This is a genomic window from Stenotrophomonas sp. NPDC047960 (assembly GCF_043204395.1).
Classification (GTDB): Bacteria; Pseudomonadota; Gammaproteobacteria; order Xanthomonadales; family Xanthomonadaceae; genus Stenotrophomonas.
In genome coordinates this window covers 217678-333020 of the sequence record NZ_JBIDBX010000005.1, presented here as the reverse complement: position 1 = coordinate 333020, position 115343 = coordinate 217678, and the positions used below count along the sequence as shown (strand labels likewise).

The following is a 115343-nucleotide window of genomic DNA, read 5'->3' as shown; positions in this document are numbered from 1 at the left end:
GCGCTGGGCACGGCTGACCACGTCGATCGGCGCGGCACCGTTGGCGGCAACCATGCTGCCGCGCTGGCGCGCAATGGATGCGAACACTTTCTGCACGTAACCGTGCCGGAAGCCGGTGGTGAAGTTCCCCGAGTAATAGCAGCTGAAGGACTTGCCCCAATCCTTGCCCGAGCGGCCATAGCACTCGGCCAGGATGCGTGAGGCGGCCTGCAGGTTCGGGCATTGCTGGAAGGCCTTCTCGTACGAGTCCAGCCCGTACTTGGCCAGGTTGTAGCGGTTGACCTGGGCCAGGCCCACCGAGAAGTTGTAGCCCTTCTCTTCCAGCATGCGGACCGTGGCCAGGGCCTCGTCCAGCTGCTTGGGCTGGCGCACCAGCGCGCCGCCGACCACGCCGATCGCGTAGGGGTTGCGCGAGGATTCAACGTTGATCACGTGCTGCATCACGTCCATGGACACCGCCATTTCCGGACACACCATCGCTTCAAGACCGGGCAGCATCAGGCGTCACTCCCCGCAGCCAATGCACGTTCGGGGCTGAAATCGATGCCGGTGATGTAACGGCTTCCAGCATGCGCCTTGATGTGCACGACCACGTCGATGGTCATCTTCAGCAGGCGCTTGATCACCGAGAACTCGAGGCCGGAGCCTTCGGCCGAGGCTTTCACCATCAGGCCCAGCTGGTCCCAGGTCTGTTCCGGGCTGCCGGCGTGGCAGCTGGTGATCGAGCCGGGGTGGCCGGAGGCGCAGTTGCGGATGAAGTAGAACGCCTCATCGCCACGCAGCTCGGCCAGGATGATGCGGTCCGGCTTCATGCGCAGGCACGCTTCCATGCAGCTCTTGGCGGTGACGTTGCTGGCGCTCTGCCCGCCCTTGGAATACAGCAGGTGCACGACATTGGGCTGGCTGATGAACAGCTCGCGCGCATCTTCGATGGTCACCAACCGCTCGTTGGCCGGGATGTGGTTGACCAGCGACTTCATGAAGGTGGTCTTGCCGCTGCCGGTGGCACCGGACACCACGATGTTCTTGCGGTACTGCACGGCCTTGCGGAAGAACTCGGCGTAATCTCGGTTCTGGCGCAGCGCCAGCAGTTCCTGGTCCTGGTCGCTCAGCGTGTGGCCCTGCTCCAGGATCTGGTTGAAGAACCCATCGGTCTGGTACTGCTCCAGGGTCTTGGTGTGCTTGGACGGCAGACGGATGGTGATCGACACCTTGCCGGCGTCGCACGCCGGCGGGATGACGAACTGGGCGCGCTGGCCGGTCGGGAAGGTCAGCGACACCACCGGATCGACGTCGGTGATGCGCTGGCCGGTGTTGCTTTCGTTGACCACGGCGGTACAGAACTGACGCGCACGCTCGAAGGTCAGCGAGGGCACTTCCACACGCTGCCATCCGTCGCGGGTTTCCAGGTACACCTCGCCAGGACGGTTGATGCAGATTTCCGTCACGTCTGGCGATGTCATGTACTGGTGGATTCCCAGGACCTCGTACTGGTACCTGAGGAACTCACTGGAAACGTCGGCTACAGGGGCCACTTCGGCGTCCATGTTCTGTCCAGGCGGTCAGCGGCGGCGCGGCAGCACGTCGCTGAAATCGACGTCCTTGGCCACGTAGACACTGACCACGGTGCCTTGGTTGATGGTGACGGTGGGCGGGCGACGCTCGCTCAACGCTTCGTTGGCCAGGCGCTCCATGCTCCGCGCGGTCGCGCTTTCATAGGGCGACTGCACGGCAAAGCCATTGCTGGCGACGGTGGTCGTTTCCGGGCCGTGTTCGGCCGCTGCGTACTTGAAGGCGTCCGCAATCAGGCTGATCATCAATGCCGATGCGATACGGCTGCCCCAGTGGGCGCTGTAGTCACCCGGATGTCCGGCGCCACCGAGCTGGTCGATGCCCGGGCTGGACATGGCCACATCGATGCCGTTGGGCGTGGTGATGCGATCCCAGATCACTTCCACGCGCTGGCCGGTCGGACCGCCGCCGTAGGCACCGTAGATCTTCGAGCCCTTCGGCAGCAGCAGGCTGCGGCCGTTGATCGAATACACCGGCTCGGTCAGCAGGCACGAGGTGAAGCCTGCAACGTCGGTGATGATGCGGGTTTCCAGAACGCAGCGCAGGTAGGTGCCGCGTACGAGCAGGGCGTCGGGGCTGCGGATGAAGGCAGCACTGGAGACGTCTTCGACATCGGGACCGCGGCGGACCTTGGCCGGCGCCGGCTGCTGCGCGCCCGGGAGCTGCGCCATCATGGCACGGGTGTACTCATCATCCGGGCGACCGCCAAAACCGCTCTGTGCCTCGGCACCACCTGATCCACCCGTGCCGCCCACGCCATTCCCGGACGCCATGCGACGATCCAGCAGCGAGGGCTGGCGCGGTTCGTTGGACATGCCCACGTCATTGGGGATGGCCGGCGGCGTGCGATACGGATTGTCCTGCTCCGGAGGCGGCAGCGGGGGCAGCATCTCGATCGGCTGGGCGTCGGCCACCGGGGCCTGGGGCATCACCGGCGGCGCGGTCGGCAGTTCCGGGGTGGACACGCGGGCCTGCTCGTTGACCTTCGCCGGGCCGTCCTGATCGTCGCTGCTCTTGCGCAGCAACAGGAAGCCCATGGCGATGATCAGCACCAGGATGCCGCCCAGGAAGGCCAGCGCCTTGCGGTTCAGGCGCTGTTCCTCGGCCGACCGCAGCCGGGGCGCGGCGGCATCGAGATTGGGATTGTTGTCGGCCACGTTCTGCCCGTAGTACGGGTTGCTCGGCGCGCCGCCGTCGTCGCCGTTGTTCGGCTCGTTCTCGGGTGTGTTGTGCTGGCTCATTTCTTCACGTTCCTTCGCAGACCAACGACGTTGTCACCGTGACGGATGACCAGGTAGGGATAGGTGCCATGCACGATGAGGGAATTGCCTTCCACCGTCGTGTTGACCACGAAATCCTCACCGTATTCGCTCTCTCGACCGAATACCGCCGGAAAAATTCCCGTCTTGTACTCCGGAGACGCCGGCAGTTTCAGGTAGGTGAAACGTCCATCATCGTAGGCGTTGACCGGAATCAGCCAGCCCATCTTCTTCGCGCGCCGGGTGGAGTACGAGTAATCGAAGTTGTACTGGCGGTCCTTGGCCAGCTCCGAGCTGAGCAGCGGCTTGACCTCTTCATCCACGGCCTGCTGGGCCGTGCCGAACTCGGTATCGCTGGGGTAGCTGAAGGCGATCTTGTACTGCACGCCAGCACGGCGCGCCTGTTCGAGCTGGCGCCAGTCGGTAGCCACCACCTTCAGTTCGAAGATGTAGGAATGGGTCTCCGTGCGCACCATCATGTTGGTGTCAACGTCGACATTCTTCGGCTTGAGGTAGAACACGTTCTCGCGCCGGGTCAGCTCCCAGCCACTGCTGAAGCCGGTGCTGTAATCCAGGATCTTCTCGTTGGGGCTGAGTTCGATCTGGGTGGTCAGACCCAGGCCGGTACGCACCGGATAGATGCGGTCCTGCTCGTATTCGTAGTGGTCGACCACCTGGGCCTTCGCAGGCGCGGAGACCAGAGACACCATCGGCGCCAAGGCCAATGCGGCCCACCAAAATTTGCTACTACTCATCGGTTGCTTGCTCCCTCAGCAGTTCCGGTGGAAACGTTCTGTGCCGGCACGGTGGCCGGTTGCCGCGGCGCGACTTGTCCTGGTATCGCCTGGCCGGGCACGGCCTGCCCGGGCATCTGCTGCATCGGCTGCCCGGGAACCTGTCCCGGAACGGCCTGGCCCGGCACCGTCATCTGGCCCGGAACCTGCTGGCCCGGCACCATCATCTGACCAGGTACTGCCTGGGCCGGAACCGCGACCGGCTGGCCGGTAGCCGGATCAATCATGGTGGCGGCGGCCGGATTGTTCGGGTCGTACACCGGACCTGCCGCTGCCGCCTGGGCCGCCTGCGCCGCCGCAGCCTGGTTCGCCTGCCTGGCCAGGTCGGCATCGTCGGGGGCCGGCACGCCACGGGCATAGTCGTTGTCGACGCGGTACTCGGTGACCTGGAAGGCCAGCGGGTTGAGGATGCGATCCTGTTCGCTCAACGCCAGATCGGTCCGGTAGTCAAAGCGCATCGTGACCAGTTTGTTGTCCAGGAACTGCGTGGTGCCGGTGGTCTTGTCGAGCAGGCTGCGCTGGATCCGCACCGAGGCACCGCGGAAGCTGCCATTGCCTTCCACCGCGAGCGGCGTGATGCTCAGAATCTTGATCCGGATCGCCTTGTTGGTGCCGTAGACGTACACCGGGTTCTGCGGATTGTTGTTCGCATAGCGCTGGCGCTGGGTAGCGGCGACCGGCTCGGAGGACATGGTGAACACCAGGTCCCAGTCACGCAGGCCCATCACCGCCGAATCGAACGACTCACGCGCCATCACATACTGGGCGACGTTGCTGCGGTTGATGGCTTCGTTGGCGGTGATCGATTCGGCGCCGAAATTGCCGCTCAGCCTGGCCACCGTAGCGTTGCCGGTGTAGGCATCGGCCATCACCAGGAACGGCACCTTCTCCTTCAGCGGCAGCATGTAGTAATAGCCGCCGGCCAACGCCAGCGACATCACCAGCGAACCGGTCGCCACCCACCAGGCACGACGCTCGCTGCGGCGGGCCATATCGGCAACGGTCAACTCGTAGCTCACCGCTTTGGCGACTGCCTGGTCGACCTTGGGGGTATTGCCTGTGTCCTTCTTTCGGAACATGGGGTTATCCGTACTGCTGGAACATCAAGGGGGCGCGGGACTCAGCTGCCGCTGGACCCGTCGACACTGCCGGCGGCAGCGGTCGGCGAAGAAGCGGAGGCGGACTGCACGACGATCTGGTTGCCAACGATGGACACGGACACACCCTGCCCTGCATACGCGGCAGTGAGGTCGATCATGGCCTGTTGCGGATTGGTGGTGCCGATCGTGGAAACCGCCCCATACAGCGTGTAATCGGAGCTGATGCGGTAATCCAGCGTCATCCCCGAATCCTTGGCCCAGCGCTCGAGCATGGTCTTCAAGGTCCCGTCCATGGGCGAGGCCTGGTACACGTAGCTGGTGTACAGCGGTATTTCCATGGTGGTGCTGGCGAAGCGGTTCACCGGCTTCCAGCGACCGCCGAAATCCGGTGCCGGCGGCGTGGCGCAGCCAGCGAGCAGCAACACGGCAACAGCGGTAGCGGCGCTGATGGATCCCTTTGACAGAAACGCTTGCTTCATACGGACTTCCCTATGACGTACGGAATTGCGGCTTTAACCCGGAAAAAACGGCAATGCTTCGGCGCATCCCGGCCTGGTGGCAGGCTGGATGTGGCGACGTTGGATGCAAGCAGCAACACCGTTCACCGGTGCAACCGGGCCCCCGCCCCGTCTGGTGTGTGAACGCCCCGAACGCCTGTCCGGCCCCTGCGCCCGCACACCCAACCCGAGAAAAGCCATCCCTGTTCCTCTTGACTACTCCAATGCATGTCTTCCAGCACTGGTCTACACAACAAATTCATGACGTACAGAACGTCCATCACAAATACGATGCCACACATCCGCGTCAAATCAACGTCAAAAGCGACAATTTTTTAACGTCGACGGAGTCTTTTTTTGACGCGCGTCACATCCGTTCACACACAACGGTTACAGATCCAGCAGTGGCACCGACGTCTTCGGCAGCAGACGCGACGTGAAATAGCGGTCCTGGTAATACTTGATCTTGTCGCACTTCACCGGATGCGGAATGCCTTCGTAGAGGAACACTTCGTGGTCGCTGCCCATTGCCTTGAGCTCCTGCGGCAGCATCAAAGCGCGCCGCTCCTCAGTGAAGCTGTGGGTCTTCTCTCGGGCGTGGGTGACGTTCTTCCTGCGCACGGTGGTGTAACCGAGCATCTCCGAATAGTCGTTGGCGTCCTGCTGCTCACGGGGCGCGTAGAGGATCTGCAGCGCGTGGTTGGTGATGATGGTGCGTGAAACGTCCTTGCCGTACGTGGCGTCCAGCTGGGCCATGCTCTGGATGATGGGCAGCAGGCGCACGTTGTAGCCGGCCATGTAGGACACCGCAGAGGCGATGATGTCCACCTTGCCAATGGCGGTGAATTCGTCCATCAACAGCAGGCACTGGTACTTCAGGTCCGGATTGGACTTGGGCAGTTCCTTGGTGTTGAGGTTGATGATCTGGCTGAAGAAGAGGTTGATGATCAGTCGGCTTTCGGCCAGCTTGTTGGGCTGGATGCCGATGTAGATGGTCATCTTCTTCTTGCGCAGGTCCGTCAGCAGGAAATCGTTGGCGCTGGTGGCCTTGTCCAGTACCGGGTTGATCCAGGCGTTCAGCGGCTCCTTGAACGTGCCCATGATCGAGGCGAAGGTTTCATCGGCCTGCGACAGCAGGTTCGCAAATGCAGAACGCGCGTTGCCACTCAGGAACTTCTGCTCGGACAGTGCCTTGAGGTACTTCTTCAGGTCGCTGCCATCACCGGTGGACAGGCGGAACACCGCGCCCAGCGTCGGCGTGCCGGCTCCGCCCGGGAACCCCTGGCGGCGCTCGTCGTCCCAGTTCTCGAACAGGTACAGGGTGAAGGCCATGAACGCATTGCGGGCCTGGCTGATCCAGAACTTCTGCTCGTCCGAGCCATCCGGGTACAGCATCGCGGCGATGCTCATCAACTCGGAGACCCGGAAGGCCTGGTCGTCAGAGACGTAGCTGAGCGGGTTCCAGCGATGAGTGCGCCGGTCTTCGGCAAACGGATTGAACAGGAACACCTCGTGGCCCTGGCTGGCACGCCAGCCACTGGTGAGGTCGAAGTTTTCCTGCTTGATGTCCAGCACCACCACCGACTCGCCGTACTCGAGCAGATTGGGAATGACCACGCCCACGCCCTTGCCGGAGCGGGTGGGTGCGGCCAGGATCACGAACTGCTGGCCGCTCAGGCGCACCAGCTTGCCGCCGAAGCTGCCGACCACGATGCCGTTGTCGGTCTTCTTGAACAGACCGTGCTTGGCCAGATCGGCGGCAGCGGCAAAGCGGGCATCGCCGTGCAGCGATTTCTTCTTGGGTTTCACCACGAAGAACAGCGCGACCAGGCAGGCCGCGACCGGCAGACCGAACCCGACCACACCGGCGGCTTTGATCTTGGTCAGGTACGGCGCAACCGCCGGCTGATCCATTGCCTGGACGTATTGGTAATACGTATTCCACTTGAACAGCCCGGTATCCAGGCCGAGGAACAGCAGCGTGAGGTAGCCGGCAAGGCAGTAGCCAACAAGTGCGGTCAAGAGGATGACAACAGCGGTGACAACGATCTTCTGCGTGGACAAACCAATCCTCCATGACGCGCCCCAAGGCGCTGCGTCTAGCGCCGGCGCCTGCGTGGCACCGTGCGCGTGTCTTTCTCTTCTTCGCACAACTGCGACCAGTGCGAGTGCGCTTGATCAAGCGACACCACATCGGTCAGCCGCGCGCCGTCGGATGTGAAAACGGCGAAGCCAAACACATCGGCCGGACTGTACACCGGCGAACATGTCAGAGCCACCCGCTGAAACCTGCCATCAACCCGCAACGCATGAGGGAATTTCACCATCACGCATGCTCCCTCGGCTTGATGCCAATGCGCGCATGCTAATGCACGTTCGAGACGATGCCAATCGGAAATTACTTACAATACAGCTGTGAATACACATGTATTCGCCACAATGGTGTGCTGGGTGGGACAATGGAACGGGATCGCATTCATCACGCTGCTATAGCCCTTGTTGGTAGTGCGTGCGACCTTCACGCCGTACTGCGGTCAACTGCTGGCGCCGCCGTTGCGGCGCGTACGATACGTGCACCCACTGACCGAATTCTTCAATGAGCTGGTCGAACGGCAACTCCAGCGCGACGATCCGCTGCGCCAGCGCCATCGAGGTCATGCCGTGCACGCGGATGTCGGCCGCCTGGCCCTTGCGATGCTGGCTGTCTGCTACGCCGCCCACTGCGCGGTTGACCGCGGCCGAGCGGAACCCGGACGTGATGTACACCGGCTTCCCCAGTGCATCGCGCAACGGTTGCAGCACGTGTACGGCCAGTGCGAGCAACGCGGCACGCTCTGTGCGATTGGCCACGTTCGGCAAACCGGTGGACGTGACGGTCATTTCTTCGAGGGTGAAGTTCGGCGTCAGTTGCATCCGCACTCACTCGCGGTGATCTGCCGATAGCGTGCACGCGCCCGGCCAGCGCACCGTGAAGATGGCGTGAAGACGATGCGACGGCTTCCATGTCTCCGGCACACACGGTGCCGCGAAATCGACCACAGCTTTCCAGTGGTACATCCTCAGCTTCAGGCTTATGTTGCGTCGCAGCAGTACAATGGCGGACCACGTTCTCCGCCCTTCCGATCCAATGAGCCCCACTCCCCTCCCTATGGCCGCGCGGCTGTCTCCCCGCCAGCGGACGCTGATCATCCTGGCACTGTCGCTGGGCGGCTTCGCCATTGGCACCAGTGAATTCGCCAGCATGGGTCTGATGCTGGAAATCAGCCGTGGGCTGTCGATCGGCGAAACCCAGGTCGGCCACCTTATCAGTGCTTACGCGATCGGCGTGGTGGTGGGTGCCCCATTGCTGGCCTTCGCCGGTGCCGGCTATGCCCGGCGCACGCTGCTGCTGGGCCTGATGGGCTTCTATGCCGTCGGCAACCTGGCCAGCGCACTGGCACCGGATTACACGACGATGCTGATCGCACGCTTCGTCGCCGGCCTGCCGCATGGCGCCTACTTTGGCGTGGCGATGCTGGTGGCGGCGGCGATCAGCCCGCCCGCGCAGCGCGGTGCGGCGGTGTCGAAGGTCCTGCTGGGCCTGTCGATCGCGATCCTGGTGGGCAACCCGCTCACGACCTGGCTGGGCCAGCAGTCAAGCTGGCGGACCGCCTTCGCGCTGGTCAGCGTGCTCGCCATCGCCACGGTGGTGATGATCGCGCGCTTCCTGGTGCCCGATCCGGATGAGGTGCGCACCTCGCCAATGCGTGAGCTGCGCGCCTTCAACCGCCCGCAGGTGTGGCTTGCGCTGGCAATCGGTTCGGTCGGGTTTGCCGGCATGTTCTGCGTGTTCACCTACCTTGCGCCGACCCTGGTACAGGTAACCGGCCTGGCCGAATCGTGGATGCCGGTGGCCGTGGGCATCTTCGGCGTCGGCGCGATCATCGGCAACGTCGCGGGTGGCTGGCTGGTGGACCGCTTCCAGTTCCGCGCCGCCGCGGTGGTGTTGCTGTGGTCGATCGTGGTGCTGCTGGCCTACCCGCTGGCGGCCAACTCGGTGTGGACGATCTTCCCGATGATCGTCGCCGTGGGCACGATGGGCGCCCTGGCCGCCGTGCTGCAGACCCGCCTGATGGACGTCGCCGGTGAGGCGCAGACGCTCGCCGCTGCGTCCAACCACGCCGCGTTCAATACGGCCAATGCACTTGGCCCGTGGTTCGGCGGCATGGCCATTGGCGCCGGCTTCAGCCCGGCCGTGACCGGCTATGTGGGCGCGGCCACCGCACTGGGCGGCCTGCTGCTGTGGGGCGTGGCGGTGCTGGTGGAGCGGCAGTCGCGCACGAATGAGGCCGTGGCCTGCCAGCGCTGATCAGCCCGAGGCGGCCGCGCTGAAGGACCCCGCCCCTGCTCGGTTTTTCTGCTGGGATTTTTCTATCATGGCGGGCCTGGTTTCCCGCTGATGTACCGATGACGCATTACTGGTCCCCTTCCCCCTGGGGCCGACGCCTCTCGCGCTCGCCACACTGGCAACTGCGCCGGATGGATGACCGCTTCGAGCTGACAGTGGATGCACAGCGGTACTCGCTGGCCGTTGCCGCGTCGCAGGCCTGGCGCGTGCAGCGCGGGCCGCTCTGGGCCACGCTGTGGTTCGCTACCGAGGATGGCGACCTCCGGCTCGGCGGGCTTCCCGATGCACAGGCGCGCAAACTGCAAGCGCTGTGGTCGGCAAGCGTGCACGTCCGTCGGCTGGATCAACGGCTTGAAGAAGCCAACGAGGCCTTGGCCCAAGTGCGCGCATGGCTGACCGAGGCCGATGCGCTGCTCCAACAGGCCGATGCCGGACACTGCTGGCTTACGCTGGAACAGCAGCAGACGGTTCTGCGGCGCCGCCCCACCCTGCCACTGGATGAAGATGCGCTGTGGGCCGTGTTTGACGACCCTACGCTGCGCCCGCAGCTGGACGGCACTGCAGCGGAGGTCGAGGACGACCTGCTGCGCTGGGCCGGTGACTGGGAAGCACGGTTCGCATCACATAATGAGGCGCACCTGCAGCACGCGCGCAGCGAAGCTGCCGAGCTGCTGGCCCGTGTCGAGCGCCGGCCATTGAGCGGGGAACAGGCGCGTGCGGTGCTGTGCTTTGACAGCCGCGTGCTGGTGGTGGCCGCGGCCGGATCAGGCAAGACCTCGACAATGGTCGCCAAGGCCGCCTATGCGGTCGAGCGCGGCCTGATGGCACCGGACCAGATCGTGATGCTGGCCTTCAACAAGGGAGCGGCCAGCGAGCTGCAGCAGCGCACCGCCGCTGCATTCGCGCGGTTGGGCCTGCGCGCCGACGACGTCACAGCCTGCACGTTCCATGCCCTCGGCCGGCAGATCATCGGCAAGGTGACCGGGCGCATGCCCGAGGTACCGTCCTGGGCGGTGGATGCTGCGCAGGGGTTCAACCACCTGGCCGACATCATCGACCGGCTCAAGGACCGCTCGCTGCACTTCCGCACGCAGTGGGACATGTTCCGGCTGGTCTTCGCCCGCGACCTGCCACCGCGCGGTGAGACCGCGCCTGCGGACGGCTGGGACACGGAGGGCAACCGCTACGTGCGCACGCTGCGCGGCGAGCGGGTGGGCAACATCGAAGAATGCGTGATCGCCGACTGGCTGTTCTACAACGGCGTGGACTACACCTACGAACCCCACCCGTTGCTGGATACGGCCACCGATACCTGGCAGCCGGGCTGCGCGGATTTCTTCTATCCGGGCACGACGCTGTACCACGTGCACCGGATGGACGATGCCCCCGGTGTACATGCACGTGGCAGTGACGCGGTACGACTGGAAACCACCGCCGCCCAGCTGCGCAGCGGTGAGCTGTTCGACGCACTCAGCGACGCGCTGACCGCGCACGACCTTGCGCTGGATCCCAACCCGGACCGTGAACTCCCCGAAGACGGTGCCCGCCCGATGCCGGACAGCGAGCTGATCGGCCTGCTGCGCACTTTCATCAGCCACGCCAAGAGCAACGGGCTTTCCATGGCGGACTTGGCCGAGCGGCTGCGCCGGTTGCCGGAAGACCGTTTCAAGCACCGCTACCGGCTGTTCCTTGAACTGGCCACGCCGGTCCTGCATGCCTGGGACGACGCGCTCGCGGCCGAGAACGCCATCGACTTTGAAGACATGCTCAACCAGGCCGCCGAATACCTGGAACAGGAGCGCTATCAGTCGCCCTACCTGCTGGTGATGGCCGATGAGTTCCAGGACGCCTCGCGCGCCCGGGCGCGCTTGTGCCGCGCACTGGTGCAGGCGCCGGGCCGGCACCTGTTCGCGGTGGGCGACGACTGGCAGTCGATCAACCGTTTCGCCGGCGCCGACGTGAGTGTGATGACGCGGTTTGACGACATCTTTGGGCCGTCGCAGGTGCTGCAGTTGGCACAGACGTTCCGCTGCCCGCAGGCGCTGTGCGATGCCTCCAGCCGCTTCATTTCCAGGAACCCGGCGCAGATCGCCAAGCAGGTCAGATCGTCCACGCCGGCGCAGGGTGCGGCATTGCAGGCGTTCCAGGTGTCCTCGCGCGACCGCCTGCAGGATGCGATCTATCAGTACCTGCAACGGTTGCAACAGCAGGTGCAGAGTGGCGCGATCGCGCCGGGGCCCAATGGGCGGCTGACGGTATTCGTGCTGGGCCGCTACAACGCCGAGCGCTCGTACCTGCCTGCGCACTGGACCTCACGTTTCGGTGCGGACCTGGAGCTGAGCTTCCTCACCGCGCATCGAGCCAAGGGCGCCGAGGCCGATATCTTGATCCTGCCGGCAATGCTCGAGCGCAGCTTCCCGAGCGCGCGCGCCGATGATCCGGTCCTGGGCCTGGCGATGCCGCACGCGGATACGTTCCCGTTGAGCGAGGAACGCCGCCTGTTCTACGTGGCGCTGACCCGCGCGCGCCGCTCGGTGGTGATGTTCACCGTACAGGGCAAGCGTTCCCCGTTCCTGGATGAGCTGGTCCACGACGACGCGGTAGCGGTCACCACGCTCAACGGCGAACCGATCCGCGAGCAGGCCTGCCCGGTGTGCGGTGGTGGAGTGATCGTGCAGCGCACCGGGCCCTATGGCGAGTTCGCCTCCTGTTCCAGCTACCCGCGCTGCCAATACAAGCCGAACGGCCGTTAGCGCGGTCGTCCAAGCACCTTGCTCGGTGGCATACCGACCAACTGCGTGACCATGTAGGAGAAGGCGCTGACGCTGCTGTATCCAAGGTCCATGGCAATCCGGCTCACCGAACAACCCTCAGCTGCCAATGCGAAAGCCCTTGAAAGCAACGCCTGCTTGCGCCAGTCCGAGAAGCTACATCCCATCTCCATCAGGAAGAGGCGGTTGATGGTGCTGATGCTGGCGCCGGCACGGGATGCAAGCTCGGCGAGGGGCTGATCCAACCTGGCGTCGGCCAGGAACGCCTCGCAGACGTGACGCAAGCGCTTTTCCTCTGGCATCAGGACGCCGAGCGCAACACGCCTCGCGCTGCGCAATTCGATCATCGCCAACCCGACCAGGCTGCCATACCGCTCCGATAGCAGCCCGCCACGTTCCTCTTCGCTGACCGCCTTTATCACTTCGCGAAGCAACGGCCCTACCTCAAGCACCTGGCACTCCTGCCAACTTCCTTGATCTGGTCGGCTACCGGGGTCAGCCAGCAGATGCACCGCGTGAAGCGTTGCGTCCTGGATCACGACCGACGCATGAAGGGTGTCGGGTGGAATCCAGACCGCCCGCCAAGGTGGCACGGTGAATGTCTTGCGATTGGCGTGCACACGAACGGTCCCGTGGTCCGAGAAGACCATCTGTGCCCATGGGTGCCGATGTGGCTGAACTTCAGTGTGCGCGGTGTGTGCACGCACTACGCATCTCATCGGAAAATCCCGACAGGGAGCAAACATGTCCCCTGATTGCGCTTCAACTCGACGTCTATTCGAGCTTCGGATTGACATGATTTCGACAACGAACGCGCCGTCCTGGAAAGCAAACGCTACCACAGCTCCCTATTCTCCTCCGGCGCACTGCATCCCGCTTTCAGCGATGAGAGGTGGATACGCGGATCGCGGCACCCCATGAGGAAGAACATCAATGCATTACGCAACATCCATTTCCGACCTGCAGCCAAATTGCACAGAGGAACCTGCACCAGCACCATTCACGTTCTCAATATGTGGCCACTCGGAACGCTGCAATGAGCTTATTGCACGTCGGGAACATCTACTGGTCGGCATCAGCCCGTTCAACTCCCGCTTCTCGACGGAATACGTTTCATCTCTACTGGCGTGGGCAAGTGCTGGATTTCGCCGTGTCGATGTACTGCTTCCGGACGAAGAGAGCGCCGCACTGCTTCTCATCGCCACTGGAGTATCCCAAACCAAAGCTCTTCGAAAGGCGCGCAAGGAGCTGAGGCGACATCGACGCTCTCTTGAGCACATCCTCGATGCCAGGGGCAATGCAACATCGCTTACCAGGATCATTGATTTCTCGGACTACTTCCACGACGAACGCTACCTGAAGATGAGATCGGCAGCGCAGAACGCCTTTGAGAACTGCCGGGCCTTCAGGGACGCCTGCCTGTGCATGTCCCGCCAGGCACTTGAACGACGGACGCAAACCACGGGCACTTGCATGCTGCTGTCCGCGGACGCAGACGTTCACCTCGCGTCATCCTACGTCCTCGCTGAAATGCCGTTCTATCTCTGCAGTGCGGAGCTGCTGGGCACCGATTGCTCGGTTCTCGCCTACCACCGTCCTTGGCCCATAGGTAACGCACTTCTTTCCGGCGAGTTCCCGTTGAGCGTGGATGGAAGGCAAGGGCACGGCATCGTTTCCGTCGGGGCAGCCATCGATCTGAAGCGCGTACATCGACTGAGCTGAGCCATGGCTCAACCGGCACATGTAATCGAAGGGACAGGGCAATGCGAAACATCATCGAGTTCGACGTAATGGATCCCACTTTTCAGCGAAACCCCATTCCGATGTATGAACAACTGCATGCATCAGACGCCATCTTGCTTGACCCCAGGATCGACACGTACTTCCTTGGACGCCACGATGACGTGACGCAGGCACTTCGATCACCTGCGTTCACCACCGCCCCCTTGGCCACGAGCGCCCAGCCAGTAATGGGTGACCGCGTACTCGCCCAAATGGAAGGACCGGAGCACAAAGCCAAGAGACGGCTGGTTCTTTCCGCGTTCAGTGGCCGCCAGAACCGCGATCGTCACTCCCGGATCATAGCGCGCGTCACATCGGACCTTCTGTCGAGTCCAATGCGGCATGGGCGGGTGGACTTGATCAGCGACTTCGGAAAGACATACAGCATGCTGGTCACACTCGAGGTTCTTGGCTTGCCTACCGACAGGCATCGTGACCTGATTGCATGGCATGAAGGTGTCGCATCGTTCATAACAAGCCTCAGGGTCACCGAAGCGCAGAAGCAGCACAGCCTCGCTTGCAGCCGGGCATTCATTGCCTATCTCACGCCGCTGACTGCGGACCTGAGGGACGGCAGCCCCAGTGGCCTTGTTGCATTGCTGTGCAATCCAGTTTCCGGGGAAGGCGTCATGACCACCTCGGAGATCATCGCCCTGGTACTGAACGTGATACTGGCCGCCGCCGAGCCAACCGACAAGACCCTCGCATACCTCTTCTACCACCTTGCTTCCTGCCCAGTCCGCCTCGAGAGGGTCAAGAAGGACCGCCAGCTCCTGGCGCCAGCCATTGCAGAGACGCTCCGGCTCAATTCGCCGGTGCAGCTGATTCCCAGGCAGCTCAGTGAAGATGTAAGTGTTGGCGGCATACGTCTTCCTGCGGGTGCGCGTGTCTTCTGCATGCCCGGTGCAGCCAATCGTGATCCATCCGTCTTCCGCGATCCGGCGAGATTCGACATCGACAGAAGGCAGGTCACGACTGCGTTACCAGGCAACGCCTCGGCGCATCTCGCATTTGGTGCAGGAACCCACGTTTGCCTTGGAGCTGCGTTCTCACAGATTCAGCTTGAGCTGACAGCGAACATCCTTCTGGATCGCCTGCGGGGCCTTCGCATTTCCCCACGCTTCACCTTTCAAGAGGAAGGCTTCTACACCCGAGGCCCTGTTGCATTGCCGCTTGAGTTTGAACCCTGTTCCACTGCAAATACACCCAAGGCACGTGAATGAAAGCGGCTCATGTTACTGCGGGCGTCGCGCTCAGCCGGGCGGACCGCACCATTGCCTGGACGCTCGTGCTTGGCGCTACCCTCCCGTTGCTGGATGCGACCCTGCTCAACATCGCCATTCATGGCATTGGACGTTCTCTTGCGGTTTCGCTGCCGCTGATGCAGTGGGTCATTACGGCGTACGCCCTCGCCGCTGCCGCCACGGTGCCACTGTCCGCATGGCTCTGCGAACGCCTTGGCGCGAAGACCGTCTGGCTGGCCTGCCTCTGGATCTTCCTCGCTGGAGCATGCCTTTGCGGGCTCTCATGGACTGTAGAGATGCTCATCGGCTCCAGAGTGCTACAGGGCATGGCAACGGGCGTCATGCTCCCCACCATGCAGACGATTCTGGTCACTGCCATTGGGCGAAAGAAAACACGGAGCGCCCTTACCCTGATGTCGATTCCATCAGTGGTAGTTCCGATTCTGGGCCCACTGATCGGTGGCGCTGCGTTGCAGCTGCTGGACTGGCGAGCGATCTTCTGGCTTCACGTTCCCATCTCACTTCTGTCCATTCGCTTCGCGTCCCAGTTGATTCCCGACATGGCGGCAGCGCAGCGCACCGCACTCGATGCGACAGGGCTCCTGCTGCTTTCCTCGTCCTTGGCTGGCTGCATCTACGGTCTGTCAGCGGCGCGGTCCACCGGCCTCCCCTTGATCTCCGGAGCGGCAGGGCTTGTCGCCCTTCTAGCTTTCCTTATGCATGCCTCGCGACAGCGGGAAAATGCGATCGTGGACCTTCGTCTCTTCGCGATTCGTCCGTTTCGGCGTTCTTCTGGGCTACTGCTCCTTTCCAGCGTCGCCTACTACGGTGGACTGCTCCTTTTCTCGCTCTACTTCATCGAGGATGGCCGCCTCGGACTCACCATCGCCGGCGCACTATTGGCGTTGCAGGGCGTAGGTATGCTCCTGGCCCGCCAGCTTCTTCCCATGGTTGCACGCCACTGCAGCGAGTTCCGCGTCGCACAGAGCTGCATTCTGATGGCTGTTTCCGGCTCGATCCTCCTCCTGCCCCCATTTGCCTACGATCTGGTTCTCATGGCGGTGGGTATGCTGTTGCGCGGCGCGGGTATCGGCGTGCTGACGCTCTTGTCCATGTCGAGTGCCTATACGGGATTGAGCTCAGCTCAGATACCACACGCCAGCTCGTTGACCCGCATAATGACCTTGGCGGGATCTGCAATCGGTACGGCACTGGTGGCAGTACTCAGCGCGACGCCGGGAGTGGAATCTGAAGGTGCCACGCCCGGCGGTTTCAGTGCGCATCTGGTGCTGATACTGACCCTGCTCCTGTGTGGTGCTGTCTGCCCGAAACCTGCCCGCCCCACGTCTTGAGGCCAGGCGGCACCTCACTAGTCCAGCAACCCCAACAGCGAACGGTGCACAGCAACCCCCACCAGCGCGCCCTCGCCCACCGCCAGCGCGATGCTGCCGGCCATGCGCCCGGCATCACCGCAGGTGAACACGCCGGGCACCGTGGTCTGCTTGGCCGAATCGGCGGTGATGCAGCCGGCGTCCATCAGTTCACAGCCGAGCTGCTCGGCGATATCTGAAGAGAGGGTTGAACGTGGAAGCAGGAACAGCGCATCCAACGCGATCTTGCGACCGCCTTCCAATGCGACCGTGGCGGCGTCCTCCACGTGCTCGATTCGTTCGGATTCGATGACCACGCCGCATTCGTCAAGGCGATCGCGCTGCTCCGGATCGATGGCTTCCGGATTGCTGCAGAACAAGGTTATGCGGCCCCAGTCACACAGCAGCAGCGCCTGCCCCGCCCCGCCATCGTTGGAACACCCGATCACGCCGATGTTGCCCTCGTAGAGTTCGTAACCGTGGCAGTAGGGGCAGTGAAACACGCTGCGGCCCCAGCGTTCGGCCAGGCCTTGAATGGGGGGCAGCGTATCGGTCACCCCATAGGCCAGGACGAGGCGATCGGCGCTGAACATTTGTCCATCTTCGCAGCCGACCTCGAACAATGAGCCTGCTTCGAGCACGCGGGCGTTCACCGCCTTGCCCTGCACCCACGTCAACGTGGGATAGCGCTGGAGTTCGGTGCGGGCCTGCGTGGCGATGTCCGCCGGATGCAGACCTTCCTGGCCGATGAAGCCATGAGCGGCCAGCGAGTTTCGATTGCGCGGCGTTCCACTGTCGATGACCAGCACACTGCGGCGGGCGCGCACGAGTTGCAGCGCAGCCGACATCCCGGCGTAGCTGCCTCCAATGATGATGACGTCAACGTGGTGGCGTGGTGCAGCGCGCATGGGGAGATTCGATTCAAGGCGGGGGCCCGCGCAGAATACGGGCGTCTCGTGAACCGGCCCTCACGCTTACGGGGTGGTTAATGAACGATTGGCTGGCATGCGGATGGCGTGACGGCGCACTTCACCGCCTCGCGACCGGCCCGCAAGCAGCATCGTGTTACCCGCAACGGGTCAACTCGGAGGCAACACCGTGGATAAGAACCGCACTGAAGGCATGAAGAACCAGGTCAAGGGCACGGTCAAGGAAGTGGCTGGCAAGGTGACCGGGGACAAGTCGCAGGAAATCGAGGGCAAGGTCCAGAAAAATGTGGGCAAGGTCCAGAACGAAGTGGGCAAGGCCAAGGATGACGCCCGTCATTGATGTCTGATCCGCTGCTCCCATGGTGGAGTGGCGGACTCCCCTTACCTGTCGTCGTTGTACCCAGCAGGATCGCCGAACTGCGACATGCGGCATCCTGGCGCGGGAGATCGAAAATGCAGATGCGGGGAATTGTCTAGCGGCAAGTGCCGCCACGCTGAAGATCAGCGTTGTGTTCTGGATACTGGTGGCCTTCCGGACTCCGGGCGGGGCGCCTTGGGACGCCCCCGCGTTCTGGACCGTTGTCTATCCCGTCGCACTGGGTATTGCCGCAGTTCTCGGCGCCTGTTTTCCCCGGCGGGCGTGGCTATGGGGCCTGCTGCTGATGGTGCTGCAGTTGCCGGTCGTCGCCGTGGTATCGGGCGTCGGCCCATTGTTGCTGCCCGGTCTGGTGTACGCACTGGTGATGGCGCCACCTTCCATGGCGATCGCCGCGGCGGCAGGAGCACTGCGTCGCCGCCTGCGTCGGATGATCGGAACATGATGGCGGAGAGAGTGGGATTCGAACCCACGGAAGGTTTGACCCTTCGCCGGTTTTCAAGACCGGTGCCTTAAACCGCTCGGCCATCTCTCCTCATGCGGTCCGGCCGAGGCCGGGCGCGTATTCTCGCATGGGCGACCCGGTTTGCCCAAGGCCGCGTGCGGCATGCTCAGCCGGCGTCTACAGCCAGGGCGCCCAGGGCGCTGGCCCGGATCTTCTCTTTGGCCCGTTCGCAGGCGCCACCGCAGTCCAGCCGCGAGGCCTCCAGTTGCGGCGGCAGGTGCTCGGCCAGGAAGTCGATGAACACCCGTACCGCCGGCAGCAGGCCGCGGCGGGAGGCGAACACGGCGTGGCAGATGCCCTGCGGCAGCGACCATTCCGGCAGCACCACTTCCAGCTCGCCGCTGCGCACGGCGTCGGCGCAGACGGTTTCGGGCAGCATGGTGATGCCGAAGCCGTCCTTGACCATGCTCTGCAGCAGCGGGAAGTCGAACCCCGCCACTCGCGGCTGCAGGTCGACGCGGCGCACCGCGCCTTCCGGGCCGTGCAGCTCCCAGCGCTGGCGGGCCTCGTCTTCGCTGATGCTCAGGGTGACGTGATTGGCCAATTCGTCCGGGTCTTTAGGGCGGCCGGCGCGGTCCAGGTACTTGGGGCTGGCGACCAGCAGTTCCTGCACCTGGCCAAAGCTGCGCATCACGAGGCTGCCGTCATCGTCCAGGCGCGAGCGCACGCGCAGGGCGACGTCGTAGCCTTCGTTGATGATGTCGACACGGCGGTTGCTGATGTTCAGCTGCAGGCGCACTTTCGGATACTGGGCCAGGAACTTCGGCAGCAGCTTGGGCAGCTGCATCTGCGCCAATGACACCGGCACGCTTGCCCGCACCAGGCCGCGTGGCTCGGCGCTGAGCCGGTCCACCACTTCGCGCGCGGCCTGGGCTTCGGCCAGCATGGTCTGCGCGTGGCGGTGCACGCTGGTGCCGACGTCGGTCACCGCAAAGCGGCGCGTGGAGCGCTGCAGCAGGCGTACGCCAAGATCGGTTTCGAGCTGGCTGATGCGGCGGCTCAGACGGGATTTGGGGATGCCCAGGGCACGTTCGGCCGCGGCAAAGCCGCCGTGGTCCACCACCATGGCAAAGTAGTACAGGTCATTGAGGTCGTGCATACCGAAGTTCCAGATATAGAACAATACGTGGTATTCAACCACCTTTATCCCAACTACGCAACAACCTAACCTGTTTTCCGTCGGCGGCGCCTTGACCGCCCTTTCCCGGATACAGGTGATAGCCATGAAGCTTCTTCACATTGATGCCAGCGTGCTGGGCGACAACTCGGTTTCCCGCCAGCTCTCTGCAGCGGTCGTCGCACGATTCAATGAGACCGTCGAGAATCTCGATGTAACCTACCGTGATCTCGATCGTAATCCCATTCCCCATTTGAGTAGTGGTTCGCTGGCCCAGGCGGATGCCGCTGAAGCGACCGACGCCGAAGCGGTGATGCAGCAGTTCCTGGCGGCCGACGTGATTGTCATCGGCGCGCCGATGTACAACTTCAGCATTCCGTCGACCCTGAAGGCCTGGATCGACCGCGTGGCGGTGGCCGGGCGGACCTTCAAGTACACCGAGAACGGCCCGGTCGGCCTGGCCGGTGGCAAGCGGGTCATCATCGCCAGCGCGCGTGGTGGCATTTACACCGATTCGCCGGCCGACTTCCAGGAACCGTTCCTGCGCCAGGTGTTCGCCTTCATGGGCATCACCAACGTGGAGTTCGTGCGCGCCGAAGGCATTGCCTACTCGCCGACGCATCGCGAAGAGGCCATTGCCGCCGCGCTGGCCAGCCTGCCGGCGGCCGAGTTTGAAGAACCGGCCGAAGCCTGAGTGTTTCAGGGCAGGCGTTGAGTCCTCGTCGGACGCCCTGCCCGGGCCGGAACTCCCCTCCCCCTTCCGTGCGGCCCCGCGTTTGCGGGGCCGCTTTGTGTGGAGGCTCCCCGGACGTAGCGGGAGGAATCAACGCGCAGGCGGCGAGATATCAATCCTCCCCATCGAGATGGGCTCAACTCCATGCGGATTGGGTTGCGGAACCAGAACTGTCAATAGCGTCGCCGTTGCATAGACGTCGGTGTAGCCATCTTCGTAGTGTCCGGAATACGCGGCGGCATCGATTTTGACGATTGCGGGGCGGTCCGTCGTCAGGGTGTCCAGAGTAAAACCGCGACGAATAATGGTAGACAGCCATCCATCCCGGTGTCCGTTCACTGAGAAATGCATGGCTGCGCGGTGATATGGCCTGATCTGCGGAATGGGATCGACCGTGGCTACCAGTCCATCCGGGAATTTGGATGGGTCCAGCGGTTCACCGGGCGCCAATCCTTCGTATCTCACCTCAGGCACCTGCAGCAATGGCGTGATCTGGAATCCAAGCCCAGGGCCTTCGATTCGGGTGCCATCCGGTAGCTCTGCCTGATAGCCTAGGTACACCATCTGCCCGATATGAGGCATGAGCCACGCGCTGGGCAGCTTGAAGTACTCCACCGGATTGGGTCCAACATGGAGTACGCGCGTCTCATACGGGGTAGACCCGTCATCGGGCACCAAGCGCAGGATGAACGTTGTTCCCACCGGCACCCAGTAGGCCTGGATGATGGCGAGAATGGTGAGGTCATATACCACGGCTTCACCAGGCAGGATGAATCCCCATGGATGCACACTTTGTATCGGTTGTGGACCGCTCACAAAGTTCGTCTCGACGGACAATTGCACCTGGTCGAGTGTAACGTTCGATCCGCTTGAAGAACCACGGACCCAGGCGCCAGCCCTTGGTGCCCCCTTCGTTTCTTGAAATGTCATGGCCGCACTCCTTTGGTGAGGCAGCGTTGCTTACGTGCAGTGCTGCAACGTAGGCCAATGCCTCGACATGGTTTGCGCAGATGTCTTCCCCGACGGGAACTGAGTACCGCCGATGCGGTTAGCGGGATGTGAACCCATTGACCCAGGGGGAAGCTTGGCCAGAAAAAACCCGCCTTTCGGCGGGTGTGCTGGTTACGCGATGGTGTCCAGGCCACCCATGTAGGGCTTCAAGGCGTCCGGTACGGTGATGCTGCCATCGGCGTTCTGGTAGTTCTCCATCACCGCGATCATCGCGCGGCCCACGGCCACGCCCGAGCCGTTGAGGGTGTGCACCAGTTCCGGCTTGCCGCTTTCCGGGTTGCGCCAGCGCGCCTGCATGCGGCGCGCCTGGAAGTCGCCGCAGTTGGAGCACGAGGAGATTTCGCGGTAGGTGTCCTGCGAGGGCAGCCACACTTCCAGGTCGTAGGTCTTCACCGCCGAGAAGCCCATGTCGCCGGTGCACAGCAGCACCTTGCGGTACGGCAGGCCCAGCTTTTCCAGCACCACTTCGGCGCAGCGGGTCATGCGCTGGTGCTCGGCTTCGCTGTCGGCCGGCGCACACACGGTGACCAGCTCGACCTTCTCGAACTGGTGCTGGCGGATCATGCCGCGCACGTCGCGGCCGCCGCTACCGGCTTCGGCGCGGAAGCACAGCGAATGGGCGGTCATGCTCAGCGGCAGGCGCTCAGCCTCGATGATCTCGTCGCGCACGATGTTGGTCAGCGACACTTCCGAGGTCGGGATCAGGTAACGGGTGGATTCACCGACGGCGGTCTTGAACAGGTCGTCTTCGAACTTGGGCAGCTGGCTGGTGCCACGCAGCGATTCCGGGTTCACCAGGACCGGGACATTGGTTTCCTCGTACCCGTGCTCGCCGGTGTGCAGGTCGAGCATGAACTGGGCCAGGGCGCGGTGCAGCCGCGCGACCGGGCCGCGCAGCACGGTGAAGCGCGAACCGGACAGCTTGGCACCGGCTTCGCCGTCCAGGCCCTGGTTGCGGGCGCCGAGCTCGACATGGTCCAGCACCGGGAAATCGAAGCTGCGCGGAGTGCCCCAGCGCTTCTGCTCGACGTTCTCGGATTCGTCCTTTCCGTACGGGACGTCGTCGGCCGGTACGTTGGGGATACCCATCGCGATGGCTTCGATCTTCTCGCGCAGCTCGTCCAGGGTGACTTCCGAGGCCTTCAGCTCGTCGGCGAAGGCGGCCACTTCGGCCATGATCGCCGAGACGTCCTCACCCTTGGCCTTGGCCTGGCCGATGGCCTTGGAACGGCTGTTGCGCAGGCTCTGCAGCTCCTGGGTGCGGATCTGGATGCGCTTGCGGTCGGCTTCCAGCGACTCCAGCCCGGAGACGTCCAGCTCGAAACCGCGCGAGGCGCGCAGGCGTTCGGCAAGTTCGGCGGGCTGTTGGCGGAGCAGGGCTGGATCGAGCATGGCGTTTGGACAGTAAGGTCAGGTCTGGAGGGGGATTATCGCCTGTAATCGGCTTTTCTGCCGCCCGGTTCATTTCCGGCGTGGCAGAATCGGGGGGTTCATCATGGTATGGCTCATGTCCGCTTCCCGTTCCTCGTCTGGCAAGAACATCACCTTCCAACTGCCCCGGCGCAGCCTCATGATCGCCGGGATCGCCTTTGGCGTCGGCGTGCTGCTGTTCCTGGCGGTGTGGCTGGGCAACCGCAACAACGACTTCTACAAGGCCGGCCCCGCGCAGACCCCGCAGGACGTCGCCCAGGTCGAGCCGCTGCCCGAACCCCTGCCCGCCGCGGCCGGGTCCAGCGACATGCCCGATGCCAAGCCGCTGCCGGTGGAGGACGAAAAGCCGCAGCTGGTGGAAACCGCTCCGCCGCCCGCGCCGGCCGCCCCGGCCGCTGCCGCGCCTGAGACCGCCCCCGTGGCGATGGCCGCCGGCGACCGCCCGCAGCCGATTGCCGACCAGTCGCCGCCGCCGACCTACCCGCCTGCCGCCCTGCGCAACGGCGTGGAAGGCAGCGTGGTGGTACGCGTGGATGTGGACGCGACCGGCTACCCCATGAACGTAACCATCATCCAGCGCAGCGGCTCGCGTGACCTGGATCGCGCCGCCACGGATGCCGTGCGCCGTTGGCGTTTCCAGCCGGCGCAGAGCGGCGGCGTTGCGGTGCCGGGCAGCATCGAAGTGCCGTTTGATTTCAAAGCGCAATGAAATTGCGCGGGTAGGTGCCCACCGTTGGTGGGTACACATTCAAACAACGCCGTAGGTCGCCCACCGTTGGTGGGCACACATTTTAAGAACGCGGATAGGTGCCCACCGTTGGTGGGCGCGTTTGAAGACCGCGCGACGTTGGCGTAAAGGTTCGGCTCATCATGCTGAACCTCTATGGGAATGCAGTCATGGCGTTGACGCATCGGTGACACACCTGCAACCCGGCTCAGGCAAGACTGGCGTCGTCAACTCGACACCAGGAGTCCGCCATGAGTGTTAGCCATGCACACGAGATGCCTACGTCGCCGCAGCAGCAGCGCGGCATCATTGACGAGCCGGGCCGTCGCCGTACCTCCCCGATGCTGTGGATCGCGCTGATTGTCGCGATGTTCGCCGCCGCGCTGGTGTGGTTGCGCTATGCCAATCCCGATGAGGGCGCCATGGCGCCGGTCGGCGAACGCATGCTGCCCGCTACCGAAACCCCGGTTGCCGTCACGCCGGCGCCGGCCAAGCGTGAAGCGGCGCCTGCCACCACGCAGCGTCGTGCCGCGCCGGCAGCCGTCCGGGATCGCGATGCGCGCCCGCTGAGCAGCAACGCCAAGCCGGTGTATCCGCGTTCGGCGCTGCGTAGTGGCGTGGAAGGCAGCGTGATCGCCAGCCTCAACGTTGACCCGCGCGGCCAGGTGACCGACGCGAACATCGTGCAGCGCTCGGGTGGTCGCGACCGCGACCTGGACCGTGCGGTGCTGAGCACCGTGCGTGACTGGAAGTTCGAGCCGGCGATGCACAACGGCCGCGCTGTAGCCAGTGTTGTTCGCGTGCCGGTGGATTTCCGTACCGAGCAGCGGTAACCCGCATCTGAAAAACGGCGGGGGGCCGGGAGCCGACCCTCTGGTCGGCTCCTTTTTTTACGCGAGGTTGAAGCCGGCGGTGCGGGCGATGCCGTCGAAGTCGGGGAACGAGGTGGCAACGTTGGCGATGTCGTTGATGCGCACCTCGCCGCTGCTGAGCTGGCCGGCGATGGCAAAGGCCATGGCGATGCGGTGGTCGCCGTGGCTTTCGATGGTGCCGCTGCCCAGTTCATGGCCACCGTGGATGGTGGCACCGTCTTCGGTTTCATCCACCTGCACGCCAAGGCTGCGCAGGCCGGTGGCCATGGCGGCGAGACGGTCGGATTCCTTGACCCGAAGTTCGGCGGCGCCACGCACCACCGTGTTGCCCTGCGCGGCCGCCGCTGCGACGAACAGCGCCGGGAACTCGTCGATCATGTCCGGCACCAGCGCTTCGGGAATCTCGGCGCCGTGCAGCGGTGCATGGCGGACCACCAGGTCTGCAACGGCTTCCCCGCCCTGCTCTGCATGGTTCTCTTCGCGGATATCCGCGCCCATCAGGCGCAGGGCGGCCAGCAGGCCGGTGCGGCGCGGGTTGAGACCGACCTGGCGCAGGGTCAGCGCCGAGCCGGGAATGATGCTGGCCGCCACCAGGAAAAATGCGGCCGAGGAGAAGTCGGCCGGCACCGCGATGTCGGTGGCGCGCAGGCGCTGGCCGCCGCGCAGGCGGGCCTTGCCGGGCGAAAACTCGATCTCCACACCGAACGCGCGCAGCATGCGCTCGCTGTAGTCACGGGTCGGGTGCGGTTCGGTCACGGCAGTGTCGCCCTGCGCATACAGGCCGGCCAGCAGCACGGCCGATTTGACCTGCGCGCTGGCCACCGGCGAGGCAAAGTCGATGCCGTGCAGCGGCTGGCCGCCGTGCACGCGCAGCGGCGGGGTGCCATCGGCCTCGGTGTCGATCTTCGCGCCCATCTGCGCCAACGGGCCGGTCACCCGGCGCATCGGACGGCGCGACAGCGATTCGTCGCCCACCATCACCGAATCGAACGGCTGCGCGGCGAGCAGGCCGGCCAGCAGGCGCATGCCGGTGCCGGCGTTGCCGCAATTCAGCGGGCCGGCTGGTGCCTGCAGGCCATCCACGCCCACGCCGTGGACGATACGCTGCGACGGCGACGGGGTTTCAATGCGCACGCCCATCTGCGAAAAGATCGCAGCGGTGGCGCGGGTGTCCTCACCTTCCAGGAAACCATCGATGTGCGAAACGCCATCGGCCAGTGCAGCGAACATCACCGCACGATGCGAGACGGACTTGTCGCCGGGAATGGTCAGGCTGCCCTGCAGGGGCTGGCCCTTGCGGGCGGTCCAGGAAGCGGAAGCGGTCATCGATGAATCCTGTAGAAAGCCGCCTGCGAAGGCAGCGATGATGCGGAATGACGGTAAGCGGCGCCGCGCACGGTCGGCGGGCGCCGGGGTCTCAGGGCACGGCCACCGGGTAGGAACCCAGCACCTTGATCTGTGCCGAGTGCGCCTTCAATTCGGCCAGCGCGGCCTGCATGGCCGCATCGTCGATGTGGCCGGCCAGATCGATGAAGAAGCCGTACTCCCACTTGGCGTTGTGCGACGGGCGCGATTCGATGCGGTTCATGCTGATGCCGTGCCGCGCGAACGGACTGAGCACGTCGAACAGCGCGCCGGGCTTGTCGTGGATGAACACCAGCACCGAGGTGCGGTCGTGGCCGGAGCTCGGGAAGAACTGGCGGCCCACCACCAGGAAGCGGGTGGTGTTGTCGGCGTCGTTCTGGATCGGCTTGGTCACGACCTTCTTAAGGCCGTACACGTGCCCTGCACTTTCGCCACCAATGGCGGCGGCGTCATCGGCGTTGCGGGCGCGGCGCGCGCCTTCGGCATTGCTCGATACCGGCACTTTTTCGGCCTTGGGCAGGTTGGCGCGCAGCCACGAGGAGGTCTGCATGAACGATTGCGGATGGCCGTACACGCGTTCGACATCTTCCAGCCGGCCGCTGCGCGACATCAGGTACTGTTGCACGCGCAGTTCGACTTCGCCGCAGATCTTCAGGTTGGACGTGAGGAACATGTCCAGGGTGATCTGGATGGTGCCCTGCCCCGAATTCTCCACCGGCACCACGCCAAAATCGGCGTTGCCCGCTTCCACTTCCTGGAACACTTCTTCAATGCTGGCCAGCGGCAGGCCCAGCGCCGAACGGCCGAAGTGCTTGAGCACGGCCTGCTGGCTGAAGGTGCCTTCCGGGCCCAGGTATCCGATCTTGAGCGGCTCCTGCTGGGCAAGGCAGGCCGACATGATTTCGCGGAACACATGCACCAGCACTTCGTCGCTGAGCGGGCCTTCGTTGCGGTCCACCACCATGCGCAGCACCTGGGCTTCGCGTTCGGGGCGGTAGTAGTCCACGGCCGCAGCAAGCTTGCCCTTGGCCTTGCCGACCTGGTGGGCGAACTGGGCACGCTCGGCGATCAGCGCCTGGATGCTGCGGTCGATGTGGTCGATCTTGGCGCGCACATCCGACAGCACCGGAGCGGCGACGGCGGGTACGGCGTCGGCCTTGGTTTTGGCGGACTTGGCGGCAGGTGCCTTGGGCTTGGCGGGTTTGTTGGCCATCAGGGTATCCAGTTACAGATGTCGGGAGCGTCAGCCGTTGCGCTGCTGGAAATCGCGCATGAAGGCGGCCAGCGCCTGGGCGCCTTCCACCGGCAGCGCGTTGTACAGCGAGGCGCGGATGCCGCCGACGGCCTTGTGGCCCTTCAGCGCCAGCAGCCCGGCGGCCTTCGACTCGCTCACGAAACGTGCGGTGAGGCTTTCGTCGGGCAGGAAGAACGGAATATTCATCCGTGAACGCGCGGCAGGCACGACTTCGTTGCGGTAGAAGCCACCGGAGGCATCGATGGCGCCGTAGACCAGCGATGATTTGACTGCATTGCGGCGTGCAAATTCTTCCACCCCGCCCTCGGCCAGCATCCACTGGAACACCAGCCCGGCCAGGTACCAGTTCCAGGTGGGGGGGGTGTTGAGCATGGAGTCGCGGGCGACGTGCGAGCGGTAATCGAAAATGTCCGCGCGCGGCTGGCCACTGCGCTCGAGCAGGTCGCGGCGCACGATCACCACCGAAACGCCCACCGGACCCAGGTTCTTCTGGGCACCGGCATAGATCAGGCCATAGCGGGAAACGTCCAGCGGTTCGCTGGCGATGGAAGAGCTGAAATCGGCGAACAGCGGCGCATTGCCGACGTCCGGGGTGTCTCGGAACTCGACGCCATGGATGGTTTCGTTCGCGGTGATGTGCACGTAGGCGGCATCATCGGACAACTGCCATTGGCTGCGCGGCGGGATGTCATGGAAACCACCGGCCTCGCTGCTGGCGGCCACGTTGACCCGCACGTAGGGGCTGACCTGCTTGATCGCGGTCTTGCCCCAATGGCCGGTGAGCACATAGTCGACGGTCTGCCCGGGGGCGGCGAAATTCAGCGCGAGCAGGGCCTGCTGGGTGGTCGCTCCACCGGCCAGGAACATCACCGCGTAGTCGTCCGGCACCCCGAGCAGGCGGCGCAGGTCTGCTTCGGCCTGGGCGGCAACGGCCATGAACTCCGGGCCGCGGTGGCTCATTTCGACAATGGAGGCACCAGCGCCGTTCCATTCCAACATCTCTTCCTGCGCCTGGCGCAGGACCGATTCCGGCAGGGTTGCAGGGCCGGCACTGAAATTGAACGCGCGCGTCATGTCACACCTATGGGGCAAGACCCCTAGTATGCCGCAGCGCACCAGCCTTTAGGCCTTGCAGGACAAGGGGAAATTGGTTGCATCCGAATCTATCGGCGCCGCCACACGACCACCGGTCGTGTGTTACCGGCGATCGTGCGCCGTGGCGGTAGCGCCCGACCGTTGGTCGGGCGACGCGTTCACCGCGCGCCGAACCACAGCAGCAGGCTGATCAGGCCGGCCAGCAGCAGCGCGCTGCCGAGCAGCCATGGCCAGCGGCTCACCCGCTTCGGCTTCGCCAGCGGTTCCACCGGCGATGGCAGGTCGAGCAGCTCATCTTCTTCCACGCTGGCCACGCGTTTGCGCCCGTCGTGCGGGACTTCCAGCACGAACCGGTGCTGGGCATCGAAGACCAGCTGGTCGCCGGGCTGCAGCCAGCAATGGCGAACGCTGACGCCATTGACCCGGGTCGATTCGCCTGCGCCCAGATCCCGCAACAGCAGACGCTCGCCATGGCGCTCCAGGCGCGCGTGCTGTTCAGCGAACGCCGGGTCGTCGATGACGATGTCTGATTCGGCGCCGCGGCCGATCACCCGTGGGCGGTCCAGGGTGAAACTGCGGCCGTGATGCTGCCCGCCGACCCCGCGCAGCAGGCGCTGGTCTTCTGCGACGTCATCGCTGCGCGACGGGGCATGGCTGAGGGCTTCGCATTCGCCCTGGATCAACATTTCCACGCCGTCGGCGTAGACCGCGTCGCCGGGCCGCAGCAGCGCCATCCGCCTTACCGGGCGACCATTCACGTGAATGCCGCGCATGCCGGTGGCCACCTGCAGCCACAAGCCGCGGTCGTCCAGGCAGAACTGGGCCAGCAGCAGGGTGCCGGCGGCGTCGCCGCCGAGGCGGACGCTGCCCGACGCATGACGCACGATGCGCTGTACCCCCGGCCGCAACGGCTGGTCGGGGTGTTGGCGATGAGTGAAGTGAACAAGCAGGTTCTGCACGCGGCGCAGCCTAGCAGGTTGGGCGTCCGTCCGGATAGAAGTGTGACGCACGGCTTGGAGTTGGCTGAGCAGATGCGCACAATGCATCCCCCGCTACGTCAGCCGCCCGCAGGAGCCAGCATGTCCAAGATCGATATCCTCCATACCCACGCCCAGACCGATGACGCCGCGCGCAAGGTCATCGAAGACATGACGAAAAGCCTCCAGCAGAAGTTTGGCGTCCAGGCCGATTGGGTTGGCAGTGCATTGACGTTCAACGGCTCGGGCGTTGACGGCCGGATAGCGCTGCTGCCCGGCCAGGTCCACGTTGCCGCCGAACTGGGGTTTCCGGTATCCATGATGAAAAGCATGGTCGAAGGCGAAATCCGCCGCGTGCTGCAGGAAAAGCTCGCCTGAACCACCGGCGAGGAGGAACCGCGCCATCACACCGCACAATCGAAGCGCTGGGTAGGATCGGGGGTGGCCACTCACAGGATCGCCCCCCATGAACACGCATGACGACTACGATGACCGCACCCCGGGCGAAAAGCCCTCGCTGCAGGACCAGGCAGAGCGCTTCTCGCGCCAGCTGACCGGTTCGGCCAAGCAGATCTGGCTGGCCGGGCTTGGCGCGTTCGCGCGCGCCCAGGCCGAAGGAACCCGCGTTCTGGATGACCTTGTCAAGGAAGGCGAAGCCGTCGACGCCCGCAATCGGGAGCGGGCCGGCGACACGCCGCGCTGGCGCGACAACGTCGAGGAACATCTGGGCGAAGCGCGGGAAAAGGCCGCCGGGACCTGGGACAAGGTCGAAAAGGCCTTCGACGACCGCGTCCAGGGCGTCCTCAAGCGCCTGCATATTCCCACGGCCGAGGATGTGGCTGCGCTCAATGCGCGGATCGATGCCCTCACCACCCGGCTCAACCGCGCCGAGGCCCGCAACGCTTCGCCGAACGCGGACCCGCGTCCAGGTACTCACCAGTCCCCCGGCTCGGACCCCTGACCGGCGCCCACACGCAACCGTACTGTGATTGTTGCAAAGCAACACGACTTTGTTGACAATCCAGCCAGACCCGCCAATTGCTTCTGCGCCGTTTGTTCCCTCCCCTCACGGCTAAGGATTGGCGGGTTTTTTGTGTCCGCAATTTGAGAACGGCATCCCGCAGACAGACCCGGGCGCATATAAACTGTGGTCCACGCCTCCGTGTTCATCCCTGGGTCCCATGTTCTCCTGGTTTCTGGCTCTGCTGCTGGCCTTCGTTGTCTGGTCCCTCGCCGCGGCCTACTTCTGGCTGGTGAAACGTCGCCGCAAGGAGACCCGGCTGGGGCTCAGCGCGTTGGCCGGGATGCACTGGCGGGACTTCTCCGCGATCGTGCGACGCGCACTGCACGAGCAGCGCGGCCTGCAGGACGTGACCGGCGATGCCGACGACAGCCGTGAGCCCAGCAGTGACTTCCTGATGCAGGATGCACAGCACCAGCGGTTCCTTGTGTCATGCAAGCATGGCCGCGCCTACCGGATCGGCCGGGCGGCGGTGAATGAGCTGGGCGCCGCGGCGCGTCTGGCCGGTGCCCGCGGCGGCATCCTCATCACCGAGGGCATGGTTGAACGGGATGGCCGCTCGACCGCCGAAAAGCAGAGCGTTGAAGTGCTGGACGGCAGCCTGTTGTGGCCGATGCTGCAGCCCTACCTGCCCGGTGACGTGGAAGCCCGGGTCAAGCACGAGGCACGCCGCGAGGCGGTGCGGCGCATCTCGATCGCCGCGCTGGGTTCGCTGACCCTTGGCCTGCTGGTGGGCATGGGGTACCTGACCTCACGTCTGGACCAGGCAGCGCAGACGCCTGCACCGGTTGAGGCACCGCCTCGGCCGGCGGCCACCGCGCCCGCTCCAGCGGCCCCTGCACCGGCGCAACCATCCAGCCCGGCGCCGGCCGCCGCAGCCGGTGCACCGACGACCGCCGCGCACAGCACTGCCCCGAACCAGATCCTCGGCACCATCGCCGACCCCGATGCGGCCACGCTGGCGGTCTACCAGCGCGAACTGGCAACGCTGCTTGCCCAGCAGGAGGGCGTGCTCAGCGCGTTCTGGCAGACCCGGCAGACGCTGGCGGTCAACCGTTCGGCCGAGATCGACGAGGTCTGGCCGCGCATCTGCACCCAGGTGAAGCGCTATCCGGCACTGCGCACGGTGCGCATCCAGCTCAATCCCCGCATCAACACCGACGAGCCGGTGCGCTGGCGCCAGTGCGCCACCTCGTAAGCTTCACCGCGCGCCGGGCGCGAACCGGGCCACCAGGTCCCAGGCATCGCCCAGGAACATCTGCCGTACACAGGTGATGGGCTGTTCGCCGCGCCAGGTGAGGCGGTCGATCACCAGGCACGCGGTGCCCAGCGGCACTTCAAGCAGGGCCGCTGCTGCGGCATCGGCGCCCCACGCGCTGATCCGGTGCTGGGCGCGGGTCCAGGACACGTTCTGCAGCAGCCAGCTGCCCGGCGCGGTCGTGTTGAAATCCACGTCCAGCACTTCGGGCACCCCGACCGGGCTGATCAGCCGGTGTTCGAGCGCCAACGGCTTGCCGTCGGCCCGGTGCAGGCAGCGGATGGCCAGCAGTTTCTCGCCAGCGGACAATGCCATTTCCTCATCCACCTGCGTGTTGGGCGCGCGGTAGGCGCGGTCCAGCAGCTGGTAACCGTACGCATGGCCGCGCGCACCGACTGCCATGGCGATGTCGGGAATCTCCAGCGCCACCTGTTCCAGGTGCGGCGGCTGGCGCGCCACGAACGAGCCGGCACGACGCCGGCGCTCGATCATGCCGCTCTCGGCCAGCGCGGTGAGCACCTTGTTGACGGTCATCCGCGAGCAGCCGTACTGCTCCATCAACTCGTGCTCGTACGGGATGCGGAACCCCGGCGCCCATTCGCCGCTCAGGATGCGGCTCTCGAGCTCGGCACGGATGCGCTGGTTGAGGGTTTCGGCTTTCTTGCCGGTCACGCGGGAATCCTGGTAGGGGGTGGCAGCCACGTTCAGTGCGCGGCAAGCACGCCGCGCAGGGCGTGGGCAAAGCGCGCTGCAACGGCGTCGCGCTGCAGGTGGCGGCCATGCCGTACCAGCTCGCGCCCTCCGCGCCAGACCGATCGGACGGCGCCATTACGAGCGGCGAACACCCAGCTGTCAAGCCAGGCATCGCCTTCGCGCGCGATCAGCGTCGGGTGCTGCGGGTCCAGTTCCACGACGTCGGCCGGCGCACCGGGCTGCAGGCCAGTGATCACGCCCAAGGCCTGCGCGGCGCCCTGCAGCGACTGTTCAAACAGCCAGCGCCCGCTGGACACGCCTTCCTGCGGGGCGAGCACGTTGCGCCCACGCAGCTGCAGGCGCTGCCCGTATTCGAGCAGGCGCAGCTCTTCGGCCGCATCGATCAGCACGTTGGAATCCGAGCCCACTCCGAACCGGCCGCCGCCACGCGCGAAGGCCTGCATCGGGAACAGCCCATCGCCGAGGTTGGCCTCGGTGATCGGGCACAGCCCGACCACCGCACGGCTGGCCAGCATGCGCTGCACTTCGTCGGCATCCACGTGGGTGGCATGCACCAGGCACCAGCGTTCATCGACGGCGACATGTTCGTACAGCCAGCGCACCGGGCGCAGCCCGCTCCAGGCCACGCAGGCATCCACCTCGCGGGTCTGCTCGGCGATGTGGATGTGCACCGGGCCGTTGTTGAGCGGCAGCAGCGCCGCCAGCTCCTCGCCAGTCACCGCGCGCAGGCTGTGCGGTGCGATGCCCAGCACCGCATCGTCCTGCCCGCGCAGCGCATGGCGGCAGCCGTCGAGCAGCGCGGCGAACCCGTCCACGTCATGCAGCAGCCGGCGCTGGGCCGGGTTCGGCGCGGCGCCACCGAAATCGGCGTGCGCGTAGAACACCGGCAGCAGGGTCAGGCCGATGCCACTGCCCTGCGCTGCCGCGGCGATGCGCGCGGCCATCTCGGCGCGGTCGGCATACGGCGCGCCATCCGGGGCATGGTGCAGGTAGTGGAACTCGCCCACGCGGGTGAAGCCGGATTCGAGCATCTCCACGTAAGCCTGTTCGGCGATGGCCTGCACCGCATCGGGCTGCAGGTGGGCCAGGAACCGGTACATCAGTTCGCGCCAGCTCCAGAAGCTGTCGCCGCTGCGCCCGCCGATTTCCGTCAAGCCGGCCATGCCGCGCTGGAAGGCGTGGCTGTGCAGGTTGCCCAGGCCGGGCAGCGCGATCGCCAGTGCGGTGTCCCCGGGCTGCGCGGCCGCGCCCGGGGTGACCGACTGCAGGGTGCCGCCGGCGCAGACGATGCGCACATTGCGCGCCCACCCCTGCGGCAGCAGGGCATGGTCGGCGTGGAAAGCGAGGACGGAAGCGGGGTTGGCTGGCATCACTGGACATCCCGGAAGTGGCGCCTATATTGTATAGACATATAAGCCGCCGTGGTTGCTGCCATGCACTGTGACACCCTCTGGACCAACGCCCACCTGATCACCGTCGACGGCCCCGGGCTGGGCGTGATCCGCGACGGGGTGATTGCCGCCCACGAAGGGCGCATCGTGCACGTCGGCCCGGCAGGTTCCGAAACGCACCTGCGGCCGGCCCGACGCGTGGACTGCGGCGGGCGCTGGATCAGCCCGGGACTGGTCGACTGCCACACCCACCTGGTGTACGCCGGTAACCGCGCCAACGAGTTCGAACAGCGCCTGCAGGGCGTGAGCTATGCCGACATCGCCCGTGCCGGCGGCGGCATTGTCTCCACCGTACGCGCCACCCGTGCCGCCAGCGACGCGGAGCTGCTGGCCGCCAGCCTGCCGCGGCTGGACGCGATGCTGGCCGAAGGCCTCACCACGGTGGAAATCAAATCCGGCTACGGTCTCTCGCTTGAAGACGAAACCAAGCAGCTGCGCGTGGCCCGCGAGCTGTCGCGGCAGCGCGCGGTCGAGGTGGTACCCACCTTCCTCGGCGCGCACGCGGTGCCGCCGGGACGGCAGGCACAGGAGTACATCGATGAGGTGTGCAACGTGATGATTCCGGCGGTGGCTGCGCAGGACCTGGCCGAAGCGGTCGATGTGTTCTGCGAGAACATCGCCTTCAGCACCGCGCAGGCCGAGCAGGTGTTCGTGGCCGCGCAGGCGCACGGGCTGGCGGTGAAGATCCACGCCGAACAGCTCAGCAACCAGCACGGCGCCGCGTTGGCCGCACGCTATGGCGCACTGTCGGCCGACCACGTCGAACACCTCGATGCCGAGGGTATCGCCGCGATGCGTGCCGCCGGCACCGTGGCGGTGCTGCTGCCAGGCGCGTTCTATTTCACCCGCGACACCACCCTGCCCCCGATCGACGCGCTGCGCGCGGCCGGCGTACCACTGGCACTGGCCACCGACAGCAATCCGGGCACCTCGCCGCTGACCAGCCCGCTGCTGGCCATGAACATGGCCGCCACGCTGTTCCGCATGACCGTGGACGAGTGCATCGCCGGCTTCACCCGGGAAGCGGCGCGTGCGCTGGGCCGGCAGGCGCGCGTCGGCCGCCTGGCGGTCGGGCTGGACTGCAACCTGGCCGTGTGGGACATCGAGGCGCCTGCCGACCTTGTCTACCGCATCGGCTTCAACCCCCTGCACGCACGCGTGATGCGCGGCGTATCCGTCTGAACATAGTGATGCCTGGAGATTCCATGAGTACGACCCTGACCCTGCAGCCCGGCGCGGTGACGCTGGCGCACTGGCGCGCGATCTACGACGGTGCCCGCGTGCGCCTGGACCCGGCGTCGGCCGAGGCGGTGCGCCGCAGCGCGCAGACCGTGGCCGATATCGTGGCCAAGGGCGAGCCGGTGTACGGCATCAACACCGGCTTCGGCAAACTGGCCAGCGTGCGCATCGAGCGCGACGATCTGGAAACCCTGCAGCGCAACATCGTGCTGTCGCACGCGGCCGGCGTCGGTGAGCCGATGCCTGCGCCGGTAGTGCGCCTGATGATGGCGCTGAAGCTGACCAGCCTGGCCCAGGGCGCCTCGGGTATCCGCCCGGAAACCCTGGCGCTGCTGGAAGCGTTCCTGCAGCACGACCTGGTGCCGGTGATTCCGTGCCAGGGCTCGGTCGGCGCCTCCGGCGATCTGGCGCCGCTGTCGCACCTGGCCAGCGTGATGATCGGCGTGGGCGAGGCATTCGTCGGCGCCGAGCGCCTGCCAGCCGCCGATGCGTTGGCGCGCTTCGGCCTGGCGCCGCTGGTGCTGGGCGCCAAGGAAGGCCTGGCCCTGCTCAACGGTACCCAGTACTCCACCGCCTATGCGCTGGCCGGGCTGTTCGAGATCACCACCGTGTTCCAGGCCGCGCTGGTCACCGGCGCGCTGTCGGTGGAAGCGGCGAAGGGCTCGGACACCCCGTTCGATCCACGCATCCACCAGATCCGCGGGCAGCGTGGCCAGATCGCCACCGCAGCGGCGTTGCGCACCTTGATGCAGGGCTCGGCGATCCGCGAATCGCACCGCGACAACGACGTGCGCGTGCAGGACCCGTACTGCCTGCGCTGCCAGCCGCAGGTGATGGGCGCGGCCTTTGATGTGATGCGCCAGGCCGCCACCACGCTGGCGATCGAAGCCAACGGCGTGTCGGACAACCCGCTGGTGTTCACCGATACCAACGAAGCGCTGTCCGGCGGCAACTTCCATGCCGAACCGGTGGCGTTTGCCGCCGACATGCTGGCGATGGCGGTGTGCGAGATCGGTTCGATCAGTGAACGCCGCACCGCGATGCTGGTCGACCCGGCGCTGTCGGGCCTGCCCGCGTTCCTCACTCCGAAGCCGGGCCTGAATTCCGGTTTCATGATTCCGCAGGTGACCGCCGCCGCACTGGTCTCGGAAAACAAGCAGCGCGCCTACCCGGCCAGCGTGGATTCGATTCCCACCTCGGCCAACCAGGAAGACCACGTGTCGATGGCCGCGCATGGCGCACGCCGCCTGCTGCAGATGGCCGAGAACGCGGCCAACGTGGTGGGCATCGAACTGCTGGCCGCCGCGCAGGGCTGTGACTTCCACCGCGGCCTGCGCTCCAGCCATGCGCTCGAAGCGGTGCGTCAGCGCCTGCGCGCGCAGGTGCCGACCCTGCAGGACGACCGCTACTTCCACCCGGACATGGTCGCTGCCACCGCGCTGGTGCGCAGCGGCGCGCTGGCCGAAGGGCTCGCCGACATCCTGCCGCAGGTGGAGCCACTGGCATGAACGCCCACCCTGACTGGCTGCAGGTACACGAGGGTGATGCTCCGCTGATCGTCAGCTTCCCGCACACCGGCACCGAGCTGCCGGATGCGCTGGTTGGCGATTTCGTATCGCCGTGGTTGGCCCGCCGCGATGCCGACTGGTGGGTGCATGAGCTGTATGACTTCGCGCAGCGCATGGGGGCCACGACGATCCGTTCGGCAATTTCGCGCTCGGTGATCGACCTCAACCGCGATCCCAGCGGCGTGTCCCTCTATCCCGGCCAGAACACCACCGGCCTGTGCCCGCTGACCACGTTCGACAACCAGCCGCTGTACCACCCGGGCCGGGAACCGGATGCAGAAGCGATCGCCCGGCGCCGCGATGCGTATTTCGCGCCCTACCATGCTGCGTTGGCTGCCCAGATCGTTCGCCTGCGCCAGCGGCACGGCACCGTGGTGGTGTACGACGCGCATTCGATCCGCTCGCACATCCCGCACCTGTTCGACGGGCAGCTGCCGCAGTTCAACCTGGGTACTGCCGGCCCCTCCGGCGCACCGGATACCTCCTGCGACAACGCGCTCAGCGACGTGGTGGAGAACCTGTGCCGGATCAGCGGCCTGCCGCATGTGCGCAACGGCCGCTTCAAGGGCGGCTGGATCACCCGCCATTACAGCGACATTGCCAGTGGCGTGCACAGCCTGCAGATGGAACTGGCCTGCCGCGGCTACATGCACGAGCCCGAACAGGTGGACGTGCACAGCTGGCCCACCCCGCTCGACCCCGACCACGCTGCACCGCTGCGCCACACGCTGCAGCAGGTGCTCAGCGCCTGCCTTGAATTCGCGAACTCCCGGAGTGCTGCATGAGCCGTCACGATTCCACCCGCACCATCATCGCCCCCACCGGCAGCACGCTCACCGCCAAGAGCTGGCTGACCGAGGCACCGTTGCGCATGCTGATGAACAACCTGCACCCGGACGTGGCCGAGCGCCCGCAGGAACTGGTGGTGTACGGGGGCATCGGCCGCGCCGCGCGCGACTGGGAAAGCTACGACGCCATCATCGAGAGCCTCACCCGCCTGGAAGACGACCAGACCCTGCTGGTGCAGTCGGGCAAGCCGGTGGGCGTATTCCGCACCCATGCCGATGCGCCGCGCGTGCTGATCGCCAATTCCAACCTGGTGCCGCGCTGGGCGAACTGGGACCACTTCAACGAGCTGGATAAGAAGGGCCTGGCCATGTACGGCCAGATGACCGCCGGCAGCTGGATCTACATCGGCGCGCAGGGCATCGTGCAGGGCACCTACGAAACCTTCGTGGAAATGGGCCGCCAGCACTACAACGGCAGCCTGGCCGGCAAGTGGCTGTTCACCGGCGGCCTGGGCGGCATGGGCGGCGCGCAGCCGCTTGCCGCAGTGATGGCCGGCGCCTCGTGCCTGGCGGTGGAGTGCCGCAGGAGCAGCATCGAGATGCGCCTGCGCACTGGCTACCTGGACACCTGGACCGACAACCTGGACGAAGCGCTGCGCCTGATCGAGGAATCGTGCACGGCCAGGAAGCCGCTGTCGGTGGGCCTGCTCGGCAACGTCGCCGACGTGCTGGACGAACTGCTGGTGCGCGGAGTCAAGCCGGACCTGCTGACCGACCAGACCTCAGCGCATGACCCGGTCAACGGCTACCTGCCGCAGGACTGGACGGTCGAGCAATGGGACGAACAGCGCGTGACCGCACCCAAGGTCGTCGAGAAAGCCGCGCGCGCGTCGATGGCCAACCACATCCAGGCCATGCTCGCCTTCCATGCGCTGGGCGTGCCGACCGTGGATTACGGCAACAACCTGCGCCAGATGGCGCTGGAAGAAGGCGTGGAAAACGCCTTCGATTTCCCCGGCTTCGTGCCCGCCTACATCCGCCCGCTGTTCTGCCGCGGCATCGGCCCGTTCCGCTGGGCCGCACTGAGCGGCGACCCGGAGGACATCGCCAAAACGGATGCAAAGGTGAAGGAACTGATTCCGGACAACCCGCACCTGCACCGCTGGCTGGACATGGCCGCCGAGAAGATCAAGTTCCAGGGCCTGCCGGCGCGCATCTGCTGGGTAGGCCTGGGGGATCGTGATCGCCTCGGGCTGGCATTCAACGAAATGGTCGCCAACGGTGAGCTCAAGGCGCCGGTGGTGATCGGCCGCGACCACCTGGACAGCGGCAGCGTGGCTTCGCCGAACCGCGAAACCGAAGCGATGGCCGACGGCTCGGACGCGGTATCGGACTGGCCGCTGCTCAACGCCCTGCTCAACACCGCCAGCGGCGCCACCTGGGTGTCGCTGCACCACGGCGGCGGTGTGGGCATGGGCTTCTCGCAGCACGCCGGCATGGTGATCGTCTGCGACGGCACCGAAGCGGCCGCCAAACGCATCGCGCGCGTGCTGTGGAACGACCCGGCCACCGGCGTGATGCGGCATGCCGATGCAGGCTATGAGATCGCGATTGAATGCGCGAAGGAGAAAGGCCTGGATCTGCCCGGGATTCTGCACCGGTAGGGTCGCATCCCGATCGACTGCCGATAACCACACCGCGCCCGGTGACGGCATTGCGATGATCGGGATTGCGGCTTCGGTGGGTGACGGCGGCGGCGCAACCTGTTAACTTTCGCGGCCTCTCGCTGGTTTACAGGTCGCACCTGGCCGCCCGCTGCCCCATTTCGTACCGATTCCATACGCATGCCCCCTCTCCTGTCGCTGCACCGCCCCACCCTGTCCACGCTGAGCCTGACCCTTTCCACCGTACTGGTTGCCACCGCCTCCGCCGCCCCGGCTGACAAGCCGACCACGCTGGAATCGGTCAACGTCACCGCCGCCGACACCACCGAACAGGCCCGTGCCGCGCTCAAGCGCGTGCCCGGTGCCGGCAATGTGATCGACCTGGCCCGCATCGACGGCCGCCTGGCCGGCACCGCCGATGTGCTGGCCTACCAGCCCGGCATCAGCGCGCAGTCGCCCGGCAACGAAGGGGCAAAGGTGTCCATTCGGGGCTCGGGCATCAATCGTGGTCCCGGCGCGCATGCGTCCGGCATCTCCGTTTCGCTGGACGGGCTGCCCCTCACCGGCCCGGGCGGTACCCCTTACGAACTGCTGGAGCCACTGTGGCTCAGCCGCGCCGAGGTGCTGCGCGGGGCCAACGGGTTTGAAACCGGTGCGCTGGCGCTGGGCGGCGCGATCAACTACGTCAGCCGCAGCGGTCGTGATGCCGCCGGCCTGGAGTTGCAGTACGACGCCGGCAGCCGTGGCTACCAGAAGCGCAGCGTGGGCTACGGCGGCGTGGCGGGCGACGTGGACTACTACCTGGCCTACACCGATACCGAATACGACGGCTACCAGCGGCACGCCGCCGGCGACGGCAAAGGCGCAATGGCCAACGTGGGTTGGCAGATCACTCCGGGGCTGGAAACGCGCTTCTTCCTGCGCTACCGCGAAACCAACCACCAGACGCCCGGGCGCCTGACCCGCGCACAGATCCGCAACGATCCCCGCGCGGCCAACCCAGCCAACCTGGCGATCGATGCGCGGCGCCCACAGCCGGGCAGCACCTGGCTGGGCAACGTGACCACGCTGCAGATCGATGGCGATTCCTCACTGCAGGCCGGGCTGGTCTACCACCACTACCCGATGGATCTCAACGAGAGCCTGTATCGGCAGCAGCTGGATTACACCAACCTCAACGCCACGCTGGATTACCGGCGGCAGCACCGGCTGTTCGGGCGCGACAGCGTGACCACGCTCGGCCTGCGCATCACCCACGACCTGGATGCGGACGTGCGCGAAACCCTGCGCTACCCCAGCAACGGGTACCCCGCCGGCACCCACACCCGCGACTTCTCCCACCACGGCACCCACAGCACGCTGCATGCAGGCAACGACCTGGCGCTGAGCGACACCCTGCGCCTGCAGACCGGCCTTGCACTGATCAACACGCGCCACGACGTGCAGGTTACCTGGCCGAGCACCCCCGGGCGGATGTCGGGAAGTGACTGGGATTACGCACCACGCGTGGGCTTCACCTGGCAGCAGACACCTGCCACGCAGTGGTTCGGAAACCTGAGCCGCTCGGTGGAACCGGCGCACCCGTGGTCGATGATCTGGGGCTCGAACCTGTACTTCGCCCCCGGCAACGGTGCCTCCAGTGGGCGCCAGCGCGCACCGGTGGCGCTGGACAACCAGACCGCCACCACGCTCGAACTGGGCGCGCGCGGCGACAGCGCACTGGGCCGCTGGGAACTGACCGGCTACTACGCGCGCGTGCTGCATGAACTGCTGAGCGTGGAAGTCGCTCCGGTGCCGAACCTGTTCGTGGCCGAGAACAACGCCAGCCCGACCGTGCACCGTGGCATCGAGGCCGGGCTGGACAGCACCCTGTGGCAGGGCGCCGACGGTCGCCTCTCGCTGCGCCAGGCATACACCTTCAGCGACTTCCGCTACCGCCACGATGCCCGCTTCGGCAGCAACCGCCTGCCGGGCCTGCCGCGCCACTACTACCAGGGCGAACTGCGCTTCGATCATCCGACCGGGCTCTACGCCGCGGTCAACACCGAATACGCCTCGTCGATGTTCGTGGACTACGCCAACAGCTTCCGCGCCGACAGTCATCTGATCTTCGGCACACGCGTGGGATTCGATGCCCCGAACGGTCGGTGGCAGGCCTGGGCCGAGCTGCGCAATCTGGGCGATCGCCATTACGCGGCCACCGTCACGCCGGGCTATGACGACGCTGGCAAGGACGTGGCCCGCTCGACACCGGGCGACGGGCGCGGGGTGTACGCAGGCATCCGCTGGCGCTTCAATTGAAGCAAACGGAGCGGCGCCAGTAGAAATACTGGCGCCGGACGCGGGGATTGCCGTAGCCGTACCCGCCTGCACGGCGGAGACTGAATGCCTTCCCTGCCCTGCTGCGGAGCTTCCCGTGAGCCAGATCGCATCGCGCCTCGCCTGTTCCCTCCTGCTCTGCCTGGGCGTTGCCGCCGCAGGTCACGCCCAATCGATGGGCGACACCGCCGCCACCCGTTTCGCCACGCTCGACAGGAACAGCGACGGACTGGTCAGCGAAGACGAGTACGACGGCAGCGCGCTGTTCCGCACGCTCGATGCCGATCACAACTACCGGGTCACGGTCGAAGAAGTACAGGCCCTGCTCGGCCCCGACCGCGATGGCCAGCTCACGGGTGCAGACCGCATCCGGGTCGCCGATCTCAACGGTGATGGCGAGCTGAGCGACGAGGAAGTGCGCCGCGTGGCGGAGATGCGCTTCCAGTCGCTGGACACCAACCATGACAACGACCTGACCTTGGCCGAGCTGCAGGTCGGGTTCTGGCGACCATAGGCAACGCCGGTCAGACCAGCGAACCCAGCATGAAGTAAGGCAGGTACATCGCAAACAGCACGCCCACCGAGCCCAGCACTCCAGCCCCTAGGCCCAGCAGCCCGGCCAGGATCCGGCCGGCGATGGGCGGGCCCAGGTACCAGCATGCCCCCACCAGCAGCGGCGCCATCCAGGCAAGCAGATAGCCCTGGCTGTAGACGCGGCTGATCCACGGCAATGGCTGGCCGGCGCTGCCGAACATCTCCACGAACTGCGGCAGCAGCAGTGCCCCGAACAGGGTCACCACGAATGCCATGGCCACACTCGCGGCCAACCCCACCCACGGCAGGATGCAGGCACTGCGCTGCAGGAGCGGATGGGTGAAATTCACGCTTGGCTGGGCCCTGCCACGGCGTTGACCACCGCCTCAATCCGGTGACCATCCGGGTCGATGACGAATGCTGCGTAGTAACCGTCGCCGTAATCCGGCCGCAACCCCGCCGCACCGTTATCACGACCGCCGGCCTGGAGGGCGGCGCGATGGAAGGCATCAACTGCCTCACGCGACAGTGCCGCGAAGGCCAAGTGGAAGCCGGCCCCCGGTGCGCTGGCATCGTCCCGGAGCTTCAAGCAAAGAAGATCCTGGTCATCGATCAGTCCGTAACCGATCGCCGTGTCGTCCTCGAACACACGGCGGTAGCCCAACGCGTTCAACGCTGCATCGTAGAACCTGCCGGCAGCAACCAGGTCGCGAACGCCGAGCGAAATGTGGTGCAGCATGTCAGTTCGGCCCATACGACGGCGGCAGCGTGGCGGTGCCCCATTGCGTGTTCTTCGCCGTGCCCAGCTCAAACTCCAGGGTGCCGCCCTTCTGCACCACGCTGGCCGGCAACCAGCTGGCCTCGCTGGGCTTGCCGTCCACGCGCAGCGACTGCACGTACGGTGCGTCCATCGCCGCGCCGTTGGCCGTGATGGTCAGGGTGGCGCCGGGGCGCTGGATGACCGCTTCGCGGAACAGCGGGCTGCCGATCACCAGGTCGGCACGGCCCGGGTACAGCGGGTACAGGCCCAACGCCGACCACACGTACCACGACGACATCTGGCCCAGGTCATCGTTGCCAGGCATGCCTTCGGGCGCGTTGGTCCAGATCTGGCGCATGGCCTGGCGCACGGTTTCCTGTGTTTTCCACGGCTGGCCGACGAAGTTGTACAGCCACGGTGCCGCCACCGAGGGCTCGTTGTCCAGCTCGGCATGCAGCGGGCCCGATTTTGTCACCGCCCACGCGCCGTCTTCCTTGCGGAAGAATGCATCCAGGCGCTGGATGGCCGCGTCGCGGCCGCCAAGCGTGGCGATCAACCCGGCCGGGTCGAACGGCACCATCCACAGGTACTGCGCACCGCTGCCTTCGACGAACTCCTCATCCGAGGCCGGATCGAACACCGGCCAGCTGCCATCGGCATTGCGCGGCTGGATGTAGCCGGCCTGGGCGGTGGCCTTGGGGTTGTACAGGTTGCGCCACCAGCCGGAGCGCTGCCGGAACAGTGCCGCCCCCTCTGTGTCGCCTGCGGCATTGGCAAGTTCCGCAAGGCCGAAATCCGCCGCCGCCATTTCCAGCGTGTCCGAGGCGGTGCCCCAGCCCGGCGCGCCCACCGGCATGTACTTCAGCGCCATCCACTGGTCCAGGCCCGGCCGCTGGCCGACACACAGCACGGGGCAGCCGCGCCGGCTGAGGTCGCGTTCGGTCGGCACCGTGGCCGCCTGCTTGAGCGAGGCATAGGCGCGTTTCAGATCGAAGTTGCGCCCCCCGAACGCGTGGATCGCAGCGACCGACGGCGGCGACGGATCGCCGTTCATCACGCCGGTGGCACCGGTCAGGTGCGTCCAGCGATCCCACACGCCGCCGTTCTGGTCGGCCTGGTTGAGCAGCGACTGCGCGATGTCCGAGCCGACCTGCGGCTGCAGCAGCGTGACCAGCTGCAGCTGCGAGCGGTACACATCCCAGCCGGAGTAGTTGGCGTACTGCGCACGCTGACCCTTCGACAGCGCATGCACCTTGCCGTCCATCCCGCGATAGCGGCCATCGCCGTCACTGAACAGGTTGGGCGCCAGCAGCGTGTGGTACAGCGCGGTGTAGAACACGGTGCGTTCGTCGGGCGTTCCGCCGGCCACGCGCACCTGGCCCAGCGCCTTGTTCCATTCGGCGCGGGTCGCCGCCTGGGTCGCTTCCACGGTCGTGCCGACCGGGCTTTCGCGGCGCAGGTTGGCGCGTGCACCGGCCTCGTCCACGTAGGAAATGCCGACGCGCGCGGTCACCTTCGGGCTGCGCTTGGGATCGAACTGGATCCAGCCGCCTGCACCCTTGCCCACCGGCGGGTGGCCCTGGGTGCCGTAGCTGGTACCGCCACTGCCTTCGCGCGCACCGGCCTGCACGGTCTCGTCGCGCCAGGTGCCGCCGACCTCGAAGGGCTGGTCGAATTCGGCAACGAAATGCAGCGTGTAGTAACTCTCGCGGCGATCCTCGGCGAGGTAACCGCAGAAGTTGCCGGCGGTGACCGTGCCGCGCACGGTGCGCGTGGCCGGATCGATCACGATGCTGGAATCAGTGCTGCCCACCTCACTGTCGGAGGTACGGAACAGCAGGTTGGCCGGCTTGTCGGCCGGGAACTGGAACTGTCCCACCGCCGTGCGCGCGGTGGCGCCCAGGTCCACCACCACGCCGTTGTCGAGCGTGAGCTGGTACGCGCCGGGGCTGGCCGATTCGCGCGTGTGGTCCAGCACGCTGGCATAGCGCAGCCCGGCCTCGGCCGACGACGGCGACAGTTCCACCTTGGTGGTGATCGGCATGATCGGCACATCGCCGCTGGCCCCGGTGCAGCCGGTGCCTGACACGTGGGTCAGGCTGAAGCCGCGCACGCCGTTGCCGCGCCACTCGTACCCGCCCGGTGCCGCGATCGCGAAGCGTTTGCCCGGCAGCGGCGTCATCTCGGGACTGAAGGCCACCATGCCGAACGGCATCGACGGACCCGGATACACGTTGCCGGCATTGGTGGTGCCGATGAAGGGATTGACCTCGGCGGCGAGGTCGGCGGCCTGCAGGGCGCAGGGCGCGGCGGTCAGGACAAGCGAAACGGCAACCAGCATCGAACGGTGCACGACGAACTCCCAAAGCGGAAAGGACGGGCCATCAACGTTGCGCCACGTCCGGCGTGGCTGGATCGATTGTATCGATCCAAACCCGCTCCGCAATCAGACCAATGGCACTGCCAGGGATGCGCAGAGCATCGAGATCGCCGTACGCGACGCTCCTCCGCGAGTCGCTTCATCCCCCGCAGATCGTAGAGCCACGCCCTGCGTGGCTCCCCGATGTTCCAGCGCCCCAGCCACGCAGGGCGTGGCTCTACCTTGCGTTTTTGACGTAGGTGTCGAACCAGTTGAGCATTTCCGACACCAGCTGCTCGTTGGATTCCAGCGCGGTATACCAGTGCGGCTCGTTGGGCAGCATCACCAGCCGGGTGATCCCGCCGTTGCCGCGGATCGCCTGGTACAGCTTGCGCGACTGGAACGGTTCGGTACCCGGGTTGGCATCATCCTCGCCGTGGACCAGCAGCAGCGGCAGCTTGATCTTGTCCGCATAGAAGAACGGCGAGGCCTTCAGGTACACGTCCTGCGCCTGCCACACCGAGCGCCGCTCGTTCTGGAAGCCGAACGGGGTGAAGGTCTTGTTGTACGAACCGCTGGTGGCTACGCCAGCCTTGAACAGGTTGGTGTGCGCGATCAGGTTGGCGGTCATCAGGCCGCCATGGCTGTGCCCGGTGACGCCGATCCGGTTGCGGTCCACCACGCCCAGGTCCACCGCCTTGTCGACTGCGGCCTTGGCATCGGCTTCAAGCTGCTCCAGGTAAGTGTCGTAGGCGTTCTTCGGATCACCCACGATCGGGAACGCGGCGTTGTCGATGATCGCGTAGCCGGCCAGCAGCATCAGTCGGTACGGCGCCAGGCGGGTGAAGGTCTGCTGCGACCCGGAGACCTGCCCGGCCTGCGCCGCATTGGCGAAGTCGGCAGGGTACGCGTACAGGATCGCCGGCACGCGCTGGCCTTCCTGGTAGCCCGGCGGGGTGTACAGAGTGAACGACAGATCCACGCCGTCGGCGCGCTTGTAGGTGACCAGGCGCTTCTTGATCTGGCGCACTTCGGGGGTCGGGTCGGTGAGCGTGGTCAACGCGGTGGCGGTGGAGGCGTATTGGGCCTCGCCGTCTCTTGCGGTGGCAGCGCGCTCACCCTGCTGGCGCACGAACGCATTCGGCGGGTCCATCACCGACTGGTGCCAGGTCAGGTAGCGGCCCGGGGTGGCGGTCAGGCCCAACACCTGCTCATAGGCGTCGGCGTCACTGCGGAACAGGCGCTCGGTCTTGAGCGAGTCCAGGTCCAGGCGGTCGAGGAACGGACGGTCGCCCTGCGGCGAACTGCCCTGCCCGCGCAGGAACACGAAGCGACCGTCCTGGCGTACCACCGGCGCGCCGTTGGGCAGGCGCTTGAACACCAGGTTGCCCGGGTCGGCGTACAGCTCGTCGCTGGACAGGTCCCAGAGCAGGCGGCCTTCTTTCCCGGGCTGGTCGACATCGACGATGCGGGTCTGCCGCCAGTGGCGGTTCTCATCGTTTTCGAACAGGAACGACACCGCCGGATCCGCGCTCCAGGCAATGCCTTCGAAGCGCTGCGCGGTCCTCGCGATTTCCTGCGGTTTGGCGGAGAACGGTGCCTTCAGCGCCAGCACGCGGTCGCGGTGCGGCACGGTCACTTTCCAGTCGCCCTTGTCCAGCGCTTCGGCATAGACCAGCGTGGCCGGCTCGGTGGAGCGCCAGTCGAAATCGCGCGGGCCTTCGGGCACGCCGTGCACCGGCACGCGGTCGGCCAGCGGCAGGCTGGCGATGGGCGTGCTGCGGCCCGTGCCGAGGTCGAACACCGCCACGTCATTGGCGAAACGCTGGTAGGTCACCGCATGCGAGAACGGCGCCTTGAGGGTTTCGGTGAGTACATGCACGCCATCGGGCGCTGCATTGACTTCGTTGTACAGCGCCGGCGCGCCGATGGCGCGCACGCTGCCGGCGCTGGCGTCCACCACGGCCAGCTGCGAGGCACCGTAGTACGCGAACAGGGCTTCGTCATGCGCGCTGGTCAGGGTGTCGCGGGCTTCGTAGGTGCTGCTCTCGCCGCTGCTGCCCAGCGATTCCTGCACGTCCGGGCCACCGCGACCGTTGCCGCTGGTCGGCGCCGGGCCCTGGTTGGCCGGCACGGTCTTGACCAGCAGCTGCTGGCCGCCGCCCAGCCACTGCACGGTGTAACCGAAGATGGGATTGAGCTGCACGCCCGGGATCTGCTTGACCTGGCCGGTCTGCGCATCACCGACCCACAGCTGCACCGAGGTATCTACTGCGTTCTGGAACGCGAAGTGGCTGCCATCGGCCGACCACTGCGCCACGCCGGCACAGCCCTGTGGCAGCACCACTTTGGTGGTGCGGGCGGTGCCGACATCGACCAGCGAGAAGTCCGCGACGCAGGCCGGAATGCCGTAGCCGCCCTGGGTATCGTGGCGACTGCGGTTCTTCGGCTCCAGCCGCACGCCGGCCAGCTTCAGGTACGGCTGGGCCACGCGCTCGATCGACGGATAGGTCTGCAGCGTGGTCAGCAGCAGCCGCTGCCCGCTCGGGTCCAGGCTGGGCTGCGGCGGTGGCGGCGCCTTGAGGACCTTGAGCAGCTGCTCCGGTGGCTTGGCGTAATCGGCGAATGCCGGTGCAGCAAGGCAGAGCGCGGCCGCGGCAACGGCCGTGGCAAGACAGGTACGACGGATGAGCATCCAGATCCCCTTGAAGGTGTGGGTCCCGGCGGCGCACATGTCGCCGGCATGCCCCTGAATCTAGCACCGGGGGCTGTGCCGGGAATGGGCCGAAAGCACTGGATGTGCGTTCGGGCTGCGTTGGCCAATGCGGTAAAGTGGCGCCGTTCGTTCCATCACTGGATGCCCCTTGCGTACCGTCCACGCGCTTCGTTACATCACCCCGCTCCGCGAAGGCGGCTCGCTGCCCGCTGTGGTCGAGACCGACGACGATGGCATGGTCGTGCTCAAGTTCCGGGGCGCCGGCCAGGGCCCGAAGGCGTTGATTGCCGAGCTGGTTGCCGGCGAGATCGCACGCACCCTGGGCCTGCCGATTCCGGAGATCGTGTTCGTCGAGCTTGACCGCGAGTTCGCGCGCACCGAGCCGGACCCGGAAATCCAGGACCTGATCCGCGCCAGCGAAGGCCTCAACCTGGGCAGCGATTACCTGCCCGGCGCGATCAACTATGACGTGGCGGCGATGCCGGTGGATGCCGACCTCGCCTCGCGGATCGTGTGGTTCGATGCCTTCACCAGCAATGTGGACCGCACTGCGCGCAACCCGAACCTGATGGTGTGGCACCGCAAGCTGTACCTGATCGACCACGGTGCGGCGATGTACTTCCACCACGATTGGGCCAATGCGGGCGAAGCCTGCGAAAAGCCCTTCGTGCTGATCCGCGACCAGGTGCTGCTGTCGTTCGCCACGAAAATCGCCGAGGTGGATGGTGAGATGGCGGCGCGGCTGCCGGATGCGGAGATTGAACGCATCGTCGCGCTGGTCCCGGACAGCTGGCTGGTGGGAGAACCGGCGTTCGACAGCCCGGTGGCGTATCGCCAGGCGTATGTCGATTACCTCAAGCGCCGCCTGCAGGCACGCGCCGCGTTCGTACAGGAGGCCATCCGTGCCCACGCTGCACACGTATGACTATGCGGTCATCCGCGTGGTACCGCGGGTGGAACGCGAAGAGTTCATCAACGTAGGAGTGATCGTTTCCTGTCCGGGTGCCCGGCACCTGCAGGCGGCGATCGAGATCGATCCGGCGCGGATGCAGGCATTCGCGCCGTCGCTCGACCTCGAAGCGCTGCAGCCCTGGCTGGATGCCATCGTGGCGATCTGCAGGGGCGACGCAACCGCAGGCCCCATCGCGCAGCTGCCGGCGCGCGCGCGGTTCCATTTCCTCACCGCCAAGCGCAGTTCGGTGGTGCAGATGTCCAGCACGCATGTGGGACGCACCGCAGATCCCGAGGGCGTGGTGGAGCACCTGATGCGGAAGATGGTGCGGGTGGTGTGATTACCGGGGTGTTGCCGGCTGTTTCGGCAACGCATAGGCCATCACGTAATCGCCGGCCGGGGTTTCCATGAAATGGTGGCCGCCGGCCATGATCACCACGTATTGGCGGCCGGCGTATTCGTAGACCATCGGGTTGGCCTGGCCACCGGCCGGCAGCTTGGCGTGCCACAGCTCCTTTCCGGTCTTCAGGTCGATGGCGCGCAGCAGGTCGTCGGTGGCGGCCGCGATGAAGATCAAGCCGCTGGCGGTGACCGCCGAGCCGCCGTTGTTCGGCGTACCGATCTCGATGGGCAGGCCGGAGCGGATGCCGAACGGTCCATTGCCACGCGCACTGCCGAACGGGCGGTCCCATAGCAGCTGGCCCGTGCGCAGGTCGATCGCGCGGATGCCCCCATACGGCGGCTGCTTGCACAGCAGCTTGGTGAACGGCAGCCGCCAGCCGGCGTTGACGTCGATGGCATACGGGGTGCCGGTCTGCGGATCCCCTGCCCCTTCAGCGCCGCCGCGGTCGGCACGCACCTGCTCACGCGGCACCCAGCCCTTGCGGTCCGCTTCGGCGCGCGGCACCAGCCGGTTGTAGTTGGGCATGTCGTTGTAGTTGGCCACGATCACGCCATGGCGCGGATCCACCGCGACGCTGCCCCAGTCCGAACCGCCGTTGTAGCCCGGGTACTCGATGGAATGGCGGTCAGCCGTTGGCGGCGTATAGAACCCTTGATAACTGGCCCTGCGGAACTGGATGCGACACACCAGCTGGTCGATCGGGGTGATGCCCCACATGTCGCGCTCGGTCAGGTCGGGCTTGCGCAGCGTGTGGTACAGCGAGAATCGCTGGGTCGGCGCACGTTGTTCGGGCTCTACCCCGCCGCCGGGCACCGCGCGCTCTTCCGACGGCGTCAGCAGCGCGCCGGTGCGCCGGTCCAGCACGTACAGATCGCCCTGCTTGGTCGGCAGCAGGATCGCCGCCACCTTGCCGGCGGCGGTCGGGAAATCAATCAATGTGGCCTGCGAGCCCAGGTCGTAATCCCAGACATCCTTGCGCACTGCCTGAAAGTTCCAGACCGGTTTGCCGGTGGCCACGTCCAACGCCACCAGCGAGGTCGCATAGCGGTTCTGGTTTCCGGTGCGCGAACCGCTCCAGTAGTCGCCGGCCGAATTGCCCATTGGCAGGTACACCAGCCCCAGCTGCTCATCGCCGGTGGCAGTGGTCCACATGTTGGGGTTGCCGCGCGTGTAGGTCTGGCCCTGCGGTGGCAGTCCGCTGCGGTCGGGTGCATCCATGTCCCACGCCCAGCGCAGCTTGCCGGTCTGTGCGTCGTAGGCCTGGATGACCCCGGAGGGGGCATCGCGGCGCTGTCCGTCCAGCACCTGGTGGCCGGTGACGATCACCCCGCGCACGATCGCCGGCGGCGAGGTAATGGAGACATAGCCCGGTGGCACCTCGCCCATGCCCAGGGTGATGTCGACCTGGCCGTTGTTGCCGAAGCCCGGGCACGGCCGGCCGGTGGCGGCGTCGACCGCGATCAGGCGCCCATCCAGCGTGCCTTCGATGATGCGTGCCGCGCACAGCGCGCGATTTCCCGGCGCCAGCGGCCGGGTGCCCAGGCTGGGCGGCGGTTCGGGCAGTGCCAGGTCGGCGGCGACGTCGGCCAGTACGGGGTCAACCTGCGGCACGCCGGGCACTTCGTAGTAGGCCACCCCCCGGCACGCGGCCGTGTAGGGAATCGAAGCATCCTTCACCTTGGGATTGAAGCGCCAGCGTTCCCTGCCGGTTGCCGCGTCCAGCGCGATCAGCTGGTTGCGCGCGGTGCACAGGTACAGGCTGTCGCCCACCTTCAGCGGGGTGGTCTCGGCGCCCCAGCGCTTCTTCGGCAGGTCGCCGGTGCGGAACTGCCAGGCCAGCTCAAGCTCGCTGACATTGGCCGGGGTGATCTGCTGCAGCGGTGAATAGCGCGTGCCGGCGTTGCTGCGGCCCCAGGCGGTCCAGTCGCCCGGGGCGGGCTGGTCGGCCGGTTGCGGGCTGACCTCACGGGTCGGGGCCAGCCCGGTACCGGCGGCATCGACCGGGAATGCGTGCGCACCGGCCACCGCGCCGTGCGGGACGAAGGCCAGGGTGAACGCCACCGCGAATATCAGGCCCAGCACCCCGGCCAGGGTGCGGGAGACGCGCCGCGGCACCGGCGTGCGCAGGGTCGGCAACAGCAGCGCGAGCAGGAAACCCAGTGCGGTGATCGTGCCCAGGCGCGGCACCCAGCGCCAGTAGTCACTGCCCGATTCCCACCACGTCCAGCCGAAGGTGCCGACGAACACCAGCAGGTACACCCAGGCGCCGCTGCGACGGTTGCCCCACAGCAGCACGCCGGATGCCAGCAGGCCAAGGCCGGCCAGTGCGTAGTACCAGGAGCCGCCGAGCTGGACCAGCCAGATGCCGAGGCCGCCGAGCACCAGACCCAGCAGCAGCAGGAGGATGGCGAGCACGGTGATGAGTGGATGGCGCGCGGGCACCTCCACGATCGGATCGGACGACGGCGCAGCGGACATCGGCATCTCCCCGGGACGGCAGAACCTTGTGCCGGCCTCCCCGCTGGCCGGCTTCTCCGCTTATGCCAGCGTGGGTGTGAATGCCGTGCGTTCTTTGCGCGCCCCGAAACGGACAACGCCGGCACTGGGCCGGCGTTGTCCGTTCTACCTTGCGATGTCGATCAACCCTGTGGGGTGTCGTCGCCGACTGCCGTTTCCGGAGCGGCCACGGTCGGCGTTGCCGCCGTATCGACCTCATCCTCGACATCGTCGATGGACGCATCCATCCGCTCCACCGCCTGCAGCTTCTCGTCCTTGGACAGGCGGATCAGGGTCACGCCCTGGGTGTTGCGGCCCACGCGCGAGATTTCCGAGCCACGGGTGCGCACCAGGGTGCCGCCGTCGGAGATCAGCAGGACCTCGTCGCGCGAACCCATCAGCACCGCACTGACCAGCTTGCCGTTGCGCTCCGTGGTCTGGATACCGATCACACCCTGGGTACCACGGCCCTTGCGCGGGTAATCCGGCAGCGGGGTGCGCTTGCCGTAGCCGTTCTCGGTTGCGGTCAGGATGTACAGCATGCTGTCGTCGTCGCCACCTTCGATCACGGCGTCGCCGTTCTCGACCGTGGTCTCTTCCACCTGTACGTCGTCGTCGCTCTCGTCCTCGCTGCCGCCGGCACGTTCGGCCACGATCAGGCTGACCACTTCCTCGCCCTTGGGCATCTTGATACCACGCACGCCGGTGGCGGTACGGCCCATCGAGCGGACGCGGTCTTCGCCGAAGCGCACGGTCTTGCCGTTGGAGGCGAACAGCAGGATGTCGCGATCGCCGTCGGTCAGACCGACGCCGACCAGCGCGTCACCTTCGTCGAGATTGATCGCGATCTTGCCCCGCGCCAGGCGGAACGCGAACTCGCTGAGCGGGGTTTTCTTGACGGTGCCGTTGCGGGTGGCGAAGAACACGAACTGGCCTTCGGCATACTCGCGTACCGGCAGCACCGCCTGCACCCGCTCACCGGATTCAAGCGGAATCCAGTTGATGATCGGGCGCCCGCGCGCATTCGAGCCGGCTTCGGGCAGCTGGTGCACCGGCAGCCAGAACACCTTGCCCGAGCTGGTGAAGGTCAGCAGCGTGTCGTGCGTGTTGACCAGCCACAGCTGTTCGATGAAATCCTCTTCCTTGGTCGACGCCGCACTGCGGCCGCGGCCGCCACGACGCTGGGCGCGGTAGGCGCTGACCGGCTGGCGCTTGACGTAGCCGGCGTGCGACACGGTAACCACCACGTCTTCCGGTGCGATCAGGTCCAGGATGTCCAGGTCTTCTTCGCTGTGGCGGATCTCGGTGCGGCGTTCGTCGCCGAACTCGGTGCGCACGTTGACCAGCTCTTCGCGGATGACCTGCAGCAGGCGGTCGGGATCTTCCAGGATGTGGATCAACCCGGCGATGGTTTCCAGCAGCTGCTTGTACTCTTCGGTCAGGCGGTCCTGCTCCAGCCCGGTCAGGCGGTGCAGGCGCATTTCCAGGATCTGGGTGGCCTGGATCTCGGTCAGCTGGTAGCCGCCCTCGATCAGGCCCACGCCCTTGGGCAGGTCTTCCGGCCGCGAGGTTTCCGCACCGGCCGCGCCCAGCATCGAACCGACCAGGCCCGGCTCCCACAGGCGCGCGAGCATGCGCTCGCGGGCTTCGTTGGGATTGGGCGAGGTCTTGATCAGTTCGATCATCTCGTCGATGTTGGCCAGCGCAACGGTCAGGCCTTCCAGCACGTGGGCACGGGCGCGCGCCTTGCGCAGCTCGAACACGGTGCGCCGGGTGACCACTTCGCGGCGGTGGCGCACGAAGGCCTCGAGCATCTGCTTGAGGTTCATCAACTGCGGGCGGCCATCGACCAGCGCCACCATGTTGATGCCGAACACCGATTCCATCTGGGTCTGCTGGTAGAGGTTGTTCAACACAACTTCCGCCGACTCGCCGCGCTTGATCTCGATGTAGATGCGCATGCCGTCCTTGTCGGACTCATCGCGCAGCTCGCTGATGCCCTCGAGCTTCTTTTCCTTGACCAGCTCGGCGATCTTTTCGATCAACCGGGCCTTGTTCACCTGGTACGGAATCTCGGTGACGATGATCGATTCGCGGCCGTTGTCGGCCACTTCGATATCGGCCTTGGCGCGGATGCGCACCCGGCCACGACCGGTGCGGTAGCCGGCGACGATGCCGGCGGTACCGTTGATGATGCCGGCGGTGGGGAAATCCGGGCCCGGGATGTACTCCATCAGGCCGTCGACGTCGATCTCGGGGTTCTCGATCAGCGCGATGCAGGCGTTGATCGCTTCGGTCAGGTTGTGCGGCGGGATGTTGGTCGCCATGCCCACCGCGATACCGGCCGAACCGTTGACCAGCAGGTTCGGGAACCGGGTCGGCATGACCGTCGGCTCCAGTTCCTTTTCGTCGTAGTTGGGCTGGAAATCGACGGTTTCCTTGTCGATGTCCGCCATCAGCTCATGGGTGAGCCGCGACATGCGCGCTTCGGTGTAACGCATCGCCGCGGCGGAGTCGCCGTCGACCGAACCGAAGTTACCCTGGCCGTCCACCAGCATGTAGCGCAGCGAGAACGGCTGCGCCATGCGCACCAGCGTGTCGTACACCGACTGGTCGCCATGCGGGTGGTACTTGCCGATGACGTCACCGACGATACGCGCCGACTTGTAGTAAGGCTTGTTGCTGTGCGCGTTCAGCTCGTTCATCGCGTACAGCACGCGGCGATGCACCGGCTTGAGGCCATCGCGCGCATCCGGGAGGGCGCGCCCCACGATCACGCTCATGGCGTAATCGAGGTAGCTCTTGCGCATCTCGTCTTCCAGGTTGACCTGGATGATTTCCTTGGCGTTTTCTGCCATTCGGGTTCCGTTGTCTGGTAGCGGTCCAGTCCGTCGCGCCGGCCCTTGCGGGGCGGCGGCGCCGGAATCTCGATTAACTGACGGAGTCTACCACAACAGGGGCCTGATATCCCGTTTTTACAGGGCTTTTACCCGCGAGAATCAGATACTTACGGGGTAGTTGGGCGGACACCGACGGCGTACCGGCCAACGGTCGGTACCTTCCCCGGGTGGATCAACCGAATGCAGCCTTCATGTTGGCGACCGTCGGGTTCAGGATCACGCCCTTCTCGGTCACGATGGCGTCGATCAGCGCGCCCGGGGTGACGTCGAACACCGGATTCCACGCGGCAATGCCTTCGGCCACGGTGCGGGTGCCGCCCACGCCGTACAGCTCGCCCGGGTCGCGCTGCTCGATCTCGATCTGGTCGCCGTCAGCAGTGTCCATGTCCACCGTGGACGACGGTGCCACGACCATGAACTTCACTCCGTGGTGGCGGGCCGCGATGGCCAGCTGGTAGGTGCCGATCTTGTTGGCGGTATCGCCGTTCGCGCAGATACGGTCGGCGCCGACGACCACCCACTGCACAGCGCCCGTCTTCATCAGGTGCGAGGCGGCCGAATCGGCGATCAGGGTGGCCTCGATACCATCCTGCTGCAGCTCCCAGACGGTCAGGCGCGCTCCCTGCAGCCACGGCCGGGTTTCGCCGGCAAACACCCGGGCGATGCGGTGCTGGGCCATCCCGGCGCGGATCACGCCCAGTGCGGTGCCGAAGCCGGCCGTGGCCAGCGAACCGGTGTTGCAGTGGGTGAGCACGCCGCTGCCGGCGTCGATCAGGCCTGCCCCCAGCGCGCCCATATGGCGGTTCGCGGCCAGGTCCTCCTCGGCGATCGCCTGCGCTTCACGGGCCAGCACCTGCGCCCAGTCTGCACCGGCAGTCGCCAGGGCGCGGCGCATGCGCGCCAGTGCCCAGGCCAGGTTGACAGCGGTCGGGCGTGATGCGTTCAGGCGCTGCAGCGCCGGTTCCAGCCTGGCCAGCGCCTGCGCGCCGTCGTCGGCCTGCACCTGCTGGGCCGCCAGCACCACACCCCAGGCGGCGGCGATGCCGATGGCCGGCGCGCCGCGCACGGTGAGCGCATGGATGGCGGCAGCCACCGCGTCGCTGTCACGGCATTCCACATGCTCCACCACGAACGGCAGCTTGCGCTGGTCGAGCAGCTGCAGGGCATCACCTGTCCACAGGATCGGACGGATGTGGTCGTAGCGGGCGTAATCGATGTCGGGGGATGCGTTCATCCCGTCATTGTAACGGGCGCTCAATTCACATGGAATTCGGCGCGGCAGCCGTTGTCGACCCAGACCCCGCGGGCATCCCAGCCCCAATCGCGACCTTCCTCGCAGGGACTGCCAGACAGCTGCTTTACCAGCCTGGCACTCTTGCTGATGCCTGCACCGCAGAAGCGGCGCTGGCGCGACTTGGATTCACAGACCAGACTGCGCGGTACATCAAGGAAACCGCTGCCATCGGCCGCGCCCACTTCGAAATCGCCCTGGCAGCCCCGGGTAACCCACACCTCGTTGCGCTTGACGCCCCAACTGTGGCCTTCCCGGCACGGCATCGCCGACAGCTGGCGCAGCAGCCGCACCGGCGCGCCCTGCAGCATCACCGGGCAGCTCTGCGGGCGACCATTGGATTCGCAACGCAATACCCGGCGCACCTTGCGCTCGCCCCCCGTACCGGCACCGGGGGCGCCACGGCTGCGGAACTCGGCCCGGCAGCCGAGGGTGACCCACACGCCGGTGCGATCGGTGCCCCATTCTGAACCGCGGACGCAGCTGTTGTCGGACAATTGGCGGACGAGGTCGACCCCGTTGGCCACCGGCATGTCGCAATGCACCCATTCCATATCGCGTGACTGGCAGCGCACCACCTGCCCCCCGTAGCCCGTTTCGGCCCATGCGGACAGCGGAAGGCACGAAGCAATCAGCACCAGCCCCCACGCCGGCAGCCGCCACTTGGACGCGCACGGCATTGGTGCAGCAGCTTCCACCCGATTCATCAACTCCATACCCGCCGCCACTGAACGATCACGTCGCCACCATCCGACATCGGGTGTGATCAGAGCATCATCACGCCACCCGCGCAAGACACTTTCAGGGTGACTTCACTGCCGTCAGGCGTGGGCGAAATCAAACGCGAGCACCTCCGCAATCCGCCCGGTGCGGTTCATCGCCATCAGCAGGCGATCCACGCCTACCGCAACACCTGCACAATCGGGAAGCGTGGGCAATGCGTCGAGCAGGCGCTCATCCAGCGGCGGCAATACGGCGCCACGTGCCTGCCGTACTGCGTGGTCGCGCAGGAAGCGGGCGCGTTGCTCGCCCGCATCGTTCAGCTCGTGATAGCCGTTGGCCAACTCGACCGCGCCCAGGTACAGCTCGAAGCGTTCGGCAAGCGCGGGCGTGCCCGGTCGCACGCGCGCCAACGCTGCCTGGCTGGCTGGCCAGTCGTGCACCACCGTCATCTGGTCGTCACCAAAGGCGGGCTGGATGACGTGCGTCATCAGCAGATCCAGCCAGTCATCACGGGTCAGTCCGCCGGCATCGATGCGTACCCCCGCCAGCGGCGCCTGCAGCGCCTCCAGGCTGGCCTCGAACGGATCCAGTCCCACGTGCGTCCGGTACAGGCTGCGATAATCGAGCACCCGCAGTGTCGCGTCGCGCCCGACCTGTGCGAGCGCTGCACGCACCAGCGCCACCGTTTCGTCGATCAGACGGTGGTGGTCCCAACCCACCCGATACCACTCCAGCATGGTGAACTCGGGGTTGTGGCGGCCGCCCGCTTCACCGTTGCGGAATACCCGGCCAAGTTCGTAGCAGTCGCCCACGCCGGCGGCGAGCAGCCGCTTGAGCGGGTACTCCGGCGAGGTACGCAGCCACCGCTGCGCGCTGCCTGCATCGACATGGCCGCTGAAGCGGGTGTGGAAACTGTCGATGTTGGGCTCTGTGTTGCCGGCCTCCGAGAGGATCGGCGTTTCCACTTCCAGCACGTTGCGTTCGGCAAAGAAGGCGCGGATCAGCGCGTTGAGTGCCGCACGCTGGCGCAGCGCGGCGATCACGCGCGCGCGTCCCGCAGGCGGTCGGCCAGCTGCAGGGTGAGCAGGCTGCGGGTGTCATCGACATAGCCGGTGGCCAGGTACAGCCGGCGCGCCAGCTCGTTGTGGTGGTTCACCTCCAGCCGCATGCGCTCCACCCCGCGCGCGTTGGCACGCTGTTCGAGGATGGCCAACGCCTGCTTGCCCAGGCCGCGGCCACGTGCGGCGTGGCTGAGGTACAGCTCGTCCAGCAGCGCGAAATGACCGCCCTGCTCGAGGCTGAAGCCCATGGCCAGCGCGGCGTGGCCCACCACTTCACCGGTTTCGGACAACCACAGCAGCACTTCGCCGTTGCGCGGATCTTCCAGCAGGGCGGCCAGCGCGCGGCGCACGCGCGCTTCGTCGAAGTCCAGCTGGTCTTCGGCGTAGAACTCGCGCATCAGGCCGACCACCAGTTCGGTGTCGGCGACGGTGGCGAGGCGGAAATCGAGGGGGGTCGTCTGCATGGTGATGTGATCCGTGGTGTTGCGCTACCGGCTGTGTCAATGCGCGGCGAGATAGGCGACCAGGCGGTCTTCGTCCCAGACATCGATGCCCAGTTCGGTGGCCTTGGTGAGTTTGGAGCCCGCTTCGGTGCCGGCGACCACGAACGAGGTCTTCTTCGAGACGCTGCCGGCCACTTTGGCGCCAAGCGCTTCCAGGCGCTCCTTGGCTTCGTCTCGGGTCATCTGGGCCAGCGTTCCGGTCAGCACCACGGTCTGCCCCTCAAGCGGCCCTTCGCTTTGGCCGGTCGCTTCCGGGGCGCGCTCCAGCAAGGTGCGCCGGTACGCGTCTGCCTTGAGCAGCATCGGCCCATGCCCTTCGCGGTCAAGCCAGTCGGCCACGCCCAGTGCCACTTCATTGGGCAGACCGGCCGCGACCAGCTGCACCGGTTCGGCATCCAGAACGCTGGCGGCATCGGGCAGCATGGCCGCCAGTTTCTCCGCGCGCAGGCGCGTGATTCCGGGAATTTCCGCCTCGACCAGCAGCTGTGCGAAATCCAGCCCATCGCGCAGCTTGGCGCTGGGCGGGTGGGCATCGCTGATGCGCACCTGGCCGACCTGCAGCAGGGCGTCGATCGCTTCCTGGTTGCCCGGTTGTTCGAAGAAATGGCCGAGCGAACGGGCCACCTCGCCGCCGATATCCGGGACGCGCTTGAACAGCGGCCAAGGCAGGTGCCGGATCAGCTCCAGGTCACCGAACCAGGTGGCCAGCGCCTTGGCGGTGCTTTCGCCCACGTGTTCGATGCCCAGCGCGAAAAGAAGCCGTTCCAGCGTAGTGGTGCGGCTGGCATCGATCGCGGCGACCAGGTTGTCGGCCCAGCGGGTGGCGATTTTCTTCGTGTTCCAGTTGAAGGTTGCTTCCAGCGCCAGGGCACGGGCACGCCAGCGCTCATCGGATGCGTCCAGTGCCAGCACATCACGCAGGTACTGACCACTGCCGTCGGGCGGCAGGTGCAAGCCGATCTGGTTGGCCAATGCCTGTGGCGATTCAGCATCCAGCACCAGTTTCAGCTGCAGCAGCTGGTCGCGCGTGATCCGGTACAGGTCGGCCACGCCACGCACGATGCCTGCATCGACCAGGGTTTCAATGTACTTGCCCCCCAGTCCATCGATGTCCATCGCACGCCGCGAAGCGAAGTGCGCGATGGCTTCCTTGCGTTGCGCCGGGCAGCTCAGCTCGCCCGAGCAGCGCCATGCCGCTGCGCCTTCCTCGCGCACGATCTCCGAGCCGCACACCGGGCACCGCGTCGGCATGCGCCATGGCGAGGTGCCGGTCGGGCGACGGTCGGCGATGACGCTCACTACTTCGGGAATCACATCACCGGCGCGGCGTACGATCACCGTGTCGCCCACCCGCACGTCCAGCCGTGCGATCTGGTCGGCGTTGTGCAGCGTGGCATTGGAGACGATCACCCCGGCCACGGCGACAGGGTGCAGGCGCGCTACCGGTGTGGCCGCGCCGGTACGGCCGATCTGGATTTCGATGGCTTCGACCGTGGTGGTCTGTTCCTGTGCAGGGAACTTGTGCGCGATGGCCCAGCGCGGGGCGCGCGCTACGAAGCCCATCTGTTCCTGGCCGGCACGATCATCGAGCTTGTAGACCACGCCGTCGATATCGAACGCCAGGCCATCCCGACGCTGTCCGATGTCACGGTAATAGGCCAGCAGGCCGTCACTGCCCTCCACCACCTGGCACAGATCGCTGACCGGAAAACCCCACGCCTTGAGCTGGGCCAGCGTGGCCGAATGGGTCGGTGGCAGCTCGCCGCCCTGAACCTCACCCGTGCCGTAAGCGTAGAAGCTGAGCTTGCGGCGCGCACTCATCTTCGGATCAAGCTGGCGCAGCGAGCCAGCTGCAGCATTGCGGGGATTGGCCAGCACCTTGCCTTCGTGCAGGCGCGCCTCGGCGTTGTAGGCTTCGAAATCGGCACGGGCCATGTAGACCTCGCCGCGCACCTCCAGCACCTGCGGCCAGCCACTGCCCTGCAGCGTGTGCGGGATCACCTTGATCTGACGCAGGTTCGCGCTGACGTCCTCGCCGGTTGTGCCGTCGCCGCGGGTGGCGCCCTGCACGAACCGGCCGCCTTCGTAGCGCAGGCTGATGGCCAGGCCGTCGAGCTTGGGTTCTGCCGAGAAGCGCAGGGTGTCGCGGCGCAGGCGCTCGCCGATACGGCGCACGAAATCCTGTACTTCCTCGTCGCTGAAGGCGTTGCCCAGCGACAGCATCGGCACCGCGTGGCGCACCTCGGCAAAGCGCGAGGCCGCCCTGCCCCCTACCCGCTGGGTGGGCGACCCGGCATCGACCAGCTCCGGGTGGGCCTGTTCCAGGGCTTCCAGATCGCGCACCAAGCGGTCGTACTCGGCGTCCGGAATCAGCTGCTCATCGCGATCGTAGTAAGCCTTGCCGGCCTCCTCGATCTGGCGACGCAGGATCTCGGCACGTTGGGCGGGACTGGGGCTCATGCGACAGGCATCCTGGAAGGGCTGTGAATTCTAGGTGCTGCCGTCGGCGACCACCACCGGCGCGGTGCTGGAGGCGTCGGCAGGCACGTTCCTGCGTACGCGCCGCGTCCGGATCCGACGATCTACCGCCGGATTGGCTTGCCGACCCGGAGCGCTGGCGCTAGCGTGCCGGAATTGTCCCGCCTTCGGTGTTCCCGTGATGTCATCGACCGTCTCGTCCCGCCGTTCCTTCCTGCAGCTGGCTGGTACCGGCCTGGCCGTGTCCGGCCTTGGCCTTGGCCCGGCAGACGCGCGCTCCGTGCTGCCCGCCCGCGCGGCTGCGGTCGGTCCGGTACTGCTCAACTTCAACGAAAGCCCGTACGGTCCGGCGCCTGCCGCGCAGGCTGCTGCCCGCGCCATCGTGGCCGACAGCGGGCGCTACCTGTTCGCGCTGGCGGGCGAGCTGCGCGATGCGTTCGCGCAGCAGGAAGGCCTGGCCACGGATCGCGTGCGGCTGTTCCCCGGCTCCAGCGAACCGTTGAACCGTGCCGCCGTGGTCTGGACATCGGCCAGCGCCGGGCTGGTGGTGGCCGACCCGACCTTCGAAAGCCTCGGTGACCTTGCCGCTGCGCGCGGCGCAACGGTGGTGAAAGTGCCGCTGCGCGCCGACGGCGCGCACGATGTGCGGGCGATGGTCGATGCAGCCAGGCGGGTCAACGCCGGGCTGCTGTACCTGTGCAACCCCAACAACCCCACCGGTTCGATCACCCCGGCCGCCGACATTGCCTGGCTGCTCGCAAACAAGCCGGCGCAGACACGCCTGCTGGTGGATGAGGCCTACCTGCAGTTCAGCACGCAGCGCTCGGTGATCGCGCAGGTGATGCAGCGCGATGACGTGATCGTGCTGCGCACGTTTTCCAAGCTGTACGGCATGGCCGGGTTGCGCCTGGGCGTGGCCGCCGCCCATCCGGACCGGCTGCGCGAGCTGGCCAGCCTGGGCGACAACCCGCTGCCGGTGACGGCGCTGGCAGCAGGGCTGGCGAGCCTGCGTGCGCCGGGCCTGGTCGAGCAGCGGCGCGAGCAGAACACCCGGGTGCGGCAGGCCACGGTGCAGTGGTTGGAAAAGCGCGGTTTCCGCTGCCTGCCGACGGAGGCGAACTGCTTCATGGTCGATGTGCAGCGCGATGGCGCGGCGTTCACCAAGGCGATGGCCGAACGTGGCGTCATCATCGGCCGCAGCTGGCCGATCTGGCCGCAGGTAGTGCGCGTCAGCGTGGGCACCGAAGCGGAGATGGCCGCGTTCCGCGAAGCATTCGCAGCGGTAGTTGGATTGAACGGGTGACGTAACGGTTGGGTGGGGCCCGACGTTTCCCCGCGCCGGTTACCAGCGCGGGGCTTTGGTCAGCGGCGGTGCCTGGTGCTGGCGGTCGTAGGCACGCAGCTCGTCACGGATGTGCGCGATGCGCTGGCGGCCGAGGCTCGCCTTGCTGTCGTCGAGAACGACGGCATCGAGCAGTTCGCCCATGCGCTCTACCGTCGGCAGCATCTTTTCCCAGGCATCCAACGCGGTCATCGGCGCTGGCAGGGTCAGGAAAAAGGCAATGGCCGGGGTTTGCATCTCCCGAATGGTGGCCATGTCGAAGCTGCCCGGCTTCATGATGCTGGCCATGGAGAAGATCGGGCCACGTTCGGGATGGCCTTCCACCAGCCGGTGGAACACGTTCATGTGACCGAACACCAGGCCGGTCTTTTCGGCGGCCACCACGATGTCTTCGCCGCGCAGCATCTCGCCGGCGCGGGCCGCCACGAACAGCGACACAATCTTGTCGAAATCCTGGGTGGCGCGCTTGCCCAGGTCGCTGGCCGGACTGGCATCCACCTCGGGCAGGCCCAGCTCGGCCTGGGTCACGGCATTTTCGTCGGTGAACCCGCTGCCGGCAGCGCCGGCCTGCTGTTCGCCCAGCAGCGGTTCGCGGCGCTGGCCTGCATTACCTTCGGCGCCTTCCAGGCGGCGGCCCTGCGATTTTTTCCGCGGGCGGCCAAACAGGAAGATCGCAGCGATCAGCAGCAGGCCGGCGGCCAGGATGCCGATGCGGAGCATTGCCATGTCGGACATTCTAGGGGTCTCCAGCTAAATACGTTCAGGTAAGCATGGCACGTCAGGCCGCGCCCGCCAATCGTGCCGCCTCTTCAAGGTCCACGCTGACCAGGCGGCTTACGCCCGGTTCGCGCATGGTCACGCCCGAGAGCTGGTGCGCCGCTTCCATCGTGGCCTTGTTGTGGCTCACGAACAGGAACTGCACCTTCTCGCTCATTTCCTTGACCATGTTGGCCAGGCGGCCCACGTTGGCTTCATCCAATGGCGCGTCCACTTCGTCCAGCAGGCAGAACGGCGCCGGGTTGAGCTGGAAGATCGCAAACACCAGCGCCACCGCGGTCATCGCCTTCTCGCCACCGGACAGCAGCGAGATACTGGACACCCGCTTGCCAGGCGGGCGCGCCATGATGGTCACACCCGTGTCGAGAAGGTCTTCACCGGTCAGTTCCAGGTAGGCATGGCCACCGCCGAACAGGCGCGGATACAGCTGCTGGACACCGGCATTGACCCGGTCGAAGGTGTCCTTGAAGCGGCCGCGCGTTTCGCGGTCGATCTTGCGGATGGCGTCTTCGAGGGTTTCCAGCGCGGTGGTCAGGTCGGTGTTCTGCGCATCGAGATACTCCGAGCGCTGCGAGGCCTCGCCGTATTCCTGGATGGCGGCCAGGTTGACCGGCTCCAGCCGGCGCATGCGGCCGTCGATCTGATGAACGGCCTGTTCCCAGTCGCTGACACGGGCGTCTTCGGGCAGGGTGTTGATCACGTCCTGCAGCACGAAACCGGCCTTTTCAACCGACGCGGTGAGCTGCTCGGCACTGAGCACCAGCGCCTGCTGGTCGAGTTTGCGCTGCGAAATACGCTCGCGCTGGGCAAGGGCCTGTTCGTCACGCTGGTGGCGGGTCTGTTCGAAGGTGCGTAGTTCGGCGTCGATGCCTTCCAGCAGGGCGCGCGCTTCGCCAAGCACGCGGTCGGCGCGCACGCGCTCGCCCAGTGCGTTCTGGTGCTCGGCTTCCAGCGCCTGCACGGGCGAATCGCCGTCGTCGAGCTGCGAATGCAGTTCCCCCAGGCGCGAGTCGAGCTGGCCACGCTGGGTGCTCATGCGCTCCAGGGCCTGGCTCATGGAGGCCACCTGGGTACGCTGCGATTCGAGAGTCAAGGCGAGCGAGTGCGAACTCTCGCGCACGCTGCGCGCCGCTTCGCGTGCGCGGTCGCGGGCTTCGCCGAGCTGGCGCCGTTCGTTTTCCAGTGCCTGGCGGACCGATTCGAGGTCGCCCATGCTGTTGACCACGTCGTCCAGGCGCGCCCGTGCTTCGCGCACCTGCTCGCGACTGGCATCCAGGTTCTCCAGCAGCTGCGAAAGTTCGCCCTCGATGCGGTCGATGCGGTTGCGGGCGGCTTCGACCTTGCCCTGCTGACTCTGCAGCTGGCCACCCAGTTCGGAGACGCTGCGGTGGGCCACGTACAACTGGCGCTGGGCGTCTTCGCGCTGCTGTTCACCGGCCAGCAACTGGTCACGGAACCCGGCCAGGCGGCTTTCCAGCTCGGCTTCACGCTCCTGCAGGGTATCGATCTGTTCACGCAGGCTGACGATCTCGCGTTCGCGCAGCAGCGCGCCCTGCTTGGCCGCGCCCGAGCGCGACACGCGCACCCAGCCTTCGCCCAGGCGCTCGCCGCCACGGGTAATCACCGAATCGCCTTCGCCCAGCGAGGGCAGCAGCGCCCGCGCCTGTTCCAGGTCCTCGGCGGCGTGCAGTCGGGCCAGCAGGCGCCGGATCGCAGTGGGACCCTCTACCTTGGCCGCCAGCGAGGTCGGGGCGACCTGCAGCGGACGCTGATCGGCGGCTACCAGGGCAATGCGACCGTCACCGAGTTCGGCCAACGCAGCTACCAGCTGTTCGGGAGCATCGACCAGCACGCCCTCGATCAGCTGGCCGAGTGCGCTTTCCACGGCGTTTTCCCAACCGCTCTCGACCGTGAGGCGTTCACCCACGCGCGCGCCCGAATCCAGCCCATGCTGTTTGAGCCAGGCCACTGCCGCGCCCTGCTCCTGGCCGAGCGCGGCCTGCTGCAGAGTTTCCAGGGAGGACAAGCGGCCGCGCGCGGCCTGGGCCTGCTTGCGGATCTCCGCCAGCTCGGTCTGACCGGCACGCTGGCGGTCCTGCAGGCCGGCCACGGCTTCCTTGCGCGCTTCCACCTGCTCGGTGAGGCCGTCCAGCGACGCCTTCTGGGTTTCGTGCTGGAGCTGCAGCTCTTCAAACACCTGTGCCAGCGCATCCAGGTCCAGGCCGGTGCGCTCAGCGGTGAGGGCTTCGCGGCGTCGATCGGCTTCGAGCACCTGGCGGTCGAGATAGTCGACGCGGGTGCGCTCGACTTCACCGGCACGCGAGGCCTCGGAGGTGGTGCGGGTATGCGCTTCCCAGCGCGCCTGCCAGTCGGCCAGCCGGGCCTCGGCATCGCGTAGGGCTTCCTGCTTGGCTTCGTTCTCTTCCTGCAGCTGTTCCAGCTGCGGCTCGGCCAGCTCGACTGCCTCGCGCAGGACCATCAGCCGGGCTTCGTCGCCGCTGATGTGCTGGCCGAGTTCGGCCAGCGCCTGCTGGGTTTCATCGCGGGCCTTGTGCAGCCGCTGCGACATTTCGCGCTGGTGCTGGATCTGCTGTTCCAACCGGGCCAGGGTGCTGCCGACCTGGTAGACCTCGGCCTGGGCGGTACTCAGGGCGTCGGCAGCCTCTTCGCGGCGCACGCGGCTGGTTTCGATGCGGGCTTCGGCGTCACGCTGTTCGGCAATGATCTGCTGCAGGCGGGTTTCTTCCTGGGACAGCGCTTCGCGCAGTCCCCCGAGGCGGGTGTCGAGGTTACGGAATTCGAGTGCCTTCCACTCGGCGTCCTTGACCCGGCGCTCTTCCTGCAGGGTCTGGTACTGCTCAGCCTGGCGCGCCTGGCGCTTGAGGTGTTCGAGTTGCTTGCCGATTTCTTCGCGCAGGTCGTTGAGGCGGTCCAGATTCTCGCGGGTGTGGCGAATGCGGGTTTCGGTTTCCTTGCGGCGCTCCTTGTACTTGGAGATGCCGGCGGCTTCTTCGAGGTACACGCGCAGGTCTTCGGGGCGGGCTTCGATGATCTGGCTGATCATGCCCTGTTCGATGATGGAGTAGCTGCGTGGGCCCAGGCCGGTGCCAAGGAAAAGGTCGGTGATGTCGCGGCGGCGGCACTTGGTGCCGTTGAGGTAATAGTTGCTGCTGCCGTCGCGGCTGACGGTGCGCTTGACCGAGATTTCGTTGAACGAGGCGTACTCACCACTGATGGTGTGGTCGGTGTTGTCGAAGATCAGTTCGACGGTCGCTTGCGAGACCGGCTTGCGCGCCGACGAGCCGGAGAAGATCACGTCGGTGAGCGAATCGCCGCGCAGGCGGCTGGCCGAGCTCTCGCCCATGACCCAGCGCACGGCATCGATGATGTTGGACTTGCCACAGCCGTTGGGCCCGACCACGCCGGTCATGTTGGTGGGCAGATGCAGGGTGGTCGGGTCTACGAAGGACTTGAAGCCGGACAACTTGATCGTGGACAGACGCATGGCGTGGTTGGCTTTAGGACAGTCGCGATGGGCCGAGTATAACGGCGCGGGTGTTTTGCGGGCGGTTAGAGGCTTTGGGGCCAAAGCCGATGCCAGAGCAGGAGCAGGAGCCTTGGGCCCGCAGGCTGTTGGTCAGCGGGTCGGGGTGGGCGTGTCCCGAAGGGCGCTGCCCGCCGGCCTCCCCGGCACGGGAAAATTGAAACGCTGCTCTGAGCGCACCCCAAAACAAAAACGGGCACCCTCGCGGGCGCCCGTTTCAGCGATTCCAGCCTTGCGGCAGGGATCAGGCTTCGGCTTCCACCACCACCTTGACGGTGGTTTCGACGTCGGCGTGCAGGTGGATGACCACCTCGTACTCGCCCACGTTGCGGAAGGCGCCTTCGCCCAGGATGACTTCGCTCTTTTCCAGCGGCAGGCCGGCCTTGGTGAAGGCTTCGGCGATGTCGCGCGGGCCAACCGAACCGAACAGCTTGCCTTCGGTCGAAGCATTGGCGGCAACGGTCACGCTCTTGCCTTCCAGCGCAGCCTTGCGGGCTTCGGCGTCGGCCAGGATCGAGTCGGCCTTGGCCTGGTACTCGGCGCGCTTCTCTTCCAGCTCGGCAACGTTGGCGGCGGTGGCCGGCAGGGCCTTGCCCTTCGGGACGAGGAAGTTGCGGCCGTAGCCCGGCTTCACATCAACGATGTCGCCCAGACCGCCGAGGTTGGTGACCTTCTGGATAAGAATCAGCTTCATGGTGCAGCTCCAATATGTGTATTCGTTAGCGAGGCAGGCCCCGCAGCGTTTGGCTGTCCGAATATCCGAACGGTAGACCCGGAACCGCCCGCTGCCAGACGGCGCGGGCGGTGGGGACTACGAAAGCGGCGACCGGGGTCGCCGGCTTCCATCAGACGTCGTGGTTGTCGGTGTACGGAATCAGGGCCAGGAAACGGGCGCGCTTGACGGCCGTTGCGAGCTGGCGCTGGTACTTCGACTTGGTACCGGTCACGCGGCTCGGCACGATCTTGCCGTTCTCGGTGAGGTACTGGCGCAGGGTGTTGAGATCCTTGTAATCGATCTCCTTGACACCTTCAGCCGTGAACTTGCAGAACTTGCGGCGACGGAAGAACTTGGACATGGCAGTGCTCCTTAGGCGGCCGAGGCGGCGTCGTCGCCGGCATCGTTGTCAGCGGCGGGGGTGGTTTCGCCTTCTTCGTCATCACGACGACGACGCTCACCACGCTCGGGCTTGTCGCCCTTCTCGTCCTTGCTCTTCATGATCAGCGACTGCTCGGTATCGGCGCCCGGGCGCACGATGACCAGGTTGCGCAGCACGGCATCGTTGAAGCGGAAGCTCTCGGTCAGTTCGCTCAGCACGGCCTGGTCAACTTCGATGTTGAGCATGACGTAGTGGGCCTTCACCAGGTTCTGGATCGGGTAGGCCAACTGACGACGGCCCCAGTCTTCCAGACGGTGGATGGTGCCGTTGCCGTTCTCGACCAGCGCCTTGTAGCGCTCGATCATGGCCGGAACCTGCTCGCTCTGGTCCGGGTGGACCATGAACACGACTTCGTAATGACGACTCATGTGTATTTACCTTTCGGATGTGGCCCTTCCGGGCCGGACAGCCCCCCGCAGGTGAACGCGGTGGAGCAAGGGTCCTGCCAGCAATCAGGCAGGAAGCCGCGCATTATCGCAGCAGAAAGGGTTTCGGGCAAGCCGGGCGGCGCCCGGGGCCGGATTCAGGCCTTGTCGGCCTCGGTGGTGAAGCTCTCGCCGCAGCCGCATTCGGCGGTGGCGTTCGGGTTCCTGAACGTGAAGGTTTCGCTCAGGCCCTGCTTGCCGAAGTCGATCTCGGTGCCATCGACCAGCGCCAGGCTGTCGGCATCCACGTAGATGCTCACCCCATCCTGCTTGAAGATGGTGTCACCCGGGCGCTCGTCGCGTGCCAGGTCGGTGATGTGGCCCCAGCCCGAGCAGCCGGTGCGGGTCACGCCAAAGCGCAGGCCCAGGGCACCCGGGGTCTGGGCCACGAATTTCTGGACACGGGTGAAGGCAACAGGGGTAAGGGTGACAGCCATGACGGACGACTCCAGCAGATGGGGCACATTATAGGTCCACGGTCCAGCCAGAAATGCCTCGCAAGCAGAACGCTGCAACCGTTAAACTCCTCGTTCAGAGATCGAGTCGATCAATAGAGGATTCAAGTCATGACGGTGGTCAGCGTTGAACATGCGCTTGCCGGGAAGATCCCGGAAGGCGGCGAGGCAACAGTACGGGGCTGGGTACGTACGGTGCGCGGGTCTGCGGCGCTTGCCTTCGTCAATGTCACCGATGGCTCCTGCTTCGCCCCCATCCAGGTGGTGGCCAATGACACGCTGGGCAATTTTGACCAGGTGAAGGCGCTGACCCCGGGCTGCTCGGTCATCGCCCGCGGCACCCTGGTCAAATCCCAGGGCAAGGGCCAGTCGTTCGAGATCCAGGCCAGCGACATTGAGATCGTCGGCCTGGTCGAAGACCCGCTGACTTACCCGATCCAGCCCAAGCCGATGAGCGCCGAGTTCCTGCGCGAAGTGGCCCACCTGCGCCCGCGCACCAACCTGTTCGGCGCGGTCACCCGCATCCGCAACTGCCTGGCCCAGGCCGTGCACCGGTTCTTCCACCAGAACGGGTTCAACTGGATCAGCACCCCGATCATCACCACCTCCGACGCCGAAGGCGCCGGGCAGATGTTCCGCGTCTCCACGCTGGACATGGTGAACCTGCCGCGCACCGCGCAGGGCGAGGTCGATTTCAGCCGCGACTTCTTCGGCAAGGAAACTTTCCTGACCGTGTCCGGCCAGCTCAATGTCGAGGCCTACTGCCTGGCACTGAGCAAGGTGTACACCTTCGGCCCGACCTTCCGCGCCGAGAACTCCAACACCACCCGCCACCTGGCGGAGTTCTGGATGATCGAGCCGGAAATCGCCTTCGCCGACCTGGCCGAAGACGCGCGCCTGGCCGAGCAGTTCCTGAAGTACCTGTTCCGCGCGGTGCTCGACGAGCGCGGCGACGACCTGGCCTTCCTGGCCGAGCGCGTGGACAAGAACGCGATCCAGAAGCTGGAAGACTTCATCAACGCGCCGTTCGAGCAGATCGACTACAGCGAAGCGGTGAAGCTGCTGCAGAACTCCGGCAGGAAGTTCGACTTCCCGGTCGAATGGGGCCTGGACCTGCAGACCGAACACGAGCGCTGGCTGACCGAGGAACACATCGGTCGCCCGGTGGTGGTGACCAACTACCCCGAGCACATCAAGGCCTTCTACATGCGCCTGAACGACGACGGCAAGACCGTGGCCGCGATGGACGTGCTGGCCCCGGGCATCGGCGAGATCATCGGCGGCAGCCAGCGCGAAGAGCGCCTGGATGTGCTTGATGCGCGCATGGCGCAGTTCGGCCTGGACCCGGCCCACTACGGCTGGTACCGCGATTTCCGCCGCTACGGGTCGGTGCCGCATGCCGGTTTCGGCCTGGGCTTCGAGCGCCTGGTGGTGTACGTGTGCGGGCTGGGGAACATCCGCGATGCGATCCCCTACCCGCGCGCACCGGGCAGCGCCGAGTTCTGATCCTTTCCACGGAGGCACGCCCATGACCCTGTTCTTCGCGCTGTGCTTCGTCGGCGTGGCGATCGCCGGGTTCAGTGCCTTCGTGATTTTCTGGCCGCTGACGCTGGTGCATATCCGCGACCGCCACCCTGCCCTGGCCGACCGCTTCGGCAGTGGCGCATTCCTGCGCCCGGACGCACTGCGCTGGCTGCTCGGCCGTGATTACCGCGATACCCCCGACCGTTCGCTGTCGGGGCTGGCCACGCCGGCCTGGCTGTCGCTGCTCACCCTGCTGGCCGGACTGGGCATGGCCGCCCTGCTCTGGCTGCTTTCGATGGTACTCACATGACTGACATCACCGCCCACCACGACCAGTGGTTCCTCGCCAGCCTGGGCAACACCCTGATCTGGGCGCGCCTGCGGGTCCGCCCGGGCGGCACCGCCGAAGTGCTCGACAGCGACGGCAATACCCTCAGCTACGACAGCGAGGACACGGCCCGTTCGCAGCTGTTCGACGCCGAGTTCGTGGCCTTCGACGGCCTGGACGAGGAAGACGCGCTGATCCGCGGCTTCAGCCTGCACGAAGTCAGCCCGCCGCAGGCCGACAGCGACGACGCGCTGCGCGGCCACATGGTGATCAGCCTCGGCGCGCGCGCCTGAGCTGACCATGTTCATCCCGGCCGACTTCGTTGAGACCGACCTGGCCTGGCTGGACCGCCTGCTGGAACGCGATGCGTTCGTCACCGTGGTCACCACCGGCAGCGACGGCCTGCCGCAGGTCACCCTGCTGCCGGTGGTGTATCGGCGCGATGGCCAGGACATCCTGATCGAAGGGCACTGGGCCCGGCCCAACCCGCAGGCCGGCCACGCCGGACCAGCGCTGTTACTGGTGCACGGCCCGCACGGCTATGTGTCGCCGGGCTGGTACCCGGACAAGGAGGCCCAGGCCCGAGTGCCGACCTGGAACTACGCGGCCGCAGAACTGCGCGGCACGCTGGAACCGGTGACCGATCCGGACGTCCTGATCGACATGCTGGACCGGCTCAGCGCCACCTACGAAGCGCAGGTTGGCGGTGACTGGGACCTGCTGCCGATCGAGCCGCGCCAGCGACGGATGCTGGCCGGCATCGTCGGCTTCCGCTTCCGCGCCCAGCAGGTGCAGATCAAGCTCAAACTGAGCCAGAACCATCCCCAGGCCAACCAGCGCAGCGTGATCGACGCGCTGTCGGCACTCGATTCTCCTCCTTCGCATGAGCTGGCGCAGTGGATGCGCCTGAAACTAGAGGTACCGCACCCATGAAAGACATCCACAAGCTGCTGCAGAACAACCGCGACTGGGCCGACCGGATCGAGAAGGAAGACCCCGAGTTCTTCCACCAGCTGGCCAAGCAGCAGCATCCGGAATACCTGTGGATCGGCTGTTCCGATTCGCGCGTGCCGGCCAACCAGATCATCGGCATGGCCCCGGGCGAGGTGTTCGTGCACCGCAATGTGGCCAACGTGGTGGTGCACACCGACCTGAACTGCCTGAGCGTGATCCAGTACGCGGTGGACCAGCTGAAGGTGAAGCACATCCTGATCGTGGGCCACTACGGCTGCGGCGGCGTGCATGCCAGCCTCAACAACACCCGCGTGGGCCTGGCCGACAACTGGCTGCGCCACGTGGGCGATGTGGCGCAGAAGCATGCGGCCATCATGGACGCGATCGAGGAGCCGGAACTCAAGCACGCGCGGCTGTGCGAACTGAACGTGATCGAGCAGGTGGTCAACGCCTGCCGCTCGACCATCGTGCAGGATGCCTGGGCACGCGGCCAGAAGCTGATGGTGCACGGCTGGGTCTACAGTCTGAAGGACGGCCGGGTGCGCGAGATGGGTATCGACGTGGGCAGTCCCGAAGAGCTGCAGCCGGCCTATGAGAAGGCTCTCTCCTACGTTCCGCGCCACGGCCGGCGCGACTGACCTTTCCTGAAGGAAGCCCATTGCCATGCTCGCGCCCCCCATCAACCTGCTGGGCTGGATCGAAGAAAACCGCCACCTGCTCAAGCCGCCGGTGGGCAACAAGATGATCGAGAACGGTGACTTCATCATCATGGTGGTGGGCGGGCCGAACAGCCGCACCGATTTCCATTACGACGAAGGCCCGGAGTGGTTCTACCAGCTTGAAGGCGAAATGCTGCTGAAGGTGCAGGAAGACGGCGCGGTGCGGGACATCCCGATCCGCGCCGGCGAGATCTTCCTGCTGCCCGGCAAGGTGCCGCATTCCCCACGCCGCCCGCCCGGCGGCATTGGCCTGGTGGTGGAGCGCAAGCGGCTGGCCCACGAACGCGACGGTGTGATGTGGTTCTGTGAGCGCTGCAACCACAAACTGTACGAGGTGTTTTTCACCCTCGAGAACATCGAGACCGACCTGCCGAAGGTATTCGCCGAATACCAGGCCTCGCTCGAGTTGCGTACGTGCGCCGCGTGCGGGCACGTGGATCCGTTGCCGGCGACCTGAGCCGCCCCCTGCGCGAACGGCAGCCAGGCAGGCCTGGCTCTACGGGTGAGAAAGACCGGGCATATGACGTCCCAGCATGTCGTTTTCGCTCCCCATGTCGGATTCATCCCATAGGCCAAGCAGATAGATAAACTGTGTTTTCACAGACAACATCTATCGCCCAATGTCCGAGCTCCTCAGCCGCACCCATGCCACCGCCCTGGACGCCGCCGACCCGCTGCGTGCGCTGCGCGCTGAATTCTTGTTCCCCCAGCACAACCACCGCGACCAGACCTATTTCGTCGGCAACTCGCTGGGCCTGCAGCCGCGCGCGGCCAAGGCGGCGGTGCAGGAGGTCATGGACAAATGGGGCGCGCTGGCCGTGGAAGGCCACTTCACCGGCGAAACCCAGTGGCTGGGCTACCACCGGCTGGTGAACCGGCAGCTGGCCCAGGTGGTAGGCGCCCTGCCCAGTGAAGTGGTCGCGATGAACACGCTGAGCGTGAACCTGCACCTGATGATGGTCAGCTTCTACCGGCCCACGGCCGAACGCCCGGTGATCCTGATGGAGGCCGGCGCCTTTCCGACCGACCGCCACGCGGTGGAATCCCAGATCCGCTTCCACGGCTTCGACCCGGCCATCGACCTGGTCGAAGTCCAGCCGGATGAGCCCAACGGCACGATCTCGCTGCGGGCCATCGAGCGCGCCATCACCCAACACGGCAAGCGCCTGGCGCTGGTGCTGTGGCCGGGTGTGCAGTACCGCAGCGGCCAGGTGTTCGACCTGGACGCGATCACCCGCATGGCCCGCCTGCAGGGCGCCCGGGTCGGCTTCGACCTGGCCCACTCGGTCGGCAACGTGCCGCTGCAGCTGCACGACATCGCCCCCGACTTCGCCGTGTGGTGCCACTACAAGTACCTCAACAGCGGCCCCGGTGCCGTGGCCGGCTGCTTCGTGCACGAACGCCACCACCGCGACACCCGCCTGCCGCGGTTCGCCGGCTGGTGGGGCCACGAGGAAGCCACCCGGTTCAAGATGGCCCCGCAGTTCGTGCCGACGGTGGGCGCCGAAGGCTGGCAGCTCAGCAACCCGCCCGTGCTGGGCCTGGCCCCGCTGCGGGCCGCGCTTGACGTGATCGACAAGGCCGGCGGCATCCAGGCTCTTCGCGACAAGTCGCTGCAGCTCACCGGGCTGCTCGATGCGCTGGTGCGGGCACGCCTTCCCGGCGTGCTTGAGGTGCTTACCCCCAGCGAACCGGAACGCCGTGGCTGCCAGCTGTCGCTGCGCGTGGTCGCGGGTCGCGAGCGCGGTCGCAACCTGTTTGAATACCTGCAGACCGTGGGCGTACTGGGCGACTGGCGCGAACCCGATGTGATCCGGATCTCGCCGACGCCGTTGTACAACCGCTACCTTGACCTGCACCACTTCGTCGAGGAAGTGGAATCCTGGGCCGGCCTGTAAGCCGCCCTCCCCCCCTCCTGCGCGGAACCGCCTTGATCGCTACCCCCCATCGCTCCCTGAGCATCATCGGCGCAGGCCTGGCCGGCTCCCTGCTGGCCATCCTGCTGTCCCGCCAGGGTTGGCGGATCACCCTGTACGAACGCCGCGGCGATCCCCGCATCAGCGACTACGAATCCGGCCGATCGATCAACCTCGCCCTGGCCGAGCGCGGCCGCAATGCGCTGCGCCAGGCCGGGGTTGAAGACGCGGTGATGGCCAAGGCGGTCATGATGCGCGGGCGCATGGTGCACCCGCGCCAGGGCGAACCGCAGCTGCAGCGCTATGGCCGCGACGACAGCGAAGTGATCTGGTCGATCCACCGCAAGGACCTCAACACCACCCTGCTGCAGCTGGCCGAAGATGCGGGCGCGCAGGTGCACTTCCACCGCCGGCTGCATACGGTGGATTTCGATGCGGGCTACGCGCGCTTCATCGACGACCGCGACGACCATCCGCACGATATCCGTTTCGACACCCTGATCGGGGCCGACGGTGCCGGCTCGGCGCTGCGTGCAGCGATGAACCGCAAGCATCCGCTGGACGAGCGCACCGAGTTCCTCGACCACTCGTACAAGGAACTGGAAATTCCGCCGACCGCTGACGGCGGCTTCCGGATCGAGGCCAACGCCCTGCACATCTGGCCGCGTGGCAATTACATGTGCATCGCGCTGCCCAATGACGAAGGCACCTTCACTGTCACGCTGTTTCTGCCCAACGAAGGCAATCCGAGTTTCGCCACCACCACCAGCGGTGCCGAGGCCGAGGCGCTGTTCGCGCGCGATTTCCCCGATGCGCTGGCGTTGATCCCGAACCTGCGCCGCGATTGGGAGGAGCACCCACCCGGCCTGCTCGGCACCCTGCACCTCCGCCAATGGCACCTGCAGGGCCGCGCGGTACTGCTTGGCGATGCAGCCCACGCCATGGTGCCTTTCCACGGGCAGGGCATGAACTGTGCGTTCGAAGACTGCGTGGCATTGGCCCGGCACCTGCTGGAGCAGGATTCGCTGGCCCGGGCGTTCTCCGCGTTCGAAGCCGAGCGCAAGCCCAACGCCGAAGCAATCCAGCAGATGGCACTGGAAAACTACCTGGAAATGCGCGATCGCGTGGCCGACCCGGCCTTCCTGCTGCAGCGCGAGCTTGAGCAGCAGTTGCAGGCGCGTTGGCCAACCCGGTTCGTACCGCACTACACCATGGTCACTTTCCTGCACACGCCGTACGCGGTGGCCCTGGAACGCACCGAACTGCAGCGGCGCATCCTGGAACAGGCCACCGCCGGCCACGACAGCCTGGAACATATTGACTGGGACGCGCTGGAGCGCGTGATCCATGCCCAGCTGACCGTGCTGGAGGGCGCGCACTGATGGCCGACAGCTTCCTGTTCTATGATCTGGAAACGTTCGGCCAGGATCCACGCCGCACCCGCGTGGCGCAGTTCGCCGCGATCCGCACCGATGCCGATCTCAACACGGTCGATGAACCGGTGAGCTTCTACGTCAAGCCGGCCGACGACCTGCTGCCCTCGCCGATCGCCACATTGATCACCGGCATCACCCCGCAGCATGCGCTGGCCGAAGGCGTGAGCGAGGCCGAGGCGTTCGCACGGATCAATGACCTGATGGCGCGCCCGGGCACCTGCACGCTGGGCTACAACACGCTGCGCTTCGACGACGAGTTCGTCCGCCACGGTCTGTTCCGCAATTTCTTCGACCCCTACGAACGCGAGTGGCGCAACGGCAACTCGCGCTGGGACCTGCTGGACATGCTGCGGCTGGTGCACGCGCTGCGCCCGGACGGGATCGCCTGGCCGCAGCGCGAAGACGGCGCCACGTCGTTCAAGCTGGAGCACCTGGCGCTGGCCAATGACGTGCGCCAGGGCGACGCGCACGAGGCGCTGTCCGACGTGTACGCCACCATCGGCATGGCACGCCTGTTCAAGCAGGCCCAGCCACGGCTGTGGGACTACGCCCTGAAGCTGCGCGACAAGCGCTTCGTCGGCAGCCTGCTCGACGTGGACGCCCTGCAACCGGTGCTGCACATCTCCATGCGGTACCCGGCACAGCGCATGTGCGCCGCGCCGGTGATGCCGATCGCGCGCCACCCGCATATCAACAACCGGGTGATCGCGTTGGACCTGGAAGGTGACATCGATGGGGTGCTGGCCCTGCCGGCCGAAACGCTGGCCGCACGCCTGTACACGCGCGCCGCCGACCTGGCCGAGGGCGAACAGCGCGTACCGCTCAAGGAAGTGCATCTGAACAAGGTACCGGCGCTGGTGGCCTGGAACCACCTGCGCCCGGCCGACCATGCCCGGATGGGAATCGACGTGGCCACGGTGGAGGCCAACGCGGCTCGCGTTCGCGAGGCCGGCCCGGCCCTGGTCGAGAAGGTGCGGCAGGTGTACGGCGGCGAGCGCGTGGCCACGGTCAGTGATGTGGATGCTTCGCTGTACGACGGCTTCCTGGCCGACGGCGACAAGGCCCTGATGACCCGCCTGCGCACCAGTCCGCCGGCCGAGCTGGCCAGTTTCGCCGAGCGGCTGAAAGACCCGCGCATGCCGGAGCTGCTGTTCCGCTACCGCGCACGCAACCACCCGCAGACGCTGGATGCCGGCGAGCGCGGACGCTGGAACGAGTACCGGCGGCGGCGCCTGCTCGGCGAGGCCGGGCTGGGCGAGCAGACGCTGCCCGACTTCCGCGCGCAGTTGGACGCCTTGGCGGTGGAACATGCCGCCGACCCGGCCAAACTCGCCCTGTTGCAGCACCTGCGCGACTGGGGCACCGACCTGGAGCAGAGCCTGTGAGCACTTATTTCACCCCCGCCAGCTTCACCTTCCTGCGCGGGCTCGCGCGCAACAACGACAAGACCTGGTTCAACGAGCACAAGCCCAAGTACGAGCAGCACGTCCGCCAGCCGTTCCTGCAGCTGATCAGCGACCTGCAGCCGGACCTGGCGGCGGTGAGCGGGCACTTCCGCGCCGACCCGCGCGGCGTGGGTGGCTCGCTGTTCCGCATCTACCGTGATGCGCGCTTTTCCAACGACAAGTCGCCGTACAAGACCTGGCAGGGCGCGCGGCTGTTCCATGAACGGCGCAGGCAGGTGCCGGCGCCCTCGTTCTACATCCACCTGCAGCCAGGCGAGAGCTTCGTCGGCGCGGGCCTGTGGCATCCCGAGCCGGCCACCCAGCGCAAGGTGCGCCATTTCATCGTGGACAACCCCGGCGCATGGAAGGCAGCCGCGCATGCGCCGGCGCTGCGGAAGAAGTTCGATTTCGAGGAAAGCGAAAAGCTGGTGCGGGCACCGCGTGGGTTCGAGCCGGATTTCGAATTCATTGATGACCTGAAGCATCGCAACTGGGTGTTCTGGCGCTCGCTGGATGATGCCACCATGACCGGGCCGAAGCTGCGGCAGACGCTGGCAAAGGACCTGGTGGCGTTGGGGCCGTTTGTGGACTATCTGTGTGCGGCATTGGATCTGGAGTTTTGAGCGCGATGAAGAAGCTGCTTCTGCTGCTGGGGCTGGTCGTGGTGCTGCTGGCGGGCTGGCTGGTCAGCGGGCCGTATTTGACCCTGCGTGGGCTGGCCGGGGCGATCGAGCAGCGCGATACCTCCCAGCTGGACCGGTATGTCGACTTTCCGATGCTGCGCGCGAACCTGCGCGCACAGCTGGATGACTACGTGGTGCGCCGCGCCGGGCCGGACGTGCAGTCCAACCTGGTCGGTGCGCTGTTGCTGACTGCCGGGCAGAAGCTCAGCGGCACGGCGGTGGATGCGATGGTCACGCCGGCCGGGATCGGTGCGTTGATGGAAGGCCATACGCTGTGGAAGCGGGCCAGCAACGACCTCGAGAGCAATGACGCGTATGCAGCCCCGCGTGCGGCGCGGCCGCTGCAGGGGGCCACCCACCGGTTCGAGTCCACGTCACGATTCACGGCCACCACCCATACAGCGCAGGGCGCGCCGGTGGTGTTCGTGCTGCAGCGGCAGGGGTTGCGGTGGAAATTGGTGAATATCGAGCTGCCGCTCGATTGATCGGTGTCACGACCAACGGTCGTGACCTACCCATGTATCCGCCCAACCGTGATGTCGCGGCCAACGACGTGGCATCCCGATGTGTCCGCCCGACCGTGATGTCGCGGCCAACGGAAGTGACATCCCGATGTGTCCGCCCGACCGGTAGGTCACGACCGTTGGTCGTGACCGCCTTCAATCGTTGGCGACGCCGTGTGGCACGTGGCCGGCGGCCACGCTGAGGTGCTGGCGGGCGCTGTCGATGTTGTGCTGCGAATCGTCGAAGAAGATGTCAGCCCCGAACGCTTCCAGGAACGGGCCCTTGTGGCGGCCGCCCAGGAACAGCGCTTCGTCCAGGCGCACGCCCCATTCGCGCAACGTGCGGATCACCCGCTCATGGGCCGGCGCCGAGCGCGCGGTGACCAGCGCGGTCCGGATCGGCGCATCTTCGCCCGACGGGAACACTGCCTGCAGCGTATGCAGGGCCGACAGGAAGTTGCGGAACGGACCGCCACTGAGCGGCTCACGGGCGTTTTCGCGCTCGTGCCGGCCGAACGCTTCCACGCCCTGCTCGCGCGAGATGCGCTCGCTTTCATCCCCGAAGATCACCGCGTCGCCATCGAAGGCGATGCGCAGCTGGCCCAGCGGCTGGCTCAGGTCGACCGGTTCGGCTGCGGCGAGGGTCTCGCCGGGTGGCTTGGGCAGGATGGTCGCTGCGGCGATGCCATGGCGTAGCGCACGCCGTACCGATTCCGGGTTGGCCGACAGGAACAGATCGGTCCCGAACGGCTTCACGTACGGCCAGGTCGGCTCGCCAGCAGTGAAGGTGGCGCGGATGATGCCCAGGTCGTAGTGCTGGATGGAATTGAAAATGCGCAGGCCGGTATCGGCGGAATTGCGCGACAGCAGGATGACCTCCACCCGCGGCGATTCCGGTGACTGGCCCTGGTTGAGCGCCAGCAGCTTGCGCACCACCGGGAACGCCACCCCGGGGCGAAGCACATCGTCCTCGTGCTTGCGCTGGTATTCGGCATAGGCGTCCACGCCTTCGGCCTCGAACAGCGCGTGCCCCTCTTCCAGGTCGAACAGCGCGCGCGAGGTCACGGCAACGGTCAGCAAACGGGGGGTGTTGTCGCCCATGGCGGTCAGAAATCCTTCAAAACATGAATTGTTCGCTGAGGATCCGGTCTTCGAGGTTGTGCTCCGGATCGAACAGCAGGGTCACCCGACGCTCGCGCGACTCGCGGATGGTCACTTCCACCACGTCGCGGGTCTCGTGCGAATCGGCGGTCACGCTGACCGGGCGCTTGTAGGGGTCGAGTACGCGGAAGCGTACTTCGGTATCGGCCTTCAGGATCGCACCCCGCCAGCGCCGCGGCCGGTACGGGGCCAGCGGGGTCAGCGCGATGGTGTGCGAACCCAGCGGCAGGATCGGGCCGTGTGCGGAGTAATTGTAGGCGGTGCTGCCGGCCGGGGTCGCCACCAGCACGCCATCACCGATCAGCTCGGCCACCCGCTCCTGTCCATTGAGGTCCACGCCGATGTGCGCGGCCTGCCGGGTCTGGCGCAGCAGCGACACGTCGTTATAGGCCAGCGAGCCGGTGGTGGTGCCCGATTCGGTCAATGCCAGCATTTCCAGCGGGCGCAGGTTGGCCGGTTCGGCCACCGCCAACCGCGCCGGCAGGTCGCCGTCGTCTTCGCGGTACTGGTTCATCAGGAAGCCCACCGTGCCCAGCTTCATGCCGAACACCGGCCGCCCCAGCGCGCCGTGGCGGTGCAGGGTCTGCAGCATGAAACCGTCGCCACCGAGCGGGCACAGCACTTCGGCCTGTTCCGGCGGGTGGTCGCCATAGCGGGCTACCAGCGCCGCGCGGGCCTGCTGGGCCGCTTCGGTGGCGCTGGCAAGAAAGGCGATGCGGGGGGTATCGCTCATGGGCGTTCCGGGTGGGGCATGGCCCAGAGTATGCCGCATCGACCCACGGGCGATACCTACTGGTAGATCACGACCGTTGGTCGTGATTCAACAAAAAGGCCCCGCCAATGGCGGGGCCTTTTGCTTTTGCGCCTCAGCGCAGGTTACGCACCGTGGGCCGCCAATTGGCCCAGGCGCTGTACCGCCACCGAAACCGTCGGGTAGTCGAGCGTCTTCTGCTCGGCCAGCTCCTGCAGCATCGACAGGGTGAAGCGCAGGCTGCTGTCGTCACGGCCGATCCACGCCGCAACCTTGGCTTCGGCGCTGCCCCCCTTCATCGACAGCACCTGGGCGGCCAGGTTGCGATGATGGGCAGCCAGCTCGTCGCGCAGCACGCCACGGGCCACGGCGTGCCAGCGGCCGTTGACCTCCAGCGCGTCGATCTGTTCGAACAGCCACGGCAGCTGCAGGGCGTCGCCCAGGCGGAAGTGGACCTTGGACACGTCCACCGGCTTGAGCTTGCGGGTCCGTGCCAGTTCGATGATGTCGAACGCCGGTTCCAGGAACTGCAGCTCGGACAGCTGCTGTGCCAGTGCCGGCGGTAGGCCCTTCTCCTTCCACTCCTGCACGCTGGCCTCGTACGCCGGGCGCTGTGCATCCGGCAGCACGCCCGAGGCGACACGGATGTCGTTGAACGGAGCCTGGTAGCGGTTCACCGCCTCGGTGATGCCCGGCATCGCGCCGGGGCGGAACAGCAGCCAGCGCACGAACGAACGCTGCAGCTTCCAGATCACTTCCAGCGCATCGATCTGCACCGACTCCGGCAGGGTGCCGTCGAGCGCATCGATCTGCGCCCACAGCGCACGCGCATCCAGCGTTTCGCGGCTGATGGTGTAAGCCTTGGCGACCTCGGCGATGGTGCGGCCGGTGTCCTCCTGCATGCGCATCAGGAAGGTCGCGCCCATGCGGTTGATGGTCTGGTTGGTCACGGCCGTGGCGATGATCTCGCGCTTCAGGCGGTGACGTTCCATCGCATCGGCATACTTCTTCTGCAGCGGCGTCGGGAAGTAACGCAGCAGTTCCTTGGAGAGGTAGGGATCTTCCGGGATGTCCGATTCCAGCAGCTGCTGGAAGGCCACCAGCTTGGAATACGACAGCAGCACCGACAGCTCCGGTCGGGTCAGGCCCTGGCCACGCGCCTTGCGGGCCGACAGCTCGGCATCGGTCGGCAGGAACTCGATCTGGCGATCCAGCAGGCCCTGCTTTTCCAGGGTGCGGATGAAGTGCTGCTTGGAGCCCAGGCGCTTGACCGCCATCCGCTCCATCAGGCTGAGGGCCTGGTTCTGGCGGTAGTTGTCGTTGAGCACCAGGTCGGCCACTTCGTCGGTCATCGACGCAAGCAGCTTGTTGCGCGCGTCCACGGTCAGCTTCCTGGCCCGCACCACATCGTTGAGCAGGATCTTGATGTTGACTTCGTGGTCGGAGGTATCCACGCCGGCCGAGTTGTCGATGAAGTCGGTGTTGAGCAGAACGCCGGCCTGGGCGGCTTCGATGCGGCCCAGCTGGGTCATGCCCAGGTTGCCACCCTCGCCCACCACCTTGCAGCGCAGCTCGCCACCGTTGACGCGCAGCGCATTGTTGGCGCGGTCGCCCACGTCGCTGTGCTGTTCGGTGGCGGCCTTGACGTAGGTACCGATGCCACCGTTCCACAGCAGGTCCACCGGTGCCTTCAGGATCGCGCTCATCAGGTCGTTCGGCGACAGCGCCTTGATGCTGTCGTCCAGGCCCAGCGCTTCACGCACCTGCGGGGTGATCTCGATCGACTTCAAGGTGCGCGGGTACACGCCGCCGCCCTTGCTGATCAGCTTGGTGTCGTAGTCGGCCCAGCTGGAACGCGGCACGGTGAACATGCGCTCACGCTCGATGAACGAGGTGGCCGCATCCGGATTGGGGTCCAGGAAAATGTGGCGGTGGTCGAACGCGGCGACCAGGCGGATGTGGCGCGACAGCAGCATGCCGTTGCCGAACACGTCGCCGGACATGTCACCGACGCCCACGGCGGTGAAGTCCTGGGTCTGGCTGTCACGGCCCAGCGCACGGAAGTGGCGCTTGACCGACTCCCACGCACCACGCGCGGTGATGCCCATGCCCTTGTGGTCGTAACCGACCGAACCGCCGGACGCGAACGCATCGCCCATCCAGAAGCCATGCTCGATGGCAAGGCCATTGGCGATGTCGGAGAAGGTCGCGGTGCCCTTGTCCGCGGCCACCACCAGGTACGGGTCGTCCATGTCATGGCGCACCACGTCCACCGGCGGCACGATCCTGTTGTCGACGATGTTGTCGGTGATGTCGAGCAGGCCCTGGATGAACAGCTTGTAGCAGGCCACGCCGTTGGCGAACACCGCATCGCGGTCACCGCTCGCCGGCGGGGTCTTGGCGAAGAAGCCCCCCTTGGCACCGACCGGCACGATCACCGTATTCTTGACCATCTGCGCCTTGACCAGGCCCAGCACTTCGGTACGGAAATCTTCGCGACGGTCCGACCAGCGCAGACCGCCACGGGCAACCGCGCCGAAGCGCAGGTGGGTACCTTCCACGCGCGGGCCGTACACGAAGATTTCGCGGTACGGGCGCGGCTTGGGCAGGTCCGGCACCAGCGCCGAGTCGAACTTGAAGCTGATCACGTGACCCGGGCGGCCCTGTGCATCGGTCTGGTAGTAGCTGGTACGCAGGGTGGCGTCGATCACGCCCATGAAGCTGCGCAGGATGCGGTCTTCGTCGAGACTGGACACGCGGTCCATCAGCTTGACCAGCGCCTCCCGCGCAGCGTCCATCTGCGCCTTGCGGTCGCCCTTGCGGGCATCGACCACGGTCTTGATGACCTTGAGGGTGGCCTCGTCGCCGTTGGCCAGCACGGTCAGGTGCGCGCGCAGGTCGGCCTGGCCTTCGGCAATGGCATCCTTGTCCTCATGTCCGGTGGCCGGGTCGAAGCGGGCTTCGAACAGCTCCACCAGCAGGCGGGCCAGCAGCGGGTAACGGGTGAAGGTGGCTTCGACATAGGCCTGCGAGAACGGCACGCCGGTCTGCAGCAGGTACTTGCAGTAACCGCGCAGCATCGCGACCTGGCGCCAGTGCAGGCCAGCGGCCAGCACCAGGCGGTTGAAGCCGTCGTTCTCGGCGTCGCCGTGCCAGACGCGGGCGAAGGTTTCACCGAAGGCGGCATCGGCGGCGGCGGCATCGATCGCCCCGGCAAGCGATTCCACTTCGAAGTCCTGCACATACACCGGCGCGTTGTCCACGCTCAGGCGGTACGGGCGCTCGGCGATCACGCGCAGGCCCATGTTCTCCATCATCGGCAGCGCGTCCGACAGCGGAATGTCGTCCAGCTGGCGGTACAGCTTCAGGCGCAGGCCGTCGCCTTCTTCGCGGTGCACGGCCTGCAGGCTCAGGCGCAGGTCGTCCGGGCCGGTCAGCGCATCGAGCTGGCTGACGTCGTTGGCCGCGATCTCGGTGCTGGAATCTTCGATGTACCCAGCCGGCAGCGCCTTGCCGATACGGGCCGCAATGCGCAGGCCTTCGCTTTCACCGTGGCGGGCCACCAGTGCTTCGCGCAGGTCGTCCTGCCAGTTGCGCAGCACCTGGGCCAGCTTCTGCTCAAGCACGCTGGTATCCACTTCCAGGGTCTGGCCAGCCTTGGGACGCACGATCAGGTGCACCTGGGCCAGCGGCGATTCGCCCAGCACCACCGAGCTGTCCACGTATTCGCCCTGCAGCGCGTCCTTGAGCATCGCTTCGATGCGCAGGCGCACGTCGGTGTTGAACCGCTCGCGCGGCAGGTACACCAGCGCGGAAATGAAGCGGCTGTACTTGTCACGGCGCAGGAACAGGCGGCTGCGCACGCGCTCCTGCAGGCCCAGCACGCCGATGGCGGTGCGGTACAGCTCTTCCTCGCTGGACTGGAACAGCTCTTCGCGCGGCAGGGTTTCCAGGATGTGGCGCAGCGCTTTGCCGCTGTGGCTGGCCGGGGCCAGGCCCGACTTGCTCATCACGTATTCGTGGCGCTGGCGCACCAGCGGGATTTCCCACGGCCGGCGGTTGTAGGCGCTGGAGGTGAACAGGCCCAGGAAGCGCTGCTCGCCGATGATCTTGCCCTTGGCGTCGAATTCCAGCACGCCGATGTAATCCATGTAGCCGGCGCGGTGCACGCGCGAACGCGCATTGGTCTTGGTCAGGATCAGCGCGTCCTTCAACCCGGTGGTGGCATTGAGGCCCTGCGCGGCCAGCGTCTTGACCGGGCGTGCGGCGGACTTGTCCTTGCCGCGCATCAGGCCCAGGCCGGTGTCGTTCAACGGCGCCAGCACGTCTTCCTTGCCCTGCTTCTCCACGCGGTATTCGCGGTAACCGAAGAAGGTGAAGTGGTTTTCGGCGGCCCAGCGCAGGAACGCCTGGGCCTCGGCGCGCGAGGCGTCGTCGACCAGCAGCTGACGCGTGCCGAGGTCGTCGGCCAGGGCCAGCGCCTTGCTGCGCATGGCCTCCCAGTCGCCGACGATGGCCCGCACCTCATCCAGCGCTTTGACGATGGCCTGCTCGACATCGGCCATGGCGTCGGCCGGCTGGCGGTCGATTTCCAGCAGCATCACCGATTCGGCGGTGCCGTCGCCCACGGTCGACAGCTTGCCGGCCTTGTCGCGGGTGAAACGGATCACCGGGTGGCCCAGTACATGCACGCCTACGCCATGTTCGGCCAGGGTCATGGTCACGGTGTCGACCAGGAACGGCATGTCGTCGTTGACGATCTGCAGCACGGTGTGCGCCGATTCCCAGCCATTGGCCTTCATCGTCGGGTTGAACACGCGCACGTTGGCCTTGCGGGCCTTGCGCACGCGGGCGAATTCGAGGGTGTCGCCGGCCAGTGCGGCCCACTCTTCAGCGGTGTGGTGCGGGAACTCGTCCGCTTCCATGCGCTTGTAGAAGTCTGCGGCGAACGCCACTGCCTCGGCCTGCCCGGCCGCCGGGTAACGCTTGCGCAAGGCCGTGTACACCGGTTCCAGCGAGAAGCCCACTGGTGAAACAGTCTGCGTATCGGCTGGTTTGGTCGTTTTCTTCACGGTCTTGGCTGCTGTTTTTTGCGGTTTCATGGCAGAGCGGTGCGTGTTGCCCAGTTGGAAAGATGAAATTGTAGCCCTACCGCATGAAAAGGCCTTGCTGCAGGACGGAATAAGGTTTTTCAGTTGGGTGGCGTTTACATCGCATGCCACCTGTGCGCTCCGGTACGGACGCGCATGGCAGTGCATGCCGGTTGCCAGCATCGGCACACGACGTGGCACGGTGACGACATCCTGGCCGACAGTGCCGAAAGCAACGCTTCACCAATTCTGAACTGGACGGTATAGTCCACCGCGTGAACTCCCCTGTCCCTGCCGCCGCCTTGCTGGACGCGCGCGACCATCGCGTGTTCGACGCCGTGCGCGATCTGATGGCGACCCAGGGCATGCAGCTGAGCATGGAGTCGGTCGCCCAGCACGCAGGGTGTTCCAAGCAGACCCTCTACAGCCGCTACGGCAGCAAGCAGGAGCTGCTGCGCCGGGTACTGCAGCGCCACCTGTGCCGGGCCACGGCCGGACTGCGTGCGCTGGAGGGCGATGACCTGCGCGGGTCCCTGCTGCAGTTCGCCTTCGACTACCTGGAGCACTTCAACGAGCCGCACGTCATCCAGGCTCGTCGGCTGATTGCGGGAGAGTCGGCCCGCTTTCCCGAAGAAGCACGTTCCCTGTATCGGGATGGCGCCGGGGCACTGACCCTTCACCTTGCTGAATGGCTACAGCATCGTATTGAGGACGGCCTGCTGCGGCATGACGACCCGCACTTCATGGCTGAACTGCTATTGAGCATGATCGCCGGACAGGATTTAGAGAAACAGCGCTTTCACATCCCCCACCGTGCCGACGCCCCGCAGCGGCGCCGGTGGGCCGAATTTTCCGTGGACAGTTTCCTGCGCGCGTTCGCTGCGCCCGAGGCGATCCGCTTACCGCATTCAAACCAACACCGGAGTTTCTCCTGATGATCGCCCCACTCCGCACCCTCGCCCTGACGTGCGCTGTCGCCGTCGCGCTGACCGCCTGCAAAAAGCCGGAGCAACAGACGCCGCCGCCGCCGGAAGTGGGCGTGATCGAAGCCAAGGCCGATACGCTGCCGCTGCAGCGTGAGCTGGTGGGCCGCCTGTCGCCGTACCGCAGCGCCGACGTGCGTGCCCGCGTCCCGGGCGTGCTGCTCAAGCGTGTCTACCAGGAAGGCCAGGATGTGAAACAGGGCCAGGTGCTTTTCCTGATCGACCCGGCGCCGCTGCAGGCGTCGTTGAACGCCTCCCAGGCCGAACTCGCCTCGGCGCAGGCAACCTATGCCAACGCCAAGGCCGCTGCGGCGCGCGCCCGTTCTCTGGCCCCGCAGAAATTCGTGTCCAGATCCGACCTGGACACGGCCGAAGCCGCCGAACGCACCGCCGCCGCCGCCGTGCAGCAGGCGCAGGCGGCGCTGGCCAACGCAAAGATCAACCTCGGCTATGCACAGGTAACCTCTCCCATCGACGGCCGCGCAGGCAAGCAGCAGGTTACCGAAGGCGCGCTGGTCGGTCAGGGCGACATCACCCTGCTGACCACCGTCGACCAGCTGGACCCGCTGTTCGTCAACTTCTCGATGAGTTCGGACGAGCTGACCCAGCTGCGCCGAGCGCAGGCTGCCGGTGCCGTGTCGCTCAGCGGCGATGGCAAGTCCACCATCCAGGTGAAGCTTGCCGATGGCACGATGTATGACCAGCCGGGCACGCTGGATTACTCCTCGGCGGTGGTCGATCCGTCCACTGGCGCGGTGACCCTGCGCGCGGTGCTGCCCAACCCGCAGCAGATCCTGCTGCCGGGCGCATTCGTCAGCTTCCAGGCCGTGCTGGGCGAGCGCAAGAACGCGTTCCTGGTGCCCCTGCAGGCGCTGCAGCGCGATACCACCGGCGGTTATGTGATGGTGGTGGGCAAAGATGGCAAGGTCGTGCGCAAGAATGTGGTGACCGAAGGACAGCAGGGCAGCAGCTGGCTGGTGAGCAGCGGCCTGGAGCCGGGCGACAAGGTGATCGTGGCTGGCGTCCAGAAGGTCAAGGAAGGCGCTCCGGCCTCGGCCAAGCCGTGGACCCCGACTGCTGCCAACGGCAACGGCGCCGCCCCGGCGGGCGCCCCATCTGCTGCCGGCACCGCACCTGCGGCGCAGGCCGATGCCGCCGCCGCACCCGCCGATCCGGCCGCCAAGCCTTCCGATGGCGCTCCGGCTGCCGAACCGACCAAGCAATAACGGGAACCAGCCGTCATGCCTAAATTTTTCATTGAACACCCGGTATTCGCCTGGGTGGTCGCGATCCTGATCTCGCTTGCGGGCGTGATCTCGATCCTCGGTCTTGGTGTGGAGTCCTACCCCAGCATCGCACCGCCCCAGGTGACGGTGAGCGCCACCTACCCCGGCGCCAGCGCCGATACCACCGAAAAGTCGGTCACCCAGGTGATCGAGCAGCAGCTGACCGGTATCGATCACCTGCTGTACTTCAGCTCTTCATCGGCCTCCAACGGCCGCGCGACCATCACCCTGACGTTCGAAACCGGTACCGACGCGGACATCGCCCAGGTGCAGGTGCAGAACAAGGTATCGCTGGCCACGCCCCGCCTGCCCACCGAGGTGACCCAGCAGGGCGTGGTGGTGGCCAAGGCCAACGCCGGCTTCCTCATGGTGGTGGCGCTGCAGTCTGACAGCGAGGCGATCACCCGCGATGCGCTCAACGACATCGTCGGTTCGCGTGTCCTCGACCAGATCTCGCGCATTCCCGGCGTGGGCAGCACCCAGCAGTTCGGTTCCGAGTACGCCATGAACATCTGGCTCAACCCGGAACGCATGCAGGGCTTCAACCTCTCCGCCAGCCAGGTGCTGGCGGCGATCAAGGCCCAGAACGTGCAGTTCGCGGCCGGCTCGCTGGGTTCGGATCCGTCCCCGGCCGGGCATTACTTCACGGCCACGGTGTCGGCGGAAGGCCGCTTCAGCTCGCCCGAGCAGTTCGAGAACATCATCCTGCGCGCCAACGCGGATGGCTCGCGCGTGCTGCTCAAGGACGTAGCCCGCATCGCCTTTGGCGCCAACAACTACGGCTTTGACACCCAGTACAACGGCAAGCCGACCGGTGCCTTCGCGATCCAGCTGCTGCCGGGCGCCAATGCCCTGAACGTGGCCAATGCGGTCACTGCGAAGATGGACGAACTGGAGTCCACCTTCCCGACCGGGGTGAGCTGGTTCTCCCCGTACGACAGCACCACGTTCGTGAAGATCTCGATCGAGGAAGTGGTCAAGACCCTGATCGAAGCGATCGTGCTGGTCTTCCTGGTGATGCTGATCTTCCTGCAGAACTTCCGCGCCACCCTGATCCCGACGCTGGTCATCCCGGTCGCCCTGCTGGGCACTTTCCTGGGCATGAGCATCATCGGCTTCACCATCAACCAGCTGACTCTGTTTGCGATGGTGCTGGCGATCGGCATCGTGGTCGATGACGCCATCGTGGTCATCGAGAATGTCGAACGCATCATGACCGAGGAGAAGCTGCCGCCGAAGGCTGCCACCCAGAAGGCCATGACCCAGATCACCGGCGCGGTAGTGGCCATCACCGTCGTGCTGGCGGCGGTGTTCATTCCGTCGGCACTGCAGGGCGGTGCGGCAGGTGAGATCTACAAGCAGTTCGCGCTGACCATCGCCATCGCAATGGCGTTCTCGGCGTTCCTGGCGCTGGGCTTCACCCCGGCGCTGTGCGCGACCTTCCTGAAGGCCACGCATGGCGAGCCAAACGTGGTGTACCGCACCTTCAACAAGTACTACGACAAGGTCAGCAACACGTATGTGGGCCACATCACCTCGGCGGTGAAGCATGCGCCGCGCTGGATGATCCTGTTCGTGGTGCTGACCGTGCTGTGCGGCTTCCTGTTCACCCGCATGCCGGGCAGCTTCCTGCCGGAAGAAGACCAGGGCTATGCGCTGGCGATCGTGCAGCTGCCGCCGGGCTCTACGAAGGCGCAGACCAACGCGACCTTCGCGCAGATGCGCGGCATCCTGGAAAAGCAGGATGGCTTCGAAGGCATGCTGCAGGTGGCAGGTTTCAGCTTCGTCGGTTCGGGCGAAAACGTGGGCATGGGCTTCATCCGCCTCAAGCCCTGGGCAGACCGTGACATCACGGTTCCCGAGTTCATCCAGAACATGAACGGCGCGTTCTACGGGATCAAGGAAGCACAGATCTTCGTGGTCAACCTGCCTACCGTGCAGGGCCTGGGCCAGTTCGGCGGCTTCGACATGTGGCTGCAGGACCGCGGCGGTGCCGGCTTCGAACAGCTGACGCAGGCGCGCAACATCCTGCTGGGCAAGGCGGCCGAGGAGAAGGACCTGCTCACCGGCGTACGCCCGAACGGGCTGGAAAACGCGCCGCAGCTGCAGCTGCACGTAGACCGCGTGCAGGCGCAGACGATGGGCCTGTCAGTGTCGGACGTGTACAGCACGATCCAGCTGATGCTGGCACCGGTGTACGTGAACGACTTCTTCTACCAGGGCCGCATCAAGCGCGTGACCATGCAGGCCGATGGTCCGTTCCGCACCGGTGCGGAGTCGTTGAACAGCTTCTACACGCCCAGTTCGCTGCAGACCAACGCGGACGGTACGCCGGCGATGATTCCGCTGAGCACGGTGGTGAAGTCCGAATGGGTGTCGGCACCGCCGTCGCTGAGCCGCTACAACGGCTATTCGGCGATCAACATCGTCGGTTCGCAGGCCCCGGGCCGCAGCTCGGGCGAGGCGATGCAGGCGATGGAACGGATCGTGCAGGATGACCTGCCAGCGGGCTTCGGCTACGACTGGTCGGGCATGTCCTATCAGGAAATCCTGGCGGGCAACGCCGCCACGCTGCTGCTGGTGCTGTCGATCGTGGTGGTGTTCCTGTGCCTTGCGGCGCTGTATGAAAGCTGGTCGATCCCGGTGGCAGTGCTGCTGGTGGTGCCGTTGGGCGTGCTGGGTGCGCTGGCGTTCTCGCTCGCCCGGGGCCTGCCCAACGATCTGTACTTCAAGATCGGCCTGATCACGGTGATCGGCCTGGCGGCGAAGAATGCGATCCTGATCGTGGAATTCGCGGTGGAGCAGCGTGCAGCGGGCAAGAACCTGCGCGAGGCGACCATCGAGGCCTCGCGCCTGCGCTTCCGCCCGATCCTGATGACCTCGTTTGCGTTCATCATGGGCGTGATCCCGATGGCGATCTCGACCGGTGCCGGCGCCAACGCGCGTCACGCCATCGGTACGGGCGTGATCGGCGGCATGGTGTTCGCCACGTTCCTGGGCCTGCTGATGATCCCGGTGTTCTTCGTGGTGGTCCGCCGCATGCTGGGCGACAAGCTGGACGAACCGTCCAAGGAGTTCCTGGAACGCCAGGGCGAAGCCAACGCGGCGCATCGTCCGGATCGTTGATCCATGTTTGACTGAAACGCAAAAGGCCCCGGAGCGATCCGGGGCCTTTTTTTTCTACGGTTGCAGGCTTGCCGTGTCGCCGGGCGTTGCCCGGCTGCTGATGCATTTGTGCGAACAGCCGTGGGCTGGGACGACCTGTGGCCAGGCGGGTCGGTGCGGGTTTGTGGGGGACGCCGTAAATACGTCCCTGTAGGCTTGGTCGCGGCTTGCACGTGTGCGCTGTCCTGCGCACACGGCAAGCGGCGACCAAGCCTCCAGGGATGGATTCACGGCGTCCCCCGCAGGCCCACCGCCGCCGGCCCCAGCCAGGCACGTTCGCAGTACAGGGCTGTTCGCCCAGATGCATGAAGCTACCGGGCGCAGCCCGGTACCCCCGTACACCATGCAATCGCACCCCCCAAACGCAGTCGGGGCCCCAAAAGGACCCCGACTGCGTTGCTCTGCGCTGCGAAGATCCGCCTCAGCGCAGGCCGGTCTCGTTGCGGGCGATGACCAGGCGCTGGATTTCCGAGGTGCCTTCGTAGATCTCGGTGATCTTGGCATCGCGGAAGTAACGCTCCAGCGGCATTTCCTTGGAGTAGCCCATGCCGCCGTGGATCTGCACGGCCTGGTGGGTGATCCACATCGCCGCTTCCGAGGCGGTCAGCTTGGCAATGGCCGCTTCGTTGCTGAAGCGCTTGCCCTGGCCCTTGACCCATGCCGCGCGCAGGGTCAGCAGCAGCGCCGCGTCGAGCTTGCACTTCATGTCGGCGATCTTCGCCTGGGTCATCTGGAACGTGCCGATCGCCGCCCCGAAGGCCTTGCGGTCCTTAACGTATTCGATCGTGGCCTCGTACGCCGCGCGCGCGATGCCGATGGCCTGCGACGCGATGCCGATGCGGCCGGCATCCAGCACGCCCATGGCAATCTTGAAGCCCTCGCCTTCCTTGCCCACCACATCTTCAGCCGTCGCCACGTAATCCTGGAACTCGATCTCGCAGGTCGCCGAGGCGCGGATGCCCAGCTTCGGCTCGGTCTTGCCGCGGTGGAAGCCGGCCTTGTCCGTGTCGATCATGAACGCGGTGATGCCACGCGCGCCCTGGTCCGGGTCGGTCATGGCGAACAGCACGATGTACTTGGCCACCGGGCCGGAGGTGATCCAGCTCTTCTTGCCGTTGATCACATAGGTGCCGTCGGCCTGCTTGACCGCGCGACAACGCATGGCGGTGGCGTCCGAACCGGACTGCGGCTCGGTCAGCGCGAACGCGCCGATGGCCTCGCCCTCGGCGATGGCGCGCACGTACTTCTGCTTCTGCGCTTCGCTGCCATGGGTCAGGATGCCGTTGCAGAACAGCGAATTGTTGACCGACATGATGGTCGAATGCGCGGCGTCGCCCGCGGCAACCTCCACCATTGCCAGCACGTAGGCAATCGGGTCCATGCCCGCGCCGCCGTACTCGGCCGGCACTTCAATGCCCATCAGGCCGTTTTCGCCCAGCAGGCGGATGTTGTCCAGCGGGAACTCGCCGGTACGGTCATGGTGCTCGGCGCTCGGCGCGATCTTTTCCTGCGCGATGCGGCGCGCAACGTCCTGCAGCATCAGCTGCTCTTCGGTGAAGCTGAAATCCACGAAACCCTCCCAGGAACATGTCGATATGGCCGCGCTGGGCGCGTCCAGGTGCGGCGATTGTACCGGGGGCCACCCAATCCGGGCTGACTTGACCGCGACGGCGCCAAAGGACGAAAATATCTCTATATCGCGATAGGTAGATATTTATGGATCTCGAGGACTGGTCGGTCCGGCTGAAAGTGTTCGCCGACGCCACCCGCGTGCGCCTGCTGGCGCTGCTGGAGCAGGAAGAACTCACCGTGGCCGAACTGTCGGCCATCACCACCCTGGCCCAGCCAAGGGTGTCGACCCACCTCGCCCGGCTCAAGGAAGCCGGCCTGGTACGCGACCGGCGCGCGGGTGTGTCGGCCTACTACCGCTTCGACGATGCCGCGCTGGACCCGGCCCAGCGCGCATTGTGGCATGCCCTGAGCACCGGCAGCGACGACCCGCTGCTGCGCCAGGATGCTGAACGCGTGGCAAGCGTGATGGCCAGCCGCGCCGCGGACCAGAACTGGGCAGACAGCGTGGCCGGGGACATGGAGCGCCATTACTCGCCCGGCCGCACCTGGGAAGCACTTGCGCGCACCGCGCTGCCGCTGCTGGAAACCGGTGACGTGCTCGATATTGCCTCCGGCGATGGCGTACTGGCGGAACTGGTGGCCCCGCATGCCAAGCGCTACGTCTGTATCGACACCAGCGCCCGCGTAGTAGCTGCCGCCAGCGAGCGCCTGCGCCGGCTGGCCAACGTGGAAGTGCGCGAGGGTGACATGCATGCCCTGCCCTTCAAGGACCGCAGCTTCGACCTGGTAGTGCTGATGCACGCGCTGACCTACGCCGCCAAGCCGGCCCAGGCGGTGGCCGAAGGCGCGCGCGTGCTGCGCTCCGGCGGCCGCCTGCTGCTGTGCAGCCTGGCCCGCCACGAGCACAAGGCCGCCGTCGAGGCCTATGGCCACGTCAACCTGGGTTTCTCGGACAAGGAACTGCGCCGGTTCGCCGAGAAAGCCGGGCTGGTGGTGTCCAGCCTGGAAACGGTGACCCGCGAAAAGCGGCCGCCGCATTTTGAAGTCATCTCGCTGATTGCCAGCAAGCCCTGAGGTCACGTTCCGATGCCCCTGCCCTGGCTGCACCCTGATCGCGTCCGCGCCTTGGAAGATGCGCTGGCGCAGCGCATCCTGATCATCGACGGTGCGATGGGCACCATGATCCAGCGCCATGGACTGCAGGAAAGCGACTACCGTGGTGAGCGCTTTGCCGGCGGCTTCGATAGTGCTCACCGGCCAGGCTGTGGGCACGACGCGGCCGCCGCGACGCCGGAAAGCCATGACCTGAAGGGCAACAACGACCTGCTGCTGTTGACTCGTCCTGAAGTGATCGCGGAGATCCACACGGCCTATCTGATGGCGGGGGCCGACCTGATCGAAACCAACACCTTCAACGCGACGTCGGTGAGCCAGGCGGACTACCACCTCGAACACCTGGTGTACGAATTGAACAAAGCGGGCGCTGCGGTTGCGCGCGCGTGCTGTGATGCGGTCGAGGCGACTACCCCGGACAAACCACGCTTCGTGATCGGGGTGCTGGGGCCCACCAGCCGCACCGCCTCGATCAGCCCGGACGTGAACGATCCCGGTTTCCGCAACACCAGCTTCGATGCGCTGCGCGAGACCTACCGCGAGGCCATCGATGGCCTGATCGACGGCGGCGCCGACACCCTGATGGTGGAAACCATCTTCGACACGCTCAATGCCAAGGCCGCGCTGTTCGCCATCGAAGAAGCGTTCGATGCGCGCGGCGCGCGCCTGCCGATCATGATCTCCGGCACCATCACCGATGCCTCCGGGCGCACCCTGTCCGGACAGACCGCCGAAGCGTTCTACGCATCGGTAGCGCACAGCCGGCCGCTGTCGGTGGGGCTGAACTGCGCGCTGGGCGCCAGCGACATGCGCCCGCACGTGGAAACGCTCTCCATCGTCGCCGACTGCCGGGTCAGCGCGCATCCCAATGCCGGCCTGCCCAACGCGTTCGGCGAGTACGATGAAACCCCCGAGGAAATGGCCACCACGCTGCGTGAGTTTGCCAGTGCCGGCCTGCTCAACCTGGTCGGCGGCTGCTGTGGCACCTCGCCGGCGCACATCCAGGCCATTGCCGAGGCCGTGGCCGACCTGCCGCCGAGGGCCGTGCGATGAGCGGGCCCGTGCACACCCGCCTGTCAGGACTGGAACCGCTGGTCATCACCCCGGACCTGCTGTTCGTCAACATCGGCGAGCGCACCAACGTCACCGGCAGCGCGCAGTTCCGCAAGCTGGTCAAGGAGGAGCGCTACGAAGAAGCAGTGGAAGTGGCCCGCCAGCAGGTCGCCAGCGGCGCGCAGATCCTCGATGTGAACATGGACGAGGGCCTGATCGATTCCGAGAAGGCGATGACCCGCTATCTCAACCTGATCATGTCCGAGCCGGATATCGCGCGCATCCCGGTGATGGTCGATTCGTCCAAGTGGAGCGTGATCGAGGCGGGGCTGAAGTGCCTGCAGGGCAAGAGTGTGGTCAATTCGATCTCGCTCAAGGAAGGCGAGGCGCTGTTCATCGAACACGCGCGCAAGGTGCTGCGCTACGGGGCGGCCGCCGTGGTGATGGCGTTCGATGAGCAGGGCCAGGCCGACACCTGCGCGCGCAAGGTGGAAATCTGCACCCGTGCCTACCGGATCCTGGTGGACCAGGTCGGCTTCCCGCCCCAGGACATCATCTTCGACCCGAACATCTTCGCCGTGGCCACCGGCATCGAGGAGCACGACAACTACGCGGTTGACTTCATCGAAGCCACCCGCATCATCAAGCGCACGCTGCCGCATTGCCATGTATCGGGTGGCGTATCCAACGTGTCGTTCTCGTTCCGTGGCAACGAAACGGTGCGCCAGGCCATCCACGCGGTGTTCCTGTACCACGCCATCGCCGCAGGCATGGACATGGGCATCGTCAACGCCGGCGCGATGCCGATCTATGACGACCTGGATGCCGAACTCCGCGAGCGCGTGGAGGACGTGATCCTCAACCGCCGTGCCGATGGCACCGAGCGCCTGCTGGAGATCGCCGAACGGTACAAGGGCAGGAAGGGCGAGACCAGGGGCGAAGACCTGGCCTGGCGCGAAAAGCCGATCGACGCGCGCCTGGCGCATGCGCTCGTGCACGGCCTGGATGCCTGGGTCGAAGCCGATACCGAGGAAGCGCGGATCCGTTCCAGCCGCCCGCTGGATGTGATCGAAGGGCCTCTGATGGACGGCATGAACGTGGTCGGCGACCTGTTCGGCGCCGGCAAGATGTTCCTGCCGCAGGTGGTGAAATCCGCACGCGTGATGAAGAAGGCCGTAGCCTATCTGCTGCCCTTCATCGAAGCCGAGAAGGCGCGCAGCGGCGATACCGCCAAGAGCAATGGCAAGATCATCATGGCTACGGTGAAGGGCGACGTGCATGACATCGGCAAGAACATCGTCGGCGTGGTCCTGGCCTGCAACAACTTCGAGGTGATCGACCTCGGCGTGATGGTGCCGGCGCAGAAGATCCTTGACGCAGCCCGTGCCGAGAACGCCGACATCATCGGCTTGTCGGGGTTGATCACGCCGTCGCTGGAAGAGATGAGCCACGTGGCGCGTGAGATGGAACGGCAGGGCTTCACCCTGCCGCTGATGATCGGCGGCGCCACCACATCGCGGGCGCATACCGCGCTGAAGATCGACCCGCATTACAAGGCACCCACGGTGTGGGTCAAGGACGCCTCGCGCGCGGTGGGCGTGGCCCAGTCGCTGATCTCCAGCGAGCTGCGCGATGCCTTCGTGGCGGCCAACGAGGCCGACTATGCCGATATCCGCCAACGCCACCGCAACCGCGGCGACGCCAAGCGGCTGGTGACGCTGGCCAAGGCCCGCGCGCAGCGTTTCGACGGCAACTGGGCGCAATACCGCCCCCCCGCCCCACGCAAGCCCGGCCTGCACGTGCTGGACGACTATCCGCTGGCCGATCTGGTCGAGCTGATCGACTGGACCCCGTTCTTCCAGGCCTGGGAACTGGCCGGCAAGTACCCGGCCATCCTCACCGACGAGATCGTGGGGGTCCAGGCCAGCGAGCTGTACCGCGATGCACGCGCGATGCTCCGCCGCATTGTCGACGAGCGCTGGTTGACCGCCAAGGCGGTGTTCGGGCTGTGGCCGGCCAACAGCGTCGGCGACGATGTGCACCTCACCACCGATGACGGCCCGGCCGTGCTGCACTTCCTGCGCCAGCAGGTGGACAAACCGGTGGAGCGCCCGGACTTCTGCCTGGCCGATTTCATCGCACCTGCCGACAGCGGCCAACAGGACTGGATCGGCGCGTTCGCGGTCACCGCCGGCATCGGCATCGACCCGCACGTGGCCCGCTTTGAAGCCGACCATGACGACTACAACGCAATCCTGCTCAAGGCGTTGGCTGACCGCCTGGCCGAAGCCCTGGCCGAACGCCTGCACCAGCAGGTGCGCACCGACTACTGGGGCTATCAGCCGGACGAAACCCTGGACAACGAAGCGCTGATCGCCGAACAGTACAGCGGCATCCGCCCGGCACCGGGCTACCCCGCCTGCCCGGAGCACAGCGAGAAGGCCACGTTGTTCCGCCTCCTCGATGCGGAGAACAACGCGGACATGCAGCTGACCGAGAGCTTTGCGATGCTGCCGACGGCGGCGGTTTCCGGCTATTACTTCAGCCACCCGCAGAGCCAGTATTTCGTGGTCGGACGCGTCACCCGCGAGCAGGTCAGCGACTATGCCAAGCGAAAAGGCGTGGACCGCGCGCAGGTGGAGCGCTGGCTGGCTTCCAACCTCGACTACGATCCGGAATGATCCGCACCACCCGACCAGCGGTCGGGTGCTACCCTGCTGCCCCTTCGGCAGGTACCGAGCGTTGATCGGTACATCCTTCGAGACCTGGCATGACCCCGCTGCTCCGCGACCCTGTCCCGGTCGCCCGCCTCTCCAGCTTCTACCTGTTCTACTACGCCGCCCTGGGTGCATTCACCCCGTACTGGTCGCTGTTCCTGACCGCGCGCGGGATGAGTGTGACCGGCATAAGCGTGATGATGGGCATCTGGTACGCCACCCGTATCGTGGCACCCACGACGTGGACATCCATTGCCGCCGCCTCGCCGCACCCGATCCGCTGGCTGCGCGTGGGCAGCGTGTTGACCCTGCTCACCTTCTGCGCGTTCCTGCTGCCACTGCCACAGCCGTGGATGTACCCGGCCATGGTGGTGTTCTGCTTCTTCTACAACGCGGTGATGCCGCAGTTCGAATCGATCACCCTTACCCACCTGGGCAACGACAGCCACCGCTATGGACTGATCCGGGTGTGGGGCTCACTGGGCTTCATCGCGGTGGTGATGGGCTTTGGCTGGCTCATTGAAGGAAAGGGCGGCGCCGGCAATGCGCAGCTGTTGCCGTGGCTGATGCTGCCGTTGTTTGCCCTGCTGGTGGGGTCTGCGTTTGCCAACCACTACGCTCGCGACCTGCATCGGGCCGGCGCTGATGCCAGCGGCTTCTGGAAGATCGTGCGCAAGCCGCAGGTGCTGGCGTTCTTCCTCGCCGCATTCATGGAGCAGCTGTCGTTCGGGCCGTACTACACGTTCTTTTCGGTCTACATGGACCACCACGGCTATGCCACCTCGACGCTGGGGCTGCTGTGGACGATCGGCGTGGTGTTCGAGGTCGGCGTGTTCTTCACCATCGGCCGCTTCTTCCGCCGTTACGACGCCAGCTGGATGCTGCTGATCGCATTGGTCAGTTCGACCCTGCGCTGGACGGTCACCGCACTGTTCCCCGACCACCTCGGGATGATGCTGGTGGCGCAGACCGCGCATGCGCTGGGCTTTGCCGCCTTCTTCGCAGCGGCCATGCAGATGCTGGCGACCTACTTCCCAGGCCGCCTCAACGGGCACGGCCAGGGGCTGCTGTATGGGTTCTCGTCAGGCGTCGGCGGCGTGCTCGGCGCGCTGATCGCCGGCCAGCTGTGGAACATCGACCAGGGCCGCACCGCGTTCCTGGCAGGTGCAGGGTTCGCCTTCGCCGGCGCACTGCTGTGCTTCTTCGCAATCAGCCTGCCGTTGCTGCGGAAACCGGGTACGCCAGGCCGCCGGTAGGGTCGCACCCCGATCGACTGCCGATGGCGGCAGTCGTTCAGGAACCTGCCCTACCGCTCCGCTTGCAGGTGGCTGCGGAAATCGGGCAGCAACACCCGGTTGCCATACCCGCTCAGGTGATCGGCGTCGAAATACAACGGTCTGCCATCCTCGTCGGGCTGGCACACCTCGCCCGGACACAACGTCGGCAGCGGATCCCACACGCTTGCACCCGGCAGCGCGGCGGCGACCTGGCGCAGGCTGTCCAGGACCGGCGCTCGCATCGCTTCCACCTCCGCTCGCGGAATCTGCATGCCATTGATGCAGATGGGGTTGTGCCGGTTGAACGCATCCGAGCAGCGGTACGGCGGCGCCGGCAGTACGGGCTTGGGTGCTTCCAGCACGATCCGCACGCCGTGCTCGGCCAACGGGCGAAGCTGTTCGATTGCCGCAACGACCTCCGCCGCGCGACCCTCCACCGCTGCCGGGCTGGCGAGATCGGCGCTGACCTGCGCGGCATCGAACAGCTGATACTGCTCGGCCAGGCGTGGAATGCGCAGCCCGGGCAGGAACAGCACGTCACCGGCCCGCGCGGTGGCCTGGATGTCCTCCAGCACGTTGCGGGTGTACACCCCGCAGGCCGGGTTTGGCCCACGCCAGGCCTGCATGCCAGCGAGCGCGCAGCCGCCGCTGCCATACAGACGCACCTGCCCGCCGTCCTGGACCACCTTGCGGCGCAGCAGCTCGTTGTAAACCAGCGCGTGCGAATCACCGGCCACGAACAGCACCTGGGCCGCGCCGCTGCCACCCGGGCAGTCGCCCCGCTGCAGCAGGCGTGCCTGGCCGCCCACCACCGGGATGCTCGATTCCACCACGCGGCAATCGGGCACTTCCTTCTTCAGCCCTTTCGCATATGGATACCAGTCAAGTGGATGGCGGCTGACCGTACTGAAGGAAATGTGCCGCTGGTGCTTGACCAGCACCGACTGCAGGCCCGCGCCCAGCACCAGCACCACCAGCCCGAGCAGCACCCAGCGCCCGTTGGTGCGCGGGCCGCGTGCGCCATGCCGCAGGGGTTGCTCCACCCAGCGCCAGGAAAGCCAGGCCAACGCGAACACCAGTGCCACTGCAGTAGCACCTTCCAACGCCGTTTCCAGCCCCACCGTCCAGCGGAACAGCACGAATACCGGCCAGTGCCACAGGTACAGCGAATACGACAGCCTGCCGACCCACACCATCGTCGGGCTGGCCAGCGCGCGGGCGGTCCAGCCCTGCCGGTGCTGCTGCAGCAGTCCCAGCAGCATCAGCGTGGACGCCACCGGCCACAGTCCGTCCGGCCACGGCGAATGTCCGGGTCGCGCGGCCCACAGCCCGTAGCCCAGCACGGACACTGCCAGCAACAACACCGGCGAACGCCACGACAGTCCCCGCGCCACTGGCACCGCATCGAAACGGCCTGCCAGGGTCATGCCCTGGTAGAGCAGCACACCGGCACCGAGCTGCCAGAAACGGGTGGTAGTGATGTAGAAGGACTGGATCTCCTGCCCACCCTGCCCGGCAAGCCGCAGCGCGTATGCCAACGAGGCGACGGTGGCCACGGCGATCAGCCCCAGCGACACCGCGCGTCCCCGCCCGCCGCGTGACCACGCCAGGAACAGCAGCGGGAACAGCAGGTAAAACTGCTCCTCAACGCCCAGCGACCAGGTGTGGGTGTAAGGGTTGAATTCGGTGCGTGGCGAGAAGTAGTCGTTGCCCGTAGCGGCCAGCACCCAGTTGCTCAGTCCAAAGAAGGCGCGGCGACCGGTCTTGTCGCTGGTCTCGCTGAGCCAGGATTCGGGAATGAACAACGCACTGAGCAGCGCGGTGATGAGCAGGCAGACCACCAGCGCCGGCACGATGCGGCGGATGCGGCGTGCGTAGAAGCGCAGCAGGCCCTGCCAACCGCCGAGCGCCGGCAGGCGATCAACCGAGGCGCTCACCACAAAGCCGGAAATCACGAAAAACACATCCACACCGGTGAAACCACCGGGCAGCCAGCTTGCCTTGAGGTGGTACAGGATCACCGACAACACTGCGACGGCACGCAGGCCGTCGATGTGCGGGACGTAGGTATGTCGAGACTGGCGTTCCTGCATGCACGCTCCGTTGCCCGATGAGCCGCTGCGCGGAACGCCGGTGTGTCTTACGTCTGCCGCACGACCAACGGTCGTGCGCTGCCGCGTTGTTGCATCCCGCCGGGTGTCCGATGGCGCAAATGCCGCCCGGTAGGTATCGACCGTTGCTCGATACCCGCGTTACCAGACCAGGTCGTCAGGCACCTGGTAGGCCGGATCGGCGTACGGGTCGTCTTCAGCCGGTGCGTTGGGGTCCACGCGCAGCGCCACGGCCGGCGCGAAGATGGCTTCGGCCTCGTCCAGCACCGCCGCCGTTACCAGCAGGTAGCGCCCGGTGCTTTGTACCACGCCCAGTTCACCGGCGTTGAGCTGGCGAAGCTGCTCGGCGTTGACGTAGATGCGCTTGATCTTGCCGCCGTACGGGAAGTGCCGCGCGATGTCGGCCGCTTCATCGTTGAGCGCCTTGCCCTTGAGCAGCTCGTCGAGCTTGACCTTGGCTTCGCGGCGCACACGCGCCTCTTCCTGCTTCAGGCGCTCGGCTTCGATGCGGTCGTCCTTTTCCTTCTGCGCGCGGATCGCGTAGGCCTTGGCCAGGTCGATATCCTCGCGCGAGCGCGGCTTGGCCTGTCCGGGGTTCTGACGTGCGTTGCCGCCGGGGCGGCCCTTGCCCTGCGGGCCACGGCGGGCATCGCCCTCGCGCGGCGGGCGCTGGCCGTCGCGCGGCCCACGTGCGCCCTCGCCGGCCTTGGCTGGTGGTCGGGCGCCCTGCGGCGCGTTGGAGGGCCGGCCATCACGGCGGGCGTCGGGCTTGCGTTCGGGCTTGGGCGCGGCTTTGAAGCCAAGGCCCAGCAGCTGGTCGCGGAGGGTATCGCTCATGACGTTGGGTCGATCAATAGTGCGGGGGCGGCGGTTCTTCGCCCGAATCGGAATACAGCGCGTTGCGGACCTTGCCCAGGTCCTCCAGCAGCAGACGGGTCAGATCCGCGTTGCGGCTGCCCTCGATGCGGGCATCGGCCAGGGCTTCGCTCAGCTCGGCCAATGCCTGTTCCTGGAAGGACACGCGCATCTCAAGTTCGACCAGACGCGCTTCCAGCGCCTGCTCACGCGCGGTGGGGGTTGAGTCATGCATGCAGCGAACGTCCCCGGCCAATGCCGTAGTAGGCCAGGCCCGCAGCTTCGATCTCCTGCGGGTCGTACAGGTTGCGGCCGTCGAATACGACGGCATCTTTCAGCGTTTCGCGCAGGTGGACGAAATCCGGGCTGCGGAACTGCTTCCATTCGGTGACCACCACCAGCGCATCGGCGCCCTCCAGCGCCGCATTGGCGCTGTCGCAGAACACCAGGTCGTCGCGCTCGCCGAAAATCCGGCGGGCCTCGTCGGTGGCTTCCGGGTCGTACGCGCGGACCTTGGCACCGCCTTCCCACAGCTGCGCCAGCAGGCGGCGGCTGGAGGCTTCGCGCATGTCATCGGTGTTGGGCTTGAAGGCCAGGCCCCACACCGCGAAGGTGCGGCCGCGCACGCCCTCATCCTCACCACGGTCGTAGTGGCGCTGGATCAGCTGGAACAGATGGCCCTTCTGCGCATCGTTGACGGCTTCCACCGCATTGAGCAGTCTGGGCTCGTGGCCGTACTGCTGCGCGGTGCGGGCAAGCGCCTGAACGTCCTTGGGGAAACACGAGCCGCCATAACCGGCGCCCGGGTAGATGAAATGCCAGCCAATGCGCGGATCCGACCCGATGCCCTGGCGGACCTGTTCGACATCGGCGCCGACTTTTTCAGCGATGTTGGCGATCTCGTTCATGAACGAGATCTTGGTTGCCAGCATGGCGTTGGCGGCGTACTTGGTCAGCTCGGCCGAGCGCACGTCCATTTCCACCACGCGGTCGTGGTTGCGATTGAACGGCGCATACAGACGACGCATCAAGGCCACCGACTCGGCGTTGGCCGCACCGATCACGATACGGTCCGGCCGCATGCAGTCGGCCACCGCGTCGCCTTCCTTCAGGAATTCGGGGTTGGAGACCACATCGAACGCGATCTCCTCGCCGCGCTCGGCCAAGGCCTGGGCGATGGCGGCACGCACCTTGTCGGCCGTGCCTACCGGCACGGTCGACTTGTTCACGACCACGGTCGGCACACGCATGTGCCGGCCAATGGTGCGGGCCACGGCCAGCACGTACTGCAGGTCGGCACTGCCGTCCTCGTCCGGTGGCGTGCCGACGGCAATGAAGATCACCTGGCCATGCGCGATGGCAGCAGCGGCGTCGGTGGTGAAGGCCAGCCGCGAGGCGGCATGGTTGGCCTTGACCATCGGCTCCAGGCCCGGCTCGTAGATCGGGATGACCCCGTTGTTGAGGCCATCGACCTTGGCCTGGTCGATATCGACACAGACCACCTGGTGGCCGACGTCGGCCAGGCAGGTACCCGTGACCAGACCGACGTAGCCGGTACCGAAGATTGAGACGCGCATGTCCGTGGTGACTCCAGTTCCGTTTTACGGAGCAATGCCCAGCAGTTCGACGTCGAAGCTCAGCGTCGCGTTCGGACCGATCGGACCGCCCGGCGTGCCCTGCTCGCCATAGGCCAGCTCGCCCGGAATCCAGAAGCGGTACTTGGAACCCACCGGCATCAGCTGCACGCCTTCCGACCAGCCCTTGACCACCTGGTCCAGGCCGAATTCGATCGGCTGGCCGCGCTGGTAGCTGCTGTCGAAGACAGTGCCGTCGAGCAGCTTGCCTTCGTAGTTCACCTTGACCTTGCTGAACTCCGTCGGGCGAGCGCCCGAACCGGCGCGGATCACCTGGTACTGCAGGCCCGACGCGGTGGTGACGACGCCCGGCTGGGTCTTGTTCTTGGCCAGGAAATCATTGCCGGCGCGGCGGTTGGTCTCGCCCTGGGCGGCAGCCTTGGCCTGCATTTCGGCCTGCTGGGCGGCCATGAAGCCTTCCATGGTGGACTGGGCCTGTTCGGCGGTCATCTTCGGGGTGCCCTTGGCGAACGCGGTCTGCACCGCGTCGAACAGCGCATCCAGGTCCACCTGGTCCTTCAGCGGCGCCAGCGACGGGCCCACCGCGTAGCTGCCCAGCATCAGGCCGACCTTTTCACGGTCCACCTTCGGCGGCTCGGTGCCCGGGGCCATGCCCTGGACCGGCTGCCCGGCCTTGACGGCCATGGCCATCCGCAGCGCCTGGTCGGTCTTCTGCGCTTCGTCCTGGGTGATCAGCGGCTGCTTGCCTTCGAAGGCGTTGGTCACCGCACGACGCAGGGCGGCTAGGTCGATCTGGTCGGCGATCGGCTCGAACGACTTGGCCACGTCCATACCAATGGCGTAGCCGACTTTTTCACGCTGGGAGGTCAAAGCAGAAGTCTCCTTGGCGGCCGCGCCTGCGGCCGGTTGTTGCGACATCACGGTACCGGTGGCACCCATCGCCAGAATCAGAACCGACGCCGCGGCGCCGCGCATTCCCATCTTCATTTGCTGCTTTCCTGGAAGTGACTGGACGCCGACGTCGGCGCGAAAGCGATCATTGTCGCACGCACGTGCGAGATGTCGAGGATGTCAGCGTCTGGCAGGCGCCACAGACAGCTCGCGTTCGATGGCCGCGACCAGTTCCTTGTCGTCGGGCTTGACCTTGCTGGGGAACTGCGCCACCACCCGACCATCGCGCGACAGCAGGTATTTGTGGAAATTCCAGCCCGGTGCCACACCGGTGGCGGCGGCCAGGCGCTGGTACAGCGGCGTGGCTGCGGCGCCGGTGACCTGCACCTTCTGGAACATCGGGAACTTCACGCCATAAGTGAGCGTGCAGAACTCCTGGATCTGGGCCTCGCTGCCGGGCTCCTGGCCCTTGAAGTCATTGGAGGGGAAGCCCAGCACCGAGAAGCCGCGCGCGGCGTACCGGGTCTGCAGGCCTTCCAGCGCCTCGTACTGCGGGGTGAACCCGCACTTGCTGGCGGTATTGACCACCAGCAGCACCTTGCCGCCGTACTGCTTCTCCAGGTTCACCTCGGTCTTGCCAGCCAATGGGCGGTAGTTGAGGTCCAGCAGATCGGCGGCGCAGGCGGAACCGGCGCCCAGCAGACCGACCAGCAGCAGCAGCCCAGTGCCCCAGCGGCGGGCGCGCGCCCGGGTGGCATGGAACGGGGAGATCGCGCGGTGGGACTGGGGCATTGGAAACTCCGGTAAAGGGGCTGGAAAACCCTGTTCTGCAGGGGCAGGAGGACTATATCACCGGGGGTTTTTCGCGGGCGTTGAGAGCGTGCCGACCAACGGTCGGCATCTACCGGGGTTCGATTTGCTGGCGATTGACGCACACGGCCATCACGCCGCTGAATGCTGGCGGACCGGAGCAGCCTCTCTGACCCGATATTGATTCCTTTAGTATCAATGCGTTGGGCTACGCAGTCCGGTCCTGGTGTGCCCCCTGCCATCAGTTGGGGTATGTCGGGTATTGCACTCGGCTGTGCCGGTGTTATAGTTGCATACAACACCAGTCACCTGATGCAGGGGAAGCCCATGAACCGCATGCGCCACCACTCCGCCAAAGCCCTGACAGCTGCGTCCGCGCTGCTGTTGCTGGGCTGGTTCAGCATCCCCGCCGGTGACCGTGGCAGCGAGACCGCCACCGGTGCGTTTGAAGGCCCGCAGGACGCAGGCGTGATCCAGGCAGGGAACGCCGACGGCGCCCCCACGCCCCCCCGCCGGCTGCACAGCTCCCTGTCCATGCCTTACTTCTCATTCGCACAGTCGCTGAACCCACGGAGCTGACCATGAGCGATATCCAATGGAGCGATGGTGCTCCGATCTACCGTCAGCTGAAAGAACGCGTCATCGCCATGATGCTCGACGGCATCATCAAGCCGGGCGACGCGCTGCCTTCGGTTCGACAGGTGGCCGCCGAGTACCAGCTCAATCCCATTACCGTTTCGCGCGCCTACCAGGAACTGGCCGATGAAGGCCTGGTCGAGAAGCGCCGCGGGCTGGGCATGTTCATGACCGAAGAAGCGGCCACGCAGCTGCGCAGCAGCGAGCGCGACCGCTTCCTCAACGAAGAATGGCCGCTGGTCCTGGAGCGCATCCAGCGCCTGGGCCTGCACCTCGACGATTTGCTGCCCCAGGGGAAGTCCTCATGAATGCCGTTGCCAGTGATGTTGTCATTTCCGCTCGTGGCCTGCGCAAGGCCTACAAATCCACGCTCGCGCTGGACAACACCAGCTTCACCATCGCCCCGGGCCGGATCACCGGCCTGATCGGCCCCAATGGGGCGGGCAAGACCACCCTGCTCAAGGCGCTGCTGGGCTTGACCCAGGTCGAGGGCGAACTGAGCGTGCTGGGCCTGGACCCGACCGTGCAGCGCAATGCACTCATGAATGATGTGTGCTTCATCGCCGACGTGGCGGTGTTGCCGCGCTGGATGAAGGTGCGCGAAGCGATCGACTTTGTCGCCGGAGTCCACCCACGTTTCGACCGCGCCCGCTGCGAACGCTTCCTGGCCTCCACCAAGCTGCAGCCGCGCCAGCGCGTGCGCGAACTGTCCAAGGGCATGATCGTGCAGCTGCACCTGGCCCTGGTGATGGCCATCGATGCCAAGGTGCTGGTGCTGGACGAGCCCACCCTGGGCCTGGACATCCTGTACCGCAAGGAGTTCTACCAGCGCCTGCTGGAAGACTATTTCGACGAACAGAAGACGATCATCGTGACCACCCACCAGGTGGAAGAGATCGAACACATTCTCACCGACGTGATGTTCATCCGCGACGGCCGCATCGTGCTCACCACCGACATGGAGGACGTCGGTGAGCGCTATACCGAAGCACTGGTATCGGCCGAAACGCTGGAGGCGGCGCGTGCGCTCAAGCCGATCGACGAGCGCAGCCTGCCGTTCGGCAAGACCGTGCTGCTGTTCGACGGGGTGCCGCGCGCCCAGCTCACGCCGCTTGGCGAAATCCGCAGCCCGGGGCTGGCGGATCTGTTCGTGGCCATCATGAAGGGAACCTACGCATGAACACCGTCCACTTCCACCCCATCAGCAAGGCCAGCACCTTCAAGTGGCTGCTCAAGCGCGAGTACTGGGAAAACCGCGGCGGGTTCCTGTGGGCCCCGCTGATCGCCGGCGCCATCTCGCTGGTGATGAGCCTGATCGGCATCCTGCTCGGCCTGTGGGGCCTGCGCCGGGCCGCACAGAGCGGCGACCTGCACATCGACAACACCGACATCAACATCAACGGGCTGGACCTGAAGCTGCTGACCGCCCACATGGATGCCAAGGGCATGGCCGAGCTGGGCAATGCGCTGGACGCCACCCTGGTGCTGAGCTCGCTGTGGCCGTTCGTGGTGCTGGCGTTCGTGGTGTTCTTCTACTGCCTGGGTGCGCTGTACGACGACCGCCGCGACCGCAGCATCCTGTTCTGGAAGTCGCTGCCGCTGTCGGACACCCAGACCGTGCTGTCCAAGGCGCTCAGTGCGCTGCTGGTGGCCCCGGTCATCGCGGTGATCGCGTCGGTACTGACCATGTTCGGCTTCATGGCGATTCTCTCGGTCGTCGTGCTGACCCACGGCGGCAATCCGCTGACCCTGATCTGGGGCCCCGCCAGTCCGCTGGCCTTCGTGGCCAGTCACCTGTCCTGGCTGCCGGTGTACCTGCTGTGGGCGCTGCCGACCGTGGGCTGGCTGCTGATGTGGTCGGCCTGGGCCAAGTCCAAGCCGTTCCTGTGGGCGGTGATGCTGCCGCTGTTCGCCGGCATCATCGTCAGCACCACGCGCATCATGACCCTGTTCGACATGACAAGCGGCTGGTTCTGGCAGCACATCGTGGGTCGCCTGCTGCTGGGCACGCTGCCGGGCAGTGACCTGTTCTACCGCACCGACCAGCTGCAATCGGTGATGCGCGACAGCGACAACGTGGCCGCGGCGCTGTCGCCGGCCAGCCAGCTGGCCGCGCTGGCCCTGCCCGAGCTCTGGATCGGCGCGGTTGCCGGTGTCGTGTTCATCATCATCGCCATCCGCCTGCGCCGCCGCGCCGGCGAAATCTGACCCTGACGTCGTCGAGGAATTCCGCCATGATCCGCACCCTAGCCGTTGCTTCCCTGCTGTTGCTGCCGCTGACTGCACTGGCCGATGAGCCCCAGTGCAAATTCAATGCCCCGCGCGATCTCAAGCTCGACGTGGCCGGGGCCAAGGCGATCGTGTTCGAGGTCAACCAGCATGACCTGGTACTGCAGGCCGGTCCCGGGGCTGCCCAGCTCGGCGGACGTGCCTGCGCTTCGAATGCAGACTGGCTGCCACAGCTGACCGTGACCCAGCAGAAGGTCGGCGACAAGCTGGTGGTGAAGCTGCAGCGCGAGAACCAGGGGCTGAGCTGGAACATGAGCGGCAACAGCTACGCCTACCTGGACCTGCGCGGCACCCTCCCGGACAACGTGCTGGTGCAGATGAAGGTCGGTTCCGGCGATGCCAGCGTGACCGGAGCGCATTCGCTCAGTGCCGACGTCGGCTCGGGTGACATCAAGCTGCGCGAGATCAAGGGGCTGGTGACCGCCGCGATCGGCTCGGGCGATGTCGAGCTCGATGGTGCCGGTGGGCTGAACCTGCTGTCGGTCGGTTCGGGCGACTTCAACGCCCGCAACCTGCGGGGCAAAGCCACGGTCGGCACGATCGGTTCGGGCGATCTGACCCTGGATGGCGTCGCGGGCAACGTCGACATCAAGACGGTCGGTTCCGGCGACGTGGACCTGCGCCAGGTCAAAGGCAGTGTAAGCCTGGGCAACATCGGCTCGGGCGACTTTGAAGCCGACGGCGTCGGTGGCAGCGTCACGGTCGAACGACATGGCTCGGGGGATGTGACGGTGCGTGATGTGAGCGGTGACCTGACCGTCGCCAACAGCGGCAGCGGCGATATCACCCACAGAGGCGTCGGCGGCAAGGTCCAGCTGCCGCGCGGCAAATAACGGAGGCCTGACCATGAACCTGCGACTGCTGCTGCCCACCCTGCTGTTGTGCCTGCCGTTGGCGGCCTGCAACAACACCGATTCGAACCGGACCGATCCGTCCACCGGCAAGCCGGTGGTGGATGCCGATTCGATCGGAAAGAAGGTCAAGGACGCTACCGACAAGGCGCGGGTGGAAATCGCCCAGGGCAACATCAAGATTTCCAACGACCAGAACGACAAGGCCGAGATCACGCCGCAGGGAGACCTGCTGATCAACGGCAAGGCGGTCACCATCGATGCCCAGCAGCGGGCGCTGCTGCTGGACTACCGCAAGCAGGTGGAAACGCTGGCGGGCGCAGGCATGGACATCGGCGTGGCCGGTGCCAGCCTGGGCGTGAAGGCCGCCGGCGAGGCCCTGCGCGGCGTGTTCTCCGGCGACACCCAGGGCATCGAGGAGCGGGTGAACGCCGAAGCGGCCAAGATCGAAGCCAGCGCCAAGCAGCTGTGCGAGCTGCTGCCGACGATGATGGCCAAGCAGCAGGCGCTGGCGGCGGCGCTGCCGGCGTTCCAGCCCTACGCCACCATGGACCAGAGCGACATCGACGACTGCCACAGCTGAGCCAGCGGCACCTGCGACATCCGGTCGCAGTCAGGCCCGCTGCACGGGGGGAGGGCTACACTAGCCCTCCCCTTTTTTGTGCACTGCCGGCCATGAAGAAGCTGTACCTCCTGCTGTTGGCCCTGTTCTGCCTTGCCGCCACCGGCTGCGACCAGGAATACCGCAACCACCGCGCCGAGCGCGGCAAGCCGAAGATCACCGTCAGCGACGGCATGCTCACCGTGCGTCGCGCGCCGGCGCCGAACATCATCGTGCTGCCCAACGGCCACATGAAGATCGACGAGATCGAAATTCCGCTCGACGACAGCCAGCACGCGCTGCTGCAGCAGATGTTCGGCCAGCTGCAGGTGCTGCGCCAGAACACCCTCACCGATGCCCCGTACGACCCGGACAAGCGCGCGGTGAAGATCCAGGTACCGCCGGGCATGCAGCCGATCCCGCCGGACCTGGTCACGCGTATTCCGCAGTTCAAGGATTACACCGAGACGTTCGACAATTTGATGGCGGATCGGCGCTGATCTCGAACGTCAACGTCAACGTCAACGTCAACGTCAAAGGCCGAAGCCTTGGTCTGCACGTGTCTCTGGCTTGGGCCGGCGAGGGACACGCCATGCGTGTCTGCCGTTTGCCTCCGCACGCGACCCACTGTCCGGGGCGGTCGGCGGGCAGCCTCCGTAGGGACTGTCAAAAACATGGATGTTTTTGCCAAGCCTACATGGATGTATTTACGGCGTGTCCCGTAGGGGGCTGCCCGACGGCCGCCCCACTCGCAGAGATGGAAACGCTGCTTTTCGCTCTTAGCTTTCAGCCACCACCACCACCACCGGCATGAATGCCGCCGGCAGTAAGCGCCGCAGGATCCAGCAACCGGCGCAGCTCGGCTTCGGACAACCCGCTGTCTTCCTTGGCCACATCCAGCACCGGCCGCTGTTCCTTGTACGCGCGCTTGGCGATTGCCGCGGCCTTTTCGTACCCGATGATCGGGTTCAACGCCGTCACCAGGATCGGGTTGCGGCCCAGCGCCTCGCGTACGCGGTCTTCGCGCACCTTCAGCCCCGCGATGGCCGTGTCGGCCAGCAACCGCGAGATGTTGGAGAGCAGACCGATGCCATCCAGCAGGTTCGCCGCGATCAGCGGCAGCGTCACGTTCAACTGGAAGTTGCCCGTCTGCCCCGCCACCGTGATCGCCGTGTGGTGCCCGATCACCTGCGCGCACACCATCACCGTTGCTTCCGGAATCACCGGATTGACCTTGCCCGGCATGATCGAACTCCCCGGCTGCAGCGCCGGCAGCTCGATCTCTCCCAGGCCCGCCAGCGGACCGGCATTCATCCAGCGCAGGTCGTTGGCGATCTTGATCAGCGCCACTGCCAGCGCATTGAGCTGCCCCGACAGTTCCACCGCATCATCCTGCGCCGCAAGACCTTCGAACTTGTTTTCCGCGCTGTCAAAGCGCACCCCGGTCTGCTGCTTCAGGCGCTTGGCCACCCGCTCGCCGAAGCGCGGGTCCGCATTGATGCCGGTGCCGATCGCCGTGCCGCCCAGCGGCAGCCGGCGCAGCCGCTTCAGGCTGTCCTCCAGGCGTTCCTGCGCCGACGACAGCTGCGCCGACCATGCGCCGAATTCCTGTTCGAAGGTCAGCGGCATCGCATCCATCAAGTGCGTGCGCCCGGTCTTGACCACCTTGCGCAGCGCGCGGCCACGCTTGTCGATGGTCTTGCGCAGGTGCACCAGCGCCGGCAGCAGCTGCTCCTGCACGCCCAGCAGCGCCGATACCCGCAGCGCCGTCGGGATGACATCGTTGGAGCTCTGGCCCTGGTTGACGTGGTCGTTGGGGTGCACCGTGATCCTGCCCGCCTTGCCAGCACGGTTGGCCAGGGTTGCGATGACCTCGTTGGCATTCATGTTCGACGACGTGCCCGAGCCGGTCTGGTAGATATCGATCGGGAAGTGCGCGTCGTGGCGGCCTTCAGCCACCTCGTCTGCCGCAGCTTCGATCGCCTTGCCGACATTTTTCGGCAAGTGGCCCAGCTCGGCGTTGACCGCCGCCGCGGCCCCCTTCACCAGGCCCAGCGCCCGGATGAAACCGCGCGGCATGCGTTGGCCCGAGACCGGGAAGTTGTCCACCGCGCGCTGCGTCTGTGCGCCCCACAGCGCGTCTGCAGGGACCTGCAGTTCGCCCATGCTGTCGTGCTCGGTCCTGAAACCCTTGCTCATTGCATTACTCCGCGATTCTTTCAATTGGGAAAGGGAACGGCGGCTGGCAACGGGCCTTCATTCCCTGGCTGGCGGCTGCGGCCACGATACTCCCATGCGGGAGTGAATCCCAACCACAGCCCGCATCGGCTAGACTCGGAATTCGTGTTCATTCAGGCATCACCTCCGTCCATGGGCGACGACCCCCACTGTAGTTCGCGCCACGACCAACGGTATGCCCGGCCTTGCCGTGCCCCCCTTCGGGGCCGTCGCCATGCGACGTTACTCGCGGCTACGCCGCTCCTTTCGTGGCCTGCCTATATCTTCCGCCGGGGCCGGCCATGATCGTCGGCAACCTGCTGCTTCTGCTGCTGGCCTTGTTCCTGGTGGTGCTCAACGGCTTCTTCGTGGCCGCCGAGTTCGCCTTGGTCAAACTGCGCCACACCCAGGCCGTGGGGCTTGCGGCCCGGCACGGCTGGCGTGGCCGCCTGCTGCTCAACGTGCATTCGCACCTGGACGCCTACCTCTCGGCCTGCCAGCTGGGCATCACGCTGTCCTCGCTGGGCCTGGGCTGGGTCGGTGAGCCGGCGTTCGCGCACCTGCTGCAGCCGCTGTTCGATGCACTCGGCATGGGCCCGGAAGGTGCACGCCTGACCGCCTTCATCATCGCCTTCAGCCTGATCTCGTTCCTGCACATCGTGTTGGGTGAACTGGCACCGAAATCGATGGCGATCCGCAGGCCCGAAGCCATGTCGCTGTGGACCGCTGCACCGCTGTACCTGTTCTACTGGGCCATGTTCCCGGCGATATGGCTGCTCAACCACAGCGCCAATGCACTGCTGCGACTGGCCGGCTGGGGCGACGTGGAACACACCTCGCACCGCTATTCCCGCGAAGAGTTGAAGCTGATCGTCGCGCGCCAACAGCCCGGCGCCGGCGCGCCGGACCAGGACCTGACGCTGATGAGCCACGCACTCGAGCTGCCCGAACTGGTGGCCGGCGACCTGATGCGCCCGCGCGAACACATGCGCGTGTTCCGCCAGGGCATGAGCCTGGCCGCGGTCATGGCCGAATTCGCCGAAAGCCGCTACAGCCGCTACCCGTGGTTCGACGCCGATGGCGAAGAAGTACTGGGCATCCTGCACATGAAGGACCTGCTGGTGGAGATCGCCCGCGGCCAGCCCACCGACGACCTGCGCGCCCTGCTGCGCCCGGCCAACCTGATCGCGCTGGAAACCCCGGTCACCGCCGTGCTGGAACGCTTCCGCACCGGCACCACGCACATGGCCCTGTGCGTCGAGGAACATGGCCGCATCCTGGGTTATTTCACCCTGGAGGACCTGCTGGAGGTGGTGGTCGGCGATATCGAGGACGAGCATCCGCACGTGGTCAAGGACGCCCCCACCCGCGGCGCCGACGGCAGCCTGCTGGTGGCTGGCTCCACCTCCATCTTCCGCCTCGAACGCCTGCTGGGGCGTGACCTGGCCGCGCCCGAGCACCTCAATTCGGTGGGTGGGCTGATCGTGCACCAGCTGCAGCGCCTGCCCGAGGAAGGCGAGGACGTGCGCATCGATGGCCAGCTGTTCACCGTCAAGCGCATGGCCGGCCACCGGATCCAGGCGGTCACCGTACGGCTGGCGCCCGAAGAGGCCGACGACGACCCCGGGGCAGCGTAGAATGACGGCCCCCGCCGTCATTGCCTGCGCCCGCCATGTCCGAATTCGCCCTGCTCGCCCTGTCCCCGCTTGATGGCCGCTATGCCGGCAAGGTCGACGCCCTGCGCCCGATCTTCTCCGAATACGGCCTGATCAAGGCCCGCGTGAAGGTCGAAGTGGAGTGGCTGCTGGCCCTGGCCAACGAACCGGGCATCGCCGAGCTGGCGCCGTTCCCGGCCGCTGCCGCCGCGCGCCTGCGCGCCCTGGCCGGTGATTTCGCCCCGGCCCACGCCGCGCGCGTCAAGGAAATCGAGCGCACCACCAACCACGACGTCAAGGCCGTGGAGTACTTCATCAAGGAGCAGCTGAAGGACGACGCCGAGCTGGCCCCGGCCCTGGAATTCGTGCATTTCGCCTGCACCAGCGAAGACATCAACAACCTCAGCTACGGCCTGATGCTGGAAGAAGCCCGCCGCACCGTGCTGCTGCCGTCGCTGGACGACATCGCCGCCCGCCTGCGCGCGCTGGCCCATGCCCAGGCCGAACAGCCGATGCTGTCGCGCACCCACGGCCAGACCGCCTCGCCCACCACCCTGGGCAAGGAAGTGGCCAACGTGGTCGCCCGCCTCGAGCGCCAGCGCCGCCAGATCGCCGCGGTCGAGCTGACCGGCAAGGTCAACGGCGCGGTGGGCAACTACAACGCCCACGCCATCGCCTACCCCGACGTGGACTGGCCGGCCTTCGCCAAGCGCTTCGTCGAAAGCCTGGGCCTGGTGTTCAACCCCTACACCACCCAGATCGAGCCGCACGACAACATCGCCGAAATCGGCGACGCCGCCCGCCGCGCCAACATCATCCTGATCGACCTGGCCCGCGACATCTGGGGCTACATCTCGCTCGGCTACTTCAAGCAGAAGCTCAAGGAGGGCGAAGTCGGCTCCTCGACCATGCCGCACAAGGTCAACCCGATCGACTTCGAGAACGCTGAAGGCAACTTCGGCATCGCCAACGCCCTGTTCGAACACTTCAGCGCCAAGCTGCCGATCAGCCGCTGGCAGCGCGACCTCACCGACTCCACCGTGCTGCGCGCGGTGGGCACCGCCTTCGGCCACAGCCAGGTCGCGTTGGACTCGCTGGCCAAGGGGCTGGGCAAGCTGACCGTGAACCCCGAACGCCTCAACGCCGACCTGGACGCCGCGTGGGAAGTGCTGGCCGAAGCCGTGCAGACGGTGATGCGCCGTCATGGCCTGCCGAACCCGTACGAACAGCTCAAGGCCCTGACCCGTGGCCAGGGCATCACCGCCGAGTCGATGAAGGCATTCGTGGAATCGCTGGACCTGCCGGAAGACGCCAAGCAGAACCTGCGCGAATTGACCCCGGGCGGCTACATCGGCCTGGCAGCGGGTTTGGCCAAGGCGATTTGATTCGCGAAACAAAGCAGTGCCCCCAGACGGGGCGTCGGCAATTCCGGCGCCCCGTTTTCGTTTGGCGCACCGCCATGTCGGTCATTTCAATGCGTCACCGGGCGCAGACAGGTTCACGGCAGTTGCTTGGGACCCAACCCTACCGGCGGTGTGCCAATGCCCCACACCGTTACGTCAGGCCATCGTGCAACGTAGAGCGACGCCCTGCGTCGCCGCTCTTCCGTCCGCCCAGCGCGACGCACTGTCGGGGAAGGCCGGCGGGCAGTCCCCGTAGGGACTGTCAAAAACATGGATGTTTTTGCCAAGCCCCCATGGACGGGTTCACGGCGTGTCCCGTAGGGGACTGCCCGCCGGCCTTACTGCACGTATATCCCGAAGCGCCTGCGCTCTCCGCGACAACCCAACGCAGGTGCACATGACACGGAACCAGCAGACAATAGCCGGGTATCCCGCCTCGACGCTGCAAGGATTCCCCCCATGGCTGTGCGCAAGACCAAAACCCCCGTCATCGAAGTCCAGGCCCGCCCCGGCCTGCCGCTGGGCATGCCCGCCGCGACCTTCCTGCGCGACTACTGGCAGAAGCGCCCGCTGCTGATCCGCGGCGCCTTCCCCGATTTTGAAACCCCGCTCCAGCCCGAAGACCTGGCCGGCCTGGCCTGCGAGGAAACCGCCCTCGCCCGCCTGATCACCCACGACCGCGCCACCGACGGCTGGTCCGTGCGCACCGGCCCGTTCCAGGAAGAAGAATTCCCCGGCATGCCTGATCACGACTGGACCCTGCTGGTCCAGGACGTCGACAAGTGGGACCCGGATGTGCGTGCCCTGATCAGCCACTTCGACTTCCTGCCGCGCTGGCGCATGGACGATGTGATGATCAGCTTCGCCGCCACCGGTGGCTCGGTCGGCGCCCATGTCGACCAGTACGACGTGTTCCTGCTGCAGGCCTACGGCCACCGCCGCTGGCAGATCGACGCCAGCGAATCCACCCGGGGCAAGCGGCCCCCGCTGGAATTCCGCAACGACGTCGAACTCAAGCTGCTGCGCCGCTTCAAGCCCACCCACGACTGGGTGCTCGAACCCGGCGACATGCTGTACCTGCCGCCCAACGTCCCCCACAACGGCGTCGCCGAAGACCCCTGCCTGACCTTCTCCTTCGGCATGCGCGCCCCCGCCTCCGCCGAGCTGATCAGCGACTACCTGGACACCCTGATCATGGATGCCGACGAGGCCATCCGCTACCAGGACCCGGACCTGAAGGTGCCCGAAGACCCCAACGAAATCGACGCCGTGGCCATGGGCCGCGTGGTCCAGGCCCTCAACGCCATCCGCATGAACGACCCCGACCGCCTCGGCGACTGGTTCGGCCGCTTCATCACCACCTACCGCGCCGCCGGTGACGTGGTCGCTTCCGGCGAACCGCTCCCGCGCGAAGACATCGAAGCCGCCCTGGCCGAAGGTATCGAGCTCGGCCGCCACCCGTGGGCCCGCCTGGCCTGGCGCCGGGCCAAGCGCGGCGCCAGCCTGTACTGCAGCGGCCTCGAATTCGCCCTGCCGGTGAAGGACGCCCAGACCCTGGCCGCCGCCGAACAGGTCGGTGGCGCCCTGTACCAGAAGCTCTCGGCCAAGGGCCGCGACGCCCTGCACGCGCTGGTGGCCGGTGGCTATTACCAGCTGCTCGACGGCGACGCGTTCGACGACGAAGAC

Annotated in this window: 98 protein-coding genes, 1 tRNA gene and 1 pseudogene (2 of these 100 only partly in view); 51 read left to right on the top strand and 49 right to left on the bottom strand. The window is 66.1% G+C overall.

Features of this window, described 5'->3' with window-relative positions; all coding sequences use genetic code 11:
* From ACGFZ3_RS13255 to ACGFZ3_RS13215, 9 genes are all read right to left on the bottom strand, one after another.
* Window positions 1-498 carry the 5' portion of a lytic transglycosylase domain-containing protein gene (locus ACGFZ3_RS13255; protein WP_392921790.1) on the bottom strand. The gene continues 453 nt to the left of window position 1, outside the view, so only the first 498 of its 951 coding nucleotides appear in the window; the start codon lies at window positions 496-498; its stop codon lies beyond the left edge, outside the window.
* Window positions 498-1547, bottom strand: a complete 1050-nt coding sequence (gene virB11 / locus ACGFZ3_RS13250) for a P-type DNA transfer ATPase VirB11 (protein WP_392921787.1) — start codon at window positions 1545-1547, stop codon at window positions 498-500. The genes ACGFZ3_RS13255 and virB11 overlap by 1 nt, the downstream gene beginning before the upstream one ends.
* A gap of 15 nt (window positions 1548-1562) precedes the next feature.
* Window positions 1563-2813, bottom strand: coding sequence for a TrbI/VirB10 family protein (locus ACGFZ3_RS13245; RefSeq protein ID WP_392921785.1), 1251 nt, complete (start codon window positions 2811-2813; stop codon window positions 1563-1565).
* Entirely contained in the window at window positions 2810-3586 is a 777-nt protein-coding gene (locus ACGFZ3_RS13240; protein WP_392921783.1) for a TrbG/VirB9 family P-type conjugative transfer protein, read from the bottom strand. Before ACGFZ3_RS13240 ends, ACGFZ3_RS13245 begins: the two co-directional genes overlap by 4 nt.
* Window positions 3583-4704 (bottom strand): VirB8/TrbF family protein, encoded by a 1122-nt coding sequence (locus ACGFZ3_RS13235; protein WP_392921781.1) that lies wholly within the window; start codon window positions 4702-4704, stop codon window positions 3583-3585. Before ACGFZ3_RS13235 ends, ACGFZ3_RS13240 begins: the two co-directional genes overlap by 4 nt.
* A 41-nt stretch (window positions 4705-4745) precedes the next feature.
* On the bottom strand, window positions 4746-5204 hold the full coding sequence (locus tag ACGFZ3_RS13230) for a hypothetical protein (protein WP_392921778.1): 459 nt from the start codon (window positions 5202-5204) through the stop codon (window positions 4746-4748).
* A 408-nt stretch (window positions 5205-5612) separates the two neighbouring features.
* Entirely contained in the window at window positions 5613-7271 is a 1659-nt protein-coding gene (locus tag ACGFZ3_RS13225) for a type IV secretory system conjugative DNA transfer family protein (RefSeq protein WP_392922029.1), read from the bottom strand.
* 50 nt (window positions 7272-7321) lie between these two features.
* Complete coding sequence (locus ACGFZ3_RS13220; RefSeq protein ID WP_392921775.1) at window positions 7322-7552, bottom strand: hypothetical protein; 231 nt, start codon at window positions 7550-7552, stop codon at window positions 7322-7324.
* A gap of 157 nt (window positions 7553-7709) precedes the next feature.
* Complete coding sequence (locus ACGFZ3_RS13215) at window positions 7710-8135, bottom strand: D-Ala-D-Ala carboxypeptidase family metallohydrolase (RefSeq protein ID WP_392921773.1); 426 nt, start codon at window positions 8133-8135, stop codon at window positions 7710-7712.
* Window positions 8136-8349: 214 nt separating this feature from the next.
* Here ACGFZ3_RS13215 and ACGFZ3_RS13210 point away from each other — a divergent pair, with 214 nt between their 5' ends.
* Both ACGFZ3_RS13210 and ACGFZ3_RS13205 read left to right on the top strand, forming a co-directional pair.
* Window positions 8350-9570 carry an MFS transporter gene (locus ACGFZ3_RS13210; protein ID WP_392921770.1) on the top strand — a complete coding sequence of 407 codons (1221 nt, stop codon included), beginning with the start codon at window positions 8350-8352 and terminating at the stop codon, window positions 9568-9570.
* 98 nt (window positions 9571-9668) lie between these two features.
* Window positions 9669-12362: a UvrD-helicase domain-containing protein gene (locus ACGFZ3_RS13205; protein WP_392921767.1), complete on the top strand. Its 2694-nt coding sequence runs from the start codon at window positions 9669-9671 to the stop codon at window positions 12360-12362.
* Here ACGFZ3_RS13205 and ACGFZ3_RS13200 read toward each other — a convergent pair.
* Window positions 12359-13099, bottom strand: coding sequence for an AraC family transcriptional regulator (locus tag ACGFZ3_RS13200; protein WP_392921764.1), 741 nt, complete (start codon window positions 13097-13099; stop codon window positions 12359-12361). The two genes, ACGFZ3_RS13205 and ACGFZ3_RS13200, sit on opposite strands and share 4 nt — an antisense overlap.
* Window positions 13100-13313: 214 nt before the next feature.
* Between ACGFZ3_RS13200 and ACGFZ3_RS13195 the strand changes: the two genes are divergently transcribed.
* Genes ACGFZ3_RS13195 through ACGFZ3_RS13185 form a run of 3 tightly spaced genes read left to right on the top strand, consistent with a single transcriptional unit; the run spans window position 13314 to window position 16758 of the window.
* Complete coding sequence (locus ACGFZ3_RS13195; RefSeq protein WP_392921762.1) at window positions 13314-14102, top strand: tRNA-dependent cyclodipeptide synthase; 789 nt, start codon at window positions 13314-13316, stop codon at window positions 14100-14102.
* A 41-nt stretch (window positions 14103-14143) separates the two neighbouring features.
* The gene (locus ACGFZ3_RS13190) at window positions 14144-15385 is read left to right on the top strand and encodes a cytochrome P450 (RefSeq protein WP_392921759.1); all 1242 of its coding nucleotides are present in this window, start codon (window positions 14144-14146) and stop codon (window positions 15383-15385) included.
* Window positions 15382-16758, top strand: a complete 1377-nt coding sequence (locus ACGFZ3_RS13185; RefSeq protein WP_392921756.1) for an MFS transporter — start codon at window positions 15382-15384, stop codon at window positions 16756-16758. The genes ACGFZ3_RS13190 and ACGFZ3_RS13185 overlap by 4 nt, the downstream gene beginning before the upstream one ends.
* A gap of 17 nt (window positions 16759-16775) precedes the next feature.
* Here ACGFZ3_RS13185 and ACGFZ3_RS13180 read toward each other — a convergent pair whose 3' ends face one another.
* Window positions 16776-17684, bottom strand: coding sequence for an NAD(P)/FAD-dependent oxidoreductase (locus tag ACGFZ3_RS13180; RefSeq protein ID WP_392921753.1), 909 nt, complete (start codon window positions 17682-17684; stop codon window positions 16776-16778).
* A gap of 190 nt (window positions 17685-17874) precedes the next feature.
* Here ACGFZ3_RS13180 and ACGFZ3_RS13175 point away from each other — a divergent pair, with 190 nt between their 5' ends.
* Both ACGFZ3_RS13175 and ACGFZ3_RS13170 read left to right on the top strand, forming a co-directional pair.
* On the top strand, window positions 17875-18045 hold the full coding sequence (locus tag ACGFZ3_RS13175) for a CsbD family protein (protein WP_392921751.1): 171 nt from the start codon (window positions 17875-17877) through the stop codon (window positions 18043-18045).
* A 169-nt stretch (window positions 18046-18214) separates the two neighbouring features.
* The gene (locus tag ACGFZ3_RS13170; protein WP_392921748.1) at window positions 18215-18526 is read left to right on the top strand and encodes a hypothetical protein; all 312 of its coding nucleotides are present in this window, start codon (window positions 18215-18217) and stop codon (window positions 18524-18526) included.
* Here the strand turns inward: ACGFZ3_RS13170 and ACGFZ3_RS13165 are convergent.
* A tRNA-Ser gene (locus tag ACGFZ3_RS13165) sits at window positions 18527-18616 on the bottom strand.
* Window positions 18617-18692: 76 nt separating this feature from the next.
* Entirely contained in the window at window positions 18693-19685 is a 993-nt protein-coding gene (locus ACGFZ3_RS13160; RefSeq protein WP_068854691.1) for a LysR family transcriptional regulator, read from the bottom strand.
* A gap of 124 nt (window positions 19686-19809) precedes the next feature.
* Here ACGFZ3_RS13160 and ACGFZ3_RS13155 point away from each other — a divergent pair, with 124 nt between their 5' ends.
* Window positions 19810-20397 (top strand): FMN-dependent NADH-azoreductase, encoded by a 588-nt coding sequence (locus ACGFZ3_RS13155; protein ID WP_392921745.1) that lies wholly within the window; start codon window positions 19810-19812, stop codon window positions 20395-20397.
* 129 nt (window positions 20398-20526) lie between these two features.
* Here the strand turns inward: ACGFZ3_RS13155 and ACGFZ3_RS13150 are convergent, their stop codons facing one another.
* Together ACGFZ3_RS13150 and serS are read right to left on the bottom strand one after the other, a co-directional pair.
* The gene (locus ACGFZ3_RS13150; RefSeq protein WP_392921742.1) at window positions 20527-21366 is read right to left on the bottom strand and encodes a hypothetical protein; all 840 of its coding nucleotides are present in this window, start codon (window positions 21364-21366) and stop codon (window positions 20527-20529) included.
* A 192-nt stretch (window positions 21367-21558) separates the two neighbouring features.
* Window positions 21559-22839 carry a serine--tRNA ligase gene (gene serS, locus ACGFZ3_RS13145; protein ID WP_392921740.1) on the bottom strand — a complete coding sequence of 427 codons (1281 nt, stop codon included), beginning with the start codon at window positions 22837-22839 and terminating at the stop codon, window positions 21559-21561.
* Between the two features lie 103 nt (window positions 22840-22942).
* Here serS and ACGFZ3_RS13140 point away from each other — a divergent pair.
* The 3 genes and pseudogenes from ACGFZ3_RS13140 to ACGFZ3_RS13130 all read left to right on the top strand — a co-directional run.
* Window positions 22943-23518: pseudogene (locus ACGFZ3_RS13140) on the top strand (TonB family protein); the annotation flags it as partial.
* The gene (locus tag ACGFZ3_RS13135; protein WP_392922027.1) at window positions 23506-23571 is read left to right on the top strand and encodes a hypothetical protein; all 66 of its coding nucleotides are present in this window, start codon (window positions 23506-23508) and stop codon (window positions 23569-23571) included. The pseudogene ACGFZ3_RS13140 and the gene ACGFZ3_RS13135, both read left to right, overlap by 13 nt.
* Window positions 23572-23856: 285 nt before the next feature.
* Entirely contained in the window at window positions 23857-24438 is a 582-nt protein-coding gene (locus ACGFZ3_RS13130; protein WP_392921737.1) for an energy transducer TonB, read from the top strand.
* 57 nt (window positions 24439-24495) lie between these two features.
* Here the strand turns inward: ACGFZ3_RS13130 and aroA are convergent, their stop codons facing one another.
* From aroA to ACGFZ3_RS13110, 4 genes are all read right to left on the bottom strand, one after another.
* Entirely contained in the window at window positions 24496-25803 is a 1308-nt protein-coding gene (gene aroA, locus ACGFZ3_RS13125) for a 3-phosphoshikimate 1-carboxyvinyltransferase (RefSeq protein ID WP_392921734.1), read from the bottom strand.
* Between the two features lie 91 nt (window positions 25804-25894).
* Window positions 25895-27055, bottom strand: coding sequence for a prephenate dehydratase (gene pheA, locus ACGFZ3_RS13120; RefSeq protein ID WP_392921731.1), 1161 nt, complete (start codon window positions 27053-27055; stop codon window positions 25895-25897).
* A gap of 30 nt (window positions 27056-27085) precedes the next feature.
* On the bottom strand, window positions 27086-28171 hold the full coding sequence (gene serC, locus ACGFZ3_RS13115; protein ID WP_392921728.1) for a phosphoserine transaminase: 1086 nt from the start codon (window positions 28169-28171) through the stop codon (window positions 27086-27088).
* A gap of 179 nt (window positions 28172-28350) precedes the next feature.
* Window positions 28351-29151, bottom strand: coding sequence for an FHA domain-containing protein (locus ACGFZ3_RS13110; protein ID WP_392921726.1), 801 nt, complete (start codon window positions 29149-29151; stop codon window positions 28351-28353).
* Window positions 29152-29271: 120 nt separating this feature from the next.
* Here ACGFZ3_RS13110 and ACGFZ3_RS13105 point away from each other — a divergent pair, with 120 nt between their 5' ends.
* The 3 genes from ACGFZ3_RS13105 (at window position 29272) to ACGFZ3_RS13095 (ending at window position 31388) form a co-directional block, all read left to right on the top strand.
* Window positions 29272-29547 (top strand): polyhydroxyalkanoic acid system family protein, encoded by a 276-nt coding sequence (locus tag ACGFZ3_RS13105; protein ID WP_392921723.1) that lies wholly within the window; start codon window positions 29272-29274, stop codon window positions 29545-29547.
* Window positions 29548-29635: 88 nt separating this feature from the next.
* A complete protein-coding gene (locus ACGFZ3_RS13100) occupies window positions 29636-30130 on the top strand; it encodes a phasin family protein (RefSeq protein ID WP_392921720.1) in 495 nt (164 codons plus the stop codon).
* A gap of 220 nt (window positions 30131-30350) precedes the next feature.
* Window positions 30351-31388, top strand: coding sequence for a restriction endonuclease (locus ACGFZ3_RS13095; protein ID WP_392921717.1), 1038 nt, complete (start codon window positions 30351-30353; stop codon window positions 31386-31388).
* Between the two features lie 3 nt (window positions 31389-31391).
* Here the strand turns inward: ACGFZ3_RS13095 and hutC are convergent, their stop codons facing one another.
* Both hutC and ACGFZ3_RS13085 read right to left on the bottom strand, forming a co-directional pair.
* Entirely contained in the window at window positions 31392-32120 is a 729-nt protein-coding gene (gene hutC / locus ACGFZ3_RS13090; protein ID WP_392921714.1) for a histidine utilization repressor, read from the bottom strand.
* Between the two features lie 32 nt (window positions 32121-32152).
* A complete protein-coding gene (locus tag ACGFZ3_RS13085) occupies window positions 32153-33532 on the bottom strand; it encodes a formimidoylglutamate deiminase (protein WP_392921711.1) in 1380 nt (459 codons plus the stop codon).
* 63 nt (window positions 33533-33595) lie between these two features.
* Between ACGFZ3_RS13085 and hutI the strand changes: the two genes are divergently transcribed.
* The 6 genes from hutI to ACGFZ3_RS13055 all read left to right on the top strand — a co-directional run bounded on the left by hutI (window position 33596) and on the right by ACGFZ3_RS13055 (window position 41705).
* A complete protein-coding gene (gene hutI / locus ACGFZ3_RS13080) occupies window positions 33596-34795 on the top strand; it encodes an imidazolonepropionase (protein WP_392921708.1) in 1200 nt (399 codons plus the stop codon).
* Window positions 34796-34818: 23 nt separating this feature from the next.
* A complete protein-coding gene (gene hutH / locus ACGFZ3_RS13075) occupies window positions 34819-36360 on the top strand; it encodes a histidine ammonia-lyase (RefSeq protein ID WP_392921706.1) in 1542 nt (513 codons plus the stop codon).
* On the top strand, window positions 36357-37205 hold the full coding sequence (hutG, locus tag ACGFZ3_RS13070) for an N-formylglutamate deformylase (RefSeq protein WP_392921704.1): 849 nt from the start codon (window positions 36357-36359) through the stop codon (window positions 37203-37205). The genes hutH and hutG overlap by 4 nt, the downstream gene beginning before the upstream one ends.
* The gene (hutU, locus tag ACGFZ3_RS13065) at window positions 37202-38872 is read left to right on the top strand and encodes a urocanate hydratase (protein WP_392921702.1); all 1671 of its coding nucleotides are present in this window, start codon (window positions 37202-37204) and stop codon (window positions 38870-38872) included. Before hutG ends, hutU begins: the two co-directional genes overlap by 4 nt.
* Before the next feature lie 180 nt (window positions 38873-39052).
* The gene (locus ACGFZ3_RS13060) at window positions 39053-41173 is read left to right on the top strand and encodes a TonB-dependent receptor family protein (protein WP_392921700.1); all 2121 of its coding nucleotides are present in this window, start codon (window positions 39053-39055) and stop codon (window positions 41171-41173) included.
* Between the two features lie 115 nt (window positions 41174-41288).
* The gene (locus ACGFZ3_RS13055) at window positions 41289-41705 is read left to right on the top strand and encodes an EF-hand domain-containing protein (RefSeq protein WP_392921698.1); all 417 of its coding nucleotides are present in this window, start codon (window positions 41289-41291) and stop codon (window positions 41703-41705) included.
* A 10-nt stretch (window positions 41706-41715) separates the two neighbouring features.
* Here the strand turns inward: ACGFZ3_RS13055 and ACGFZ3_RS13050 are convergent, their stop codons facing one another.
* The 4 genes from ACGFZ3_RS13050 to ACGFZ3_RS13035 form a co-directional block, all read right to left on the bottom strand.
* The gene (locus ACGFZ3_RS13050) at window positions 41716-42075 is read right to left on the bottom strand and encodes a hypothetical protein (protein WP_392921695.1); all 360 of its coding nucleotides are present in this window, start codon (window positions 42073-42075) and stop codon (window positions 41716-41718) included.
* On the bottom strand, window positions 42072-42464 hold the full coding sequence (locus ACGFZ3_RS13045; RefSeq protein ID WP_392921692.1) for a VOC family protein: 393 nt from the start codon (window positions 42462-42464) through the stop codon (window positions 42072-42074). The genes ACGFZ3_RS13050 and ACGFZ3_RS13045 overlap by 4 nt, the downstream gene beginning before the upstream one ends.
* Window position 42465: 1 nt before the next feature.
* Window positions 42466-44838 carry a GH92 family glycosyl hydrolase gene (locus ACGFZ3_RS13040; RefSeq protein ID WP_392921690.1) on the bottom strand — a complete coding sequence of 791 codons (2373 nt, stop codon included), beginning with the start codon at window positions 44836-44838 and terminating at the stop codon, window positions 42466-42468.
* Between the two features lie 244 nt (window positions 44839-45082).
* A complete protein-coding gene (locus tag ACGFZ3_RS13035; RefSeq protein WP_392921687.1) occupies window positions 45083-47539 on the bottom strand; it encodes a prolyl oligopeptidase family serine peptidase in 2457 nt (818 codons plus the stop codon).
* 169 nt (window positions 47540-47708) lie between these two features.
* Here ACGFZ3_RS13035 and ACGFZ3_RS13030 point away from each other — a divergent pair, with 169 nt between their 5' ends.
* Window positions 47709-48485, top strand: a complete 777-nt coding sequence (locus tag ACGFZ3_RS13030) for a HipA family kinase (protein ID WP_392921684.1) — start codon at window positions 47709-47711, stop codon at window positions 48483-48485.
* Window positions 48463-48852 carry a DUF3037 domain-containing protein gene (locus ACGFZ3_RS13025; protein ID WP_392921682.1) on the top strand — a complete coding sequence of 130 codons (390 nt, stop codon included), beginning with the start codon at window positions 48463-48465 and terminating at the stop codon, window positions 48850-48852. The genes ACGFZ3_RS13030 and ACGFZ3_RS13025 overlap by 23 nt, the downstream gene beginning before the upstream one ends.
* Here ACGFZ3_RS13025 and ACGFZ3_RS13020 read toward each other — a convergent pair whose 3' ends face one another.
* From ACGFZ3_RS13020 to ligA, 7 genes are all read right to left on the bottom strand, one after another.
* Window positions 48853-51393, bottom strand: coding sequence for a membrane-bound PQQ-dependent dehydrogenase, glucose/quinate/shikimate family (locus tag ACGFZ3_RS13020; RefSeq protein WP_392921679.1), 2541 nt, complete (start codon window positions 51391-51393; stop codon window positions 48853-48855).
* Window positions 51394-51554: 161 nt separating this feature from the next.
* Window positions 51555-54269: a DNA gyrase subunit A gene (gene gyrA / locus ACGFZ3_RS13015; protein WP_392921677.1), complete on the bottom strand. Its 2715-nt coding sequence runs from the start codon at window positions 54267-54269 to the stop codon at window positions 51555-51557.
* A gap of 214 nt (window positions 54270-54483) precedes the next feature.
* Window positions 54484-55545, bottom strand: a complete 1062-nt coding sequence (gene mtnA / locus ACGFZ3_RS13010; protein WP_392921674.1) for an S-methyl-5-thioribose-1-phosphate isomerase — start codon at window positions 55543-55545, stop codon at window positions 54484-54486.
* A gap of 20 nt (window positions 55546-55565) precedes the next feature.
* Window positions 55566-56282, bottom strand: coding sequence for a DUF3011 domain-containing protein (locus ACGFZ3_RS13005; RefSeq protein WP_392922024.1), 717 nt, complete (start codon window positions 56280-56282; stop codon window positions 55566-55568).
* 141 nt (window positions 56283-56423) lie between these two features.
* Complete coding sequence (gene epmA / locus ACGFZ3_RS13000; protein ID WP_392921671.1) at window positions 56424-57368, bottom strand: EF-P lysine aminoacylase EpmA; 945 nt, start codon at window positions 57366-57368, stop codon at window positions 56424-56426.
* Window positions 57365-57850, bottom strand: coding sequence for a GNAT family N-acetyltransferase (locus ACGFZ3_RS12995; RefSeq protein WP_392921668.1), 486 nt, complete (start codon window positions 57848-57850; stop codon window positions 57365-57367). The genes epmA and ACGFZ3_RS12995 overlap by 4 nt, the downstream gene beginning before the upstream one ends.
* Before the next feature lie 36 nt (window positions 57851-57886).
* On the bottom strand, window positions 57887-60349 hold the full coding sequence (gene ligA, locus ACGFZ3_RS12990) for an NAD-dependent DNA ligase LigA (protein ID WP_392921665.1): 2463 nt from the start codon (window positions 60347-60349) through the stop codon (window positions 57887-57889).
* A 199-nt stretch (window positions 60350-60548) separates the two neighbouring features.
* Here ligA and ACGFZ3_RS12985 point away from each other — a divergent pair, with 199 nt between their 5' ends.
* Window positions 60549-61670: a pyridoxal phosphate-dependent aminotransferase gene (locus tag ACGFZ3_RS12985; protein ID WP_392921662.1), complete on the top strand. Its 1122-nt coding sequence runs from the start codon at window positions 60549-60551 to the stop codon at window positions 61668-61670.
* Window positions 61671-61709: 39 nt separating this feature from the next.
* On the opposite strand, the gene zipA is transcribed toward ACGFZ3_RS12985, so the two are convergent.
* From zipA to ACGFZ3_RS12955, 6 genes are all read right to left on the bottom strand, one after another.
* Window positions 61710-62444 carry a cell division protein ZipA gene (gene zipA, locus ACGFZ3_RS12980; RefSeq protein WP_392921660.1) on the bottom strand — a complete coding sequence of 245 codons (735 nt, stop codon included), beginning with the start codon at window positions 62442-62444 and terminating at the stop codon, window positions 61710-61712.
* 43 nt (window positions 62445-62487) lie between these two features.
* Entirely contained in the window at window positions 62488-65991 is a 3504-nt protein-coding gene (gene smc / locus ACGFZ3_RS12975) for a chromosome segregation protein SMC (protein WP_392921657.1), read from the bottom strand.
* Between the two features lie 283 nt (window positions 65992-66274).
* Window positions 66275-66724 carry a 50S ribosomal protein L9 gene (gene rplI / locus ACGFZ3_RS12970; protein WP_392921654.1) on the bottom strand — a complete coding sequence of 150 codons (450 nt, stop codon included), beginning with the start codon at window positions 66722-66724 and terminating at the stop codon, window positions 66275-66277.
* 151 nt (window positions 66725-66875) lie between these two features.
* Window positions 66876-67106: a 30S ribosomal protein S18 gene (gene rpsR, locus ACGFZ3_RS12965; RefSeq protein ID WP_002804494.1), complete on the bottom strand. Its 231-nt coding sequence runs from the start codon at window positions 67104-67106 to the stop codon at window positions 66876-66878.
* An 11-nt stretch (window positions 67107-67117) separates the two neighbouring features.
* Window positions 67118-67555 (bottom strand): 30S ribosomal protein S6, encoded by a 438-nt coding sequence (rpsF, locus tag ACGFZ3_RS12960; protein ID WP_068852876.1) that lies wholly within the window; start codon window positions 67553-67555, stop codon window positions 67118-67120.
* Window positions 67556-67710: 155 nt separating this feature from the next.
* Complete coding sequence (locus ACGFZ3_RS12955; protein WP_392921650.1) at window positions 67711-68049, bottom strand: HesB/IscA family protein; 339 nt, start codon at window positions 68047-68049, stop codon at window positions 67711-67713.
* A gap of 129 nt (window positions 68050-68178) precedes the next feature.
* Between ACGFZ3_RS12955 and asnS the strand changes: the two genes are divergently transcribed.
* The 11 genes from asnS to ACGFZ3_RS12900 all read left to right on the top strand — a co-directional run bounded on the left by asnS (window position 68179) and on the right by ACGFZ3_RS12900 (window position 77557).
* Complete coding sequence (gene asnS, locus ACGFZ3_RS12950) at window positions 68179-69573, top strand: asparagine--tRNA ligase (protein ID WP_392921647.1); 1395 nt, start codon at window positions 68179-68181, stop codon at window positions 69571-69573.
* A gap of 22 nt (window positions 69574-69595) precedes the next feature.
* Window positions 69596-69901 carry a hypothetical protein gene (locus ACGFZ3_RS12945; RefSeq protein WP_093532547.1) on the top strand — a complete coding sequence of 102 codons (306 nt, stop codon included), beginning with the start codon at window positions 69596-69598 and terminating at the stop codon, window positions 69899-69901.
* Window positions 69898-70212 carry a hypothetical protein gene (locus ACGFZ3_RS12940; RefSeq protein ID WP_392921642.1) on the top strand — a complete coding sequence of 105 codons (315 nt, stop codon included), beginning with the start codon at window positions 69898-69900 and terminating at the stop codon, window positions 70210-70212. Before ACGFZ3_RS12945 ends, ACGFZ3_RS12940 begins: the two co-directional genes overlap by 4 nt.
* A 7-nt stretch (window positions 70213-70219) precedes the next feature.
* Entirely contained in the window at window positions 70220-70852 is a 633-nt protein-coding gene (locus ACGFZ3_RS12935) for an FMN-binding negative transcriptional regulator (RefSeq protein WP_392921639.1), read from the top strand.
* Window positions 70849-71511 carry a carbonate dehydratase gene (gene can / locus ACGFZ3_RS12930; RefSeq protein WP_068852892.1) on the top strand — a complete coding sequence of 221 codons (663 nt, stop codon included), beginning with the start codon at window positions 70849-70851 and terminating at the stop codon, window positions 71509-71511. The genes ACGFZ3_RS12935 and can overlap by 4 nt, the downstream gene beginning before the upstream one ends.
* Window positions 71512-71536: 25 nt before the next feature.
* Entirely contained in the window at window positions 71537-72049 is a 513-nt protein-coding gene (locus ACGFZ3_RS12925) for a 3-hydroxyanthranilate 3,4-dioxygenase (RefSeq protein ID WP_392921635.1), read from the top strand.
* Between the two features lie 163 nt (window positions 72050-72212).
* Window positions 72213-73490 carry a kynureninase gene (gene kynU / locus ACGFZ3_RS12920; protein WP_392921632.1) on the top strand — a complete coding sequence of 426 codons (1278 nt, stop codon included), beginning with the start codon at window positions 72213-72215 and terminating at the stop codon, window positions 73488-73490.
* A gap of 32 nt (window positions 73491-73522) precedes the next feature.
* A complete protein-coding gene (locus ACGFZ3_RS12915; RefSeq protein WP_392921629.1) occupies window positions 73523-74890 on the top strand; it encodes an FAD-dependent oxidoreductase in 1368 nt (455 codons plus the stop codon).
* The gene (gene sbcB, locus ACGFZ3_RS12910; protein WP_392921626.1) at window positions 74890-76329 is read left to right on the top strand and encodes an exodeoxyribonuclease I; all 1440 of its coding nucleotides are present in this window, start codon (window positions 74890-74892) and stop codon (window positions 76327-76329) included. Before ACGFZ3_RS12915 ends, sbcB begins: the two co-directional genes overlap by 1 nt.
* Window positions 76326-77012: a DUF2461 domain-containing protein gene (locus tag ACGFZ3_RS12905; RefSeq protein ID WP_392921623.1), complete on the top strand. Its 687-nt coding sequence runs from the start codon at window positions 76326-76328 to the stop codon at window positions 77010-77012. Before sbcB ends, ACGFZ3_RS12905 begins: the two co-directional genes overlap by 4 nt.
* A 5-nt stretch (window positions 77013-77017) precedes the next feature.
* Window positions 77018-77557, top strand: coding sequence for a DUF2939 domain-containing protein (locus ACGFZ3_RS12900; RefSeq protein WP_392921620.1), 540 nt, complete (start codon window positions 77018-77020; stop codon window positions 77555-77557).
* Window positions 77558-77731: 174 nt separating this feature from the next.
* On the opposite strand, the gene ACGFZ3_RS12895 is transcribed toward ACGFZ3_RS12900, so the two are convergent.
* The 3 genes from ACGFZ3_RS12895 to ACGFZ3_RS12885 all read right to left on the bottom strand — a co-directional run bounded on the left by ACGFZ3_RS12895 (window position 77732) and on the right by ACGFZ3_RS12885 (window position 84589).
* A complete protein-coding gene (locus ACGFZ3_RS12895; RefSeq protein WP_392921616.1) occupies window positions 77732-78676 on the bottom strand; it encodes a 5'-nucleotidase in 945 nt (314 codons plus the stop codon).
* A 16-nt stretch (window positions 78677-78692) separates the two neighbouring features.
* Complete coding sequence (locus ACGFZ3_RS12890; RefSeq protein ID WP_392921613.1) at window positions 78693-79469, bottom strand: NAD kinase; 777 nt, start codon at window positions 79467-79469, stop codon at window positions 78693-78695.
* A gap of 143 nt (window positions 79470-79612) precedes the next feature.
* Window positions 79613-84589, bottom strand: coding sequence for an NAD-glutamate dehydrogenase (locus tag ACGFZ3_RS12885; RefSeq protein WP_392921611.1), 4977 nt, complete (start codon window positions 84587-84589; stop codon window positions 79613-79615).
* 263 nt (window positions 84590-84852) lie between these two features.
* On the opposite strand from ACGFZ3_RS12885, the gene ACGFZ3_RS12880 reads away from it, so the two are divergent.
* The 3 genes from ACGFZ3_RS12880 to ACGFZ3_RS12870 are packed head-to-tail and all read left to right on the top strand — an operon-like array spanning window position 84853 to window position 89972.
* Window positions 84853-85512 carry a TetR/AcrR family transcriptional regulator gene (locus ACGFZ3_RS12880; RefSeq protein ID WP_392921608.1) on the top strand — a complete coding sequence of 220 codons (660 nt, stop codon included), beginning with the start codon at window positions 84853-84855 and terminating at the stop codon, window positions 85510-85512.
* The gene (locus ACGFZ3_RS12875; protein WP_392921605.1) at window positions 85512-86786 is read left to right on the top strand and encodes an efflux RND transporter periplasmic adaptor subunit; all 1275 of its coding nucleotides are present in this window, start codon (window positions 85512-85514) and stop codon (window positions 86784-86786) included. Before ACGFZ3_RS12880 ends, ACGFZ3_RS12875 begins: the two co-directional genes overlap by 1 nt.
* Window positions 86787-86801: 15 nt before the next feature.
* Window positions 86802-89972 carry a multidrug efflux RND transporter permease subunit gene (locus ACGFZ3_RS12870; protein WP_392921601.1) on the top strand — a complete coding sequence of 1057 codons (3171 nt, stop codon included), beginning with the start codon at window positions 86802-86804 and terminating at the stop codon, window positions 89970-89972.
* Window positions 89973-90432: 460 nt separating this feature from the next.
* Here ACGFZ3_RS12870 and ACGFZ3_RS12865 read toward each other — a convergent pair whose 3' ends face one another.
* Window positions 90433-91581, bottom strand: coding sequence for an acyl-CoA dehydrogenase family protein (locus tag ACGFZ3_RS12865; protein WP_392921598.1), 1149 nt, complete (start codon window positions 91579-91581; stop codon window positions 90433-90435).
* A gap of 146 nt (window positions 91582-91727) precedes the next feature.
* Here ACGFZ3_RS12865 and ACGFZ3_RS12860 point away from each other — a divergent pair, with 146 nt between their 5' ends.
* The 4 genes from ACGFZ3_RS12860 (at window position 91728) to ACGFZ3_RS12845 (ending at window position 97722) form a co-directional block, all read left to right on the top strand.
* On the top strand, window positions 91728-92657 hold the full coding sequence (locus ACGFZ3_RS12860) for an ArsR/SmtB family transcription factor (RefSeq protein ID WP_392921595.1): 930 nt from the start codon (window positions 91728-91730) through the stop codon (window positions 92655-92657).
* A gap of 12 nt (window positions 92658-92669) precedes the next feature.
* Window positions 92670-93749 (top strand): homocysteine S-methyltransferase family protein, encoded by a 1080-nt coding sequence (locus ACGFZ3_RS12855; RefSeq protein WP_392921593.1) that lies wholly within the window; start codon window positions 92670-92672, stop codon window positions 93747-93749.
* Window positions 93746-96430, top strand: coding sequence for a methionine synthase (gene metH, locus ACGFZ3_RS12850; protein WP_392921590.1), 2685 nt, complete (start codon window positions 93746-93748; stop codon window positions 96428-96430). The genes ACGFZ3_RS12855 and metH overlap by 4 nt, the downstream gene beginning before the upstream one ends.
* Window positions 96431-96519: 89 nt before the next feature.
* Window positions 96520-97722 carry an MFS transporter gene (locus tag ACGFZ3_RS12845; RefSeq protein WP_392921587.1) on the top strand — a complete coding sequence of 401 codons (1203 nt, stop codon included), beginning with the start codon at window positions 96520-96522 and terminating at the stop codon, window positions 97720-97722.
* A 50-nt stretch (window positions 97723-97772) separates the two neighbouring features.
* On the opposite strand, the gene ACGFZ3_RS12840 is transcribed toward ACGFZ3_RS12845, so the two are convergent.
* The 6 genes from ACGFZ3_RS12840 to ACGFZ3_RS12815 all read right to left on the bottom strand — a co-directional run bounded on the left by ACGFZ3_RS12840 (window position 97773) and on the right by ACGFZ3_RS12815 (window position 103987).
* Window positions 97773-99836, bottom strand: coding sequence for an acyltransferase family protein (locus tag ACGFZ3_RS12840; RefSeq protein WP_392921584.1), 2064 nt, complete (start codon window positions 99834-99836; stop codon window positions 97773-97775).
* Between the two features lie 159 nt (window positions 99837-99995).
* Window positions 99996-100691, bottom strand: a complete 696-nt coding sequence (locus ACGFZ3_RS12835) for a DUF2058 family protein (RefSeq protein WP_392921581.1) — start codon at window positions 100689-100691, stop codon at window positions 99996-99998.
* Window positions 100692-100704: 13 nt separating this feature from the next.
* The gene (locus ACGFZ3_RS12830) at window positions 100705-100944 is read right to left on the bottom strand and encodes a SlyX family protein (protein WP_068852947.1); all 240 of its coding nucleotides are present in this window, start codon (window positions 100942-100944) and stop codon (window positions 100705-100707) included.
* A complete protein-coding gene (locus tag ACGFZ3_RS12825; RefSeq protein WP_392921579.1) occupies window positions 100937-102286 on the bottom strand; it encodes a UDP-glucose dehydrogenase family protein in 1350 nt (449 codons plus the stop codon). The genes ACGFZ3_RS12830 and ACGFZ3_RS12825 overlap by 8 nt, the downstream gene beginning before the upstream one ends.
* 24 nt (window positions 102287-102310) lie before the next feature.
* Window positions 102311-103291, bottom strand: coding sequence for an FKBP-type peptidyl-prolyl cis-trans isomerase N-terminal domain-containing protein (locus tag ACGFZ3_RS12820; protein ID WP_392921576.1), 981 nt, complete (start codon window positions 103289-103291; stop codon window positions 102311-102313).
* A gap of 84 nt (window positions 103292-103375) precedes the next feature.
* The gene (locus tag ACGFZ3_RS12815) at window positions 103376-103987 is read right to left on the bottom strand and encodes a glutathione peroxidase (RefSeq protein WP_392921573.1); all 612 of its coding nucleotides are present in this window, start codon (window positions 103985-103987) and stop codon (window positions 103376-103378) included.
* 345 nt (window positions 103988-104332) lie between these two features.
* Here ACGFZ3_RS12815 and ACGFZ3_RS12810 point away from each other — a divergent pair, with 345 nt between their 5' ends.
* The 7 genes from ACGFZ3_RS12810 to ACGFZ3_RS12780 all read left to right on the top strand — a co-directional run bounded on the left by ACGFZ3_RS12810 (window position 104333) and on the right by ACGFZ3_RS12780 (window position 108882).
* Complete coding sequence (locus ACGFZ3_RS12810) at window positions 104333-104584, top strand: hypothetical protein (protein WP_392921571.1); 252 nt, start codon at window positions 104333-104335, stop codon at window positions 104582-104584.
* A gap of 2 nt (window positions 104585-104586) precedes the next feature.
* Window positions 104587-104949, top strand: coding sequence for a GntR family transcriptional regulator (locus tag ACGFZ3_RS12805; RefSeq protein WP_392921568.1), 363 nt, complete (start codon window positions 104587-104589; stop codon window positions 104947-104949).
* The gene (locus ACGFZ3_RS12800) at window positions 104946-105821 is read left to right on the top strand and encodes an ABC transporter ATP-binding protein (RefSeq protein WP_392921565.1); all 876 of its coding nucleotides are present in this window, start codon (window positions 104946-104948) and stop codon (window positions 105819-105821) included. The genes ACGFZ3_RS12805 and ACGFZ3_RS12800 overlap by 4 nt, the downstream gene beginning before the upstream one ends.
* Complete coding sequence (locus tag ACGFZ3_RS12795) at window positions 105818-106849, top strand: ABC-2 transporter permease (RefSeq protein WP_392921562.1); 1032 nt, start codon at window positions 105818-105820, stop codon at window positions 106847-106849. The genes ACGFZ3_RS12800 and ACGFZ3_RS12795 overlap by 4 nt, the downstream gene beginning before the upstream one ends.
* Window positions 106850-106875: 26 nt before the next feature.
* On the top strand, window positions 106876-107763 hold the full coding sequence (locus ACGFZ3_RS12790; protein ID WP_392921559.1) for a GIN domain-containing protein: 888 nt from the start codon (window positions 106876-106878) through the stop codon (window positions 107761-107763).
* A 13-nt stretch (window positions 107764-107776) separates the two neighbouring features.
* Window positions 107777-108364, top strand: a complete 588-nt coding sequence (locus ACGFZ3_RS12785; protein ID WP_392921555.1) for a DUF2884 family protein — start codon at window positions 107777-107779, stop codon at window positions 108362-108364.
* 92 nt (window positions 108365-108456) lie between these two features.
* Window positions 108457-108882, top strand: coding sequence for a hypothetical protein (locus ACGFZ3_RS12780; protein WP_392921552.1), 426 nt, complete (start codon window positions 108457-108459; stop codon window positions 108880-108882).
* 286 nt (window positions 108883-109168) lie between these two features.
* On the opposite strand, the gene ACGFZ3_RS12775 is transcribed toward ACGFZ3_RS12780, so the two are convergent.
* Window positions 109169-110581, bottom strand: coding sequence for a class II fumarate hydratase (locus ACGFZ3_RS12775; RefSeq protein ID WP_392921550.1), 1413 nt, complete (start codon window positions 110579-110581; stop codon window positions 109169-109171).
* 320 nt (window positions 110582-110901) lie between these two features.
* On the opposite strand from ACGFZ3_RS12775, the gene ACGFZ3_RS12770 reads away from it, so the two are divergent.
* The 3 genes from ACGFZ3_RS12770 to ACGFZ3_RS12760 form a co-directional block, all read left to right on the top strand.
* A complete protein-coding gene (locus tag ACGFZ3_RS12770; RefSeq protein ID WP_392921547.1) occupies window positions 110902-112236 on the top strand; it encodes a hemolysin family protein in 1335 nt (444 codons plus the stop codon).
* A 35-nt stretch (window positions 112237-112271) separates the two neighbouring features.
* Window positions 112272-113639, top strand: a complete 1368-nt coding sequence (purB, locus tag ACGFZ3_RS12765) for an adenylosuccinate lyase (RefSeq protein ID WP_392921544.1) — start codon at window positions 112272-112274, stop codon at window positions 113637-113639.
* Between the two features lie 477 nt (window positions 113640-114116).
* Window positions 114117-115343, top strand: the 5' portion of a protein-coding gene (locus ACGFZ3_RS12760) for a JmjC domain-containing protein (protein WP_392921541.1). The gene runs 207 nt beyond the window's last position; 1227 of the gene's 1434 nt are visible here — the first part of the coding sequence; the start codon lies at window positions 114117-114119; its stop codon lies beyond the right edge, outside the window.

Bases quoted from the DNA above. Each gene is read 5' to 3' on its own strand.
- ligA (WP_392921665.1), bottom strand. From the start codon at position 60,349: ATGAGCCCCAGTCCCGCCCAACGTGCCGAGATCCTGCGTCGCCAGATC.
- ACGFZ3_RS13035 (WP_392921687.1), bottom strand. From the start codon at position 47,539: ATGCTCATCCGTCGTACCTGTCTTGCCACGGCCGTTGCCGCGGCCGCG.
- serS (WP_392921740.1), bottom strand. From the start codon at position 22,839: ATGCTCGATCCAGCCCTGCTCCGCCAACAGCCCGCCGAACTTGCCGAA.
- ACGFZ3_RS12810 (WP_392921571.1), top strand. From the start codon at position 104,333: ATGAACCGCATGCGCCACCACTCCGCCAAAGCCCTGACAGCTGCGTCC.
- aroA (WP_392921734.1), bottom strand. From the start codon at position 25,803: ATGACCGCTTCCGCTTCCTGGACCGCCCGCAAGGGCCAGCCCCTGCAG.
- ACGFZ3_RS12840 (WP_392921584.1), bottom strand. From the start codon at position 99,836: ATGCAGGAACGCCAGTCTCGACATACCTACGTCCCGCACATCGACGGC.
- ACGFZ3_RS13230 (WP_392921778.1), bottom strand. From the start codon at position 5,204: ATGAAGCAAGCGTTTCTGTCAAAGGGATCCATCAGCGCCGCTACCGCT.
- ACGFZ3_RS12855 (WP_392921593.1), top strand. From the start codon at position 92,670: ATGCCCCTGCCCTGGCTGCACCCTGATCGCGTCCGCGCCTTGGAAGAT.
- smc (WP_392921657.1), bottom strand. From the start codon at position 65,991: ATGCGTCTGTCCACGATCAAGTTGTCCGGCTTCAAGTCCTTCGTAGAC.
- ACGFZ3_RS13105 (WP_392921723.1), top strand. From the start codon at position 29,272: ATGTCCAAGATCGATATCCTCCATACCCACGCCCAGACCGATGACGCC.
- ACGFZ3_RS13235 (WP_392921781.1), bottom strand. From the start codon at position 4,704: ATGTTCCGAAAGAAGGACACAGGCAATACCCCCAAGGTCGACCAGGCA.
- ACGFZ3_RS12835 (WP_392921581.1), bottom strand. From the start codon at position 100,691: ATGAGCGATACCCTCCGCGACCAGCTGCTGGGCCTTGGCTTCAAAGCC.
- ACGFZ3_RS13020 (WP_392921679.1), bottom strand. From the start codon at position 51,393: ATGTCCGCTGCGCCGTCGTCCGATCCGATCGTGGAGGTGCCCGCGCGC.
- ACGFZ3_RS12775 (WP_392921550.1), bottom strand. From the start codon at position 110,581: ATGAGCAAGGGTTTCAGGACCGAGCACGACAGCATGGGCGAACTGCAG.
- ACGFZ3_RS12940 (WP_392921642.1), top strand. From the start codon at position 69,898: ATGACTGACATCACCGCCCACCACGACCAGTGGTTCCTCGCCAGCCTG.
- serC (WP_392921728.1), bottom strand. From the start codon at position 28,171: ATGACGCGCGCGTTCAATTTCAGTGCCGGCCCTGCAACCCTGCCGGAA.
- ACGFZ3_RS12795 (WP_392921562.1), top strand. From the start codon at position 105,818: ATGAACACCGTCCACTTCCACCCCATCAGCAAGGCCAGCACCTTCAAG.
- ACGFZ3_RS12805 (WP_392921568.1), top strand. From the start codon at position 104,587: ATGAGCGATATCCAATGGAGCGATGGTGCTCCGATCTACCGTCAGCTG.
- sbcB (WP_392921626.1), top strand. From the start codon at position 74,890: ATGGCCGACAGCTTCCTGTTCTATGATCTGGAAACGTTCGGCCAGGAT.
- hutU (WP_392921702.1), top strand. From the start codon at position 37,202: ATGAGCCGTCACGATTCCACCCGCACCATCATCGCCCCCACCGGCAGC.
- ACGFZ3_RS12875 (WP_392921605.1), top strand. From the start codon at position 85,512: ATGATCGCCCCACTCCGCACCCTCGCCCTGACGTGCGCTGTCGCCGTC.
- ACGFZ3_RS13240 (WP_392921783.1), bottom strand. From the start codon at position 3,586: ATGAGTAGTAGCAAATTTTGGTGGGCCGCATTGGCCTTGGCGCCGATG.
- ACGFZ3_RS12800 (WP_392921565.1), top strand. From the start codon at position 104,946: ATGAATGCCGTTGCCAGTGATGTTGTCATTTCCGCTCGTGGCCTGCGC.
- ACGFZ3_RS12790 (WP_392921559.1), top strand. From the start codon at position 106,876: ATGATCCGCACCCTAGCCGTTGCTTCCCTGCTGTTGCTGCCGCTGACT.
- can (WP_068852892.1), top strand. From the start codon at position 70,849: ATGAAAGACATCCACAAGCTGCTGCAGAACAACCGCGACTGGGCCGAC.
- mtnA (WP_392921674.1), bottom strand. From the start codon at position 55,545: ATGAACGCATCCCCCGACATCGATTACGCCCGCTACGACCACATCCGT.
- zipA (WP_392921660.1), bottom strand. From the start codon at position 62,444: ATGTCCGACATGGCAATGCTCCGCATCGGCATCCTGGCCGCCGGCCTG.
- ACGFZ3_RS12925 (WP_392921635.1), top strand. From the start codon at position 71,537: ATGCTCGCGCCCCCCATCAACCTGCTGGGCTGGATCGAAGAAAACCGC.
- metH (WP_392921590.1), top strand. From the start codon at position 93,746: ATGAGCGGGCCCGTGCACACCCGCCTGTCAGGACTGGAACCGCTGGTC.
- rpsR (WP_002804494.1), bottom strand. From the start codon at position 67,106: ATGTCCAAGTTCTTCCGTCGCCGCAAGTTCTGCAAGTTCACGGCTGAA.
- purB (WP_392921544.1), top strand. From the start codon at position 112,272: ATGTCCGAATTCGCCCTGCTCGCCCTGTCCCCGCTTGATGGCCGCTAT.
- kynU (WP_392921632.1), top strand. From the start codon at position 72,213: ATGTCCGAGCTCCTCAGCCGCACCCATGCCACCGCCCTGGACGCCGCC.
- ACGFZ3_RS12785 (WP_392921555.1), top strand. From the start codon at position 107,777: ATGAACCTGCGACTGCTGCTGCCCACCCTGCTGTTGTGCCTGCCGTTG.
- ACGFZ3_RS13180 (WP_392921753.1), bottom strand. From the start codon at position 17,684: ATGCGCGCTGCACCACGCCACCACGTTGACGTCATCATCATTGGAGGC.
- ACGFZ3_RS13045 (WP_392921692.1), bottom strand. From the start codon at position 42,464: ATGCTGCACCACATTTCGCTCGGCGTTCGCGACCTGGTTGCTGCCGGC.
- asnS (WP_392921647.1), top strand. From the start codon at position 68,179: ATGACGGTGGTCAGCGTTGAACATGCGCTTGCCGGGAAGATCCCGGAA.
- ACGFZ3_RS13060 (WP_392921700.1), top strand. From the start codon at position 39,053: ATGCCCCCTCTCCTGTCGCTGCACCGCCCCACCCTGTCCACGCTGAGC.
- hutI (WP_392921708.1), top strand. From the start codon at position 33,596: ATGCACTGTGACACCCTCTGGACCAACGCCCACCTGATCACCGTCGAC.
- ACGFZ3_RS12845 (WP_392921587.1), top strand. From the start codon at position 96,520: ATGACCCCGCTGCTCCGCGACCCTGTCCCGGTCGCCCGCCTCTCCAGC.
- ACGFZ3_RS12870 (WP_392921601.1), top strand. From the start codon at position 86,802: ATGCCTAAATTTTTCATTGAACACCCGGTATTCGCCTGGGTGGTCGCG.
- ACGFZ3_RS13095 (WP_392921717.1), top strand. From the start codon at position 30,351: ATGTTCTCCTGGTTTCTGGCTCTGCTGCTGGCCTTCGTTGTCTGGTCC.
- ACGFZ3_RS12830 (WP_068852947.1), bottom strand. From the start codon at position 100,944: ATGCATGACTCAACCCCCACCGCGCGTGAGCAGGCGCTGGAAGCGCGT.
- ACGFZ3_RS13155 (WP_392921745.1), top strand. From the start codon at position 19,810: ATGAAGCTTCTTCACATTGATGCCAGCGTGCTGGGCGACAACTCGGTT.
- ACGFZ3_RS12945 (WP_093532547.1), top strand. From the start codon at position 69,596: ATGACCCTGTTCTTCGCGCTGTGCTTCGTCGGCGTGGCGATCGCCGGG.
- ACGFZ3_RS13130 (WP_392921737.1), top strand. From the start codon at position 23,857: ATGAGTGTTAGCCATGCACACGAGATGCCTACGTCGCCGCAGCAGCAG.
- ACGFZ3_RS13200 (WP_392921764.1), bottom strand. From the start codon at position 13,099: ATGAGATGCGTAGTGCGTGCACACACCGCGCACACTGAAGTTCAGCCA.
- ACGFZ3_RS13215 (WP_392921773.1), bottom strand. From the start codon at position 8,135: ATGCAACTGACGCCGAACTTCACCCTCGAAGAAATGACCGTCACGTCC.
- ACGFZ3_RS13205 (WP_392921767.1), top strand. From the start codon at position 9,669: ATGACGCATTACTGGTCCCCTTCCCCCTGGGGCCGACGCCTCTCGCGC.
- ACGFZ3_RS12900 (WP_392921620.1), top strand. From the start codon at position 77,018: ATGAAGAAGCTGCTTCTGCTGCTGGGGCTGGTCGTGGTGCTGCTGGCG.
- ACGFZ3_RS12885 (WP_392921611.1), bottom strand. From the start codon at position 84,589: ATGAAACCGCAAAAAACAGCAGCCAAGACCGTGAAGAAAACGACCAAA.
- ACGFZ3_RS12820 (WP_392921576.1), bottom strand. From the start codon at position 103,291: ATGAAGATGGGAATGCGCGGCGCCGCGGCGTCGGTTCTGATTCTGGCG.
- ACGFZ3_RS12815 (WP_392921573.1), bottom strand. From the start codon at position 103,987: ATGCCCCAGTCCCACCGCGCGATCTCCCCGTTCCATGCCACCCGGGCG.
- ACGFZ3_RS12995 (WP_392921668.1), bottom strand. From the start codon at position 57,850: ATGCAGACGACCCCCCTCGATTTCCGCCTCGCCACCGTCGCCGACACC.
- rpsF (WP_068852876.1), bottom strand. From the start codon at position 67,555: ATGAGTCGTCATTACGAAGTCGTGTTCATGGTCCACCCGGACCAGAGC.
- ACGFZ3_RS12955 (WP_392921650.1), bottom strand. From the start codon at position 68,049: ATGGCTGTCACCCTTACCCCTGTTGCCTTCACCCGTGTCCAGAAATTC.
- gyrA (WP_392921677.1), bottom strand. From the start codon at position 54,269: ATGGCAGAAAACGCCAAGGAAATCATCCAGGTCAACCTGGAAGACGAG.
- ACGFZ3_RS12860 (WP_392921595.1), top strand. From the start codon at position 91,728: ATGGATCTCGAGGACTGGTCGGTCCGGCTGAAAGTGTTCGCCGACGCC.
- rplI (WP_392921654.1), bottom strand. From the start codon at position 66,724: ATGAAGCTGATTCTTATCCAGAAGGTCACCAACCTCGGCGGTCTGGGC.
- ACGFZ3_RS12825 (WP_392921579.1), bottom strand. From the start codon at position 102,286: ATGCGCGTCTCAATCTTCGGTACCGGCTACGTCGGTCTGGTCACGGGT.
- ACGFZ3_RS13160 (WP_068854691.1), bottom strand. From the start codon at position 19,685: ATGCACGACCTCAATGACCTGTACTACTTTGCCATGGTGGTGGACCAC.
- ACGFZ3_RS13195 (WP_392921762.1), top strand. From the start codon at position 13,314: ATGCATTACGCAACATCCATTTCCGACCTGCAGCCAAATTGCACAGAG.
- ACGFZ3_RS12935 (WP_392921639.1), top strand. From the start codon at position 70,220: ATGTTCATCCCGGCCGACTTCGTTGAGACCGACCTGGCCTGGCTGGAC.
- ACGFZ3_RS12770 (WP_392921547.1), top strand. From the start codon at position 110,902: ATGATCGTCGGCAACCTGCTGCTTCTGCTGCTGGCCTTGTTCCTGGTG.
- virB11 (WP_392921787.1), bottom strand. From the start codon at position 1,547: ATGGACGCCGAAGTGGCCCCTGTAGCCGACGTTTCCAGTGAGTTCCTC.
- ACGFZ3_RS12780 (WP_392921552.1), top strand. From the start codon at position 108,457: ATGAAGAAGCTGTACCTCCTGCTGTTGGCCCTGTTCTGCCTTGCCGCC.
- ACGFZ3_RS12890 (WP_392921613.1), bottom strand. From the start codon at position 79,469: ATGAGCGATACCCCCCGCATCGCCTTTCTTGCCAGCGCCACCGAAGCG.
- ACGFZ3_RS13085 (WP_392921711.1), bottom strand. From the start codon at position 33,532: ATGCCAGCCAACCCCGCTTCCGTCCTCGCTTTCCACGCCGACCATGCC.
- ACGFZ3_RS13185 (WP_392921756.1), top strand. From the start codon at position 15,382: ATGAAAGCGGCTCATGTTACTGCGGGCGTCGCGCTCAGCCGGGCGGAC.
- ACGFZ3_RS12985 (WP_392921662.1), top strand. From the start codon at position 60,549: ATGTCATCGACCGTCTCGTCCCGCCGTTCCTTCCTGCAGCTGGCTGGT.
- ACGFZ3_RS12895 (WP_392921616.1), bottom strand. From the start codon at position 78,676: ATGGGCGACAACACCCCCCGTTTGCTGACCGTTGCCGTGACCTCGCGC.
- ACGFZ3_RS13150 (WP_392921742.1), bottom strand. From the start codon at position 21,366: ATGACATTTCAAGAAACGAAGGGGGCACCAAGGGCTGGCGCCTGGGTC.
- ACGFZ3_RS13100 (WP_392921720.1), top strand. From the start codon at position 29,636: ATGAACACGCATGACGACTACGATGACCGCACCCCGGGCGAAAAGCCC.
- pheA (WP_392921731.1), bottom strand. From the start codon at position 27,055: ATGGCCAACAAACCCGCCAAGCCCAAGGCACCTGCCGCCAAGTCCGCC.
- ACGFZ3_RS13245 (WP_392921785.1), bottom strand. From the start codon at position 2,813: ATGAGCCAGCACAACACACCCGAGAACGAGCCGAACAACGGCGACGAC.
- hutH (WP_392921706.1), top strand. From the start codon at position 34,819: ATGAGTACGACCCTGACCCTGCAGCCCGGCGCGGTGACGCTGGCGCAC.
- ACGFZ3_RS13210 (WP_392921770.1), top strand. From the start codon at position 8,350: ATGAGCCCCACTCCCCTCCCTATGGCCGCGCGGCTGTCTCCCCGCCAG.
- hutG (WP_392921704.1), top strand. From the start codon at position 36,357: ATGAACGCCCACCCTGACTGGCTGCAGGTACACGAGGGTGATGCTCCG.
- ACGFZ3_RS13190 (WP_392921759.1), top strand. From the start codon at position 14,144: ATGCGAAACATCATCGAGTTCGACGTAATGGATCCCACTTTTCAGCGA.
- ACGFZ3_RS13005 (WP_392922024.1), bottom strand. From the start codon at position 56,282: ATGCCGTGCGCGTCCAAGTGGCGGCTGCCGGCGTGGGGGCTGGTGCTG.